This is a genomic window from Roseateles sp. YR242 (genome assembly GCF_900109745.1).
GTDB lineage: Bacteria > Pseudomonadota > Gammaproteobacteria > Burkholderiales > Burkholderiaceae_C > Roseateles.
This window is the reverse complement of the sequence record NZ_FOAV01000008.1, coordinates 57,672-173,014: the sequence shown is the minus strand read 5'-3', so window position 1 is coordinate 173,014 and position 115,343 is coordinate 57,672. Positions and strand designations below refer to the sequence as shown.

The window sequence follows — 115,343 nt, the reverse complement described above, 5'->3', positions numbered from 1 at the left end:
CAGCGTCGACTTCGCGCAGCCTGAGGGGCCGACGAACACCATGAACTCACCATCCCGCACTTCCAGGTCCACGCCGTGCACGGCCTTGAATCCATTCGGGTATGTCTTCTCGATCTTGTTCAGCGAAAGTCTTGCCACTGGGTTGTCTCCAAAGATTCTTTTTTGGCTCTTCTACGCTCGGCATTTCTGCTCTTCTACAGTTCTGCGCTTCTCTTTTCTGCTCGCTCGCTCGCTAGCGTCTGATCCTTCTTGGGTCGCTCCACCGTCTCACTGCCCGCCTGCCTGGCTATTTCCCTTGTGGTTCCGCTCGGGTTAGAGCGCTGTCGTAGCGCTTGTTTCCAGCGGCAGGTTTTTGGTCTTGATGGGGGAGTGATGCAAAGGGTGTAGGCGTTTCGGTATTGGGTGGGCCTCTAGGATGCCGCTGAGAGACTTTGGGGGGTGATTTCGATGCAGGGCTGGGTGTCACGAGTCAGACCGGCATCGGGGCCCCTTTTACGTAAGTATTAGGAGGAGCCCGCGAAGCGGGCGGGGGACATGGAGTAAAAGGGGCCCCGATGTCGGTCTGACGGCGCACCGGTGGTGCGCACTGGAGGACACTTCGCACCCCACCAGCGCCTCTACCGACAAACCGCATAGGTGCACGCCCACCCTCATCCCTTGACCCCCGACGACGTCGCCCCCTCAATAAAGTGCTTCTGCGCCGCAAAGAACACTGCCACTGACGGGATCAGCGCCACCACCGAGATGGCGATCACATTCGCCCATTCGACCTCCTCCGTCGCCCCGATGCTCATCTTGAGCGCCAGCGACACCGGATACTTTTCCACCGATGCCAGGTAGATCAGCGGCCCCATGAAATCGTTCATGGTCCAGATGAACTGGAACACCACCACCGAGATGATGGCCGGCTTCAACAGTGGCACGATGATGTGCCACAGCAGCTGCCAAGCGTTGCATCCATCGATCTGTGCGGCCTCTTCCATGTCCCTCGGAATCCCCCGCAGGAACTGCACCAGCATGAACACAAAGAACGTATCCGTGGCAAACGCAGACGGCACGATCAGTGGCAAATAGGAGTCGAGCCACCCGATCTCCCGGAACACCAGATATTGCGGCAACCGCAACACGATCAACGGCAGCATCATGGTCGCGATCATGATGCTGAACAGCGTCTTGCGGCCCCAGAACTCGAAGCGTGCAAACGCGTAGGCCACCATCACGCAGGAGATGACTGTCACGATGATGCGGGGAATCGTGATCAGGAAGCTGTTCAGGAAGTACGTGGCGAACGTGTACTCCGTGCTCGTCTTCCACCCCTTGGCATACGCATCAAAGTCCCACCGGCTGGGCCAGAAGCCTGCCGAGCTGAAGATCTCCGCGTTGTTCTTGAAGGATGCGCCCACCAGCCACACCAGCGGGTACAACATCACGAGCGCCACGACCCCCAGCGCTGCATAACGCAGCCACCGGTTGCCTTGATCCCGGCCCAGCACCAGCGGTTCCACCACAGCGCTCCTGGCATTGCCGGAAACCGGCGGTTGTGCCACATGCAGACGGCTCATCGCTTCTGCTCCTTTTCACCGGAGTAGAAGACCCAGTACTTGGAGCTCCAGAACGACAGCAGCGCCAGCCCGCCCACCAGGGCAAACAAGACCCACGACAGTGCCGCACCGTAGCCCAGGTTGAAGAACCGGAAGCTCTGGTCGTAGATGTACAGCGCCAGCACGTAGGTGGAATGCAGTGGCCCACCCTCCGTGATCATGTACGGCCCGTTGAACTCCTGGAAAGCATGCACCATCTGCATGATCACATTGAAGAAGATCACCGGCGTGATCAACGGCACCGTGATTTTCCAGAACTGCTGCAGCTTGCTGGCGCCATCGCATTCGGCCGCCTCATACAGCGAGATGGACACGTTCTGCAGCGCCGCCAGGAAGATCACCATGGCCGAGCCGAACTGCCAGGTGAACAGCAGCACGATTGTCCACATTGAATAGTGCTCGTCCGCCAGCCACGGAATCGGCTCGATGCCGAACTTCGCCAGCACCAGGTTCACCAGCCCCTGCCGCGCAAACACGAAGCGCCACAGCACCGCCACCGCGATGGAGCCGCCCAGGATGGACGGGATGTAGAACGCCGCGCGGAAGAAATTGATCCCCCGCAGCTTGAAGTTGAGCACATGCGCAATGAACAGCGCAAAGCCCACCCGCAGCGGCACCGCCAGCACCGCAAACAGCAAGGTCACGCCCAGCGACTTGCGGAACAGCGGATCGTCCGTCGCCAGCTCACGGTAGTTCTGCAGCCCCACGAACTGGGGCGGGTCGATCAGATCGTATTGCGTGAAGCTGAGCGCAAAGCTCATCACAAAGGGGAACAGCTTGAACAGCAGAACGCCCAGCACAAAGGGCAGGACGAACAAAAACCCCAGTCTCTTGTTCTCGTACATCGTCGCTCCGTGTCTCCTTCGAAGCTCGCCGACTGGTGCCTATCGTGCCAACCAGCCGCCGTCCACCGCCACCGTGTAGCCGTTCACGTAGTCCGACGCCTTGGAGGCCAGGAACACCACCGGCCCGGCCAGGTCCTCCGGCACCCCCCAGCGTCCGGCCGGAATGCGCTCCAGGATGGCCGCGTTGCGGGTCTCGTCCTGCCGCAGGGCCACCGTGTTGTTGGTGGCCATGTAGCCGGGTGCGATCGCGTTCACGTTGATGCCGTGCGAGGCCCACTCGTTGGCCATCAACCGGGTGATGCCCATCACCCCGCTCTTGCTGGCCGTGTACGACGGTACCCGCACCCCGCCCTGGAAGGACAGCATGGAGGCGACGTTGATGATCTTGCCGCCACTGCCCTGGGCCAGATACTGCCGCGCCACCGCCTGGGAAAAGAAGAACACCGTTTTCAGGTTGAGGTCGATCACGTCGTCCCAATCCTGCTCGCTGAAGCGGATGGCGTCCTCGCGGCGGATGATGCCGGCGTTGTTCACCAGGATGTCGATATGGCCGCTGAGCGACTTGGCCTCCGCCACCAGCCCTTCAATGCAGCTGATATCCCCCAGCTTGGCCCGCAGGTCCAGAAAGCGGCGGCCATGGGCCTCGACCTCGGCGCGGGTCTGCACCGGGTCTGATACGTTGACACCGACGATGTCCGCGCCGGCCTGCGCCAGCGCCACCGCCATGCCCTGCCCCAGGCCGGTGTTGCAGCCCGTGACGATGGCCACGCGTCCATCCAGCTGGAATTGATCCAGGATCATGTTGTTGGTCCCTCGAATGAGCGAAAAGTTTGCCGAGCTGTCCCTGTACGGGCCGCGCGTCAGCGCAGCGCCGTCATCGGCACGTGGTCCATGTCCTTGAAGACCTGGTTCTCGCCCACCATGCCCCAGATGAAGGTGTAGGCCTGCGTGCCCACGCCCGAATGGATGGACCAGCTGGGGCTGATCACCGCCTGCTCGTTGCGCACGATCAGGTGGCGGGTCTGCGTCGGTTCCCCCAGCATGTGGAAGACCGCTGCGTTCTCGTTCATGTCGAAGTAGAAATAGACCTCCATGCGGCGGTCATGCGTGTGGCACGGCATGGTGTTCCACAGGCTGCCCGGCTCCAGCTGGGTCATGCCCATGAGCAGCTGGCAGGTGGGCAGCACGTCCGGCACCAGGAACTTGTAGATGGTGCGGCGGTTGCTCGTCTCGGGCGCGCCCAGCGTTTCCGGCGAGGCTTCGGCCAGCGTCACCTTGCGGTGCGGATAGGCCGTGTGGGCCGGCGCGCAGTTGAAATACAGCTTGGCGGGCTGGCTGCTGTCCACACTCTTGAACTCCACGATCCTGGCACCCTGGCCGATGTAGAGCGCCTCGCGCGGGCCGATGTCGAACTGCTGGTCATCCACCAGCACCCGGGCCGCGCCACCGATGTTGATCAGGCCCAGTTCACGGCGCTGCAGGAAGAAATCGGTGCCGGTGTGCTTGCCCAGCTCCGGCGCAAAGGCCACCGGCCGCGTCACGGGCATGATGCCGCCCACGATGATGCGGTCGATCTGGCTGTAGGTCAGCGTGGCCTGGTCGGGCAGGAACAGGTCTTCCACCAGGAAATGGCGGCGCAGGCCTTCCGTGTCCAGGGTGCGGGCATGTTCACTGTGCAGGGGTTGGCGGATGTCCATGGTCGTCCTCGGTATCCTCTGTGTCCTCGGTATGGGGCCCCTCGCCGGGCGCCTGAAGGGCGCGCTGCGGGGTTCTGGAATGGCGCGCTGCGGCGTTTTGAAGAACGGCTGCAACGTCACATTCAGCGTCGTCATTGAGCGACGTATGCGATGTATTGGGACCGAAGCGTAAGGCGCGAAGGAGTCGCACGAAACTATGGTTTCTATCTAGTGAACCGGTGTTTCATTTTTAAATGATGTCGCTATAGTTGCTCGCATCCACTGGCAACGCAGCGTCTCATGAATCCCTATTTCGACAATGAGGCCACCCCCTGGACGGATCTGGGCGGGGGCATCCGCCGCAAGATCGTCGGGCATACCGACCAGCTGATGTCGGTCCTGGTTCAGTTCGACCAGGGCGCCATCGGCACGCCGCATGCGCATGAAGTGCACGACCAGATCGCCTACGTGATCAGCGGTGCCTTCGAATGCGATGTGGACGGCATCAAGAAAGTGTTGCGGCCGGGGGATGCCTTTGTGGCGCCTCACGGCCACACGCACGGCGTGGTGGCACTGGAACCGGACAGCACCTTGCTGGACCAGTTCTCGCCCCGACGCGACGACTACCTCTGAAGTAACTGCCGGACGCCTCGCCCGAGGCGCCCCGGGGTGGCTCGCCGTAGCCGCAGCCACCCCAATCCGCTCCTTCGCAGTACCCGAAGTACCCGCCTGGGCCCACGCCTCGCGCCTGAAGCCCGGTCATACCCGCAGTACCGAGGCGGCGCCGCACTGCAGCGGCGTCCGCTCCGTGCATCGGCGCCCTGCGCGCGCCTGTGACTGACAGAGCAGCCACCAGAGTGGCGGGCAACGATCCCGCGCCGGTGGCCAGAAGAACCATACGGAGACAAGTCATGCCCCAAAGCCTTGGGACCCGCCTCGGGACGCCCGCGTCCATCCATCGCGTTGCCGCCCAACGTCCGGCGGCTGGCCATCTGCCGCCGTCACGCCTTACCCCCTTGCTGGCCTGCCTGCTGGGCGGTGCCGTGCTGCCCGCCTGGGCCCAGGCCCAAACGCCTGCCGCCCCGGATGCCGCCGCTTCAGCCGCTGCTGCCGCCGAAGCCCGCGCCCTCGACACCGTGGTCATCACCGGCATTCGTGCCTCGCTGGAAAGCGCCCTGAATGCCAAGCGGCAAGACCGCGGCATTGTGGACGTGGTCAAGGCCGAGGACATTGCCAAGTTCCCCGACACCAACCTGGCCGAATCCCTGCAGCGTGTGCCGGGCGTGGTGATCGACCGCGATGCCGGCGAAGGCCGCAACATCACCGTGCGCGGCCTGGGCGCCGACTTCACCCGCGTGCGCATCAACGGGGTGGAGGCCCTGGCCACCACCGGCGGCACGGACAGCTCGGGCGGTGCCAACCGTTCCCGCGGGTTCGACTTCAACGTCTTTGCATCCGAACTCTTCAACAGCATCACGGTGCGCAAGAGCAGCTCCGCCGATGTCGATGAAGGGTCACTCGGCGCCACGGTCGACCTGCAGACCGCGCGCCCCTTCGACTTCAACAAGCGGGTGATCACCGCCTCGGTGAAGGGGCGCTACAACGACCTCTCTCGCGAAACCGACCCGCGCGTGGCCTTTCTCTATAGCGACGTCTTTGCAGACAAGCGCTTCGGGGTGCTGGTCTCCGGCGCCTACTCCAAGCGCCGCCTGCTGGAGGAAGGTTTCTCCACGGTGCGCTGGGACAACGGCCCCTCCTCCGGCGGCTGGTGCTCGCCGATTGGCGTTTCCCCGTCCAACCCGACCACCACGGCCACCACCTGTGGCCCCACGGCCCAGGGCGTGCCCCGCCTGCCTGCCTCGCAGGACGCCACCGATGCCTACAACGACGCGAGCAACGCCAACAACTTCCACCCTCGCCTGCCACGTTATGGCCGCCTGACGCATGACCAGGACCGCCTGGGCCTGACCGGCTCGGTGCAGTTCAAGCCGACCGACAAGACGCTGTTGACCTTCGATGTGCTGTATTCGAAGCTCAAGGCCACCCGGCAGGAAGACTTCCTGGAGGCCATCTCGTTCAGCCGCACCGCCAGCCAGGGCGGCAAGCCACAGACCAGTGTGGTGGACGCACAGTACGGCGCCAACGGTGCCCTGCTCTACGGGCTGTACAACGGCGTGGACATCCGGGCCGAATCCCGCTTCGACAAGCTGAGCACCGAATTCACCCAGCCCAGCCTGAAGATCGACCAGGAAATCACCGACCGGCTGCGCCTCAATGCCTCGGTGGGCCGTGCGGACTCCAAGTTCCGCAACCCCATCCAGACCACGGTGACGCTGGATGCGCTGAACGTGAACGGCTATGCGCTGGACTTCCGGGGCAATGACCGCCTGCCGGTGATCACCTACCCGTTCAACCCGGCGGCCACCAGCGGCAACCCGCTCACCATCGTGGGCGTGCCGCAAGTGAGTTCCGGCACCCAGCCCACCACAGTGGCCAACACCAGCACCAGCGAGATCCGCATCCGCCCGCAGGGAGCCAACAATCGCAACGATGTGGCCCACCTGGAGCTGGCCTGGGACTGGATCCCGGACCACCTCACCCTCAAGGGCGGCCTGGACTACAAGCAGTACAACTTCGACACCTACGAATTCCGCCGCATCAATCAGAACGACACCATCTTCGCTCCGGTGGGGGGCATGACCGGCCTGACCACCACCTTGACCGGCTTCGGCCGTGGCCTGAGCCTGCCTGCCGGCACCGCCACCTCGTGGGTGATGCCCGACCTCAATGCCATCGCCGCGGCCTACGACATCTATTGCAACTGCATCAAGAGCGGACCGGCCGGTGGCCCGGGTGACTTCACGCTGTCCTCGATCACCAACGGCAATGCCCGTGGCAACAACCGCAAGGTGGTGGAAACCGACAAGGGCGGATTTGTGCAGGCCGATTTCGAGACCCGGCTGCTGGGTGTGCCGTTGATGGGCAATGTCGGCGTGCGTTATGTCGAGACCCAGCAGGACGCCACCGGCTATCTGGCCTCCGGCGGTGGCACGGAAGTGGTGGTGGGGCAGAACTACAAGGACTGGCTGCCGTCCCTGAACATCTCGGCCAACCTGACCCGTGACCTGGTGGCCCGTTTTGCCGCCGCACGTGTGATGGCGCGGCCCCAGCTGGGCAACCTGAATCCGGGCGGCACCATCAGCACCACCGGCACGCTCTCGATCACCAGTGGCAACCCCTACCTCAAGCCCTTCCGCGCCAAGACCTTCGACGGCAGCCTGGAGTGGTACCACGGCCGCAATGCCTTCGTGGGGGTGGGTCTGTTCCAGAAGAACATTTCCACCTATATCCAGAGCCTGCGCACCAACGTGCCGTTCAACCAGACCGGACTGCCGCTCTCCTTGCTGCCGTCCAACTTCACCGGCGAGGAGGTGTTCCAGCTCACCTCGCCCATCAACACCCCGGGGGGCAAGCTGCGCGGCATCGAGCTGAACTTCCAGCAGCCGTTCAACTTCCTGCCCAGCTGGGGCCGCAACTTCGGCACGGTGCTCAACTACACCTACGTGAAGAGCAAGATCACCTACCTGATCTCGCCCACCAGCAACTCGGTCATCACCGACGACTTGCTGAACATGTCCCCCAAGTCCTGGAACGCCACGCTCTACTACGACGACAACGTCATCAACGCGCGTATCTCCGCCTCCCGCCGTTCCTCGTTCCTGACCCGGGTTCCGGGGCAGAACAACAACGACGTGGAAGGCAAGAACGCCTCGACCAACGTCGATGCCTCGGTCAGCTACAAGTACAGCGACAAGCTCAGCTTCACGCTGGAGGGCGTCAACCTCACCAACGAGGCCAACGACCAGTTCATCTCACGGGCCCGCAACAGCCCGGTGGTCTACAACGTCACCGGCCGGGAGTACCTGGTGGGCATGGCCTACAAGTTCTGAGGCTGAGGAGTCGTTCATGGGTATGGGTCGAATGCTGGGGCCGTTGCGGCTGATGGTGATGGCTGCAACGCTGCTGGCTGCCGATGCCCGCGCAGATTCGCTCCGGGTGATTCTGGTGGGGGACTCCACCATGGCACCCCGCAGCGGTTATGGGGACGCACTGTGCGCACGCTTCAGGCCGGAGGTGCAGTGCCTCAACCTGGCCAAGGGTGGGCGCAGTACCAAGAGTTATCGGGCGGAGGGCCTGTGGGAACAGGTCCTTACCCTGGTGAAGGAACGGCCGGCCGGGCAGACAGACGTGGTGCTGCTGCAGTTTGGCCATAACGACCAGCCAGGCAAGCCCGGGCGGTCGACGGACCTGGCGACGGAGTTTCCCGTCAACCTGCAAGCTTATGTGGCGGACCTGCGGCCTACCGGGGCGAAGCTGGTGCTGCTGACGCCGTTGACACGTCGCAAGTTCGACGCGCAGGGGCAAGTGGGGAACGACCTGCGGCCATGGGCGGAGACGACCTTGCGTATCGCCGCTGAACAGCAGGTGCCGGTGCTGGACCTCAATGCCGTCAGCCATGCAGCCGTTCAGGCGATGGGTGAGACGGAGGCGGACACGCTGGCCATGCTGCCCCGGCCTCCAGGGCCACCCGCCTCACCGGCGTCGTCGGTAGGCGCGAACAATCCGGGGTTCGACTACACGCACCTGGGGCCCAAGGGCGCTCAGGTGTTTTCGGGCATGGTGCTGGATCAATTGATCGGGACGATGCCGGATCTGCGTCGCTGGGTCCGGCCATAAGCGGCTTGCCACCAGGGCAGCACCGGCGCCCGCCCAGGCCGCCCACATCAGGCCCACACCCCATCACACCAGGTCCGCCATCGCTTCTGCCGGAATGACGGCGCCATGATGCTGGATGACACGGGCGGCGACGCGGTTGCCGTGACGGGCCGCTTCTGCCGGCGATGCACCGGCCAGCCGACGCGCGAGATAGGCGCCGGCAAATGAGTCGCCGGCAGCGGTGGTGTCCACCACCCGGGCCACGCGTTCGGTGTCTGCCGTCGCCCAGTCCAACGACTCGTTGGCATCACGCACCAATGTGGATTCCGCGCCGCGTTTGATCACCACCTCCGGCGTCGAGAGGTCCTGCGCATGCGCCAGTGCAGCGGCAGGCGTGCCCAGGCCAAAAAGCGCCTGATGATCGTCGGCGGTCACCAGCGCGATGGTGGACAGGCTGAAGGCGCGTTCAAAGGCCTCGCGGGCGACGGCCGGGTCCGGCCACAGGCGGGGCCGGTAGTTGTTGTCGAAGACCACAGTGGCGTGGCGCTTCATGCGGGCCATCAGTGCAAACAACCGCTCACGACCGGCGGGCGGCAGGATGGCCAGCGTGATGCCGCTGAGATAGAGCGCATCGAACTGCTCCGCCTGGGCCTCCAGCGGCGTTTCATCGGTGTCGAAATACGCCTTGGCGGCGGAAGAGTCGCGCCAGTAATGGAAGCTGCGTTCACCTTTGTCGTCGACCTGGATGAGATAGAGGCCCGGGTGGCGCCCGGGCAGCCGGCGAACCAGCTGGATCTGCAGGCCCTGCGCGGACCATCGGTCCAGCAGGCCCTGACTCAGGCTGTCCTCGCCCAGCGCCGTGGCGTAGGCCACCTCAATGCCGTCTACCTGCCCGCAACGCCGCAGATAGACGGCCGTGTTCAGCGTGTCCCCGCCGTAACTCTGCGTCATGGCGCCAAACGCCTGGCCTTGAAGCTCCAGCATGCACTCGCCGATCACCGCCACACGTCTGCTCATCGGAATTCCGTTTTGAAACGATGTTCCGAATTTTGCAGCAGGGTGGCGGAACGGGCTTTGGGGCTGACCCTAAGGATCCTCGGCAACTCCAACGATCAGGTCAACAACGTGCGCAGGCTCCTCACATCCTTCACCATCTCCAGCCGGTTGATCTGCTCGATCAGCTTGGTCGTCTTGCCCGCGCCCAGCACCGGCGCCATCAGGTCCTTCACCTTGGCATTCACCCCCGCCGTATCCAGCGGGTTCTCCTTGGTCCCCGGCGGATACTTGGTGAAGTGGCGCACCGTGCTGCCATCCGTCAGCGTCACCTCCACGATGGCGCCGCGCGGTGCCGACGGGTCTTTCAGGCTCGCCTCGGCCTGAACCGTCACCTTGGCCCGCTCCGCCTGGATCTGCGCGTCCTTCATCAGCGCCAGGTCATGGCTGTCCACAAAGGACACCGCGCCCTTTACCAGCGCCACGGCCACCATGTGCTGGCAGTTGACGTCCGGCATGGCACTCTCACCCACGATGCCCACGGCATCCGGCGGCAGCTTCACCAGGATGCTGCGCACCTTCTCCGGCGTGAGCTGATGTTCCCGGCGCAAGGCCAGCATCGCGTCCAGCGGCGACTGGATCGGGTAACCGACCGAGAAAGTCTTGATCGCCGTCTCCGTGACAAAGAAGCGGCTACCCAGCCCCTCCACCATCGCCTCGGGATTCGGCTGCGACGACAAGGCAATGAACAGGTTGTGGGTACCGTCCAGCACATCCGCCACACCAGTCATGCCGGACTCCACCATGCGGACCGCCTGCACGCCATTGCGTGCGCCCATGCCGGCAAAGTCGAAGGCCTTTTCGATGTGGTCCTTGTCCTTCACCCAGCTCCACAGCCCCGAGACCTGCTGCGCGGCATAGGAAATTGCATAACGCATCCGCGTCTCGTCCAGCCGCGCCAGGGACGCCGCAGCGCCCAGCGAGCCCAACGTGGACGAGGTGCCTTCCGCACTGCGATGGCTGCCCCGAACCAGGTCCGGCCCCAGCGCCATCAGCAGGCGGCAGCACAGGTCATAACCCACGGCCACCGAACGGATCATCTCCTCGCCACTTCGGCCATACAACTCCGCCATCGCCAGCGCGGCTGGAACGACAGCGCTGCCGGGGTGGGCCTTGGTCACGGGTTCAAAGTCGTCCGTCTCGTCGGAATGCGCCAGCATCGCGTTGGCCAGCGCGGCATTGACCACCGTGGTCCGGATGTCGCTGCCCACCACTGACGCCTCCAGGGTGCCGCCCAACGAGCGTACATACCGTGTGGCCGCCAGGCCTGGTGTCATGCGCGAGCCCGACACCATCGCCCCCAGCGTGTCCAGGATGTGCTGCTTGCAACGCAGCGCCACTTCCTCGGGCAACGGCTGGGTGCCTGCCTGAACCATGTAGCGGGCCAGGCGACCGGTGATGTCGGTGCGGGCAGCGGCGGCACTGCCGCCCTCCTCCTGCGCCATCACCGGCCAGAGTGGCCAGCCGGTACCACCGGCCACCGCCGTGACGCCCAACGCACCCAACACACCACGTCGAGACAAGGCCCGGCGGGAAAGACCAGAACGGGAAAAGACGGAATCACGCATCAGTCTTCTCCTTACAGGGCCGCGCCTGCACGGAGGATGTCGCCCGCGTCCTTCAGGCTCCATACATCCCAGCACAGTTCCTTGAGGCGGCGCGTTCGCGAAGCCGGCAGGATGTCCTCGGTCAGGCCGGCGAACTTGTCCTCCAGTTGCCGGTCAGACATGGGATGGTCCTGGCTGCCCACCGCATGCTCGATGAACTGGTGCACCGTGCGGCCATCCGTCAGCAGGATGGTCATGTCGACCTGGTCCGCCTTGATCGCCGGGTCGATCACCGCCGTCACCCGCTGGCGGACCGACACAATGGTCGGGTCCGCCACCGCCTTGTCGGTAAAGGCCTGTTCGCCACCACGGCCGGTGACCAGCGCCGCCGCTACCGCATGAAAGACGCTGAACTTGCCCTCCAGGCCGATGCCCGGCTCGGTCTTGCCCATCAGGTTCAGCACCAGCGGATGCACCTTCAAGGCCACCGCCTTGATCTGCGCCGGCTGGAGCTGGTTCGCCTCGCGCAGCTGAATGGCGGCATCGATGGCTGGATGGGCCACGATGCCGCAGGCGAAGGGTTTGTAGGTGTTGAGCGCCGCTTCGTAGCGCTGGCCCAGCCCTTGCGTCACTTCCCTCCAGTCATGACGCGAGCTGGCCGCCTGGCCCCAGCCGTCGAAACCTTCGATGGCGACCTCGGAGGCGGTATAGCCCTGCTGCGCCAGCAGCGCCGCCAGCAAGCCGTTCTGGGCGGCCTTGCCCGGATGAAAGCTCTTGGTGTCCGAGCCGAACTGCACCTTCAACCCCACCGGCTGGGAGGCCGCGATGCCCAGCGCCCAGGTCATCTGCCGCTCATCCAGCTTCAGCAGCCGCCCGATGGCCGCCGCCGCGCCAAACACGCCGGTGGTCCCGGTGATGTGCCAGCCCATGGCGTAGTGCTCGGGGAACACCGAGTTGCCCATGCGGCACTCGATCTCGCACCCCAGCACCAGCGCGTTCATGAATTCCGCGCCGGAAACCGGGCGGTACTCGGCAAACGCCGTCAGCGCGGACGCCACCGGGCCGGCGGGATGAATGATGGTCTTGAGGTGGGTGTCGTCGTAATCCAGCACATGCGAGCTGATGCCGTTGATCAGCGCCGCATTGAGCACGTCCAGCCGCTCGCGGCGACCGAACAGGCTGGCCTGGGCCGGCCCGGAGAAGGCCTTGAGCGCAGCCACCGCCCGCGTCGGGGCGCCCTGCTGCGAACCGCCCACAGCACAGCCCACCCAGTTCAGCAGGGTACGGGTGGCTTCCTTGCGGACGTTGGCCGGCAGTTGTTCCACCGGCGCCGTGGCGGCATAAGCCGCCAGGATGCGGGTCACAGGTTCCGGCGGCGGACCCTTGGGGGCTGCGCCGGGCATGGCGCGAGGGGCACCTGCCGGCGGCGAGCCTGTGGAAGTTGGGACGGAAGCGTGGGGAGTTGGGGCGGCCTGGGCCATCGCCCCTGCGCTCAGCCCGGCTGCCGCCAGGGCGCCGGCGGATTGGCGCAGGAGTGCACGTCGATCAACGTTTGGCATGGTCATCTGTTCCTTGTCTCGGGGAAGCCTTTGCGTCGCCATGCCGTTGTTGTGCTCACGGTCTGGATGGCGACGGCCAGCTTCAAGAATAAGAACCCGGCACCGGTACCGTGCGCGATCAGTGGACCAATGGCCATCACGTGTCTGAACACCGCACATCGCGACCTTGGTGGGGTTAACCCGCACCAGCCATCGTGGTGACCGTCCGGAAGGCACACCGGAAGGGCTTCGTCCCCGCCAGCAAGGACGTCTGGCCTTACCGCCGGCAGCTTCCGTCAGGTTCCCGGAAGCTCCAGAAGGTTTCCGGAAGGTTGTTTGTCCGCACCTTCCCTACCGTGGAGGTCATGGGGGGTGCAGACCGACATCCCCTCGAGAGGACAGACCATGATTTCCGTGCCCCCAGATGCCGGCCGCAAGCTCGGCGCCCCCCCACCCCGACGCCAGGCATCCACCTGCCGCACCCCGAAGCTGACGGGCACCCGCCAGGTTGCCGGACGTTGGCGGCCGATGTCGGTCTCCCGGGCGCTGAGTGCCGCCGAGGGGCGGGAACGGGAGCGCATCGCCACGTTGTTGCATGACGAAGTCGGCGCCCTGATCGTACGGGCCCGGTTGCGCCTGGGCGAGTGGCGGCATGCCACCGCCCCCGCCTCCGTCGCCGAGATCGACGAGATGTGCAGTTGGCTCTCCAGCATCTCGCACACCGTGCGCAATCTGACCACCGCCCTGGCGCCGCCCGACTGGCACGGTGGCCTGCCAGCCGCCCTCGCCGCGATGGCGGCGGAACTGGGCCTGGGCCTGCCAGCGCGCGGCCCGACGGTGACGGTGGACACCAATGGCCCCGACTTCGATCTGAGCGAGCCCCTGCGCGCCGTGGTCTGCCGCGTGGTGCGGGAGCTCTGCCTGAACGTGCTCAAGCATGCCAAGGCCAGGCGCCTGGACATCACACCGCGAGTGATGGACGGCTGGTTGTGCATCCAGGTGCAGGACGATGGCGTGGGCCTGGGCGCCAAACCGGATCTCCTGGGCCGGGGCGGTGCCGGCCTCGGCCTGGCCGGCGCCCGGGCGCAGTTGCGCGCCCTGGGCGGCTCGCTGCACCTGCGTTGGGAACCCGGGCGAGGCACCTGCGCCACCGTGCTGCTGCCGCTGTCCGACCGCCATGTGATGAACCCTGTTGACCCCATCGAGATCCACCCGAGGAGCGCCCCATGACCATCCGCATCGTGCTTGCCGATGACCATCAACTCGTGCGGGAAGGCCTGCGCGCCTTGCTCGCCCGTGATGCAGCCCTGGAAGTGGTGGGCTTGGCGGAGGACGGCGCCGCCGCCGTCCGTCTGGTGCGGCAGCTGGAACCCGACGTGCTGGTGACGGACGTGGCCATGCCCGGCCTCAACGGTCTGGAGGCCGTGCGCCGGGTGCGGCAGCAACAGCCGTTGGTGGCGTCGATCTGCCTGTCCATGCATGGCGACCAGCGCACCGTGATCACCGCCCTGAACGCGGGCGCCTCCGGTTTCGTCCTCAAGGACGCCTCCGCCGAGGAACTGACCCATGCGGTCCGCGACGTGGCCGCCGGCCGCATTTTCCTGAGCCAGGGCCTGATGGGCGCGGTGGTGGAGGAGCTGCGCAACCACCACCGCCAGAGCGACACCGCCATCCCCCTTCGCCCGGCCCTGGCCCTCACCGCCCGGGAACGGGAAATCGTGCAGCTGTTCGCCGAGGACCTGAGTACCCAGGACATCGCGGACCGGCTGCACCTCAGCGCCAAGACGGTGGCGACCCACCGGGAAAACATCACCCGCAAGCTCGGGGTCCGGGGCGTGGCCGGGCTGACCCGGTATGCCGTGCGTGAGGGGCTCAGCACGGTCGACCCGACCGTTACCGCCTGAGCCAGCGGGAGACGATATGCCCTTGTGGATCTACAACATGTCGGATTGGCTGCTCGCGGGCCTGGTGGTGGGCGGATGCGCGGTGCTGGGCGTGGGCGGGCACGCGCTGCGCCATCGATGTTGGCCCGGCCCGGTCGCGCGGCGGGACCTGCGCCTGCTGCTGGGCGTGGTGGTGGCAATGGCCGGCCTGGCCACGCTGCTGCTGGGCCAATGCGCCGCCGCCGGCTGGGAAGCGTCGGCCAGCGCCCGGCAGGCGATGCAGAAGGAGGCCGCCGCCATCGGTGGCCTGGGGCGCAGTCTCAGCCTGATCCCCCGGGACGAATCCCGCCTGGCGCGGGAACAGTTGAAGGCCTACACCCGGGCGGTGATCCTGAAGGAGTGGCCCGCCATGCAGGAGGGGCAATCCAGCCTCGCCACCTGGGATGCCTTCGACACGCTGTTCCGCTCCCTGGCCGACATCCAGCCGGGTAGCCCCGGCGAACGGGCGCTGATGCCGGAGGTATGGACGCGCATCAATGAACTGCTGCGCCTGCGGCACAAGCGGCTGGAAAACCTCCAGGGCGCCATTCCCGGCGCGCTCTGGGCGGTGACGGCGGCGAGCAGTGGCCTGGCGCTGGGCCTGCTCAGCCTGCTGCCGGGCAGCCGGGGGCCACGCACGGTGGCCGCCTTGACCTCGGTCGTGATCGGCCTGGGTCTCTTCCTCGCCATCGCGCTGGACCGGCCGTTGTGCCCCGGTGTCTGCACCATGCCCCTGCCCTTCGAAACCGCCCTGCAGCGGCTGGAGCGATGGGACAGCAAGGTGCTGCCGATGGCGCCCTCCTGATGGGGGCGGTGGCCTCACATGCTGTGCCCAGGCCCGGCACTCAAGCCTTGCTCGCCCTCCTCCACCCCCTTGGCGGGCGATCAGTTGCTGCTGCCGCTTTCCACTTCGGGGTCGTCGGTGGCGATCAACTGCACCGGCGCGCCTTCCTCGGGGAACTGGAACACGAGGATCACGCCGCGCCGGGTGGTGGGCGCCACGGGAATCACGACCGACCAGGACTTGCCCTGCGGCACGTCGTCCTCACGCGCGAGGAACAGGTTGGGCATGCCGCCGGAACCGCCCAGCGTCTTGGCCACCGCTGAGAAGAGCAGGACCGACTTGTTGATCTCGAACCCTGAGGTGGCGATGAACTGCGCCACCCGGTCCGGAATGTTCTGGGGTTCCACCTGCACGATGGCCACCATGTTCTGGTCCAGGATATCCCGGAGGGCGGTGGCTTCGGCCGAGATCCAGCCGCTGTCGAAATAGCAGCACTTCTCCATCGTGGTGTCGACGGGCGTGCCGCGCAGCTTCACGGGGACGGCGTAGTAGGTGGAGATGGTGGGGTCGGTGGTGCTCATGTTGTGTCTGTGACGTTGTGTCAGTGCAGGGTCGTGGACCTCAGGGTGGAAGAAGTGCGGCCTGGGCGGGCACATACCCACCCGCCATCAGCCGCCGTTGGAAATCCGTCTCGGCCTGGCCCGGGCTTTCACAGTGCCGGGCGGCCAGCCAGGCCTCCAGGGGCATGCCGCCCTGGCCGCCCTGCACGGCCGGCCACAACAGCGCGGCCAGGGCCGCACAGCGCGGCTGCGGCCCCGGCGACGCCAGCGCCTTATCCGCCCTCGGTGCCTTCTGTGCATCCAGCGCCGCCAGCGCCCGCAACTCCAGCAGCGCCAGACGGCCACTCAAATCCTGCACGGCCCAGTGGCGCGGCCATTCGGTCGTCAGGGCGGTCATCAGCCCGCGCGCGCTCGCGGCCAGGCGAAGCACATCGCCCCAGGCCTGCCGAGCCGCCGCCGAGGCCACTTCGGCCACGGCGACCCGCGCCAGCGCGTCCCGCCGGGAAAAGGAGGGCCCGCCCGGTGCAGCCTGGATCGAGGCCCGCAGTGCGCTGATGTGCTCCGGTGCCGCAGGCGACTGGTCGGCACGCATCAGCAACAGCGTGGCCCGGGCGTGTGCCAGCTCCATGGTCCAGTAGCCGTTGTCCGGGTCCTGGCTCACCGCCGCTTCGATGCGCTGGACCGCATCGGCCATCACCGAGTCAGCCTCATCGGCGCGGCCCATGGCCCGCATGGCGTCGGCCCGGCGCAGATCGATGGCGCCCAACTGGCGGGCCCGGATGCGGGCATCAGGGTCGGCCTTCACCAGGGCCACGGTGATGTCGCGCGCCATGTCCAGGTGGGCCATGGCCTCGCGGGGTTCGCCGCGCACCAGCGCCACCTTGCCGAGCCAGAGCTCGGAGCCCGCCACCGCGCCCTGAGCGGTGCGGCTGTCCGGCTGCCGCCGCAAGGCTTCGCGTTTCTGGCTCAGCGCCCGGCCAAACCAGAGCTGGGCCTCGGCCCAGTCCCCCTGCTGGAAGGCGGTCGAGCCCAGGCTGTTGACGGCATAACCCCATTCCATTTGCGCAGTGGCATCTTCCGGCATCGCCTCGCGCCAGGTCTCGCAGGCCTCACGGTAGGCACCAAACCATTTCATCGCGGCAGCAGCATCACCGCTGTCCAGGGCCATCTGCCCCAGCCAGAACGCGCTGGCACCGAGGGTGCGGTAGTGGTCGGCCAGGTCGACATCCGGCGTCGGGTGGGCCGCCAGCAACAGGCGTCGGGCCGCTTCCAGCGCCTCCACCGCCACATCGGTGCGGCCCTTGCCCCGGCTGCTGTTGACCTCGCCAATGACCACCAGCGCCTTGGCGCGCTGCAGCGCCTCGGCCGCCGACTCTCCAGCCCCGTCGGCAGGTGCCAGCACCCGCACGCCCTGCTCCGCGATCCGGCTGAGCAGATCCAGCTTGCCGATCGGCCGCAACTGGTCCGCCAGATCCCCCAGCATGAACGAAGCCAGCCGCTGGCTCTGGCGCTCCCGGTCCGCCGCGAGTCGGGCCTGGCGTCCATAAGCAATGGCCGCCACCAATGCGACGCCGGCCAGCATCACGACCAACGCCAGGCCCATCCAGCGCAAGCGGCGTTGCCGACGCAGCCGGGCCAGTGACTGGGCAATGAAACGCTGCTCTTCCGGGCCGAAGAGCGCCGATGACTGACGTAGCGCCCGCGATGCCTGCCACAGCAGGCCGCCGCCTGGCAGCAGCAGCTGCGGCGCACCACCGCCCTCCACCCAACGTTGCATCCATGGCCGCAACTCATCCCGCAAGGCCAGCGTCACCCGATGCTGCGCCACCCAGGCCGTGACCCGGGGCCAGCGCCGCAGCAAGGCTTCGTGCGCAACGCGAAACCCGGTGGCCCCCGCCACGTGGTCGGCTACCAGCAGGCGTGCTTCCACAAAGGCATGGGCCAGCGCCCGTTCATGGTCGTCACCCAACGAGGCCGCCGAGGCCCAGCGGCTGGTGGGCGTGGCTTCTTCGGACGCCAGGCCGACGATGCGCGGCAGCAGCCGCACCAGCGCCTCCTGCTGCGAGGTGGGCAGCCCGGCAAGCACCGCTTCTGCATGGCGGCCAATGGCGCCCTCCAGTCCCCCCATGGCTTCATAGGCGTCCCAGCTCAACACGTCGCCGGCCGCACGGCCGAGATAGAGCGCCTGCAGCGTGTACTGCAGCAGCGGCAAGGCATCCGGCGCCTGCATGGCATCGGTGCTGAGCCGGTCGTCCAGGCGGTTGAGTCCACTCGCATCGGTAGCAAAGACCAGGCCGGCCGCGCGCGCCGGCAGGCGGATCATCTGCGCCAGCGCGTCGGCATCCGGCGGGGCCAGGTCCATGTGGGCGCCCTGCTCCTTGTCTCGCATCAGCGTGGGATGCTGGGCCAGGGCCGGATAAAAATCGTTGCGGCAGAGTGCCAGCACCAGCAGTTGGCCGCTGGCCACCAGCGTGTCGATGGTGGCGATGAAGCGGGCCGCCAACGAGGCCCCTTCCGGGCCTGCGGCCTGCAGCACGGCCTCCAGGCGGTCCAGCACCAGCAGCGGCGGCGTGCCCACCAGCCTCGCAGCTTCCAGCGCGATGCCCAGCAGGCGCAGCACCTCCTGCGGCTGCTCGCGCAGCAGCTCGGCCAGCGACGTGATGCTGTGGCCGGAAAGCAAGGGTTGGCCCTCCCAGTCCCAATCCAGCAGGCCGCCCGCCAGCGCGGACCAGGGGTCCAGGTCACCCAGCGAGGCCAGATCCACTGTGGCGCTGGCGCAGATGCTCACGCCGGTGGCGGCCAGGCGTGCTTCGGGCTGACCGCGCAAGGCCGGCAACAGCCCCGCCTGCACCAGCGAGGTCTTGCCCGAACCGCTGGGGCCCAGCAACACCACCAGCGGCTGACGCCGCCGCCATTGCGCGGCCAGACGGGATTGCAGGGCTGCCACCGCATCGTCACGGCCGAAGAAGACGGCCGCATGGGCTTCGTCGAACGGCTCCAGGCCACAGAACGGCGAGTCATCGCGCCAGGCCCCTTCATGGCTGCGCGTACCCAGGGCGGACAACACGCCAATCGGCGCCACCACGCGATAGCCCTGCTTGCGGATGGTCTCGATATATCGGGGCGCGGTGGCGCTGTCGTCCAAAGCCTTGCGCAGGCCGGCCATCACCTTGTGCACAGGGTTGTCGCCCAGGCTCTCGCCGGGCCAGCAGGCGGCCAGCAGCGCCTCCGCCCCCATGACCTCGCCGGGGTGGCGGCACAGCGCGGCCAGCACCGCCATCGGGCGTGGCTCCAGGCTGAGCGTCTGCTCGCCGCGCCGCAAACGGCGGGCCGCCACGTCGACCAGCCAGTCGCCCAACATGAAGCGGGTGCCCGCGCCGGTGTCGGCGGCAGCGCCTCCAGCGGCTTCTCCCCTGGCCACGCTGGCGCGTGGGTTGGCCGCGTCCGCACGTGCGTCGACATCGGCCTTGCGCGCCGGCGGCAACGCCGGCCGTCCGGCGGATCCAGGCGCATTGGCGCCCGGCGCGGGGCCGTTGTCAGTGATCGGATCCATGTTGTTCTCTCCCTCGCGCCGACCGAGGTCCCCGGGCGGCGAGGCGTGCAGTCTAGGAGGGCCGTGCGCCCCCGTCCATCCTGTGGTGGCGCACCCACGATCCCGAGGGCGAAATCAGGAATGCGCACCGGCAAGCTCAGATTCCATCCGATGGGGCTGGCGGACCCCGACACCTATCGTTGCGTCACCTTGCTTCACAGCCCCGACGCCTTCGTCCCTGCCCTCACGCCACCACCATGATCGACGCCGCCCTCGTCAACCTCGCCCAGCAACTGAACCAGTCGCTGCGCCGGTCCTTCATGGTGACCGACGACCTGGTGGTGGTGTCCAGCCTGCATGAGCACGACGGTGGCCTGGCCACCCACACGGCCAACCGGCTGGCGCTGTTCCTGGTGAACCTGCAGCGCGACACCATCGGCGGCGTGGCGCCCAAGACGCCCACCCATGGGCGGCAAACCCTCCAGCCGGCACCGGTGCACCTCAACCTGATGCTGATGATTGCCGCCAACTTCGGCGGCAGCACCTACCCGGAAGCGCTGAAGCTGCTCTCCAGCACCATCGCCTTCTTCCAGTCCCGCCCGCTCTTCGACCACCACAACACCCCGGACCTGGACCCGCGCATCGACCGCCTGGTGCTGGACCTGGAAAACCTCGGCTTCAGTGAACTGTCCCAGGTCTGGGGCCTCTTCGGTGGGCGCTACCTGCCGTCGGTGATGTACCGGCTGCGGCTCATCACCATCGACGCCGGCCATAGCCAGGCCACGCTGCCCCCAGTGCGCGATCCGCAGGTGCGGATGGGGAGCGCGCCATGAGCGGCACCCTGCCCCTGCTGCGGCTGGACGCAACGCACGGCTACTTTGCGGATGGTCGCGGCCGGGGCCTGCAATTCGAACCGGCCGATGACACCGCTGTGCGGCTGCGCCGCGCCGATGTCATGTCGCGCCAGGATGGGACATCTCTGTGGTTGTTGGGGCCCGAGGATGCCAGCGAGCAGTTGATGGCGGAGGACACCAGCCCGCTGCGCTGGCTGGTGCGCGCCACCGAGGCGCACTTTGCCCTCTACACCGCCGACCCCGCCCGCCGGCCACGCGAGCTGCTGCTGCTGGAAGCGCCGGACGCCGCCGAAGAGGGGCCCGGGTGGACCCATGGCGAACCGCTCGCGACGGTGGTGCGGGTGGTGCCCGTGGCCCTGCCCGGCCAGACGACGCCGGATGTGGCGCTGCACCTGGACGGCGAAGCCGCCTGGCGGCCGCCCTTTGCGCAGCTGCGCCTGCCCCCGTCGTGGCTGCGGCCCACCGACCTGCCGACGGCCAACGCCATCCTGACGGCCGCCACCGCAGGCACCGACCCAGCCACCAACGCAGCCGCCCAGGCGGCGCTCACCGCAGCCACCGTGCGGCGCGGCCACGGCCTGCCCCGCCACCTGCGATGGTCGCTGCCAGCGCGCGCCACAGTCTGGCGGTACTGCCTGTTTGGTGACTGGCCGGAAGACGCCCTGGAGGTCCACGACCCGGCCGGCGCGATCAGTTTTCATCCCCCCACCGCCGAGCGCCTGGATGACGGGCGCACGCTGCTGGCGCTGCATTCACGGGCGCCCATCGTGCTGGCGGAGCGCTCCCAGGCCCGCCTGCAGCTGCGATGCCGGCAGGCGGGGTTGTCCAGAGTCCTGGTCAAGCGGCTGCCGGTGCCCGGCCCGCAACACCTGGCCCGCGAGGAGATCGACGGTGCGGCGACGCTGGTCTCCGAAATCCACGTTCACCGCTGAAGCACTGCCGAACGCAGCACACCAGCGTCGCTGCACACCTTTGTTCATTCCTGCTGAGAGGAGGCCGTCATGGCTATGAAGACACCCGGTGTCTATATTGTTGAGAAAAACGCCTTTCCCAACTCCGTCGTGGAGGTAGCCACCGCGGTGCCCGCCTTCGTCGGATACACCGCCAAGGCGGACAACGGCGGCAAGTCCCTCAAGGGACGCCCCTGGCGCATCAGCTCCATGGCGGAGTTCCACACCTATTTCGGCATGGCCCCCGCGGCCCGGCTGACGATCAGGGAGATGGCCGCCACGGACCATGAATCCGCCTTCACGGTGGAGAAGAAGGACTATGTGCTCGACCAGCCGCCCGGCAAGGACGGCGGCCGCTTCCTGCTGTATCACAGCATGCGCCACTTCTTCCAGAACGGCGGCGGCCCTTGCTACATCGTGTCGGTGGGTGACTACGACAGCACGATTGGCGCGGAGGACCTGACCAAGGGCATCGATGCGCTGCTCAAGGAGCAGGAGCCCACGATGCTGGTCATCCCCGACGCCGTGCTGCTGCCGGAGAACGACTGCGTCTCCGTCCAGCAGGCCATGCTGCAGCACTGCGGCGGCAAGATGCGCAGCCGCATTGCCATCCTGGATGTGTGGGGCGGCGACCGCGACCTGAAGGACAACCGGGGCGACCCGGTGGCCGCCTTCCGCAACAGCCTGGGCGTGAACTTCCTGGACTTTGCCACCGCCTACTACCCGTGGGTGCGCACCACCGTGGTCCAGGAACGTGACCTGGACTACACCAACGTGGTCAACGCCACCCAGCTGTCCGAGCTGATCCGCCAGGACCTGCAACTGCCGGCCACAGAGGCGGACGATGCGGATGCCAAGGGCGACACCGGCGCGGCGCTGCGCCGCAAGTCCCTGTGGAAATCCCTGCGCCAGGTGAGCTATGACGACGCGGCCTGGAAGGCCGACCTGTCCGAAGCCATCACCAATTCCGCCAAGTCCGAGGAGGACAAGCAGAAGCTGCTGGCCGAGGATGCCCTCAAGGGTGCCATTGCCACCCACAAGACCCTGCTGCACAAGAGCCTCACGGCCATCAGCCCCATCTACAACACGCTGATGGGCGAGGCACGCAACCAGCTCAACGTGCTGCCGCCAGCCGCCGCCATGGCCGGCATCTACACCATGGTGGACAACACCCGCGGGGTGTGGAAGGCCCCGGCCAACGTCAGCATCAACGGCGTGGTGGCGCCTTCGGTCTCCATCTCGCATGAGGACCAGGAAGACCTCAACGTCACCACGCAGGGCAAGTCCATCAATGCCATCCGCAGCTTCATCGGCGAGGGGGTGCTGGTGTGGGGGGCCCGGACGCTGGACGGCAACAGCCTGGACTGGCGCTACGTCAACGTGCGTCGCACCATGATCATGCTGGAGGAGTCCTGCCGCCTGGCGGCCAAGGCCATGGTGTTCGAACCCAACGTCAGCAACACGTGGGTGACCATCAAGGCCATGATCAGCAACTTCCTCACCAGCGTGTGGAAGCGTGGCGGCCTGGCGGGCTCGGTGCCGGAAGACGCATTCAGCGTCCACGTCGGCCTGAACGAGACGATGACGCCCGAGGACATCCTCGAAGGCATCCTGAAGGTCACCGTGCTGGTGGCCATCAGCCGCCCGGCTGAATTCATCGAGATCACCTTCCAGCAACAGATGCAGAAGTCCTGACGGACGCTTTCGTGCGCGTCCATCGGCGCACATCTTCCATCCTGAAATCACCACCCGACAAGGAGGCAGGTCATGCCTGAAGACGGTTCAACACAATCGGCCACCACCTGGCCGCTGCCCAAATTCAGTTTCAAAGTGCTGTGGGACAGCCAGGAACTGGCGTTCCAGGAAGTTTCCGGCCTGGACGTGGAGGCACAACCCATCGAGTACCGCGCGGGCAACAACCCCGCCTTCTCGGTGCTGAAGATGCCGGGCCTGAAGAAGTACAGCGACGTCACCATGAAGAAGGGCATGTTCAAGGGCGACAAGAACTTCTGGGAATGGTTCAAGGCCATCCAGCTCAACACCATCAAGCGCAAGACGGTGGTGATCACGCTGCAGGACGAGACCGGCAATGCCGCAGTGACCTGGACCCTGGCCAATGCCTGGCCCACCAAGATCACCGGCACCGACCTGAAGGCCCAGGGCAACGAAGCCGCCATCGAAACCATCGTCATCGCCCACGAGGGCCTGACGTACGAGGTGGCCTGATGGCCCAGCCCCCTTCCGCGTCCAAGACGCAGGCGGCCCAGGCCGGGCTGCTGAGCTTCCCCTCGGCCTTCCACTTCGCCGTGACCTTCGGTGCCGTGCACACCCGGCATCCGGAGGCCGCGTTCCAGGAGATTTCCGGCCTGGGTGCGGAGATGGAGACCGAGGCGGTCGTGGAAGGGGGCCGCAACGACTACGTCCATTTCCTGCCCAAACCGGTGAAGCATCCGCGCCTGGTGCTCAAGCGCGGCATGGCCGACAAGACCTCCGCGTGGGTGAACTGGTGCAAGAGCACCCTGGAAGTCGGCCTGGCCAAGAAGATCCGACCCCGTGTCCTGCGCATCGTGCTCATGGACCGCGAGGGGCAGATCATCCGCCAATGGTCGGTGACCAACGCCTACCCGGTGAAGTGGGAAGTGGACCCTTTCAACAGCCAGCGCAATGAACTGGCAATGGAACGCATCGAGCTGGTCTACGCCAGCAGCATGCGCGACAGCTGACCCCCGGAGCGCCACCATGAGCATTGAAGTCCGCCAACTGTTGATCCGCACCCAGGTCAACCCCGCCCCCGCGCCGCCGGTGCGTGCCGCGCTGCCGGCCCGTGAACTGCAACGCCTGCGCGACCAGGTGCTGTCGGATTGCAAGACCTGGCTGGCTGAACGCCTGCGCACGAACGGGGAGCGCTGACATGCTGGACGACGAAGCCCCAGACGACGGCCAGCACAAGCGGCTGCTGATGACCCGCTACAAGGTGAGCAAGGGGGGTGCCATCGAACTGGAAGACAGCATCAAGTTCGAGGCCCAGATCAACCCGGCCGACTTCAAGCACAGCTACAGCATCGGCTACGACACCACCAAGGACATGGGCGCCTCCAAGACCGAGGCCAAGTTCTCCGCGACCGACCCGGAGGAGGTCAGCTTCTCCATCGTGCTGGACGACACCGGCGTGGTCGAGTCCGTGCCGGACCAGCCCGGGAGCGTCAAGGGCCAGCTCGGGCTGCTCAGCAAGGTGGTCTATGACTATGTGAATGCCACCGGCGAGCCGCCCTATGTGCGGCTGCTCTGGGGCGCGCTGATCTTCTTCGGCCGGCTCAAGAGCATGTCCACGCAATACAGCCTGTTCAAGCCCAATGGTGATCCGCTACGGGCCAAGGTCGACCTGAGCTTTGTGGGCGCCACCAGCCGGGCCGAACGCAAGCTGGAGAACAACCGCGCCGCCACCGGCCGCATGACACGCACGGTGACAGCGGAGGAAGGCGACACCGTCGCCAGCCTGTGCGCCGAGGTCTACCAGGACGACTCCTACGAGACGCAGGCGCGCGTGGCCCAGGCCAACGGGCTGAAGGACCTGCGCCAGCTGGCGCCCGGCCAGACGCTGACCTTCCCGGCCATACCGCCAAGAAGCAGCACCAGCAGCACCAGCAGCAGTAGTAGCAGCAATGCGACTGCGACCCCCTCGGCAGCGGCCGCCCTCGCAGCGCCGGCCGTGTCCGCCATCGGGACCTGAATCATGGCCATCTCCCCCGCAGAGGACGCCATTGGCGTCGTCAACCTGAAGATCCTGGTGGATGGCGAGCCCCTGGACGCTGCGGCAGCGCTGGTGTCGCTGCGCATTCACCGCGCGGCCAACCGCGTGCCCTCGGCACGCCTGGAGTTCTCCGACGGTGACATGCCGCGCCTGGAATTCCCGATCAGCGACGCCAACCATTTCAAGCCCGGTGCCAAGCTGGCGATCGAGGCCGGTTACCTGGACGGCAGCGAACCGCTGTTCGAGGGCGTGGTGGTGCGCCACCGCCTGAAGGTGCAGGGCGAGAACCATGCGCGCCTGGTGGTCGAATGCAGCGATGCTGCCGTGAAGATGACGGTGGGCCGCCGCAATGCCAACTACATCGACATGAGCGACGCGGACATCCTGCCCGCCCTGGCCCAACGCCACGGGCTGACGGCCACGGTGGACGCCAGCGACGTCACCTACACGGAACTGGTCCAGCACTACTGCAGCGACTGGGACTTCATGCTCTCCCGCGCCGATGCCAATGGCTGGCTGGTGGGTGTGAAGGACGGGGCCATCACCATCAAGCGCCCCACCGCCGACGGCCAGCCGGTGCTGACGGTGACCTACGGGCAGGACCTGATCGAGTTCGACGCCGACATCGATGCCCGCCACCAATACACCAGCGCCCAGGCCCATGCCTGGGACCTGAAGTCGCAGGCCGTGATTGAGGGGACGGCGGCAGATCCCGCCGGCCTGCCCGCCCAGGGCAACCTGACCAGCGCCACCCTGGCCGAAGTGGTGGGGTTGGACTGCCTGCGCCTGCAAGCCGGCGCGCCACAGGCCCAGCCAGGCCTGACCCGCTGGGCCGAGGCGCAGCAGCTCAAGGCCGGCCTGGCAAGGATGCGGGGCCGGGTGCGGTTCCAGGGCAATGCCCTGCCGGAAGTCGGCGGCCTGATCGAGCTGGTGGGCGTCGGCGCACGCTTCAGCGGCCCGGTGCTGGTGACGGGCGTGCGTCACGAAATCACCGAGGGCAACTGGTTCACCGAGGTGGAGTTCGGCCTGGCGCCGGACTGGTTCACCGAACGCAGCGATGTAGCCGCCACGCCCGCAGCCGGCCTGTTGCCAGGTGTCCATGGGCTGCAGGTGGGCGTGGTGCTGAAGCTCGATGCCGACCCGGCCGGGGAACACCGCGTCCAGGTCAAGGTGCCGGTGCTCAAGGCGGAGACCGAGGGCGTGTGGGCGCGGCTGCTGCAATCCCATGCCAGCAACGGCTTTGGTGCGTTCTTCCTGCCGGAGGTGGGCGATGAAGTCGTGCTGGGTTACTTCGCCAACGACCCCAGCCACCCGGTGGTGCTGGGCAGCCTCTACAGCAGCACGCGCACGCCGCCCTATGCGCTGGAGGCGCCCAACGACACCAAGGCCTTTGTCACCCGCTGTCTGGCCCGCATCGAGATCAACGAGGCCGACAAGATCATCACCATCACCACGCCCAACAAGAACAAGGTGGTGTTGAGCGACAAGGACAAATCCATCCTGCTGCAGGACGAGAACCAGAACAAGGTGGAGCTGTCGCCCGCCGGCATCGAGCTCAACAGCCCGAAGGACATCCTGATCAAGGCCACCGGCTCGATCAAGCTCGATGCGGTCGGGCCGGTGAAGGTGAGCTCCTCGGCGGATGTGCAGCAGTCGGGTCTCAACATCCAGTGCACGGCGCAGATCGGTTTCACCGCCAAGGGCAATGCCAGCGCCGAGCTCTCCGCATCCGGGCAGACCGTGGTCAAGGGGGCGATGGTGATGATCAATTGATCACGCGACCGCCCATACCACCCGCGCATACCACCCGCCCACACCACCCATCACCACAACGACCGCCCTCACCACCGCAGCCACCACCGCAGCCCCCCCACATCGAGAGACCCCCATGCCCCCCGCCGCCCGCATCACCGATCTGCATGTCTGCCCCATGGTCACTCCCGGGCTTCCCCCGATTCCGCATGTCGGCGGTCCGGTGATCGGCCCGGGCGTGGCCACTGTGCTGATCGGCTTCCTGCCGGCCACCGTGGTGGGTGACAGCCTGACCTGCGTGGGCCCGCCCGACACGCTGGTGAAGGGCTCCGCCACGGTGCTGATCGGCGGCCGCCCGGCCGGCCGCGTGGGAGACACCACCGCCCATGGCGGCACGATCACGCTGGGCCTGCCCACCGTGATGATCGGCGGCTGAGGACACACGAAGGACGCACCATGAGCAGCGACCCCGGATTCCTCGGCACCGGCTGGGCCTTCCCGCCCACCTTCGACATCCGCAGCCGTTCGGCCGCACTGGTCTCGGCAGCGCCCGACGTGCGCGAGAGCCTGCGCATCCTGATGCTGACGCATCCCGGCGAGCGCGTCATGCACCCCACCTACGGCTGCGGGCTCAAGCGCCTGGTCTTTGAACAAGTCACCAGCAGCCTGCTGACCGAGACCCGCAACATGATCCAGCGTGCCGTGATGCTGTTCGAGCCCCGTGTGGAGCTGGAAGGCATCCGCTTTGACACCGACGGCCTGCATGAAGGCGTGCTGCGCATCCGACTGGACTACTGGCTGCGCAGCAGCAACACCAAGGACAACCTCGTGTTTCCGCTCTACATGCACGGCGGCCAGGCCATGCCGCTGGCGCTGACCGCCGGCACCCAGGCGCAGAACGACCTGATGGACGGGATGATGGCATGAGCGCCGGTACCGCCCAGCACGAGCGTTTTCCTCCCGCGCTGGAGGAAGGCTACGTGGCCGTTGACCCGCTGCGCTTCGAGGACCGCGTGGCCATGGTGGAGCTGCTGGCCCGCCAGCTGCGCTACGTGGACCCCGACAACCATGACACCGGCCACTGGTACGAGCTGCTGGAGAACGACACCACCCTGGTGCTGGCACGCATTGCCGCCTTTGACCTGGCGCAGCGAGAACGCCATCTGGCCCAGCATCTGGACAGCGCGCCTTTGGAAGCACTGGCCCAAGGGGTGGGCGCCATGGCGGAGATGCTGGACAGCTGGTACATGGCCCTGCAGCAGGAGGAGGCCGACTTCACGGCCCAGGCCATGCAGGAACGGCTGCGCCAGCTGATCCGCCAGCAACTCGCGGCCGACCTGCACTGGGTGCGTGAACGACACGGCCAGCGCCGCTGGCAGAACAAGGCCATCGTGCCGCCGCTGAGCACGCTGTGGGACCCTTCGGCAGAAGCGCTGGCGCTGCTGTCGGACCAGCGCGGCAACGCCTCCGCCCGTTACGCCGCGCGCCATGAGCGGGACCAGTTGCGCCGCCGGCATGTGGCCTTCCACGGCGCCATCGAAAGCCTGCAGGCCAAGGCACACGAGCTGATCCCGGCGGCCTGGGGTACTGGCCAGCATGAGCCGGCCGTGGCCCTGTTGATGGCCTTCATGAAGGTCTGCGAAAAGGTGCAGGCGCAGGTCAACCGCTTCCCGGCGCGGCATGCCGAGTTCTATTACCGCGACGTGCTGGGGTTCCTGCCGCGGGGCCCCCGGGATGACACGGTGCTGGTGGCCTGCCAGCGGGACCCCCGCGCCATTGGCGAGGTGAAGGTCGGCAGCGGCACCCTCTTCGATGCCGGCAAGGACGCGGCCGGACGGCCGGTGCGCTTCCGCAGCGAATCCACGCTGGCGGTGACCGACACCCGCGTGGCCAGCGTCTGTTCCCTGTTCCTGGAGCGCGACCGGCTGATCTCGCCCGAACGGGACTTCGGTTTCGTCACCCGCGCCAAGGCCTGCGAGCTGCAGTTGGGCCGAGGCACGGACTGGCGGCTGTTCGGCGGCGACGCCAACGTGCCGGATGCCCGCATCGGGCTGGCCATCGTCTCGCCCATCCTGGCACTGGCCGAGGGCGACCGCCTGCTGAGCATCGAACTGCGCATGCGACACGACACCGCCTATGCCCGGCGCTCCCTGCAGGAGCTGGTGGCCGGCGTGCTGACCGCGGGCGCCATGAAGGACACCGACAAGGCCGAACACACCCTCAAGGTGACGGCACTGCGGCGCGCCATGGGGGTGCTGCTGGTGCGCTGGCTGCTGGCCGGCGCGGATGCTTCGCCCCACGCCACCCTGAAGATCGCAGACTGGCAAAAGATCTGGGAGGTGGCCGCACGGGTGCTGCAGAAGGACCTGCCGGCGCCCGCCGTGGCGGGCGACCCGCTGAGCGTGTTCCATCTGGAGACGGATCCGGACAACCTGGAACCCAACCGGGACCTGATGTTCAACCAGCTGTTCCAGGGTGCACTGAACATCTCGCTCAGCGCCGCCACCGGCTGGTTCGTGGCCACGGACGTGCACATCTCGGCCGCACCTGCGGGCGGGCTGGCGCTGCAGGTCCGCCTGCCCCATGACGCGCCGGCCATCATCGGGTGCGACCCTCAGCTGCACGGGCCCGAGTGGGAGACGCGCCTGCCGATGATGCGCCTGGAGATCTGCCACGAGGGGCGCATCTACGCCTATTCGCTGCTGGCGGACATCCCGTTCAAGGAGGCCTTTGTGAAGGCCAGCGTCCAGGGCGTTCGCCAACTGCTGCTCAGCAACAGCCTGGGCCGGCTGGACGGCACCAAGCCCTTCATGCCCTTCGGCCCCCTGCCCGCCGTGTCGTCCAGCTTCGTGGTCGGCTCCCAGGAAGCGGCCCGCAAGAACCTGACCCTGCTGAAACTGCACCTGCAGTGGGCCGGCCTGCCGCAGGAGCCCGGTGGCTTCAGCGCGTATTACGCCAGCTACGGCCTGGAGCAGCACAACGAGAGTTTCACCGCGGCCCTGTCCCTGATGCGCGACGGGCGCTGGTTCCCCTGTGGGGGCGACTCCGCGCGGCAGCGCCTGTTTGCCTGGCACCCGGGGGATGGGCGGCTGATGGAGCATCAGCACTTCGAGGTGGATGCGCCGACCGTGGGCAAGCAGATGCGTGCCAGCGAGCAGGATTGGGGAACCGAGGCGCTGCCACGCAACGGCCTGTGCCGCCTGCAACTCTCCGGCCCCCCGGGGGCCTTCGGCCATGCGGCTTATCCGGCCGTGCTGTCGGAGGTGGTCAATGCCAATGCGCGTACCCGGCGCCATCCCCGCCCGGTTCCGAATCCGCCCTACACGCCAGTGCTGGAAGCGGTGACGCTGGACTATGACGCGGACACGGTCATTGCGCTGGACCGTGACGACGGCCCCGGCGACGGCGTGGATGGCGAACGCCTGCTGCATCTGCGGCCCTTCGGTGCCATCTCCCTGCACTTGGCAGACGCAGGCACTGAACACACGCTCCTGCCGCACTTCGACCGTGACGGCCAACTGCTGATCGGCCTGCGTTCCTCCGACCCCGGCGGCACGCTGACGCTGCTGTTCGAGATGAAGGAGTCTCCGGTGCGCCCCGGCCAGCAGCTGGCCCTGACGCGTCCCCAGTGGGCCACGCTGGTGGGCCAGTCCTGGGTGCCGCTGCCCTCGCACTGCGTGCTGGCGGATGAGACGGACGGATTCCTGACCTCCGGCATCGTCACCCTGGACCTGCCGCGCGACATGCGCAGCGACCACACGCTCATGCCCAGCGGGCTGTACTGGCTGCGCATCAGCGCTCATGACGGCTTCGACACCTTTGCCCGCCTGCGGGATGTGCGCTGCCAGGCCCTGCGGGCGGTGCGTGCCCCCGCGCCGCCACCCGCCAACGCCGGTACGCAGCCGCCAGCGCCACCCACGCTGCTGGAGGCCGGCCGCATCAACCGGGCGATCCATACGCTCAGTGGCGTGGCCACGGTCGCCCAGGTCGGCAGCTCGGTCGGGCTGCGGGCGGCGGAGGACGCACGCGCTCTCTACACCCGCGCGGGTGAACGGCTGCAGCACAAGAATCGCGCCAGCACCACCTGGGACATGGAGCGCCTGCTGCTGGACCGCTTTCCGGATGTCTTCAAGGCGCGCTGCCTGACGGCTGATGAGGTCGTCGATGACGACGGGCTGGGCGGCGAGCACCTGCCGCCGGGCACGGTGGTGGTGGTGGCCGTGCCCATGCTGCCGCGCAACCAGCCGGCCCTGGCCTGCGAGCAACCCCGCTTCAGCGCCATGCAGCTGCGGCGCATGGCGCTGGCCCTGAAGGCTCTGGCCTCCCCCTTTGCCAACATCGAGGTGCGCAACCCGATGTATGAGCAACTGCAGGTGCGCGGCGTGGTCGGCCTGCAGCGCGGGGCCCATGCCGGCGCCACCTTGCAGCGTATGAACCAGGCGCTGGTGGAGATGCTGTCGCCATGGATGGACCAGGGCTACGGGCCGCGTTTTGACTGGACCGTCCGCGCCGAGGACATCGAGGCCCGCCTGCGCAACATGCCGGGGGTGGCCTTCATCACGCAGCTGTCCATCCTGCGCCTGAGCCAGGACGACAACGGCAGCTACCGCCTGGCCGACACCGCGCGTGCCAGCGAGGAGGAACGGCGGCACGTGACACACAGCCGGCCCTGGAGCCTGGCGCTGCCCATGCCGCAGCACCTGCTCAGCGACACCGAAGGCTTCACCTACTCGGCGCCCGTGGCCACCGGCATTTCCAAACTGGCGATAGGCAGCACCTTCGTCATCAGCGGAGCCACCGCATGACTCAACAGAACCGCCAAACGCTGTATCAGTTCTTCGGCGAGGGCCAACTGCCCACGGCCGATCACTTCAAGTCGCTGATCGAATCCACGCTCAACATGGTGGACGAAGGCTTCAGCAAGTCGCCCGATCACGGCCTGGAGGTCTATACGCCCCAGGGGTACGACGCCCTGTTGAGCTTCTGCCGCGAGCGCAACGGTCTGGCCCCGCTCTGGTCCATGAGCTTTGGCGGCCGCAATGAGCAACTGGCCTTCCACCCAGGCAGCGTCAACGACACCCGGGGCCAGGCGCCCGTGCTCTCGCTGGACAGCAAGCGCCGCGTCGGCATCGGCATCGCCGAACCGACCGCGGCCCTGGACGTCGACGGCGTGGTGGCGGCGTCGGGGCGGCGCGGCACCTATCCACGCCCCGACAGCTCGGCCTTGCGGGCCAACGGCGAATGGCACGACCTCACCGGCGACCTGCGGGGCTGCCACGCCTTCGACGTGATGGCCGGCGCCAGCAGCGCCCAGGGGCGTGAACCGCGATTTGCGCTGCTGCACGCCGTGGCCATGAACACATTCAACCCGCGTGAACGCTGGTATGACGCGTGGCTGGGCCGCAAGCGCATCCGGTCGCAGAACGCCTGGTATGGCCGGCGCTGCGACCAGCTGGAATTGCGCTGGCTCGCCGCCCCCGGCCGCGAGCGTTATTACCGCCTGCAGGTGCGCACCCGCTGCGACTACGGTGCGGGCGCCATGATCCAGGCCACGCTGACGCAGCTGTGGTTTGACGATTTCACCGGGAGCAAGACACCATGATGCTGCCCCACCCCTCCACCCTGCCGCTGGCGGCCCCGCGCCCAGCCGAGGAACAGGCACTGGGCTTCGAAGGCCTGCGCGCGGAAGGACTGCGCTGGCTGCAAGCGCTCAGCGGCCAGCGCTGGACCGACCACAACCTGCACGACCCCGGCATCACCCTGCTGGAGCAGCTCTGCTTCGGCCTCACCGACCTGGTCTACCGCAATGGCTTCCCGGTGGCGGACCATCTGGCCGGACCGGGCAACGTCGTGGATTACGACGCCTTGTCCCTGCACCCGCCCGCCGCGGTGTTTCCCTGCCGCGCCACCACGCCGGAGGACTACCGCCGCTGGTTGCTGGACCGGGTACCCGGGCTGGACGACGCCACCCTGACGCTGGTGCAGGGACAGCCCGGTGTCTATCAGCTGCGGCTCAAACCCTCCGAATGGCTGGCTGGCGATGATGAGGCGGATGACGCCGACGGCGGTGATGGCGGTGGCCAGGCCGAGGACGATGCCGTTACCGCCCGCCGCGAGGCCGCACGGGTAGCCGAGGCCCGCAAGGCCTGGCACACGCAGCGCAACCTGGGGGAAGACCTGGCCCCGCGCGTGACCTGCGAGAAGGACGTGATGTGCGACCTCAAGGCCGTGCTGGAGATCGAGGGCGAGCGGGATGCCGTGCACATCCTGGCGGATGTCTATGACCGCTGCGCGCGCTTCATTGCCGGCGCGCCGGTTTCGGACACCCTGCACGACCGGCTGGGCAGCGCCCTGCCCCTGGCCGACATCTACGACGGCCCGGCGATGCAGCACGGCTTCATCCGCTCCTCCAGCCTGGCCGCCAACGACATCGGCCGCCTGTTCCTGTCGGACGTGGCCGCCGAGATGCGGCAGGTGCCTGGCGTGTTTGACGCGCGGGTGGTGTCCATCACGCCGGATGTGATGGCACCGCAGGACCTGGCATCCGCAGGGCACGGAACCGTGGTGGGCTCGGTGGCCTGGCATGGCGACGGCTGGGCGCTGGCCCTGCGCCTGCCCTCCCCGCGATCGCCGGCATGGGTGGAAGTGCGACGGCGCGGCCACCTGGTGCACATCCCGCCGCTGGAACTGCGCCGCCGCCTCAACGACCTGCAGACGGCCGGCCGGGCCCGGCGCTCACGCCAGCAGGCCGACCAGGCCAGCCGCGCCGATGCCCTGCTGCCCCGTGGTGTGCACCGCGACCTGGGGTCCTACTACTCGGTGCAGCATCACCTGCCGGCCATCTATGGCCTCGGCCGCTACGGCGTACCGTCCTCCGCGCCGCCGCAGGTGCATGCCCGCGTGAAGCAGCTCAAGGCCTACATGGTGCTGCATGAACAGCTGATTGCCCAAGGGCTGGCACAGCTGCAGGCCATGCGCTCGCTCTTTGCGATTGACCGGGGATCGCGCCAGACCCTGTGGACCCAGCCCATTGGCGAGGACCAGGTCCCCGGCCTGCAGGCGCTCTACCTGAGCGACCCGGCCGCCATCGCCCAGTCCCAGCTGCAACGCCTGGACAGCGGCACCGCCCGCAAGCGCCGCGCGCTGGACCACCTGCTGGCCCTGCATGGCGAAACCTACACCCAGAACAGCATGCGGCAGTTCTGCACCCACTTGCTGCATGACGAACTGGAATCCTTGCTGCTGGAGAACAAGGCCGCCTGGCTGCGGGACATCGTGACCCTCACCCGGGACCGCGCCGCCGGCGTGGACCTGGGCCGCCCGAGTTGGGGCCAGACCGACAACTGCAGTGGCCTGCAGCGACGCGCAAGCCTGCTGCTGGGCTTCCGGCTCTGGCATGACCGGCCACTGACCCGTGTGCTGCGCGACCACCGCGTCATGATTGACGCCGGCACCGGCTCGGCTGCCGACGGCGCGGATACCCCGCCCGCCACCGTGACCTCCGGCGCGCCGGGGCTGGTGCAGTTGCCGCCGGAGTTTTCCGAACGTGGCACGGCTGCGGGCACGGCGGTGCGACCCACCACGCGGACACAGGTGCAGGAGGACCTGAGCCAGTTCCCGTGGCTGCGGCGCCAGCCGTTGCCGGTTTCGCTCACCCGTACCGCCGCGCGGGCGCAACGCTACCGCGTCATGCCGCCGGGCAGCATCCCCATGCTGCCGCAGCCCACCATCCACCTGCATGACCCGGCGCCGGACAGCCCGGAGCTGATGGCCGAACCCACCCCGCATGCCACGCTGTTTGCGCTGCCGAAGCCGGACACCTCTGCCGGCTACCAACTGGTGCTGGGCCCGGATGAGGAACAACGCTGGTGGGTGTTGGGCGGGTTCAAGGACGAGGACGCCGCCCGCCGTGCCGCCTCCAGCCTGCGGCTGTTCATGCTGCACCTGGACCAGGAAAGCGAAGGGCTGCATGTCATCGAGCATGTGCTGCTGCGCCCGCTGCGGGACCGTTCACCCGAGCACGAAGCCCTGAAGCTGGCGCCGGGCTTTCATCAGCTGAAAGTAACCGCCGTGCTGCCCGGCTGGACCTCGCGCACGGCCCAACCGGCGTTCCGCAACTTTGCTGCGGAGACCCTGCGCATCAGCACACCCGCTCACCTCGCCCTGCGCCTGCGGTGGCTGGATCTGCCCGCGATGCAGCGCTTTGAGGAACTGCATGAACAGTGGCTCGACACCCGTCTGGGCCTGGCCGGCGCGGCCGACGACCCGCGCGCGTTGGCCCGCACGGACCGTGCCGCCGTGCGGCTGCTGGCCTTGATGCTGGAATGGCAGGAGGCGGACCGGGTCAACCCGGCCGGGAATGCGCATGTCTGAAGCCCACGTGATCGAACACCTGCGGGCGGAAGCGGACATCCGTGGCGCCAACGTGGAGGAGGCGGAAGGCCGCTGGTCCGCGTGGCTGCGGGGCCCGGGCCTGCAGTTGCTCGACGATTTGCTGGACGAGTGCTACCGCGACACCTGCGAGCCGGGTGATGTCTGGACCCTGCACAGCCTCACCCTGGACCTGGGCGTGGTGGACGGCCCCGCCTGGGAAGAGGCCTGGAGCCGCCAACTGCGGCAGGCCTTGACCGACGCGCTGGATACACAGCGTGGGCCCGCCGGGGCACGGCGACGCCCCGCAGGGGTGCGCAGCCGGATGCAGTCGCGCCTGTCGCTGCTGTTGTATTTCCTCCGGCACGGCCGCCTGCCCTGGCAGGCCCGGGGCGAAGACCCTCGGCTGCTGGCGCAGGAGTTGCTGCAGCGGGACCCCGCGGCTTTGGTGGGTGCCTTGCGCCAGCAGGAGGACCGGGCCCTGCTCGTGCGGCGCCTGGTGCTGCAGTTTGACCGCACCTGGCTGGCCTCGCTGGTGCAGGCCCTGATGCCGGGCCGCCCGGCCAGCGCCCAACGGCTGCTCGCCATGGTGGCCGCGCACGGCCTGCATGGGCAAGCCCCCAGCGGCATGGTCTCGCTGTGGGAGGTGGTGCTGGACGAGGCCCTGTCCGCCGAAGGCGATCAGCGCAGTGCGCCGTTGCCCCGCGCGCGGGCCCAGTTGAAGGCAGCACTGGCGGCAGGGGCGCATTTCTCCGCCGGCACCGACCCGTTGCTGGCCCTGGGTGATGCCTGGCAATTGCTGCTTCGCGAAGACGCTGCCTGGCTGCGGGACACGCTGCAGACAGCCGGCCGCCAGGACGGCCAGCGTCAGCGCCTGGCCCGCGCCCTGCCGGCCGAGCTGCTGCCGCAGATGCTCACGCTGTGGATGGGCGACACCCTGCGGGGCGAAATCGGCCGCTGGATCGAAGCGGTGGCGACGGCCGTACCGGCCTCGACGTCGGAGACCGGCGAGCGCCGCCAATGGCTGTGGCAGGCCACCCTGGACCATGCCCTGCGCGGGGAGACGGCCGCCTTCGAGCCCACCCGCTACACCGCGCATGTGCGCCAGCATCTGCATCAGCTCGCGCCCACGGGCGCGCAGGCGCCGCAGCGCTGGTTCGACCGTGTCGTCTCCGGCGCCACAGCGATGCTCTGCGCCGCCGCCCAGGCCTTGCGGCTGCGCTGGCGCCCGCGCCAGGAGGCATCGGACACGGCGGCAGAAGCCCTGCGGCCGATGGCGGCGGAAGACACGTTCGGCGACCCGATGGCGGTCGCCAATGCGGGGCTGGTGCTGATCAGCCCCTACCTGCCCAAGCTGTTCCAGATGGTGGGCCTGGCCGATGCCAAGGGCTTCAAGGACGCCGCCGCCGCGTTGCGTGGCGCCGTGCTGCTGGAGGCCCTGGTCACCGACGCACCGCCGGAGGATGGCGCCACCAGGCCGCTGCGTCAGCAGGCCGTGGAGCACACGCTGTCGCTCAACAAGCTGCTGTGCGGCCTGCCGCTCGACGAACCACTGCCACGCGAATGGACGTTGACCACCGACGAGCGGCAAGCCATTGAGGGCCTGCTGGGGGCGGTGGTGCAGCACTGGCGCGTGCTGGGCGCCACCTCCATCAATGGCCTGCGGCAGACCTTTTTGCGCCGGGCCGGGACCTTGCGCCCGGAGCAGGACGGCTGGCGGCTGGCGGTGGAACCGGGCGCCTTCGACATGCTGATCGATCACCTGCCATGGGGATACACCGTGGTGAAGTTTGGATGGATGGAAAGGGTCCTTCATGTGGACTGGCGATAACCAAGCGGCCGGTGTGGCCGGCAACGCACGCGCACTGGAGCAGGAACTGGGCTGGCTGGAGTCCGTGGTGCAGTCGCGCCTGGCGCGGCATTTCGGCCCGCCCGCGCAGAGCGAACCACCCGCCCCGCCGCGCCTGCCGCCGGACAGCGCGCTGGGTGCACTGCTGCAAGATGCCGCCCTGGACGCGGACGAGCGCCTGGTGCTGGCCCTGGCGTTGGCGCCTCACCTGCGCCCGTCGTTGCTGGACCTGCTTTTTGTCCGCAACCGCAACCTGGACCGCGGCTTCAGCGAATTCGGCGGCTGGAAGGGCCGGTCCCACGGGGGGTTCCTGCCCACGGCCGAGACCGCGGCCTTCCTGATGGCGGATGAAGACCTGTCCCGACGCACGCAACTGCGCCGCCTGCTGGATGAAGACGCACCGCTGCGCCGGGAGGGCCTGCTGCGCCTGGACCACGACGCGCCCGGCGAACCCTGGTTCAGCGCGGCGCTGCATGTCACCGCCGAAACGCTGGAACGGCTCACCACCGGCGTCTCCCGCAAGCCGGACTTCAGTGCCGGCTTCCCGGCCCGGCTCATCACCACGCGGCTGACCTGGGACGATCTGGTGCTGGATGCCGATGCGCTGGCCGAAGTCCACACCCTCACCACCTGGGCACGCCACGGCCGCCAGCTGATGCAGGACTGGCAACTCGCCCGCGCCGTGAAGCCGGGTTACCGCAGCCTTTTCTTCGGCCCCCCGGGGACCGGCAAGACCCTCACCGCCACGCTGATCGGGCAGGCGGTACAGGCGGACGTCTACCGCATCGACCTTTCCATGGTGGTTTCCAAATACATCGGCGAAACCGAGAAGAACCTGGCCCAGGTGTTCGACCAGGCGCAGCACCGCGACTGGATCCTCTTCTTCGACGAAGCGGACGCGCTCTTTGGCAAGCGCACCGCCACCAGCAGTTCCAATGACCGCCACGCCAACCAGGAAGTGGCCTACCTGCTGCAACGGGTGGAGGACTTCCCCGGCACGGTGATCCTCGCCACCAACCTGAAGAACAACATCGACGAGGCCTTTGCGCGGCGCTTCCAGTCGGTGGTGCATTTCCCGATGCCGGATGCGGACCAACGCCTGCGCCTGTGGGAGGGCCTGCTGCGCCCCACCGGGCGGCTGGCGCCGGAGGTGGACCTGCAGGACCTGGCCAACCGCCATGAACTGGCGGGCGGCGCCATTGCCAACGTGGCGCGCTTTGCAGCCCTGCATGCGCTGCAGGCGCAGCGGCAGCGCATCACCCAGGCCGATCTGCGGCTGGGCGTTGCGAAGGAGCTGCGCAAGGAAGGACGGGTGGTGTAGCCATGGCCCAGTTTGATCCCCGTGTCATGGAGCCGGATCCGCCGCTCCCGCCGCCCCATCCACCACAGCCGGGCCCCTTGGCATCGACGGTCGCAGCCCGGACGCCGTGTGTGCACTGCCGCCGCTGGCGGGTGTTCCTGGGCGGCATGTTGGCGGCCGCCATCGGCCTGGCGCTGCATGCCACAGCAGGCCCGCCCAGCATGGGGCCACCGGTGGCGCCGAAGCGGGTCAGCCTGGCGGAGCCGCCGAGCGTGGGCCCAGGGCCGGGCGCAGCCACCGCTGGCGCCAAGGCAGAGAGCCGGCACGGTGCCACCGCACCCGGCATGGACAGTGGCGCTCAGGATGGCGGTGCTCAGGGTAGCGGTGCTCAGGGTAGTGGAGCCCTCGACGCCACTGCCACCACTTACCCGCTGGAACCTGCCCCGCCACCGCGCGAGACGGCCCCAACCCGGCCCCAGGCCGCTACGGCGGCAGCGGTGGCTCCGTCCGCCCCTGCCGCTCCGCCCGCCCGGCGCACCCCGGATCTGCGGCTGGTGTATGTGACGGTGCCACTGCCTGCCGGCCGCATCAACTCGAGCTACAAGCGACGTGAGGTGGTGCAAGGCGGCCGGCCGCCCTATCGCATCGAGATTGAAGGCACACCGCCGCCCGGGCTGGTATTCGGCGCGGACGGTTATCTCTCCGGCACCCCCACGCGCGCCGGTCAGTACAGCTTCACCCTGCGTGCGGAGGACAGCGCCACGCCAAGCATGGAGCAGGAGCAGCACTATGTGCTGCGCATCCTGGACCCGGTACCCGCAACCGCCGCCCCAAGCGCCAAGGCGCCCGCGCCGGCACCGGTGGCCAGTGCACCGGACCCCCGGTTGCGCGCCATGAGCCTGCAGGAGGCCGATGGTGCCGCCGACCTCAACGGCAACGTGCCGGTCAGTTATCTGCTCACGGCCAAGGAACTGGACGAGCTGGTGCCGCCGTCCGACGACGACAAGGTCAAGCCCACCGCCACGGCCATCGCCCCCTCCCCGCCGCTGCCCGCGCTGGCCGCCCTGCGTGCCGACCTCGACGAGGACCCGGCCGTGTTGACGGAGCCGCCGCTGATCGTGCCGGACAAGCCGACCAACACCCAGTTGCGCGGGCTGCTGACCCCCGTGGTGGGCGTGGAATATCCCACCCGCGCGATGTTCATCCGCGCCATCGAGGCCGAGCGCTGCCGCTATTACCTGCAGCGTGTCGGCGAAGTGGCGGCCGCCCGCAAGCTGCCGGCGCCCACCAGCTGCCCAGCGCCTGCGGCCCAGCGCCCGGAGCCGGTGCCGGCCCCCAAGCGCAACGAACGCCGGCCGGACAATGCCGCCGTGCCGCTGGAGGTCTTCTTCGACTCCCTGCTCGCCGAGGACAACCTGCGGGACATCGTGGCGGTGGCGACGAAGCTGCACCCGGTGGGCAACTCGCGACCCCTGCTCTGGACCGCCGATGGCTGCCAGTGCGCGCCGGACCACAAGGACAACCAGGTGGTGGGGGTGATTCCGTTCTGGGCCGCGCAGGAAACGCCCATGCCGATCAACTTCAACCTCTTCACCCGTCTGCAGTACATGGGCGTGGTGCTGCGGGACGACGGCAGCTTCGACCTACCCAAGGATTGGGACGGCGCCGTCTCCGGCTATGCACGCGAAGCGCAGCGTTATGACGTGGCCATGGACCTGGTGCTCTACCGCCGCACCTGGAACCTGCTGCTCAACCGCTCGGCGGCCGAGCAGGACCGCATGATCGAGGAGGCCGTCACGGCGGCGGTGCGCATGGTCGACCGCCGCAGCCAGGACCGTCAGTCCCTGATGAACAAGCTGCTGCTGGCGCCGGGGTCGGACGAGACCAATCATGTGTTCTCCGGCCTGACCGTTTTCTTCGAGGACACACCGACGGATGGCGCCGCCCAGGCGCGCTACACCGCCTTCCTTCGCAAGTTCATGGCGGCGCTGCTGGAGCGGATGGCAAACGCCGGCCGGCCCTACTACCTCAACCTCGTCGTGCCGGACGATCAACTGAAGGAAACCGGCCCCTACAGCTACGAATGGTTGATGAGCCTGAAGCTGAAGGCCGAGCTGGCGTCCAACCCACGGCACCGCACCGCCGTGGACGGGTCGAAGGAGCTTTCCTATGAAGGCAAGAGCGACATCACCGTGAAGTTCCTGATCATGCTCAGCGGCGACCCGGATTCGCAGAAGAAGGATCTGCGCCGCCGGGTCGACCTGACCCGCCAGTTGCAGGGCGTGCGCCGCATCGATTTCCTGGACAGCGTGTTGCCCGTGTTGGTGCATGCCACCTCGCCCGAAGCCCCGCCCACCAACGTGGCGGCGACTATGGCACGGGACTTCCCCTACATCGAATGGACCTATGGGGGCATCACGCTCTGGCCGTTGCCACGGGCGGAGGTGGGCATGGGGCCGGAGGTCATCCCGCCGCTCAAGGAGTACTTCACGGCGCGGCTCACTTTCCGGCAGGAAGCCTGCGCCTGGATCTGTCCGAACCGGATGCCGCTGCGCCTGGTGACCCAGTTCCTGCTGATGGCCTGGATCGTGGCGGCGGCGGTGTATGTGGTGAGCTGCCGAGCCCGCCGCATCGGCTTGCTCTATCTGGTCTGCTTGTGGGCGGGCGCGCTGCTTCTGCTGCTGATGGCCGTGGCCCTGCTGTTCTGCGACCCCGCCCTGGCCCCTTTGCGAGACAACCCCTATGTACCGGCCATCGTGGCGCTGGCGTTTGTGGCGATGTCGGGCTATCTGGTGTTCCGGCCGGGGCGGCCAGAGCTTTGATTGATCGATGCTTGAGGAGCGCACATGGCGATATCCAATGATCCCCGCAATACCGAACTGGAGGGTGGCCGCGTCGCCACGCATCGGCCGGCCGCCGAGCCGGACCTGGTCCAGCGGGTGACCGATAACGAAGGGGGCGACTGGTCGGCCCAGTTGGATGCCTCACCCCGGCAGGCCGCACAGCGCCGCGCGATGGCGGCCAGTTTCGGTGCTGCGGCCCAACGGGAGGAGGCAGCGCCGGCGACCAACCTCACCGGCATGCCGGACCAGCTCAAGTCCGGGCTGGAATCGATGTCGGGCATGGACCTGTCCGATGTCCGGGTGCATGCCAACTCCAGCCAGCCCGCCCAGCTCAATGCGCTGGCCTACGCGCAGGGCAACGACATCCACCTGGCGCCAGGCCAAGAGCAGCACCTGCCGCATGAGGCCTGGCATGTGGTGCAGCAGCGCCAAGGCCGGGTGGCGCCCACCATGGAGGTGGGCGGCGTGCCGGTGAATGACGACCACGGGCTGGAGGCCGAGGCGGACCGGATGGGCGACATGGCCAGCCGGGGGACGTGAGCCGCCGCGGCGGTCAAGGCACTGTCAGGGCCACCGAAAGGCCACCGCAGGGCCATCGCAAGGCCAGCGCAAGGAGATCTCAAGGAGATCTCAGGGCGGTCAGCCCAGATGCTGGCGCAGGAAGCTTAGCGTGCTGGCCTGGGCCTCGGCATAGGCCTGGGCATTGAATGAGGGGCGAGCGTCGCAGCCAAAACCGTGGTCGGCGTTGGCATGGACATACACCGGCACCTCGGGATGGCGTTGGCGGATGGCGTCCACCTGGTCCAGCGGGATGTGGGCGTCCTTCTCACCGAAGTGCATTTGCACCGGGCAGTGCGGCGTGGCCTCGCGGTCTTCGTAGATGCCGCCGCCATACCAGGCGCTCGCCGCCTTGAAGCGGGTGGTCTCCGTGGCCGCCCACCAGGTCACCGTGCCACCGAAGCAGTAGCCGACGATGCCGGTGGCGTGGATGGCGTCCGCAGCCGCCTGCACGTCGGTCAGCACCTGCGCCTTGGTCAGGGTCTTGCGGATCTCGTAATAGCGCGCGATGCCTTCCTGGTTGTAGGCGGACTCGACATCCCGCTCGACGCGGTCGAACAACGCCGGGGCGATGGCATTGATGCCCTGCTCCGCGAAACGGTCGCAAACATCACGAATGTGCTGGTTCACGCCGAAGGCTTCCTGCACAACCACGATGGCCAGCGTGTTGCCGGGCTTTTCGGCCGCGTAGGCCTTGAAGGTGTGGCCGTCGGCGGCGGTGAGGGTCTTGAACTGTCCCATGGGGATCTCCGGTGAGGCAATGACCGGATTCTCGCGCCCCGACCGCAGAAGGCGGGCGACGCGTGGGCGCGCAGCGCGCTGCGGCGTGTGGCGAGTGACGGCATGCGCCCCGTCATGTCCACAGAGCCGGCATCCGTGCGCCTTGCACCGGCACCGACGGGTGATGGCGGCGCGGTGCCTGGCTCTCCAATGCGCGGCAGATCGAGCCACGAGCCCCCGGGGCTTGTCGCCTCGGGAGATTGATCAGCCCTGGCGGTGTGCGTCTTGCAGGAGGTTCAGCGCCTGGTCGGTATCACCATGGCGCACCGCCCAGATGGCGCGGTCCAGGTGCTCCACGCCACGTTCACTCACATCGTCATGCTGGACGCTGAGCTGGCGGCGGGTGTCCCGCATCATCTGGAGCGCGTGATCCTGGTGGTCGCAATAGAGCTCCACCCGCACGTCGCGCAACTGCTGCTGCAGATACGCACGGCGGTTTTCGCGGCTCGTGAGTTCGTCATCCTGCATGGGCGCCGCGGAGGCGGACGCTGCGGCAAATGCCGCCATCAGGGCCAGGATCGGGGAGGTCTTGCTCATGTCGTTCTCCTGTAGGCGTCGCTGGAAGAGAGAGGGAGTTCAGCGATGCCGTGACTGCAGATTGCGCCTGGACTGTTAGAACCGGCTTAAGCAAACATTGCTGCCATGCAAAGCGCGCACGCAGCGGACTTGCTCTGATCGCCACTGCCCGAAGTTCCGTCGCAACCGCACACGGAGGATGGCGCAGTTGCCGCAGCCGGATCGCCAACAGGGTCATTCGTCCATGCGTCGCACGATGTCGGTGACCCGCACCAGCCCGGTGCCCAGCGCCCGCGGCACATTCACGGATCGCCCAAGGGGGCAGCGTTACAGCCGCTTTCAAGCCTGACTTTCCTCTCTAGGGTTTCCCACCAGTTATTTCGTGCAACCGCCGAACTAATATCCTTCTCAGCCCGCACCGATAGTGGGCACAGGAGACAACGTGCAAAGCGAAGGCGGCGGCAGCCAGCAGTTGCTGAAGGTCATCAACCGGATGGCGCTGGTGCGCCATCTGTGCGCCCATCCCGGCCTGTCCCGCGCGGACCTGGCCACGGAAGTGGGCCTGACCAAGTCGACCATCAGCGGCCTCACCCGCGAGCTGATCGCCGAAGGCTGGCTCATTGAAAGCGTTGTGGTCGCCACGGGCGACCTGGGTCGCCGCCCCACCCCGTTGTTCATCAATCCGGAGCGCCTGCTGCTGCTGGGCGCCGAGGTCGGCATCGAGGCCGTACGGGTGGTCGCCACCTCCCTCACCGGCGAGATCCGCGCCCGGGCCGTCAGCCACTATGGCGCCAGCCGCTCGGCCAAGGCCTGCATCGGCGTGCTGGCGTCGCTGCTGCAGAAGGTCAAGGGGCAGCTGGAGGACTCGCAGGAGATCATCGGCATCGGCATCGGCCTGCCCGGGGGTGTGGACGAGGCCGAAGGCATACTTCATTTCGCCCCCAACCTGGGTTGGCGGGACCTGCCCATCGGCAGTTGGCTGGCCGACAAGCTGGCAGGCACCGCACTGGCGGACGTGCCGCTCTACCTCCAGAACGAAGCCGATGTGGCCGCGCTGGGTGAGATGGAATTCAACCCGTCCTCCGGCCCGCAGGATCCGCTGCTCTACGTCAGCATCAACCAGGGCGTGGGCGCTGGCGTGGTGGTCGGCGACCGGTTGCTGACCGGCAGCCGGGGCTTTGCCGGTGAGGTCGGCCACATGGTGCTGCAGATCGACGGACCGCGCTGCAGTTGCGGCCGTCGGGGCTGCGCCGAAGCGCTGATCGGCATGCGCGCCATGCTCCGGCCTGAAGAAGCCGCCGAGCCGGGCCCGCATTCACTCGCCGAAGTCCGGACACGACTGGGGGAAAAGGACAAACCCACCGTCAAGTCGGTGAGCACGGCCGGACGCTACCTGGGGGTGCTGCTCCAGAACCTGGCAACCGCCTACGACCCCGCCTGCATCGTGCTGGGCGGCGCCGTGGTGGAACTGGGCGACGCTTTCCTGCAGCCTGCCCTGGACACCCTGAACGACTATGCCAAGGCCGCCAGTCTGGCGCCACCGCTGGTGCGCACCTCCCGTTATGGCGCCGATGCGGTGGCCGCCGGGGCCGCCGCCCTCGCCCGCTACCACGTGACGCGACCGCAGCTGCCGCAGGCCGGCGCGGCGCGCAGCCCCACCACTCCCACTACCGAAGACGCCGAGGAGTCACTCTGATGTATCTGGGCATCGATCTCGGCACCTCCGAAATCAAGCTGCTGTTGCTGGACAACCAGGGCCAGGCCCGGGGCCGCGCCAGTGCGCCACTGACGGTGCAACGGCCACAGCCACTCTGGTCCGAACAGGACCCCGCCTCCTGGTGGACCGCCACCGAGCAGGCCGTGGCCACACTGCGTGCTGCGGCGCCCGAGGCGTGGTCGCAGATCCGTGGCATCGGGCTGTCCGGCCAGATGCATGGCGCGGTGCTGCTGGACCAGGCCGACCGTGTCTTGCGACCGGCCATCCTGTGGAATGACGGCCGCAGCTTTGCCGAATGCGACGAACTGACGCAAGCCGCCCCAGCCCTGGCCGACATTGCCGGCAACCTCGCCATGCCGGGCTTCACCGCGCCCAAGCTGCTGTGGGTGCGCCGGCATGAATCGCAAGTGTTCGATGCCACCGCCACCGTGCTGCTGCCCAAGGACTATCTGCGGCTGCTGCTGACCGGCGACAAGGTCACCGACCCTTCCGACGCCGCCGGCACCCTGTGGCTGGATGTGGCGGCCCGAGACTGGTCCGACACCTTGCTGGCCGCCTGCGGCCTGCGCCGTGCGCAAATGCCGCGCGTGGTGGAAAGCAACCAGGCCGCCGGCACGCTGCGTGCGGATCTGGCGCGCGCCTGGGGTCTGTCGCCCGAGGTGGTGGTGGCCGGCAGCGCTGGCGACAACGCCGCCAGTGCCATCGGCATCGGCGCGACGCGCCCTGGGGAAGGGTTTCTGTCGATGGGCACGTCCGGCGTGCTGTTCGTCGTCAACGACCGTTACCGCCCCAATCCCGCGTCCGCCGTGCATGCCTTCTGCCATGCACTGCCCGGCCGTTGGCACCAGATGAGCGTGATGCTCTCGGCCGCCAGCGCGCTGCGCTGGTTCTGCGGCTTCAGCGGTGCGGCAGACGAGACCGCCCTGCTGGCTGAAGTCCAGGCACTGGCACCGCAGGACCTGGCGGGTGCACCGCTGTTCCTGCCCTACCTGGCCGGCGAGCGCACGCCGCACAACGACCCGTTTGCCACCGGCGTCTTCCATGGCCTGACCCACGACAGCACCCGCGCCCATGGAGGTTATGCCGTGCTGGAAGGGGTCGCCTTCGGCATGGCCGATGGCCTTGCCGCCTTGCAGGCGGCCGGCACCACGGTGACGGAACTCTCCTTCGTCGGCGGTGGGTCCCGCAGCGCCTACTGGGCCCAACTGATGGCCGACGTTCTGCGTGTGGACATCGTGCGCCATACCGATGCCGATGCCGGCGGTGCGCTGGGCGCGGCGCGGCTGGCCTGGATGGCCGATGGCGGCGAAGAAACCCAGGTCTGCCAACGCCCCGCCGTCAGCGACCGCTTCAGCCCCCGTGCCGAACGGGCCGAGCCCCTGGCCGCCCGGCTGGCTCGATTCCGCGCGCTTTATGCGCAGCAACGCCAACTTCCTCCCCTCCCCCCACCGACGCAAGGCCGCTGAGTCTGCACGCGCCTCCGCCCTCGGCCTCAAGGTCCCCACCTCTCACCGCATTCATCATGAGCAGCTACTTCGCCAATATCGATCCGATCCGCTACCAGGGTCCCGGCACCCAGGAAGCCCTGGCCTTCCGTCACTACGACAAGGACCGCATCGTGCTGGGCAAGCGCATGGAGGAGCATCTGCGCTTCGCCGTCTGCTACTGGCACAGCTTCTGCTGGACCGGCCTGGACCCGTTTGGCAGCGGCACCTTCGAGCGCCCCTGGTTCGAAGGCGGCTCGCCGATGGAATTGGCCGAGCAGAAGGCGCAGGCCGCCTTTGACTTCTTCAGCCGGCTCGGCGCGCCCTACTACTGCTTCCATGACCGCGACGTCTCGCCCGAAGGCGCCACCCCGCGTGAAAGCCACGAACGCCTGGCCCGGATGGTGGACGTGCTGGGCGAGCATCAGCAACGCACCGGCGTGAAGCTGCTGTGGGGCACGGCCAACCTGTTCAGCCACCGCCGCTTCATGTCCGGCGCTGCCAGCAACCCGGACCCCGAGATCTTCAGCCTGGCGGCCCTGCAGGTCCGCGACGCCATGGATGCCACCATGCGCCTGGGCGGGGAAAACTATGTGCTCTGGGGCGGCCGCGAAGGCTACGAGACCCTGCTCAACACCGATGTGGACCAGGAGCTGGAGCAACTGGGCCGCTTCCTCTCCATGGTGGTGGACTACAAGCACCGCAAGGGCTTCAAGGGCACCATCCTGCTCGAACCCAAGCCGCGCGAGCCCTCCAAGCATCAATACGACTTCGACAGCGCCACCGTTTACGGTTTCCTCACACGCTATGGGCTGGAAAAGGAGGTCAAGGTCAACATCGAGGCCAACCACGCCACCTTGTCCGGCCACTCCTTCGAGCATGAGATCGCCGTTGCTGCTTCCTTGGGCATTCTCGGCAGCATCGACATGAACCGGGGTGACCCGCAACTGGGCTGGGATACCGACCAGTTCCCCAACAACGTCCCCGAGATCGCGCTGGCGCTTTATCACATTCATCAGGCGGGTGGCCTGGGCAGCGGTGGCCTGAACTTCGACGCCAAGGTGCGCCGCCAGTCGATCGACCCGGAGGATCTGTTCCACGGCCATATCGGTGGCATGGATGTTTGCGCCAAGGGCCTGCTGATCGCCGAACAGATGATCCAGGACGGGCAGTTGGCCCAGGCGCTGAAGCAGCGCTACGCCGGCTGGTCGGCCCCTGAGGGCCGCGACATCCTGGAAGGCCGTCGCACGCTGGAGCAGTTGGCGGACCAGGTGCTGGCCCGCAACACCGATGTGGCGCCGAAGTCCGGCCGCCAGGAATACCTCGAGAACCTGGTCAACCGCTTCACCGCCATCTGATCATCCCCTTGATCAGCAAGGCCTGACCCGTTCCTGGGGGCGCCGGCTCCCAGCGAGACGGCGACTGGTCGTAGTTTTTTTTGACTGCAGTTTTTTGATGTTGGTAGTAAAGACCGCCCGCGACGGCCTCAGGGCCATGGCCGCGCGGGCCTGTGCACCACCTCGACGGCAATGACGTCGTTGCGCCCATGAACCGCCTATGAGGCCTCGCCATCGAGCAAAGAGGCCCATCACAGAAGAGACAGGAGACAACATGCGCACCCTTCAACGAACCGCGGTATCCATTGCCGCAGCCCAGGCAGCCTTGCTGATCGGCGGTCTGGTCTTTGGCCAGATCGCTGCGGCACAGACCGCACCCACCCCTGACGCCCCAGACGGCAAGAAGGAAGTTCCCACCAAGGTGGAGACGGTCATCGTGACCGGCAAACGCGCGGCGCTCAGTTCCGCGCAACGCATCAAGCAAAACGCCGACGAGGTGGTGGACTCCATCGTCGCCGACGACATCGGCAAGCTGCCGGACCGCTCGGTCACGGAGGTGCTGGCCCGCATCGTGGGCGTCACCATGGACCGCACCATGTCCAAGGACGACCCGGAGCACTTCTCCGTGGAAGGCTCGGGCATCACCATCCGTGGCCTCACCTTCGTCCGCTCGGAAATGAACGGCCGTGACTCGTTCAGCGCCAACGGCGGCCGCTCGCTCAATTTCGAGGATGTGCCGCCCGAGCTGATGGCCGCGGTGGACGTGTACAAGAACCCGTCGGCCGAGCAGATCGAAGGCGGCATCGGCGGCCTGGTGAATCTGCGCACGGCCCTGCCCTTCGATTTTTCGGGTTTCAAGACAGCGTTGTCTGTCCAGTCCACCTATTCGGAGCTGAAGAAAAAATCTTCGCCCAGCATCTCCGGCCTCGTCTCCAACCGCTGGAACACCGACCTGGGCCAATTCGGCGCCCTGCTGCACCTGGCCAGTTCCAAGAGCGGCACCCGCACCGATGCCTTCCAGGTGGAGCCGTATTACCCGCTGGCCAATGCCGTGGACGGCCAGGCCGCCGGCACCTACCTGTGGGTGCCCAAGGGTTCGGCGTGGCGCACGCTGGAGTTCGAGCGCCAGCGTGATGGGCTGTATGGCGCGCTGCAATGGAAGAATGATTCGGTCGAATCCTCCATCACCTACTTCAAGAGCAAGTACAAGATGCAGTGGGACGAGCGCGCCATCTTTGCGCAGTCCGATCCCTACAAGATCCGTGTGCGTGATGGCGTGTTTGCCGACAACGGCCAGTTCCTCTCCGGCACGCTCTACAACAGCGACGGCTCCGGCATCAACTTCGGCTCTGACACCCGCAGTGCCTGGCGCAAGTCGGACACCCAGGACCTGGGCTGGAAGATCAGCTGGCAGCCCAACAACCGCTGGCAGCTGAATTCCGACCTGCAGTACATCCGCGCCAACAGCAGCGCGTTCGACTCCACGGTCGGCCTGGGCGTGCTGATGGAATCCGAAACCATCGACCTGCGCGGCGGCCGCCCCAGCCTCACCTTCAGCGACGCCGACCGTGCGGCCCTGCAGGACCCGGCCAACTACTACTGGGCCTTTACCCAGGAGCATCAGGACAAGAGCAAGGCCACCGAAAAAGCCTGGAAGGGGGATGCCAAGTTCCGCTTCGAGGATGGTGTGCTTCAGGATCTGCGCTTCGGCGTTCGCTTGTCCGAGCGTGACGCGACCACCATCAACACCACGCCCAAGTATTTCTGGTCGCCCATCTCGCAGCCCTGGCAACTGGGCTGGGACATCGGCCAGCTGGCCTACCTGAACGACCCGCGCTTCAACAGCAACCACTACGTCTACAACTTCAACAACTTCTTCGGCGGCAAGTCGTCCGTGCCGTCGCTGATCTTCCCGACGCTCAACACCGCGACAGGATACCCCGACAGCTACGCCGCGCTGCACGCCTATCACGACACGCTGTGCGCCGAGCAGCACGGTGGCGACAGTTCCTCCTGCACCCCGTGGGCACCCGCGCCCTTCGGTACGGACCCGGCGGGCACCAACGACCAGAGCGAAAAGACCCAGGCGGCCTACGCGCAACTGCGCTTCGCCTTCGATGACACGCTGGGCGTGCCGGTGGACGGCAACGTCGGCCTGCGTGTGGTGCGCACGAAGATGGATGCTCGCGGCTACACCACCTTCACCAGCAGCCAGGTGCCTGTGGGCGCCGTGGGCGAAGTGGTGCCGGTGATCCCGAACTTCGCTGTGGGCAACACCTTCAGCCAGACCTACACCAACAGCCTGCCCAGCCTGAACCTGCGCTTCAAGGCCACGGAGCAGGTGCAGTTCCGTGCGGCCCTGTCCAAGGCCATCTCGCGGCCCGACTTCAGCCAATTGCAGGCCACCACCCAGCTGGCGCAGAACTTCACCTCGACCACCGTCGGCAACGTCACCACGATCAGCAACGTGACCCGCACCGGCACGGCCGATGGCAACCCGATGCTCAAGCCCATCCGCGCGACACAGGGCGACCTGACCGCCGAGTGGTACTTCAGCAAGACCGGCTCCCTGACCTTCGCGGCCTTCCACAAGGACCTGAAGGACGTGATCATCAACCAGACCACGATCACCCAGGTCCCGGACGCCAGCGGCACGCTGCAGAACTTCACCGTCACCTCGCCGATCAACGGGGCCAAGGGCAAGGTCAACGGCATTGAACTTGCCTTCCAGACCTATTTCGACTCCCTGCCCGGCTGGCTTTCCGGCTTTGGCGTGCAGGCCAACTACACCTACGTGGACAGCAGCACCAAGCTCTACAACCCGGTGAGTTCGACCTACTGCGCCGGCAGCAACAGCGCGGCCAACCTGAACCTCAACCTCAACGGCTGCGACACCAACGGCCAGACCTTCGGCAACCTGCCGCTGGCCAACCTGTCCAAGAACTCCTACAACCTGGCGCTGCTGTATGACCGCGGCCCGATCTCCGCACGCCTGGCCTACAGCTGGCGTTCGAAGTACCTGCAGGCGGTCAACGTGAACGGCACCAACGGGGGCGACGGCCTGGACACCAACCCGTCCAGCCCGACCTACGGCGGCACCTCGGTCGGCTGGGCCCTGCCCACCTGGGCGGACGCCTACGGCCAGCTGGATGCCGGTGTCTACTACAAGTGGAGCGACAACGTGACGGTCGGCCTGGAAGGTCAGAACCTGACCGACTCGACCTACAAGCAGTTGATGCAGCAGCACATCGGCATGCTGGGCCGCGCCTGGTTCAATACCGGCCGGCGCTACACGCTGACGGCGCGCATGTCGTTCTGAGGACCTGAGGAGTACCCCGGCGATGCGGTTGATGTCCTTCCTTCGCGCTCCACGGGCGTTCCTCGCTGGCCACAGCGGGCGAGGCGCGCGCCGGGGTATCGGTGGGCTGTCCACGGGGCTGTCCACGGGACGGTCCACGGGTCTGTACTTGGGCCGGTGCGTGGGCCTGTTCGTCGGCCTGTTCGTGGGCCTGGTCACGGGCCTGACAGCACTTTCAGTCCCCATGCCGGCCATGGCGGCGCCAGCAACCGCATCGGCGAGCCTGCCGGCCTCCGCCACCAACTCGCGCCTTCTCCCTCGCCTGGTGCAGCAGGACGGCCGCTGGGCCCTGATGGTCGACGGTCAGCCTTTCCTCATGCTGGCCGCGCAAGTGCACAACTCCAGCAACTGGCCGGGCGCCCTGCCCCAGGTCTGGCCTGCGGTACGTGATGCCCAGGCCAACACGGTGGCCGTGCCCATCGCGTGGGAACAGGTGGAACCGGAGGAAGGCCGATTCGACTTCAGTTTCGTCGACACCCTGATCGCCCAGGCGCGCCAGCAGCAGGTGCGGGTGGTGCTGCTGTGGTTCGCGACCTGGAAGAACACCAGCGCGCAATACACCCCTGCCTGGGTGAAGCTGAATCCCGACCGTTACCCGCCGATGCTCGACGAGGACGGCAAGCCGAGTTATTGCCTCTCCCCGTTCGGCGAAGCGACGCTGGAGGCCGATCGCCGCGCTTTCGTTGCGCTGATGACCCACCTCAAGCGGGTCGACGGCGACCGGCACACCGTCATCATGGTGCAGGTGCAGAACGAGGTCGGCACCTACGGCCTGGCGCGTGACCATGGCGCTGCCGCGCAGTCCGCGTTCGAGGCCCCGGTACCGGCGGAGGTCTTGCGCCGTCAGCCCGCGACAGTGCCGGGCGCTACCCAGGGAAGCTGGCGCCAGGTCTATGGCGACGACGCCGACCAGTACTTCCACAGCTGGGCCATTGCCCGCTACATCGAGCGCATCGCCCAGGCGGGCCGCGCGGTGCACGACCTGCCCATGTGGGTCAACAATGCCCTGCGCGAGCCGCTCGAACCCAAGGCCCCGTGGAAGAAGAACTTCGCCAGCGGTGGCCCGACCTACGACGTGCTCGGCATCTACAAGGCCGCAGCGCCTCACATCGACGTGATCGGCCCCGACATCTACATGCCGGAGTCGGCCAAGGTCACCGCCATCCTCGACCAGTTCCAGCGGCCGGACAACGCCCTCTGGGTGCCGGAGATGGGCAACGCGCCGCGTTATGCGCGGTATATCTATCAGGTGCTGGGCCGTGGTGGCATCGGGGTCTCGCCCTTCGGCGTGGACTATGCGGACTACAGCAACTACCCGCTGGGCAGTGCCCACACCGACGAGCGCATGACCGCGCCCATCGCCCAGGTCTACCGCCTGCTGCGCCCGATGGCCAGCGCCTGGGCCGGCTGGGCCCTGCAGGGCCGCACGCGGGGGGCCGCCGAGGGCGACGACCACCAGGCCCAGAGCCTGGCCCTGGACGGCTGGACGGCCCAGCTCAGCTTTGGTGAATGGCAATTCGGTGAACGCAGTTGGCCCCAGCTCAAGGACGATGCGCCCGCAGGCAGCGAGCAACCCCAGGGCGGCGTGGCCATTGCGCAGATCGGGCCTGACGAGTTCATCGTGGTGGGCCAGCGCACGCGGGTGCGTTTCAATCCGGACGCCAGTTTCAAGGGTCGAGGCCACACCCTGCTCAGCGCTGAAGAAGGCCAGTTCGACGCCAAGGGCCGCTGGGTCATGACCCGCCGCTGGAATGGCGACCAGGTCGACTGGGGCTTCAACCTGCCGGCGCGGGGCACCGTGCTGCGTGTGCGGCTGGGACGGTATTGAACAGCGCCATGACTGACAAGACCGATCAGCGCCACCAGACGCCCACGCCACGGCCCCTCAGCGCCGATCCGTTGGAGGGGCCCGCCACGCCGCTGCCGTCCTTCATGGGCCGCCGCCAGTGGCTGTCCTCCTGCGCCAGAGGTACTGCGGGTGCACTGGCCTGGACACCGTTTGGCGCACTGATGGCCGCGTCCGCCGCCGAGCCGGTGGCGGATGGCGCGCCGGTCCGCGCCGCGCATGCCGACTACACCTGGGCCAGCCTCCCGTTTGGCGGCGGTGGCTTCATCGACGGATTTCTCTTCCACCCCCGTGAACAGGGCCTGCTGTACTGCCGCACCGACATCGGCGGCGCCTATCGCTACGACGGTACCGCGCGCCGCTGGCTGCCCCTGCTGGACCACCTCACCAAGCCTCAGGCCGACCTGATGGGTGTACTGAGCCTGGCCGTCGACCCACAGGACGCCAACCGGCTTTATGCCGCCTGCGGTCTCTATCTGGACGCAGCCTCACGCGACGGCGCCCTGCTCGCCTCCACCGACCGGGGCGCCACCTGGACGATCCACGAGCTGGGCATCAAGATCGGCGGCAACTCCCCAGGCCGAGGCAGCGGCGAGCGCCTGCAGGTCGACCCGTGGCATGGCGACACGCTGCTGCTGGGCAGCTCGCAGGACGGGCTGTTGCGCAGCTCGGACCGTGGCCGCAGCTTCCAGCGCCTGCCTTTTTCCCCGCGCCATGTCTCGCTGGTGCTCTTCGATGCTGCCAGCGGCCGCAAGGGCCAGGCGACACGCCGCGTCTATGTGGGCAGCCATGACCAGCCCGGCCTGCATGTGTCCGACGATGGGGGCGGCAGCTTCCGCCGCGTCACCGAAACGCCAGCCCAGGCCCCGCAGCACGCCGCCTTCGGCCCCGACGGCGTGCTGTATGTCGCCTTCGCCGTGGGCGACGGCCGCCACGTTGCCAACCCCAGCTACGCCACCACCGGCAGCGTGTGGAAGCGCGACACGCAGGGCCGCTGGACCGACATCACCCCGGTGCGCCCCGGCAGCGGGGCGCGAGGCTTCGGTTACGCTGGCGTGGATGCGGACCACCAACGCCCCGGACGCCTGATCGTCTCCACCTTTGAGCGGTGGGCCGATGGGGACGACCTGTTCCTCAGCGAGGACGGTGGGCGCACCTGGGCTGCCGTGGGCGCCCGCTCCACCCATGACCTGTCCACCCATCCGTGGCTGGCCAACTACAAGGGCAACACCCGTCGCCCCGATCCCATGGGGCACTGGCTCGCGGACGTGAAGCTGGACCCTTTTAATGGCCACCGGGCGGTCTACGGCACTGGCTACGGCCTGTGGATGACGGACCGGCTCGATCTGGCCACGCGGCCCGCATCGGACGCCCGCGTGCCATGGCGTTTCGAGGTGGCCGGTATCGAAGAGACGGCGACGCTGGAGATCAAGAGCCCGTCGGGCGGCGCCACGCTGCTGGCGGCGATGGGCGACGTCTCCGGCGCGGCATGGGAACAGCTGGACCAGCCGCCCGCCGCCGGCCTCTTCGCGCCCAGCAATGAGACCAACCGGTCCGTCGACTTCGCTCAACTGGCCCCCGCCATCCTGGCCCGCACCTCGGACCATTGCGCCACGGGGGGTTATGTCTCCGTGGATGGTGGCGCCAGCTGGAAGGCCTTCGGCCCTTCGCCGCGCCAAGCAAGGACGGCACAGGGGCAACGCGCGCCCACCGGCATCGTGGCCGTGTCCGCATCCGGCGGCTTCCTGGTCTGGGCGCCGGAGCGCCAGGCAGCGCTCTGGTCCCGCGACAAGGGTCGGACCTGGGCCCCCAGCACCGGCTGGCCCGCTTCGCCAAGCCCGCAACTGTGGCCCGTGGCGGACCGCACCGTGGAAGGTGTGTTCTACCTGCACGACCGCAGCGCCGGCACCGTGCTGGCCAGCCTGGACGGCGGCGCCAGCTTCGCACCCGTGATTACCGGCCTGCCCGTTGTCAATGATGCCGACTTCGCCCAGCTGGTGGTAGCCCCGGGGCGCGCTCGCGACCTCTGGCTGGCCCTGCCGGATGGGCTGCTGCACTTCCCGGGCGTGGACGAACCGATGCAACGCCTGCCTCTGGTGGCACAGGCCTGGATGCTGGCGCTGGGCAAGGCCGCACCAGGTGCATCCACTCACGCCTTGTATCTCTGGGGCCAGGTCTCACCCGCCGAAGGCGCCCCGGCGCAAGAGGGTCTGTTCCGCTCCGACGATGCGGGCCAGCGCTTCGTCCGCATCGACGATCCGCAGCACCGCTACGGCCGCCTGCTGTCGATGGCGGCCGATCCCCTCAAGCACGGCGTCGTGTTCCTCGCACCTCACGGGCGTGGCGTGGTGGTCGGCCGGCCGAAGGGGCAGGCATGACCAGCACCGGCACCAGCATGTCGCCACGCTTCGTCGAAGGGCCTGGCACCACCGCCAAAAGCCCATGGCACTCGCTGAGGCAAGCATTGCAAGGTCCCTTGCGCACGGTGGTCGCCCTGTCGGCGGCGCTCACCTGGGGCGTGTTGCTGGCCCACACCACTGCACAAGCTCAGCCGCCAACGGCAGCTTCCGAAGCGGCGCGCACCGGCAAAGGCCCGCAGCGCCTGCCGCTCCCGCAGACCCTGCGCTATACCGCCCCGGCCCCCGACACCCCCGCCGGCTGGGAGCAGCAGGCCTTGCCCATCGGCAATGGCCGCCTGGGCGCCATGTTGTTCGGCGGGCTGGCACGCGACCGCATCTCCTTCAACGACATCACCTTGTGGACCGGTGATGCGCGCCACATGGGCGCCTATCAGCCCTTTGGCAATGTGGTGCTGGCGCTGCCCGGCCATGACCAGGGCATCAGCGCTTACCGGCGCGAGCTGGACATCGCCCGGGCGGTCCACCACGTCTCCTATCGGCGCGAGGGCGTGCGTTTCGATCGCGAGACTTTTGCCAGCCATCCGGACCAGGTCATCGTTGTGCGTCTCACCGCCAGTCGCCCGGGCCAATACAGCGGCCGGCTGTCCCTGGAAGATCGCCATGGGGCACGCATCGAAGCCCACGGCCGGACCATCGAAGCGATCGGTGCGCTGGCGCCGCTCGGCGATGGCCAGCCGCCCGCAGGGACTGCATCCGTCACGAGCGCGACCGGTTCCACGCCCGCAGCCAATGCGGCGCCCAGCCTTCAATACGCAAGCCGCCTGGTGCTGCAGGCCGAAGGCGGCAGCGTCCGCCAGGATGGCCAGCAGCTGGTCTTCGAGCGCTGCGACGCCTTGACGATCAGGCTGGCCGCCGGCACCAGCTACGTGCCGGTCGCCGCGCGCCAGTTCCTCGGTGAGGATCCCCGCCCCCGGGTGGCAGCCCAGCTCCAGGCCGCCGAAGCCAAGCCCTTCAGCGCCCTGCGACAAGCCCACGTGCGCGACCACCAGCAGCTCTTCAACCGCGTCCACCTGAACCTGGGCGCCACCAGCGCCGACCGCCGCGCCCTGCCCACCGACGAACGCCTGCGCCGCTACACCGCCGAAGGCGGCGATCCCGAACTGGAAGCGCTCTACGCTCAATACGGCCGTTACCTGCTCATCGCCAGCTCCCGGGATGCCTTGCCCGCCAACCTGCAGGGCCTGTGGAACGACAGCCTCACGCCGCCCTGGAACTCGGATTACCACACCAACATCAACCTGCAGATGAACTACTGGCCCGCAGAAACGGCGAATCTGGCCGAGCTGGCGCAGCCCTTCTTCCAGTTCGTGCAGAGCCAGGTGCCGGTGTACCGGCGCACGGTGGCCGAGGTCGCGGCCCAGTCCCGTGCGGCCACTGCACCGTCGGAGGAGCCCATTCCCATCGACGCCCATGCCGGCAATGCCCGCCCCCCCGAGGAACGCTTCCTCAGCGCCGATGGCCGCCCCGTGCGGGGCTGGACTGTGCGCACCGAATCCAACCCCTTCGGCGCCATGGGCTACCTGTGGAACAAGACCGGCAACGCCTGGTACGCCCTGCACTTCTGGGAGCACTACGCCTTCGGGCGCGATGAGCGCTTCCTGCGCGAGCAGGCCTACCCGTTGATGAAAGAGGTCTGCCAGTTCTGGGAGGACCAGCTCAAGGCACTGCCGGACGGGCGCCTGGTGGCGCCACAAGGCTGGTCGCCGGAGCATGGCCCCGTGGAGGACGGCGTCAGCTACGACCAGCAGATCCTGTGGGAACTGTTCAACAACACCGTGGCCGCGGCAGACGCCCTGAGCACGGACAAGCCCTGGCGTGACCACCTCGCGAACCTGCGCGACCGCCTGGCCGGTCCGCGCACAGGTCGCTGGGGCCAGTTGCTGGAGTGGCTGGACGAAAAGCAGGACCCGGTGCTGGACACGCCCACCGACACCCACCGCCACGTTTCGCATCTCTTCGCGCTCTTCCCCGGCCGGCAGATTTCTCCGTCCCGTACACCGGCCCTGGCCGATGCCGCGCGCCGCACGCTGCAGGCGCGCGGGGATGCCGGCACCGGCTGGTCCATGGCCTGGAAGATTGCCTTCCGGGCGCGCCTGGGGGATGGGGACCATGCCCACCAGCTGCTGCGCGGCCTGCTGGCCACACCCGGTGCGCGCGCTGCGCAGCAGAACGGCCCCGGCACCGAGCACAACAACCACGGTGGCACCTATCCCAACCTGCTGGACGCCCACCCCCCCTTCCAGATCGACGGCAACTTCGGCGCCACGGCGGCCGTGATCGAGCAATTGCTGCAGTCCCACGCCGATGAGATCCACTTGCTGCCGGCCCTGCCCTCCGCCTGGCCCGAAGGCGAGGCCCGGGGCCTGCGGGCCCGACCCGGTGTGGAGGTGGACCTGCGCTGGCAGGCCGGGCAGCTCAGCCGGGCCGTTCTGCGCGCCACCGCCGCGGACACCGAGGTGGTCATCCGCGTCGGGGATCGCCGCATGAAAGCCACCTTGGTGCGCGGAAAACCGCTCCTCCTGGATGGACCCTGGCCGCCCACACCCCCTTCTGCCTCTCCCAACAACCCATCCCTATGAAGCTGTTGCGCATGGTCATGACCGCCACTTCCCTGAGCGCTGCCCTCGCCGGCACGCCCCTGGCCACTGCCGCCACCACGGCGCCAACTGCCAGCCCCGACGAACTGCCCCTGTTCGTCGGCCAGCCGCTGAGTGGCTGGTCCATCGGCGTGGCCGACTTCGAACGCGGCGCCCGCTTGACCGGCGAAAACGCGGTCGTGCCCAAGCCTGCCCACCCGCAGGTCCCCACCAGCGAGGTCAGCGCCAGCCGTTCCAGCAAGTCCGCCGCGCGTGACGCACTGACGCTGCAATGGAAGGAAGCCTGGTTTGCCACCCTGCGCCTGGAGGGCGGCCCGCCGGTGAACCTGCGCCCCTACCTGCCCCAGGGCACGTTGGAGTTCGACATCAACGTCGAGGAGCTCGCTCACGGGGGCCTGACGGTGAAGCTGGCCTGCGGCGAGGGCTGCGAGCGCAAGGTGAACTATCTGCTGCCCGCCCGGGCCCTGCAGGGCAAAGGCTGGCAGCGCCTGTCGTTCGCCCTGAACTGCTTCCACCGTGACGGCGACGACTTCGGCGCCGTCACCCAGCCGTTCTCCGTCGACACCAGCGGCACCGGCAAGCTCAGCATTGCCAATGTGCGGGTGCTCAAGCGTGGCGTACCCAACGCCTTCTGCGCGGACTACCGCACCGAGTCGGTCACCCCCAGCCCGCTGCTGCAGGTCTGGGCGCTGGAGTGGTGGCAGCCGCGCCATGAACAGAAGCTCGCCCAGGTCCAGCAGCAGCGGGCAAGCGGCCAGTTGCCGGAAGTCGTGTTCATCGGCGACTCGATCACCCAGGGCTGGGAGGACGCCGGGGCGCCGGTCTGGCAGGAGCACTTCGCGCGCTACCACGCACTCAATCTCGGCTTCGGCGGCGACCACACCGAGAACGTGCTGTGGCGGCTGCAGCATGGTGAGGTGGACGGCATCGCGCCCAAGGTGGCCGTGCTCATGATCGGCACCAACAACACCGGTGACCGGCAGGAAGACCCGCGCACCACCGCCGCCGGCATCCGCCGCCTCATCGATGAACTGCGCATGCGCCTGCCGGCCACCCGCATCCTGCTGCTGGCTGTTTTCCCACGTGAGCAAAAACCGGGCGGCCCGCTGCGCGCCATCAATGACGACATCAACCGCCTCATCGCCGGCTTTGCCGACGGAGAGACCGTGAAATTCCTCGACATCAGCCGCGTGCTGATGAACGCGGACGGCACGCTCTCCGCGGACGTGATGCCCGACTGGCTGCACCTCAGCGAACAAGGCTACCGCCTCTGGGCGAATGCCCTGGTTCCGACGCTCAGTGCCATGGTCGCGCTCACCCCTGCGGCAGGTCCTCCAGCTCCCTCGGCTTCCAGATCCGCGCCCTGACCGACCTCACGCCCACGCGCCAACCCTGCCCCCACGCCGCACCCAACGCTGCACCCAACGCTGCTCCCGCCCTCCTTCCACCTCATGAACGCTCCGATGCCCCCCACCCCGCCCTTTGGCTACAACTCGCCCTTCCCCAGCCACTTCGTACTGGGTGTCTCCGCCTCCGCCCCCCAGATCGAGGGCGCGGCGTTCACGGACGGCAAGGGTGAATCCAACTGGGACCACTTCTCCCGTCAGCCCGGTGCCGTCTTCGGCGGCGACACGCTGGACGTGGCGGTGGACCACTACCACCGCTTCGACGAGGACTTTGCCCTGATGGCGGCGCTGGGCATCCGCGACTACCGCCTCTCCATCGCCTGGCCGCGCATCCATCCCGATGGCGGCGCCACGGTGAACCAGGCCGGGCTGGATTTCTATCACCGCCTGTTTGCCAGCATGAAGCGTCACGGCATCACGCCGTGGGTGACGCTGTTCCACTGGGACCTGCCGCTGCCGCTGGAGCAGCGCGGGGGCTGGACCTCGCGGGAAACGGTGGACGCATTTGCCCGTTATGCCGAGACCGTGGTGAGCGCCTTCTCGGGCGAGGTGAAGCACTGGATCACCCTCAACGAGATCCGCTGCTTCACCCTCCTGGCCTACGGCCACGGCATCAAGGCGCCGGGCCGCCGTGAACCCGAGGCGGTGGTGAACCAGACCTACCACCATGCCCTGGTCTGCCACGGCCTGGCTGTGCGCGCCGTGCGCAAATACGGCGGCGATGGTGCCCGGGTGGGCCTCACCGACAACTGCGACGTCTGCGTGCCGGTCACCGAAACTGACGCGGACATCGCGGCCGCCACCGCCTGGTTCCGTGACCGCAATGCCCACATCCTCGGCGCCATCCACGCCGGCCATTACCCCCAGAGCTACCTGAACCGGGTCGGCGCCGCCGCACCGCGCGTGGCCGACGGTGACTTCGCCCTGATCAGCCAGCCCACCGACTTCCTGGGCCTGAACATCTACACCGGCCACTACGTGCGCGCCAGCGACAACGCGGATGGCTACGACACCCTGCCGCTGCCGCCCAACTACCCGCGGGCCGATCCGCCCTGGCTGCACCTGATGCCGCAATCCATCTACTGGGCGCCGCGCCTGGCCCATGCGCTGTACGGCCACCAGTCCATCTTCATCACCGAAAACGGCTGCGGTTATGACGACGAGCCGCTCGTGAACGGCGAGGTACTCGATCTGCACCGGCGCGAGTACCTGCGCAGCCACCTGCGCGAGGTGCACCGCGCCATCGGTGATGGCGTCCCGCTGGACGGCTATTTCTGCTGGTCCTTCATCGACAACTACGAATGGGAAGACGGGTACCGCCGCCGTTTCGGGCTGGTGCATTGCGATTTCCAGACCCAGCAGCGCACCCCCAAGCTCTCGGCGCGTTATTACGCCGATGTGGTGCGTGAAAGGCGGGTGCTTTGACGATGCCACCGGCGCTGGTTTCAGGCATGCTCCCGGCCTGACCTGACGACCTGCGCCTCCTCCGCGCCCACCCCACCATGACCACGCCCGCCAAACCCCGCAATCCCCGCCACGCTGCCACCCTGGCCGATGTGGGGCGGGAGGCTGGCGTCTCCGCCATGGCGGCCTCGGCCGTGCTCAACGGGGCCCGCACCTCGGCGCGCATCAGCGACGAGACACGGGAACGCATCCTGGAAGCGGCGCGGCGGCTCAACTACCGGCCCAACGCCACCGCCCGGGCGCTCACCAACCGGCGGATGAACACGCTGGGGCTGGCCACCACCCTCAACCGCGAAGAACTCAACCAGTATTTCCTGGAGGTGTTCAGCGGCGTGGTGGAGGCCGGCGCCGAACTCGGCCAGAACACCACCGTGTTCGCGCTGGAGGACTGGCACCGCAATGCCGAGCGCATCCCGTCCTTCTGCGATGGCCGCATTGACGGCCTGATCCTGCTCGCCCCGCTGCTGGACGAGCAGGAGGCCCAGCGCCTGCCCGATCACACACCCATCCTCTCCATCCACAGCAACGTGGTCATTCCGGGGGTGATCAACCTGGAGTCGGACGAGGAAGCGGGTGCCCAGGCCATGGTGACCCACCTGCTGACCATGGGCCATCACCGCATCCTTCATCTGGCCGGGCCCAGCCACTCGCTGGGGGCGCGGCGACGCGTGGAGGGCTACCTGCGTGCCCATGCACTGGCCGGCCGCGAACCGCCGCCGGACCATGTGGTGCTGGGCGACTTCCATGCCGAATCCGGCCGCCGCCGCCTGACGCAATGGCTGGAGGCGCACTGCGGCGAAGAAATGCCGCACGCCATCTTTGCCGGCAACGACGCCATCGCCATGGGCTGTCTGGACGTGCTGGTGGCGCGCGGCCTGCAGGTGCCGCAACAGATCTCCCTGGTGGGGTTCGACGACACCCAGTTGGCCCGTTCCGCCCGCATGGCCACCGTGCGGCAGCCGCTGCGCGAGCTGGGCCAGCGTGCCGCCCGGCTGCTGGTGGCCAGCGTCGACGCCAAGCTGGGCGAAGGCACCCCGCCACCCGCCACCAATCTTGTGCTGCCCACCGAACTGGTGGACGGCGCCACCCTCTCTGCGCCACGGCCCGGGCCGTTACGCATCACCTGACACGGGCTCCGGCCCGCATTGCCATGAGTGCTCATCCCCTGACGGTATCCAACGACTCCAGCGCCGCCGCCCTCTCGGCCGCGGCCCCTGCCCCTGGCCTTGGGGGCACCGGCACGGGAACGGTCACCAAGGGGGCGGACCGGGTCCCGATACCGCAGAAGGTGGGCTACGGGCTGGGCTCGCTGATCGACCTCTGGGGCCACTGGCTGTACCCGGCCCTGGCCTTTCACGTCTTCAATGTGTTCCTGGGCGTGGCGCCCGGCCTGATCTCCACCGCGCAGATGATCAAGGTGCTGGTGGATGCCGCCTCGGACGCGATCTTCGGCTGGCTCTCCGACAACACCCGCACCCGCTACGGCCGCCGCCGGCCCTTCATCCTGGTGGGCGGTGTGCTGGCGGGCATCGGCCTGCCGCTGATGTTTGCCGTGGGACGCGGCTGGACGGATACCGAGTACTTCATCTTCATGGTGGCCTCCACCATCCTGTATGTACCGGTGATGAGCTGCTTCAACATGCCCTGGGTGAGCCTGGGTGCGGAAATGACGCCGGACTATCACGAGCGCACCAACGTCCAGTCGGTGCGCAATGCCATCCAGAAGGCGCCGGAGCTGGCGATGTTCTTTGCCGCCCAGTTCACCACACTGGCCTGGTTCCATGATGCGGACGGCAAGCCCGACATCCTGCGCGGCGCCCAGACCTACTGCACCATCCTCGGGGCCATCATGGTGGCGGTCTCCATTGCCATGTTCCTGCTGGTGCGCGAACGTTATTACGTCAACCTGGTGGCACGCACCCAGAGCCACATCCCCTTTCGCGACACCTTGTGGCGCACCCTGCGCTGCCGGCCCTTCCGCCACCTGCTGTGCATGATGCTGGCCTACGGCATGGGCACGGCCATGGTGGCCGCCCTGGGCTACTACGCCACCGTCTATTACGTCTGCAAGGGCGACATCACCCTCGCCACGCAATGGAACACCGGCATGGGCCTGGCCGGCATGGGCTTCGGCTTTGTGGGCATCCTGTTCTTCAACCGGGTGGCCCGGCACTTCGGCAAGCGGATCGGGCTGAGCGTGGTGCTCAGCCTGGCCATCTGCGCCTTCATCTCGGACTGGTGGCTGTACGACCCCGAGCACCCGGCCCTGCAGTTGCTGGCCTGCGGCTTCGTGGCCTTCACCGGCGCGGGCTTCTGGACACTGTATGGGTCCACCCTGGCCGACGTGGTGGATTACGACGAGACACAGACCGGGCAACGCCGCGAGGGCTCATTCTCGGCCTGCCAGTCGTGGATCTCCAAGGTGGGCATTGCACTGGGCGTGGGCGCCTCGGGCTGGATCCTGCAATTCACCGGTTTTGATTCCAAGTTGCCGGTGCAGTCGGATCACGCCATCTTCATGATCCGCATCCTGCTCTCCGGCATTCCGGTGATCGGCCTGGTGGTGGCGCTGGTGGCACTGCTGCGCTTCGAGTTGACGGAGAAGCGCATGGGCGAGATCCGCGCCACGCTGGAGTCGCAGCGCGGGCTGGTCTGAGCGCCGCCGCTGTCAGAAGGTGTGGCGGATGCCCACACCGTACAGGCGGGTGGTGGCATCCATCTGGGTGCCGGCGCCCGACAGCACCGGAATCTCCAGCGCGCCCAGCGGCAGCAGCATCGTGGTGGGGCCGCCCGCCAGCGTCAGCGCCGGGTTGAGCGAGCTGCTCACGATGTCGCCACGCTGGTCTTCCACCTGGGCATACCGCAGGTACAGCGCCGTGCGCTTGGAGAGGTTGTATTCCGCGCCCAGCGTGTACGCGCGGTTCTTGCCGTGGGTGAAATTGTTGAAACGGCTGTCGCTGATCTGGGCAATCAGGTCGAACAGCTTCACGGTCTGCTTCACGGCCAGGCCCAGCGAGGTGATACGCGGGTCCGCATCGCCGGATTCCTTGAACGCGCCGCGATAGAAATTGCCCGCCAGTTCGGTGCCGGTGCTCGCAAAACGGTATTTGGCGCCCAGCGTGTAGCTCATGAAGCTGTCGACGTTGAACAGCGGCACGAAGCCGGCAGCGGTGGCCAGGCCGAACGGCACGCCGAAATGATTGCGGTGGTAGGCGCCGGTCAGCGTCAGGTCGGCGTCGGTATAGGCCAGCATGGCGCCCACCGCCTTGCCACGGCCCGTGCCGTCCTCGCTGCCCGCCGTGGCGCCGCCGATGATCTGGCCGGTATTGACGTTGGAAGCCGGGGAACGCGCGGCACTGACCCGGCTGGCCACCCCCCCGTTGGGCGTGTAGGAGAGCTGGCCGAGCCAGGGGCCCTTGGCCACCGTGTAGCTGAACATGTTGTCCTGGTAGACCTGCAGGTTGTTGACCGTCACGCCAGCAGCCAGCACGTCGGTGGAGCCCAGGCGCTCAACACTGTTGAAGTAATACGCCACCAGCATGGGCACGGCCTGGCGCCCCAGGCGGAATTCGCCCGCGGGCGTGGTCAGGCCCACCCAGGCCACGCGGCCGAAGAAGCGGACGTCATTGCTGAGGGTGCCAGCATCCGGTGTGAAGCCGCCTTCGAGCTGGAACTTGGCCACAAAGCCATCACCCAGTTCTTCATTGCCCTTGAAACCGAAGTAGGACTGCCGCGTCAGGCTGGTGGACATGCGGCTGATGGACGACGACGGCGCCGCCACCGCATTCGGGATCACGCGGCCGCCGCTGACGCTGAACAAGGTGCCCTGCACATTGCCCTGGCTCTTCTTGATCTGGTCCACGCCCACGTCGAAGGAGCCGTAGAGCGTGATGCCGCTGTCGGCGTGTGCCGGCGCTGGCGCCCAGGCGGCCAAGCAGGCCATGGCCGCCAGGACCCCGTTCAGCAGCAGGCCGTGCCGGGCGGGAGAACCGCCCGCACCGCGCCAGCCGCCGGGCACTGCCCGCTGGCTGGCGGGGCCGAAGGGGGGGCGGCTGATGGCAGAAATGCGACGAGCCGGGCGGAGGCGGTAATGCTGATACATCGACACGATCATGGACCACCGACACACGGTCGAGCAGTCATTGCATGGGGTGCCTGGGAGTATTCACGAATACGCCGCCATACGGATACATTTTGTTGGGCTTCGGTAACACTTGACCCCGAATCAGGTCGATGGGCGAGGAAAGGCGCTCGTCACCCTGGTCGTCGCCAAGCGCGCGCGGGCTTTCAGTGCCCGGTGATCTGCTGGGTCAGTGCCGATCCGAGGCTCAATTCCAGCTGCCGCGCTGCAGGCGACGGGCCGGCCGTCAGGCTTCCGATGGACAGCTTCAGCCGGTCGGTCAAGCGCGGTTCCAGGTCATAGGCCAGGTAGAGACAGCCTCGCTCACGGGCGGCCACCTCGAAGCTGGGGCCGGCCAGGGGATGGATGCGTTCAGGTCGCGAAGGCGCATCACAGACTCCGTCCACCGAGGCCACCAGCGCCGGCCGATGCCATTGCCCCTGCGCATCTGTCAGTTGGCCGTCCACCCGCAACCGAACGCCGCTGGCAGCGGTGGCCGAGACCTGGATGGCCACGACCAGCCGGGCATCCAGCACCTGCGAGTCGGGGAAGCCTTCCTGGACTGGCACCACAAAACCCAAGCGTACCGTGGTCGTCTGGAGCTGCCGGCCACTGGCCTGCACCACAAGATCGGCCCCCTCCACCGTGAAGCCCGCTTCACGGTCCGCGTGCGGCATCACACGAGCCGCTTGCGGCACGCCATTGACCGCCAGGGTGTCGGCATGGCGGATGAGATGGGTGTTCTGCGCGAAGCTGCAGCCGGAAGTTGCCCCAAGGGCCCCAAGGACCCCAAAGCAGCCCAAGGCGCGAAGGACAAGCATGGCCAGTCTGTCGATCAGACCTGGCACTGCAGGCTGCCGCCACCGACCGTGTTCAATGTCCATTTCGCTCCTTGATCTGGCGGGCATAGTACACATACGAGCGCAGGCCCATCGCTTCGAACTGCATGGTCGCAAACAGCGGGATGGTGGCCGGGTCGGGGTCGCCCCGCCCTGCGGTCATATTGCCTGTCGCATGCCTGTCGTATTGGCGCGTAGCAATGCATCTGCAAGATATCAAGAAGGCAATATCCGCGGGTAGGGTGTCCACCCCGCGTCAGCTCATGACGCGTGTTTGGCGTCCGCAGCAGTCTGCAGGTCCGCCACCAGGCGGTCCAGGCTGTGGGCCTTGTCGTAGAAGGCGTCCGCGCCATGCCGGGCGCAGAGCATTTCGTAGAAGTCGGGGTCGCGGTTGCTCAGCACAAAGAGCTTGCCCGCAAAACCGATCTGCCGGGCCCGTTCCAGCACGCGCATGCCCGAACCCTCGGCCAGGCCGATGTCGACCAGCACCACATCCGGCGACGTGCCCCGGATCAACTCCAGCGCTGCGTCTTCATTGTCGGCCTGCCCGATGACGGACACACCGGAGACCTCCGCCAGAAGCCGAACCAGTTGCTTGCGGATAACTTCCGAATCTTCGACAAGAACAATCTTCATGCTGAACAGCGCTGCGCCTGAAGCCCACAGTCTGCCTGCATTCCGAATACCCTCGGCCAAAGAATTTGTAATCCGGGCGCTCTGAGCGCTCTCTGAATCACGGCTGAATAACACCTGAATAGCAATCGGGCGCCCGGAATGCATCCCGGGCGCCCGATTGGAGAGTTTCCGCTGGCGTTGCGCGCTTCTTTACTTGCGCTTGTTGTACACGTCCACAAAGACAGCCGCCAGCAGCACCAGGCCCTTGATCACCTGCTGGTAATCAATGCCCACGCCCAGGATGGACATGCCGTTGTTCATCACGCCCATCACAAACGCGCCAATGACGGCCCCCATGATCTTGCCCACACCGCCGGACGCGGAGGCGCCACCGACGAAACAGGCCGCAATCACGTCGAGCTCGAAGCCCAGACCCGCCTTGGGCGAGGCCGTGTTCAGCCGGGCAGCAAACACCAGGCCCGCCAGCGCGGCCAGTGCGCCCATGTTCACGAAAGTGAGGAAGGCAATGCGCTCGGTGCGAACACCGGAAAGGCGGGCCGCCTTTTCATTCCCGCCGACCGCATAGACCCGGCGGCCCAGCGTGGTTCGGCCAGCAATGAAGTCATAGGCCAGCGTCAGCGCCACCATCACCACCATCACCGTGGGCAAGCCCTTGTAGGAGGCCATCAGCCAGCTCATGGACAGCACCGCCACCACGATGACCGCCTGACGCAGCACAAAGATCGGGCCCGGCTCGACCTCCATGCCGTGCCGCAAGCCGGCACTGCGATGGCGCCAGGCCACCACCACCGCCACGACAGCCAGCAGCAGGCCCAGGCCCAGCGTGGTCGGGCGAGGATCTTCCTGGTTGAACAGCTCGGGCAGGAAGCCGGCGCTCAGCAGCTGGAAGGCGTCCGGGAACGGCCCCAGGGACTGGCCTTGCAACAGCGCCAGTGCCAGGCCCTTGAACACCAGCATGCCCGCCAGCGTGACGATGAAGGACGGAATGCCCAGGTAGGCCACGAACCAGCCTTGCGCGGCGCCAATGACGGCACCGGCCGCCAGACAGACCATGGCGGCGGGAAATGCCGGCCAGTCGTAATTGACCATCAACACCGCGGCCAGGGCCCCGATGAAACCGCACACCGAGCCCACCGACAGATCAATGTGCCCCGCCACGATCACCAGCAGCATGCCCAGCGCCATGATGACGATGTAGCTGTTCTGCAGCACCAGGTTGGTCAGGTTCAACGGCTGCAGCAGCGTGCCATCGGTCAGCACCTGGAACAGGCCCATGATGGCCACCAGCGTGATGAGCATGCCGTAGTCACGCAGGTGCCGCTTCAGGAAGTGGGCAATGCCGCCGCCCTGGGCGGGGCCGCGGGGCGCCGGCGGCGGGGCCGTGCGCGTCGGGGGGGCGCCGTTCACAGGCGCCGTCAGAGGATCATGCATGACGTAACTCCCGGGCGCCGACGATGGCACCCATGATTCTTTCCTGCGAGGCTTCGGCGGCGTCGAATTCGGCCACCATCCGTCCCTCGTTCATGACATAGGTTCGGTCGCACATGCCCAGCAGCTCCGGCATCTCCGAGGAGATCATCAAGATGCCGCAGCCGCTTTCGGCCAGTTGTGCAATCAGGCTGTAGATCTCGAACTTGGCGCCCACGTCGATGCCGCGGGTGGGTTCGTCCAGGATCAGCAGCCGGGGCTGCGAGAACAACCACTTGGCCAGCACCACCTTCTGCTGGTTGCCGCCGGACAGATGCATGGTCTGCTGGGCCACATCCGTGCAGCGGGTGGCCAACTGGCGGCGGTACTCCTGCGCGACCGAGTGCTCGCGTGCCGCATCCAGCACACCCGCACGCGACACACCCGACAGGTTGGCCAGGCTGGTGTTGCAGGCAATGGATTCATTGAGCAGCAACCCGAGGGACTTGCGGTCCTCGGTGACATAGGCCAGGCCGGCCCGGATCGCCTTGGGCACGGTGGACACGTCCACCGGCTGGCCGTCCATCAGCGCGGTGCCGCTGATGCGGCGGCCGTAGCTGCGGCCGAACACGCTCATCGCGAGTTCGGTGCGCCCCGCCCCCATCAGGCCGGCAATACCGACGATCTCGCCACGGCGCACCGTGAGGTTGACGCCCCGCACCACCTCCCGCCCGGCTTGCACCGGGTGGTAGGCGTGCCAGTCGCGCAGCTCGAACAGCAGCTCGCCGATCTGGGGCGTGCGGCGCGGGTAACGGTCGGCGAGGTCCCGGCCGACCATCGCCTGGATGATGCGGTCTTCGCTCACCGGCTCGTGCCGGCAATCCAGCGTGGTAATGGACCGGCCGTCGCGCAGCACGGTCAGGCGGTCCGCCACGCGGGTGATCTCGTTGAGCTTGTGGGAGATCAGGATGCAGGCAATGCCCTGTGCGCGCAGCTCCATCAGGCGGTCCAGCAGCGCTTCGCTGTCCGACTCGTTCAGGCTGGCGGTGGGTTCGTCCAGGATCAGCAGCCGCACGGATTTCGCCAAGGCCTTGGCAATCTCCACCAGCTGCTGCTGGCCGATCCCGAGGTCGGCGACCCGCGTGTCGGGCGACTCGCGCAGCCCGACACGGTCCAGCAACTCCCGCGCGCGGCGGTGCATGGCCATGCGATCAATCACGCCCAGGCGCGCTGGCTCATGGTTGAGGAACAGGTTCTCCGCAATGGAGAGCTGCGGTACCAGCGCCAGCTCCTGGTGAATGATGATGATGCCGAGCGCTTCGCTGTCGACGATGCCGCCGAAGCGGCGCTCCTCGCCTTCGAAGTGGATCTCGCCGTCATAGTCCGGGTGCGGATAGACACCACTGACCACTTTCATCAGCGTGGACTTGCCAGCACCGTTCTCGCCCACCAGGGCGTGGATCTCGCCAGGGTGCACCTTGAGGTGCACATTCTCCAGCGCGGTCACGCCGTGAAAGCGCTTGGTGATGCCGCGCAGCTCCAGCAGCGGCGCGGCGGCCTCGGGCGCACGCGCCGCGGGCATGGGGATCGCTTCAGCCATACAACCTCCGAGCGTCAAACGGGATCAGCGGGGATCAGCGGACCTGGCTCTCTTTGTAGTAGCCGCTGTCCACCAGCGTCTGCTTCCAGTTCGCGGTATCCACGGCCACCGGCTTGAGCAGGATGCTCGGGATCACCTTGACGCCATTGTTGTAGGTCTTGGTGTCGTTCACGGCCGGCTGCTTGCCATTGAGCACGTCGTCCACCAGGCCGGCGGCGGCGGTGGCCAGCGCACGGGTGTCCTTGAAGACGGTGCTGGCCTGCTCACCCTTCACGATGGACTTGACCGAAGGAATCTCGGCGTCCTGGCCGGTGACGATGGGGCACGGCTGGCTCTTGCTGCAATACCCGGCGCCCTTGAGCGAGGACAGGATGCCGATGCTCATGCCGTCATACGGGGACAGCACCGCGTGCAGGCGTTCGTTGCCGTAGAAAGCGCTCAGCAGGTTGTCCATGCGCGCCTGGGCGGCGGAAGCATCCCAGCGCAGCGTGCCGACCTTGGCCATGCCCATCTGCTTGCTGCGCACCACCAGCTTGCCGCTGTCGATGTAGGGCTTGAGCACGGAGATGGCGCCGTCGTAGAAGAACGCGGCATTGTTGTCGTCAGGCGAGCCGCCGAACAGTTCGATGTTGAAGGGGCCCTTGCCCTGCGCCACGCCCAGCTTGTCGATGATGGATTGGCCCTGCATCACACCGACCTGGAAATTGTCGAAGGTGACGTAGTAGTCCAGGTTCTTGGTGCCACGGATCAGGCGGTCATAAGCGACCACCTTGATGTTGGCCGCCGCAGCCTTCTGCAGCACGCTGGACAGTGCCGAGCCGTCGATGGAGGCGATCACCAGCACCTTCACCTTCTTGGTGATCAGGTTCTCGATCTGTGCCAGCTGATTGGGGATGTCGTCTTCCGCGTATTGCAGGTCGGCCTTGTAGCCCTTGTCCTTGAATGCCTTGACCATGTTGTCGCCGTCGGCGATCCAGCGGGCCGAGCTCTTGGTCGGCATCGCGATACCGATGAGGCCCTTGTCCTGGGCGAGTACCTGGGTGGCCGTCCCGGCCAGTCCGATGGCCGCCACCAGGGTGGTGAGCAGGCCCAGGGCGCCGCGGCGCGGCATCTTTGCTTTTGTCATGAGGTCTCCGTTGTGTGCTTCTACGAATCGATGCCCGTCGGCCACTTCCCTGAACCCAGGGCTGCCGACGGTGGCCGAGCATCGCATGAATGAAAACTGAATGCATCATGAACAACCCATGAATGCCTCAGCCGTGTGCGGGGCATGGCAACCGGCGTGCCACCCCTGTCCATCGATGATCTGGCGCTTTTTGCATCATCCGCCGGCACGAAACGGCAGCCGATAACCTTTCAACGCGGGTCGATATTCATTTCGGCATTGCTGTCGTCGGAGCGCGTTACGCGTGCGCTCACAGACAATTGCGTGCGTGATCCTGGTGTTCCCCCTAATGCCCGCCGGACCCGCCAGTGCTTGGGTCGTGCGCCTGCACGGGGAATGGCGCCAGCCAGGCCAGGATGATGGGCGGCACTGAAAACAACAGCACCAGGCCGAAGAAGGTGGCGTATTGATGGCCCACCGCGGCATACACCCAGCCACTGACGCTGCCGGTGGCCCATTTGGTCAACGCCATGACGCCAGTGGCCATGGCGTAGTGGGTCATCTTGAACGGCCCCGGCGCAATCTGCTGCATCATGTACAGCATGTGGCCTACCGAGCCCATCCCGAACCCGAACTTCTCGATGGCCACCACCGCGCCGATCAGCATCACGTTGTCCGGCATGGCGTGGCTCAGGTAGTAGTAGGTGACATGGGGCAGGTTGAGCGCGATGGCCAGCAGGATGAAGGTCCGTTTGAGCGTCATCCGCGCCACGATGAAGCCGCTGAGAAAGGCCCCGGCAATGAACGCCACCGTGCCCACCGTGCCGTAGATGTGGCCCAGCGCGGCGTTGTCCAGCCCCAGGCCGCCGGCATCGCGCGGGTCCAGCAGGAACAGCGGGCCGAACTTCTCGATGAAGCCCTCGCCGAAGCGGTAGAAGAAGACCACCGCCAGCATCATCCAGATGGATGGCTTCTGGAAGAAGGTGACCCAGGACTCACGCAGGGCGACCATGGCACTCCGCAAGTCCTGGCCCTGCACGGACGAAGGCGCACCGGGCGGCAGCACCCGCAGGTGCCACAGGCCGAAGCCACCCATCATGCCGGCTGCGCCCAGCATCACGGCCATCCAGCAATGCACCCAGGACCAGCCCAGGTCCTTGTGCAGCCAGCCGGTGAGCGACACCAGCAGGCCCGAGGCCACCACCGCGCCCAGGTTCCAGCACATGCCCTGCACACCGGAATAGCGCGCCTGGTCCCGCAACGGCATGGTGGTCATGAACACGCCGTCGGCGACGATGTCCTGGGTGGCGGAGGCGAAGCCGGTGATCCAGAAGAAGGCCAGCGAGGCGCGGAAGAAGCCGTCCAGCGGCAGGCTGAAGGCCACCAGGCCCAACGACGCCATCATCAGGAACTGCATGCTGATCACCCACCACCGCTTGGTGCGGTAGGGCTCCAGCAGGGGCGACCACAGCGGCTTGAGCACCCAGGGCAGATACATCTGCGAGGTGTAGAGGGCAATGTCCTCGTTGGAGATGCCCATGTTCTTGTAGAGGATGGCCGCTACCGCGCCCACCAGCACGTTGGGCAGGCCCATGGCCAGGTAGAGCGACGGGACCCAGAACAGCGGGTGGCGATGGCCCGGCGTGGGCTCGTCGGCCAGGCGCTCGGACGCGCTGGCGCCCTCCCCTTGGACGACGGGGGGCAGCGCGCCGGAATGAGCCGGGCCGGAATGGGCCGGGCCGGTGGTGGAGAGATCCGCACTCATCGCGTGCCTTTCTTGCCGGCGCGGGCGCCGACGCTGTTGTCTGCGCTCAGCGCCTGCAGCGCGCCGGTCACATAGACCAGCGGCGCATTCCAGTTGATGGCCACCTCGTTGCTGGCGTAGCTGCACAGGTGATCCAGCCAGGACAGCGCGGTCAGCGTTGACGGATACGGCACCGGGCATTCGGCCTTGTCCTGCTGGCCCGGGTTCGCGCCGCCAACCAGGAAGCCGGGCACCGGATCCTGGATGCCGTCCGCCTCCGAGGGGCGGTGGTGGGGATGCATCGGCGGCCGGAGGCCGAAGCCCGTGACCTGCGAGCGGCCCAGCGGGTTGCGACCCAGCACATAGTCCAGATTGGCCTGTGCGGCAGCAAGTGCGTCGCGCCGTGCCTGCGGTGTGGACGCCGTCTGCCGGGCTGCCTGGATCAGCATCAGCGCCTGGTTCAGCACCTCGGCATTGCTGCCCCAGCGGAAGTCCTCGGCCTGCATCGGTACCCGCCACGCGGATTGCTTCCAGCGCAGCACCAGGGTGTCGGCCTGGCTGCGGATGCGCTGCTGCACGATGGCGCGGTCTGCCTCGTTCAGGCGGTCCTGGTGCTTGGCCAGTGACACCCAGGCCAAGCCGCCCACATCGCTCCAGGACGGCACGTTGATGGCCAGTTGCCCCAGCCGCATCGCGTCGAGAAAGCGCTGCTCGCCGGTGGTGATGAACAACTCGGCGGCCGCCCAGGCGAATTCATCGTCCAGCTTGGTGTCGTCATAACCGCCGGTGACCACATCGGCGGGCTGGCGGTAGATCACATCCTTGTGCTGCCGGGCCCAGTCCCAGGCGGCCAGCGCGGCAGCGCGCATGCGCTGAGAACGGCCAGGGGACTGCGCCTCAAAGGGCGCGAGCACCCGGCTTGCGGTGGCCATCACCGCGGCAAAGTCCAGCGTGGCCGCGGTCGTCTTCTGCACGACATAGCGCTCGGCCGTGGCTTGCGCTGGCATCACCATGCCGTCAAAGCGCAGATTGGTGAGCTTGTGATAGACCCCGCCATCGGCCGGGTCCTGCATGGTCAGCATCCAGTCGAGATTCCAGAGCGCTTCGTTGAGCAGGTCCGGCAGGCCATTGCCGCTTTCGGGCAACCCCACCGCGAGGCCCCGGTAGAACGCGGGGAAATGCTCGTAGGCGGCCAGCAGCGTGTAGGTGCTGATGCCGGAATTGACGATGTATTTGTTGTAGTCGCCAGCGTCGTACCAGCCCTTCGGGCTGCTGATGACGTCGCCCTCCTTGCGCTGCGGGCCGGTGGCCGAGGCGTGGATGAGGATGCGGGTGTCCGGATGGCCGGCGGCGCGGGCGTAGGCGCCCCCCAGCTGCGGTGTGACTTCGATGCCGGCGCGGTTGAAATAGAAGGCGCGGATGGCCGCAGCGGTCAGCGGGGTGTAGACCGTGTCCCCCACGACAAATGGGGCAGAGGTGAGTGGGCTGGACGAGCGTGCAGCCGCCCCCCGGCCCTGCACACTGACCTGCACACGATAGGTGCCCGGCTTGCGCAAGGCCGACAGGTCGGCCAGCTTGACGGTGGTGTCCGCCAGCGGCCAGGTGGCAGGGGCGCTCAGCGAGCCTTTCATAACGATGCGCCCGCGTGCATCCACCACGGTGAAGCCGCTGGCCGCGACATTCGGCACCACCGCCCACTTCGCGGCAGCGGTCGGGAAGCCGACTGAATTGAGGTCGATCTGATCGACCGTTGTCTGTGCCGGCACGCAGGCCGGCAAGAGCAGCAAGAGCGGCCAGCGCCGCCAGGGCGAGCAAGCCGCGGCGGCCACGCCAAAGGCATGCCAACGGCGTGGCACCGCTCGCACATCAGAACGATTGAGGGAACCTGCCCACATCGCATTTGTCTCCTGTGACGGCGCCCTTCAGGGCGCTCTTGTCATCGCTGAAATCAGAAACGGACGCCCGCCCTGCGGGCGCCCGGGATCACATCATGGCCGGTCTTTCGGTCGGCCGCCTCATGGCGTCCAGTCCAGTGTCCGGCCATCGGCCTGGACCGCACTGCGGCGGCCATCCACCTCCAGTTGCCATTGCTTCAATGCGCCTTCGGAGACGACCACGCGGTAGCTGTCGCCTTCTCGCTGCACATGGCCGCGTGCGGCAATGCCGCCGTCCAACGTGGGCACCACAAAGCCGGCCTGCTGCCCATCGTCCAGCGCAAAGACGCGCAGAACGACCTGGTCCGCATAGTCGTAATCCGGCCGCTCGGTCTCACGCCCCCACGGCAACACCGTGTTGGGCGCCACGTACAGCGGCAGGCTCAGAAAGCCATGCTGCTCACGCCGCCAGCGGCCGCCCTCCACCACCTCGCCGTTGAGCAGATGCGTCCAGCGGCCTGCCGGCAGGTAGACATCCACCTCACCAGACTCGGTGAACACCGGGGCCACCAGCAGGCTTTCGCCCAAGTGGTATTGACGGTCCAGCGTCGCGCAGGCGGGGTCGTCCGGATGCTGCATCACCGCGCTGCGCATCACCGGCACGCCGGTGGCGCTGGACTCGGCGGCGCTGGCGTAGAGGTAAGGCATCAACTGGTGCTTCAGCCGGGTGAAGTGGCGCAGCACGTCGCAGCTTTCCTCGTCCACCAGCCATGGCACCCGGTAGGAGCTGCTGCCGTGCAGCCGGCTGTGGGAAGACAGCAGGCCGAACTGGATCCAGCGCTTGTAGACGGCCGGCGGCGGGTTGCCCTCGAAGCCGCCGATGTCGTGGCTCCAGAAGGCAAAGCCGCAGCTGCTCAGCGACAGGCCGCCGCGCAGGCTTTCCGCCATGGATTCGAAATTGGACCAGCAGTCACCACCCCAGTGCACCGGGAAGCGCTGGCCGCTGGCATAGGTGGAGCGGGCGAAGACCACGGCCTCCTGCTGCTTCACCTCCTGCAGCAGGTTGAACACCACCTCGTTGTATTGCAGGGCATAGAGGTTGTGCATCTCCACCGGGTCGGAGCCGTCGTGGTAGCAGACGTCCTGGTCAGGAATGCGTTCACCGAAGTCGGTCTTGAAGCAATCCACCCCCATGGCCAGCAGGCGGCGCAGGTGCCCCTGGTACCAGCGCACGGCCGCAGGGTTGGTGAAGTCGACGATGGCCATGCCGGGTTGCCACAGGTCGGTCTGCCAGACACGCCCGTCCGGCCGCTTGAGGAAGTAGCCTTCGCGGCTGCCCTCGTCGAACAGCGGCGAGCGCTGCGCCACATACGGATTGATCCACAGGCTGATGCGCAGGCCCTTGGCGCGCAGCCGGGCCAGCATGCCTTCGGGATCCGGGAAGCCGCGCGAATCCCATTGGAAGTCGCACCACTGGAACTCCCGCATCCAGAAGCAGTCGAAATGGAAGACGGCCAGCGGCAGTTCGCGCCGTGCCATTTCGTCGATGAAATGGGTGGCGGTGGCTTCGTCGTATTGCGTGGTGAATGAGGTCGTCATCCACAGGCCGAAGCTCCAGGCCGGCGGCAAGGGTGCGCGGCCGGTCAGCGCGGTGAGGCGCTGCACCACGTCCTTGGGCGTGGGGCCGGCCACCACGCAGTAGTCCAGGCTCTCGCCCTCACGGCTGAACTGCACGCGGGAAGTCTTCTCCGAGGCCACCTCGAAGGACACCGGCCCCGCCTCGTTCACCAGCACGCCGTAGCCGCGGCTGCTCATGTAGAACGGCACGCTCTTGTAGGCCTGCTCGCAGGCCGTGCCGCCGTCCTTGTTGATGTTCTCCACCACCTGGCCGTTCTTGATCCAGGGCGTGAAGCGCTCACCCAGGCCGTAGACGTATTCACCCACGCCCAGCGAGAGCTGTTCATGCATGAAGCTGCCTTTGCCGCTCCATTGCAGATACCCCAGCCCGCGTGAATCGCTGCGGGTGAGGACCTTGTCGCCCTCGCGGAACACCAGGCTGTAGCCCTCGCCCTTCTTGACGTCCACCGTCAGCGACCCGGACGTGACGCGCAGCAGTTGCGCCGTCTCTTCCACCTGAAGGCGCTGCGCCGACGCACCCGGCATCGGCACATTCAGGCGGCGCGCCAGCCCGGCCACGTAATGCGCGGCACTGACGCGGATGACGCCCGGCGCCGGTGATTGCAGCGTGACGGTGATCGTCGGCCCGGCCAACGTATCCCCGCGGTGCTTGATGGGCCGGGTCGTGACGAGCAGGACCACGCGGTCCTCCCTCACGTCCACGGCATAGGTTTCGGTGGCGTAGTGCGCCGCCACGCCGGGCTGCAGCAGCCATTGGCCGTCGGTGAACTTCATGCGTCTCCTGGTCGTTGTGCCGCCGTGCCCCCAAACCCTTGTGAAACCAACTGTTTACCGCTAAATCAGCGTAAGCGTCATTCGGGGTGGAACGGCGTGCCTGTTGTGCGGTCGGGAGGATAGAGCAAGGTGCCGTTTTCTCTTGTCCGGGACAACCCGCAAGGTCCAACCCCAATGCCGAAACCGGCATTGATGGGGACCCAAATGTGATTGGTCGCTAATCAGTGCGCTGCCTAGCATTCGGTCCGCTCACCTAGGGACCTTGACACGGCTCCCCCTGCACCCAAAACAAAGACGGAGACAACATGAGCACTACCCGGTCCGAGCTGCGCCCGGCGCGCACCTCCCATTCTCCCGCTGCTTTTTCGGGATCCCCTCTTCAGGCCGCCAGCGGCGATACCGAACGCGACCGAGGATTCGCCCTGCGTGGTGTAACCTCCGCCGTCGTGATCCTGAGTTGCCTGATGGGCGCCGGTTCGGCACTGGCCCAGGCAGCGCCCGCCCCGGCACCGGCACCGGCACCAGCCGATGCGCCCACGCCCCCTGCCCCACCCGCGGCCACGGAGAAGACCGCCCTCGACACCGTCGTTGTTACCGGCATGCGCAAGTCGGCCGAATCGGCCCAGACCATCAAGCAGAATTCCGACCAGGTGGTGGATTCCATCGTGGCCGAGGACATTGGCAAGTTCCCCGACAAGAACGTGGCGGAATTGCTGGGCCGGGTGACCGGTGTGCAGATCCAGCGTGGCAATGGTGAAGCCGGCACGGTGATCATCCGCGGCCTGGGCGGCATCGTCACGCTGCTCAATGGCCGTGAGTTCTTCTCCGATTCCGGCCGTAGCCTGTACCTGGCCGACGTGCCGGCCACCATGCTCAACCGTATCGACGTCTACAAGACGCAGGAAGCCAGCCTGCCTGAAGGCGGCACGGCCGGCGTCATTGACGTGCGGACCAACCGCCCGTTTGACTTCAAGGACGCGCAGCTGTTCATCAATGCCCGGGGCGAGCGCCGCGACAAGGCCAAGACGAACAACCCCGACCTCAGCACCATGGCCTCCAACCGCTGGAAGACCGACCTGGGTGAAATGGGGGCCTTGATCGGCTTGTCCTATCAACGCGGGCAGTACCACGACGAGCGCGCCTTCGTGGGCGACCCGCTGCTGGTGACCGTGCCCGGCCGCCAGAACCAGGTGGTGGCCTCCGACAGCATGGGCCGGGTGCTGGACCTCGGCGACCGCCGCCGCGTGGCCGGTAACTTCGCCCTCCAATGGAAGCCCAGCAAGGACGCCGAGGTGTACCTGGAAGGTTTTGCCACCAAGATCAATCACCGCTACCAGCAGTCCTTCCTGGTGGGCGGCATCGGTCTGGTCAACGACCCCAACCTCGGCTGGATCCCGGCCGATGGCAGCGTCATCACCACCAAGCCAGGCACGGACAACCTGGACACCATCACCAACACCAACTACCCGGGCTGGGGTTTCACCTCCACCCAGGCCAAGCATGACGACGCCCGCAACATGCAGCTGGCGCTGGGCGGCACCCTGCAGGTGAATGACAAGCTCAAGCTGAAGACCGAGCTGGCCCACACGCACAGCAAGATCGACTGGGTGAACCGGATTCTGGATACCGGCTACAACCCCACCAGCACCGTGGCGTCCGTGAAGGACAGCGGCGGCTTCATCGACTACCCCGGCCTGGACCTGACCAACCCCGCCAACTTCCACATCAACGGCGGCGTGGATGTGCGTGGCGTGCGAGAAGGCAACTCCACCGACTGGCGTGGTGACGCGGATTACGACCTGGGCGACGGCTTCTTCAAGGAGTTCAGTACCGGCCTCCGGCTGGCCAAGCGCGACGCCATGGCGGTGCAGACCAACATGGCCTGGACCACCAGCTTCTCCGCCGTCGGCCAGAGCCTGGCCAACTTCCCCGGCATCTGGGCGGTCTCGCCCAGCACCTGGGGGGACTTCGGCGTGAAGCAATATGCCTATGCCTCCCGCGACTGGCTGCTGGACAACGGTGCCGCCTTCCGCGAGATGCTGACCGGCAGCACCGACCTCACCGCCTACGACCCCACCACCCGCTTCGACGACACCGAAAAGACCTCCAGCGCCTACGGCCGCCTGAAGTTCGGGTTTGACCTGCTGGGCAAGCCCATCACCGGCGTGGCCGGGCTGCGCCTGGTGCACACCTCCCAGGTGCTGCGCGGCAATTCGAAGGACAACGCCACCGGCACGATCACGCCGGTCAACATCGACACCTCCCGCACCGATGCCCTGCCCACGATCTCGCTGCGCGCCGAACTGACGCCGCGCCTGATCGGCCGGCTGGTGTGGGGCAAGACCATCGAGCGGCCGGCCTTCTCGGACTACAACCCCGCCACCACCGTCAGCCCCCCGGGCGGCGGCGTGACCTACGGCACCATCGCGGGCGGCAACCCGGACCTGAAGCCGACGGAATCCAACAACACCGACGTGGCCTTGGAGTGGTACTTCACCAAGACCGGCGCCATCACCGGCACGCTGTTCGACCACAAGTTCAAGAACCGCGTGATGACCCAGACCACCGAGACCACGATCGACGACGTGCTCTACCGGGTGACCAAGCCGGTCAACCTCACGACCGCCGAGCTGCACGGCTATGAACTCGGCTACCGCCAGTTCTACGACTTCCTGCCCGGCTGGCTGAGCGGTTTCGGCCTGGAAGCCAATTTCACCTTCATGACGGGCAGCCAGACCGACGCGGCCGGCAACACCACCACCTTCCTGGGCCAGTCCCGCAAGGGCTACAACGTGGTGGGCCTGTATGAGCGCAACAACATCTACGGGCGGCTGGCCTACAACTGGCGCTCCAAGTTCCTGGCGGAGTCGCCGTACCGGACCACCGGCCGCGAGCTGTGGGTGGCCCCGCTGCGCACGCTGGATGCCTCGATTGGCTACAACATCAGCAAGCAGCTGACCGTCTCCCTGGACGTGACCAACCTGCTCAACCAGGCTTATCACGACTACTTCGACAGCAACCCCTCCCTGGTGCGCGACGTGCGCTACTACGACCGCACGGTGGCCGTGGGGCTGCGCTGGAAGATGTAATCAGGGTGCACAGCCCCGGGGGCGCGCCCCCGCCCCCCCGGGCCCGCACCGCATTCAAGCAGTCAGGATCTGTTCCCCCATGAATCCCTCCCCCGCCTTGGCACCTGCCGCACCCACGGTCCTGGCGCCTCTCATCCCCCAGCGCGCCGACCCGCACCTCACGCGGCACACCGACGGCTGGTATTACTTCACCGCCTCCGTGCCGGCCTATGACCGCATCGAACTGCGCCGGGCCCGCCGCTGGCAGGATCTGGCGCAGGCCGAGACGGTCACGGCCTGGCAGAAGCCGGATACCGGCGCGTGGTCCGAGCTGGTGTGGGCGCCGGAGCTGCACCATCACGACGGCGCCTGGTACGTCTACTTCGCCGCTGCGCCCAGCCGGGCGATTGTGGGTGGCCTGTTCCAGCATCGCATGTATGCGCTGCGCAATCCGTCGCCCAATCCACTGGAGGGCGAGTGGACCTTCCTGGGCCAGGTGGCGACCGGGCTGGACAGCTTCAGCCTGGACGCCACCACCTTCTCGCATCGCGGCCAGTTGTATTACCTGTGGGCGCAGAAGGACCCCGCGATTGCGGGCAATTCCAATCTGTATATCGCGCCCATGAGCAACCCGTGGACGCTGGCGGGCCCTCCGGTGCTGCTCTCCCGGCCGGAATATGACTGGGAGTGCCGCGGCTTCCTGGTGAACGAGGGGCCGTCGGTGCTCAAGCGCAACGGCAAGGTCTTCATCAGCTACTCCGCCAGCGCCACCGACCAGAACTACGCCATGGGCCTGCTCTGGGCGGACGAGCAAGCGGACCCGCTGGACCCCGCCAGCTGGCACAAGTCCCCCACCCCGGTACTGACCACCAGCCCCACCCAGCCCATCTTCGGCCCGGGCCACAACAGCTTCAGCCTGGACGAGGACGGGCAGACCGTGCTGCTGGTCTACCACGCCCGCACCTACACCGAGATCGAGGGCGACCCGCTCTGGAACCCGGACCGCCACACCTTCGTCAAGCGCCTGTGCTGGGACGCCCAGGGCATGCCGGTCTTTGGCGACGCCGGCCTGGCGGATTGAAGCCCGGCCGCCCGCCACGCGATGCCCTGGGCGCCGCCTGACCCATCTGTGACCGACCTGCGACAGACCATATCGATTTCGATATCAGACCGTTGAAACAATTGATTTGATCAGCATCGCCGTCATGCCTAGCATGGCCGCCAACGGGGCAGGACCCCAGCGAACTTCAGAAGGACCCATGACAGAGGCTAAGAAAACCAGGAAGCTCCGTTCCGCCGAGTGGTTCGGCACCCAGGACAAGAACGGCTTCATGTACCGGAGCTGGATGAAGAACCAGGGCATTCCGGACCACGAGTTCCAGGGCAAGCCCATCATCGGCATCTGCAACACCTGGTCGGAGCTGACCCCCTGCAACGCCCACTTCCGCAAGCTGGCAGAGCATGTGAAGCGCGGCATTCTGGAAGCGGGTGGCTTCCCGGTGGAGTTCCCCGTCTTCAGCAACGGCGAATCCAACCTGCGCCCCACCGCCATGCTGACGCGCAACCTGGCCAGCATGGACGTGGAAGAGTCCATCCGTGGCAATCCGATGGATGCCGTGGTGCTGCTGGTGGGCTGCGACAAGACCACCCCCGCACTGCTGATGGGCGCGGCCAGTGTGGACCTGCCCACCATCGTGGTCACCGGCGGGCCCATGCTCAACGGCAAGCTCGGCGGCAAGAACATCGGCTCCGGCACGGCGGTGTGGCAGCTGCATGAGCAGGTCAAGGCCGGCGAGATCTCCATGCATGACTTCATCGCCGCCGAAGCGGGCCATTCCCGCTCCGCCGGCACCTGCAACACCATGGGCACCGCCAGCACCATGGCCTGCATGGCCGAATCCCTGGGCACCTCCCTGCCCCACAATGCCGCCATCCCGGCGGTGGACGCCCGCCGCTATGTGCTGGCCCACCTCTCCGGCATGCGCATCGTGGACATGGTCTGGGAGGACCTGAAGCTGTCCAGGATCCTGACGCGCGAGGCGTTCGAGAACGCCATCCGCACCAATGCCGCCATTGGCGGCTCCACCAATGCGGTGATCCACCTCAAGGCCATCGCCGGCCGCATGGGTGTGCCGCTGGAGCTGGAAGACTGGACCCGCATCGGCCGTGGCACGCCCACACTGGTGGACCTGCTGCCCAGCGGCCGCTTCCTGATGGAAGAGTTCTACTACGCTGGCGGCCTGCCCGCCGTGCTGCGCCGCCTGGGCGAAGCCGACCTGCTGCCGCACAAGGACGCCCTGACCGTCAACGGCCGCACCCTGTGGGAGAACTGCCACGACGCCCCGATCTACGACGACGAAGTGGTGCGCCCCATCGCCAAGCCCCTGATTGCGGACGGCGGCATCTGCGTGCTGCGCGGCAATCTGGCCCCCCGCGGTGCGGTGCTCAAGCCTTCGGCCGCAACGCCCGAGCTGATGCAGCATCGTGGCCGTGCCGTGGTCTTCGAGGACTTCGACGACTACAAGGCCCGCATCATGGATCCGGCCCTGGAGGTCGACAAAGACTCGGTGCTGGTCATGAAGAACTGCGGCCCGCGCGGCTACCCCGGCATGGCCGAGGTGGGCAACATGGGCCTGCCGCCCAAGCTGCTGGCCCAGGGCATCAAGGACATGGTGCGTATCAGCGACGCCCGCATGAGCGGCACCGCCTACGGCACCGTGGTGCTGCATGTGGCGCCCGAGGCCAAGGCCGGTGGCCCGCTGGCGGTGGTGAAGGAAGGCGACTGGATCGAGCTGGACTGCGCCAACAACCGCCTGCACCTGGACATCTCCGACGCCGAATTGCAAGCTCGCCTGGACGACTGGGCTGCCCGCCAACAGCCGGACCCGGCCGACGCCAGCGGCTACCGCAAGCTGTATGTGCAACACGTGCTGCAGGCCGATGAAGGCTGCGACTTCGACTTCCTGAGGGGTTGCCGCGGCTCGGCAGTGCCACGGCACTCGCACTGAAGGGAAGTTCTGAAGGATGGGCCCCAGGGCCCCTGGACATGACGTCTGCGCAGCGGTTGCGGGCGCCGTGCCCAGGGGCCTTGTTGCAAGCGCCCTTCGCAAGTGCCCTTCGCAAGTGCCAGAACGTGGCATTGAGTGGCATTGCGAGCCATTGAGTAACGCCATTGCGCCTTGGGGGCTTGCCGCCATGGAAACGACAACAACAGATGGAGACGACATGAAGAAGACCTTGCTGGCCCTCGGCCTGGCGAGCGCATCCGCGCTGACGCCCGCCCTGGCGCAGTCCACCGCGCCGGCGCCGGGCGCCATGACCCCAGCCGCCGCCACCGTGCAGGTGAGCATCGCCGCGGACCAGCCCGGCCCGGTAATCCACCGCAACGTATACGGCCAGTTTGCCGAGCACCTGGGCACCGGCATCTACGAGGGCATGTGGGTGGGGCCGGACTCGAAGATCCCCAACGTGCGCGGCTGGCGCAAGGACGTGGTGGGCGCCCTCAAGGCCCTGAAGGTGCCACTGGTGCGCTGGCCGGGGGGCTGCTTCGCCGACGAATACCACTGGCGCGACGGCATCGGCCCACGCAGCAAGCGGCCGGTGAAGGTCAACACCAACTGGGGCGGCGTGCCCGAGAACAATGCCGTGGGCACGCACGAGTTCTTCGACCTGGTGGAGCAACTGGGTGCCGAGGCCTACGTGAATGGCAACCTGGGCACTGGCAGTGCGCAGGAAATGTCCGAATGGATCGAATACATGACGGCCGAGGGCAACTCCACCCTGGCCCAGCTGCGCCGCAAGAACGGCCGGGACAAGCCGTTCCGCCTGCATTACTTCGCCATCGGCAATGAGGCCTGGGGCTGCGGCGGCAACATGTCGCCCGAGTATTACGTCAACCTGTACCGGCAGGTGGCGACCTTCCTGAAGACGCCGGAGAACAACCGGCCCAAGTTCATCGCCAGTGGCGGCAACGCCGACGACACCCGCTGGACGGAAGTGCTGAGCGCGCAGCAGAACGTCTACTTCCCCTTTGACGCCATCAACCACCACTATTACGTCTTCTCCGGCGGTGCCTGGGAGAAGAAGGGCCATGCGGTGGGGTTCAAGGAAGAGGAATGGCTCTCGCTGCTCTCCTACACCCAGGAGTTCGAGAACGTCGTCAAGGCGGATATCGCCATCCTCGACAAGAACGACCCAAAGAAGAAGCTGGGCCTCTACCTGGACGAATGGGGTGCGTGGTACCTGCCGGACCCCGGCTCCAATCCCGGCTTCCTGGTCCAGCGCAACACGCTGCGTGACGCGGTGCTGGCCGCCCTGCACTTCCACATGTTCCACCGGCATGCGGACCGCGTGCACATGACCAACATCGCCCAGATGGTGAATGTGCTGCAGGCCATGATCCAGACGGACAAGGACAAGATGGTGCTGACGCCGACATACCACGCGTATGCGATGTACACACCGTTCCAGGACGCAACGACCGTGCCGGTGAGCCTGAGCGACAACCCGACCTATGCGCTGGGCGGGCGGCAGATGCCCACGGTGAATGCCACGGCGGCACGGGGCAAGGATGGCAAGCTGTATGTGGCACTGGTGAACGTGAACCCGCGTGAGAGCGAGACGGTGCAGCTGGCGGTGCAAGGGGCTGGCGCCAGCAAGGCCATTGGGCAGGTGCTGAGCGCGGACAAGATGGATGCGGAGAACACCTTTGCCGCACCGGACACGGTCAAACCCAAGCCCTACCAGGCCCAGGCCAGCAACGGAAAGCTGGGGCTGACCTTGCCGCCGAAGTCGATTGTGGTGGTGGCGGTGGAGTGATGGGCGGCAGGCAGGGGTGCCATGTCGATGGGCAGCACCCCTGCCTGCCGAGCAATCCTGAGGGGACGCTGGCTTTGGCGTCCTGAAGCGAGGCATTGATGCGTCGTGATTTTCTTCGGCGATGCCTGTGCGGCACCGCAGCCGCTTCAGCCGCCTCAGCCGCCTGCGGACCGGTATTTGCGGGGCTCTTGGCGAAAGACGCTCCGGCCGGTTCGGCGTCGGCTTCCGACTTGGCAGGAAACGCCCTGCCGGTTCCCCTGTCCAGCGTCCGGCTGCTGGAGGGCCCGTTTCTCGCCGCTCAGCAGACCGACCTGCGCTACCTCATGGCGCTCAATCCGGACCGACTGCTCGCGCCCTTCCTGCGCGAAGCCGGCCTGCCGCAGCAGGCGCCCGCCTACGGCAACTGGGAGAGTTCCGGCCTGGATGGCCACATGGGCGGCCACTATGTATCCGCCTTGGCGTTGATGTGGGCCGCCACCGGTGACGCGGCCGTGCAGGCGCGGCTGCGCCAGACACTGGCCGTCCTGCAGCGCTGCCAGCAGGCCCATGGCGATGGCTACCTCGGTGGCATTCCGGACGGCAAGGCGGCCTGGACGGCCATCGCGCGGGGAGAGCTGCGGGTGGACAACTTCTCGGTCAACGGCCGCTGGGTGCCTTGGTACAACGTCCACAAGACCTTTGCGGGTCTCAGGGACGCCTGGCTGCTGGCCGACGAACCGGCGGCGCGGGTCATGTTCCTCGCGCTGTGTGATTGGGCCGACCGGCTGCTGAGCCCGCTCAGCGATGCGCAGCTTCAGGACATGATGCGCGCCGAGCACGGCGGCATGAACGAGGTGCTGGCCGATGCGCACCGGATGACTGGCGAGATGCGCTACCTGCGCCTGGCGCAGCGGTTCAGCCACCTGGCGCTGCTGCAGCCCCTGCGTGAATCACGGGACGCGCTGACGGGGCTGCATGCCAATACGCAGATCCCGAAGGTGATCGGCTTTGCGCGCATCGCGCAGGAGCTGTCTCAGACCGGGAAAGGGGGCGAGCCGAAGGCCGACACCGATGCCGACTGGCTCGCACCGGCCCGCTTTTTCTGGCGCACCGTTGCCGAGCGCCGCAGCGTCGCCATCGGCGGCAACAGCGTCAAGGAACACTTTCATCCGCTGGAGGACTTCCAACCCATGCTGGACGAGGTGGAAGGCCCCGAGACCTGCAACAGCTACAACATGCTGAAGCTGACGGAGCTGCTGCAGGCCCATGCGGTGGATGACCGTGAGCGCGCGGCTTATGCCGACTTCCACGAGCGCACGCTGTTCAACCACATCCTTGCCTCGCAGCACCCGGACGGTGGTTTTGTCTATTTCACACCAATGCGCCCGCAGCACTACCGCGTGTATTCGCAGGTGGACCTGGGCATGTGGTGCTGCGTGGGCTCCGGGTTGGAGAGCCATGCGCGGCACGGGCAGTTCATCTATTCGCGCTCGGCCACGCGTGGCACGGCGCTGGCCGACCACCGCGATGCAGGTGGCACCGCCCTCCGGGGCGCCACGGGAGACACCGGGCCCCTTGGGCGCCAGGCGATGGGCGATGAAGGTGTTGCATCGATCTGGCTGAACCATTTCATCGCCTCGCGGCTGGTGCTTGAAGATGTGGACATCGCACTCCGCCAGGAGACCCGCTTCCCTGATGAACCACGGACCCGCGTGCACATCGAACGCGGCGGCCACTTCACGCTCCGGTTGCGTATCCCCGGCTGGACCGGGGCGAAGGCGCGGTTGCGGATCAACGGCAAGACGGTCCCGCTGACCCTCACGCCGGGCGACTACCTGCCCTTGAATCGCGACTGGGCCACCGGCGACCTTGTGGAGCTCACGCTGCCAATGGCCACTCGGCTGGAACCGATGCCGCAGCTGCCGCGCTATGCGGCCGTGATGCATGGGCCCATCGTCCTGGCCGCGCGCACCATGCCCATCCCCGGCGAGCGGCTGCAGACGCGGGCCGGCGATGCCCGCATGGATCACATCGCCCAGGGCACTCGCCTGCCGCTGGCGACGGCGCCATGGCTGGTCAGCGCGGCGCGCGACAAGGCCCGCGCCATCCGTCGCCTGCCCGCGCGAGACCTGCAGTTCAGCACTGCCGAGCTGTTGCAGGGCCCGGATGCATCCCGCGCACTGAGCCACACCTTGGTGCCCTTCTTTCGTCTGCATGACAGCCGCTACGTCATCTACTGGCCGCACGGCACGCCGATCGAGGCTGCGAACGAACGCAAGCGATTCGCGGCCGAGGAACGTGAGCGGCTGGCCCTGCAGGCGCGCACGGTAGACGCAGTGGCTCCCGGTGAACAGCAGCCGGAGAGCGACCACGGCTTTGAGGGCGAAGGCGTGGAGACCGGGCTCAACCAGGGGCGGCGCTGGCGTCACGCCACGGTGTGGATGGTGTATCGGCTGAACGACCCCAGCCGCGAAGGCAAGCTTCTGCGCCTGGGCCTATGCGGCCTGGATGATGGGCGGCGCTTCGCCGTTGAACTCAATGGGCGTGTGTTGCGCGCCATGACGCTCCAGGCACCGGCAGATTCGGCCAACGGGTTCTACAACCTCGACCTGCCGATTCCGGATGACTGGCCTCGGCCGGCAGACGGCAGCCTTCGGGTCAGGCTGGTGGCCGAGCCGGGATCGGTGGCGGGAGGGCTGTACGACCTGCGCCTGCTGAAGTTGGCGCCGGCGCCGGTCAATTAGTCCCGCCTGCACCACCTGCCCCAGGGAGATACCCGCCCCCCGGACCCCGGAGGCATACAAACCCTGATATCAATCACAGCATCATCGATCTCCGAAATGTGATTGGATGTGCATGCCTTCCCTGCCTACGATGCGACCCACCTCACCTGTGTGTCGGAAACCTCGGCGCACGCATATTCATTCCAACGAGGAGACAAAGCATGAAGACATTCCGTCGGCAACTGCTCGCCCTGGCCGCCCTCGGCCTGACCCTGGGCGCCAGCGCCCTCACCCCGGCCCTGGCGGCGGACAAGCCGCTGGTCCTGGGTTTCTCCCAGGTCGGCGCGGAAAGCGAATGGCGTACCGCCAACACCAACTCCATCAAGGACGCGGCCAAGCAGGCCGGCGTCACCCTGAAGTTCGCTGACGCCCAGCAAAAGCAGGAAAACCAGGTCAAGGCCATCCGCAGCTACATCGCGCAAAAGGTGGATGTGATTGCCTTCTCCCCGGTCGTGGAAACCGGCTGGGACACGGTGCTGCGTGAAGCCAAGGCCGCCAACATCCCCGTGATCCTCACCGACCGCGCCGTCAACGTCAGCGACCCCTCCCTGTACGTCACCTTCATCGGCTCGGACTTCGTCGAGGAAGGCCGCAAGGCCGGCAAGTGGGCCATTGAATGGGCCAAGAAGAATGCGCCCACTGGCGACGTGAACATCGTCGAGCTGCAGGGCACCGTGGGTTCCGCCCCGGCCATCGACCGCAAGAAGGGCTTCGAGGAGGCCATCAAGGCCGAACCACGCCTGAAGATCCTGCGCTCCCAGTCCGGTGACTTCACCCGCGCCAAGGGCAAGGAAGTCATGGAAGCCTTCCTGAAGGCCAAGGACAAGAAGATCCACCTGCTGTTCGCGCACAACGACGACATGGCCATCGGCGCCATCCAGGCCATCGAGGAAGCCGGCCTGAAACCCCGCAAGGACATCGCCATCGTCTCCATCGACGGTGTACGCGGCGCCTTCGAAGCCATGGTGGCCGGCAAGCTGGACGTGACCATCGAATGCAACCCGCTGCTGGGTCCGCAGTTGATGCAGCTGGCCAAGGACGTGAAGGCCGGCAAGACGCTTCCCAAGCGCATCACGACCGAGGAAGGTGTGTTCGCCGCCGACGTCGCGGCGCAGGAACTGCCCAAGCGCAAGTACTGATCCGGAGAACGGGCCCGGCGCAGGCACGCCGGTGCCCGGTGGCATCAAAGGAGAACGGTTTGCGGCATAACGGATCAGCACCGGTGTTGGTGCTGGAAGGCATCAACAAGGGCTTCCCGGGCGTTCAGGCACTCACGGGCGCAGGCCTGCGCCTGTTCGCCGGGGAAATCCATGCGCTGATGGGCCAGAACGGCGCGGGCAAGTCCACGCTGATCAAGGTGTTGACCGGCCTCTACGCGCCGGACGCCGGCAGCATCCACCTGCAGGGCGGCCCCATTGCCCCGCGTTCCACCGCGCAGGCGCAGGACCTCGGCATCAGCACCGTCTATCAGGAGGTGAACCTCTGCCCCAACCTGTCGGTGGCGGAAAACCTCTTCATCGGCCGCTACCCCAAACGCTTCGGCCAGATCGACTGGAAGCGCATGCGCGCCCGTTCCCGCGAGCTGCTGGCGGAACTGGAGCTGGACATCGAGGTGGAAGCACCGCTGGCCCGCTACTCGCTGGCGGTGCAGCAGATGGTGGCCATTGCGCGCGCGCTCAACATCTCCGCCCAGGTGCTGATCCTGGACGAGCCGACCTCCAGCCTGGATGAGGCCTCCGTCCAGCACTTGTTCCGCGTGATGCGCCGCCTGCGCGAGCAAGGCATGGCCATCCTGTTCGTCACCCACTTCCTGGACCAGGTGTATGCCGTCTCCGACCGCATCACCGTCATGCGCAATGGCCGCACGGAAGGTGAATACTGGGCCGCTGAACTGGGCCGGCTGGAGCTGGTGCAGAAGATGGTGGGCCCCCATGCGGCCTCCACCCACACGGCCCCGGACCACTGCGCCAGCGGCGGCGAAGCGGTGCTCCGCACCCATGGCCTCGCCCGCCGGGGCGCCCTGAAGCCGATGGACCTGGAAATCCGCCGCGGCGAGGTCCTGGGCCTGTGCGGCCTGCTGGGCTCCGGCCGCACCGAAACCGCCCGCCTGCTCTTTGGCGCCGACAACGCCGATGCCGGCGACGTGGAAGTCAACGGCAAGCGCCAACGCTTCACCTCCCCGCGCCAGGCCATCGAGGCCGGGCTCGCCTTCTGCTCGGAAGACCGCAAGCTCGAAGGGGCGGTGCTGGCGCTCTCGGTGCGCGAGAACATCGTGCTGGCGCTGCAGGCCCGCCAGGGCTGGTGGCGTGCCATTCCCCTGAAGCGCCAGCGCGCCATGGCGGAAGACTATGTGCGCCGGCTGGGCATCAAGACGCCGGACATCAACACCCCCATCGGCCTGCTCTCCGGCGGCAACCAGCAAAAGGCCCTGCTGGCCCGCTGGCTGCTCACCCAGCCGCAGCTGCTGATCCTGGACGAACCCACACGCGGCATCGACGTCCGTGCCAAGGAAGAGATCATGAGCGAGGTTCGCCGCCTCTGTGCCGAAGGAGGTGCCGAGGACCGGCGCATGGCCGTGCTCTTCATCTCCTCCGAACTCCCTGAAGTGCTACGCTGCAGCGACCGCCTGATGGTGCTGCGCGACCGCCGTGCCTGTGGCGTCTACGAGCGTGGCCAGCTGAACGAAGACACCGTGCTGGAGGCGATTGCCGGCGATGGCGGAGACCCCACCCGTGATTGATTCCCTGCCCTTGCGCCCCCAAGACTCAGGAGCCGCAGGCGCACCCGCCCCTGCGCCCTCCGCTGCGACTTCCTCCGGATCCCCCTGGGCCGCCTGGCTCGCCACCCTGCATGAGCACCCGCTGCTCCGGCCGGTGCTGGCCCTGCTGATCCTGCTCACCGTCGACCTGATCTGCCTGCCGGGTTTTTGGCATCTGGAGATCAAGGACGGCCATCTCTACGGCCCGCTCATCGACATCCTGAACCGCGCAGCCCCGCTGATGCTGGCCTCGCTGGGCATGAGCCTGGTGATTGCCACACGCGGCATCGACGTGTCCGTGGGCGCGGTGGTGGCCATTGCCGCTACGGTGGCGGCCATGCTGGTCAACGCCAGGCAGCCGCTGCCGCTGGCCTATCTGGCGGCCCTGGGCGCCGCGCTGCTGTGCGGCGTCTGGAACGGTGTGCTGGTGGCGGGCCTCAAGCTGCAGCCCATCATCGCCACGCTGATTCTCATGGTGGCGGGCCGCGGCCTGGCGCAATTGCTGGCGGATGGCCAGATCATCACCGTCTACGAATCCTCCTTCTTCGTGCTGGGCAGCGGCTATGCGCTGGGCCTGCCGGTCTCGCTGTGGGTGGTGCTGGCGGTGGCGCTGGCCACCACGCTGCTGCTGCGCAAGACGGCGCTGGGCCTGTTCATCCAGGCGGTCGGCCTCAACCCGGTCGCCTCCCGCCTGGCGGGCCTGCGCACCGCCACGCTGATCTTCGGCTGCTACGTCTTTGCCGCCGTGTGTGCCGGGGCTGCGGGCCTGATGATCGCTTCCAACATCAAGAGCGCGGACGCCAACAACGCCGGCCTGTTGCTGGAGCTGGATGCCATCCTGGCAGTGACGCTGGGCGGCGCCTCCCTGGCGGGCGGCAAGTACCACCTGGCGGGCAGCCTGGTGGGCGCGCTGATCATCCAGACGCTCACCACCACCATCTACTCGCTGGGCGTACCGCCCGAGGTCAACATGGTGGTGAAGGCACTGGTCGTCTTCCTGCTCTGCATCCTTCAGTCGAATGAATGGCGCGCCATGCTCAAGCGCTGGAAGCGCCCGGGCGCGGCAGCGACGGGAGGCCGCTCATGAGTGCGTCGGTCAGCGCCTCGGCAGCGGCCGCCACCGTGCCAGCCCTCAACACGAGGACTGCCGCCAGCCACGGCCCTGGGCCCGGGCCAGGCCCGGCGCCCAAGCCACCGGCCCAGCGCCTGGCACGCCAGCTGTTGCGCTGGCTGCACCACCCCGCCTTCAGCGCCCAGATGACCGTGGTGCTTCTGGTGGTGCTGATCGCCACCGGTGGCGTGATGTACGACGGTTTCGCGGCGCCGCAGGTGATGCTCAACCTGTTGATCGACAACGCCTACCTGCTGGTGCTGGCGGTGGGGATGAGCCTGGTCATCCTGTCGGGGGGCATCGATCTCTCGGTGGGTGCGGTGCTGGCCTTGTCCACCACCGTGGCGGCCTGGCTGCTGCAGCAGGCGCACTGGCCGGCCCCCGTGGTGATGGCCGTGGTGCTGCTGGGCGGCACCGTGTTTGGCGTGCTGCAAGGGGCGCTGATCCATGTTTTCAAGCTGCAGCCCTTCATCGTGACACTGGCCGGCATGTTCCTGGCGCGTGGGCTCTGTTATTTGATCAGCGTCGATTCCATCACCATCAGTGATCCGACCTTTGTGCACATTTCGCAGATGCAGGTGGCGCTGCCCGGCGGCTTCCTGTCGCTCGGTGCCGTGATCGCCGTGGGTGTGCTGGCGGTGGGCATCTGGCTCGCGCACCGCAGCGGTTTTGGCCGGGCGGTGTATGCATTGGGTGGCAATGAATCGTCCGCCTTGATGATGGGCTTGCCGGTGGGCCGCACCAAACTCATGGTGTATGGCTTCAGCGGCTTGTGTGCGTCGCTGGGTGGTTTGCTGTTTGGCTTCTACATGCTGTCCGGTTATGGGCTCCATGCGCAGGGGGCTGAGCTGGACGCGATTGCGGCGGTCGTGATTGGCGGCACCATGCTCAGTGGCGGTTATGGCTATGTGGCTGGCGCGCTCTCCGGCGTGCTGGTGCTGGGCACCATCCAGACCTTGATCGCCTTTGACGGCACGCTCAGCTCCTGGTGGACCAAGATCGTGATCGGCGGGCTGCTGTTTGTGTTCTGTGTGGTGCAGCGCCTGCTGTCCCGTCCCGTATCCGGCGCTGGTTCAGCGCCTCCCTCCCCTGCTGCATGAAATCTCTGATCACCGGCGCCTGCCTGGCGCTGGCGGCCCTGGGTGTCGCCGGCACGGCGACCGCCGCCAATCCACTCTTCCCCAAGCTCTATACCGCGGACCCCGCCGCGCTGGTGGACAACGGGCGTGTGTACCTCTATACCGGCCACGACGAAGCCGCGCCCGACGGCAAGGACTTCGTCATGCATGAGTGGCGAGTGTTCTCGAGCTGCGACATGGTCCACTGGACGGACCACGGCGTGCCGATGAAGGCGCTGGACTTCCGCTGGGCCAAGGGCCGCGCCTGGGCGTCGGACATCACGCGGCGGGTGGTGGACGGCAAGCCGGTGTACTTCTTCTACACCACGGTGGAACACGCCACGATTCCGGGTTTTGCCGTGGGCGTGGCCACGTCTGCCAGCCCGACGGGCCCCTTCAAGGACGCCCGCGGGTCCGCCCTGATCACCAACGACATGACCACGCAGACCAACATCGCGTGGGACGACATTGACCCGGCGGTGTTTGTGGATGACGACGGGCAGGCCTATCTGTACTTCGGCAATACGGTGCTGAAGTACGTGAAGCTCAAGCCCAACATGATCGAGCTGGATGGGCCCATCCAGACCGTGACGGTGAAAGACTTCACCGAGGCCTCGTACGTGCACAAGCACAAGGACCGCTACTACCTGAGCTATTCGCAGCACTTCCCGGAAGAGACGGCCTACATGACGGGCCCATCAGCGACCGGACCGTGGACGCCGGGCGGCGTGATCATGGAGAAGAACACCGGCACGCCGACCATCCACCAGGCCATCGTGGCGTTCAACGGGAAGTCCTACATCTTCTATCACAACGCCCAATTGCCAGGCGGTGGGGAGTTCCGGAGGTCGGTGGCGGTGGAGGAGCTGAAATACCGCGCAGATGGGCGCATCGAGCCGGTCGCGCAGACCGAGCACGGGCCCGCATCGAATCCGTCGGCGGGATGCCGATGAACTTCACCCTGATAGCGGAACGGGTTGCATCTGAAGTGGCCCAATTAAGTAGTTTTGCCACACTTATATTTGTACAAGATCGACATATATAGGTAATTACGCTACCCACAGGCTGAGGCGGAGACTGCCTTCACACCTCAACTTTGGATAGCAAATCATGGCTACTACCCTCTCTGATGCCGCACAGCTCACTCGTTACTGTGGCGCTCCATCAAAGATCGGCCTTTCACTGATCTTCGCCGCAGTCCTGGCGGCATGCGGCGGCGGCGGCTCTGACACCCACCCCGTTGCCACCAACAATGGCAGTGCCACCGCAGAGGTCGGGCAGCCTGACGACGGCGCTGTCCCGCCCGAAGATTCGAACCCTCCGATCACGGCAGAAGGCGCAACCACCCCTAGCGCGGGCCCTCTGGCCAATCTTGCTGGCCGCACCCCACATTCACCGCTGCGGCCCTTTGGTTCGCGGGTCCTGACGGCTACGGCGGATGCGCCTCTGGGCCAACTGACGCCCGATGTTCCCGGCGCGCTGAACATGACACGCATCGACGTCGGACAGACCCATATGCTGCCGAACGGCGTTCGGCACTGGGCAGCGGACCATTCGCCGAAGGGCCGCGAAGAAACACTGCGACTCAAGCCCTTCCAGACCGCGTTGGCCGTGATCGACCTGTCTGCCAAAGATGCCGTGAACCCCGAGGTGGAAGCCTGGTCCGGCGGTGACTTCATCGGCTCGGTCCCGCTGAACCCACCCTCAGTCCAACCCAAGACAGAAGACAACGGACCGGCTTACCGTGCGGGCAGCTATAGCGCTGTTCTGCCGGCCAACTTCATCGAACGGAACGTTCAACTGAAGGTCAGTGCCACCAACTACGCCGCCGGGAACGCTTTGCCGCTGGATGTGACGGGCGACAGCGCTGCAGACATCCGCGTTCTGCCCTTCTTCTACTTTGGCGCGACCGAGGAGAACAGCGGTCGCCCCATCGCCACGGCTGCCCAACCTTCCCTGGAGACCGTGCGCGAACTCCGGGCCAGGCTGCCCATGTGGGCCACCGTGGAGGCGCACCCAGCGGGCAAGGTCGTGATGAACACCGTCTCACTGCCGCCCAACGGAACCCTGCCCGCCCGCATCGCTCGAAACGCGGACGCCCCCGGCTTTAACGCACTGACGTACGGCATCGTTTTTGGCGATCGAGTGATCAAGGCCAACGGCCAAGACGCCATGGGCGTATTCAACTATGCACCTGTGGCCTATCGCTACGCTGATGGCCACGTGAAAAGCAGCAATACCGGTGGTGTTGCCTACCTGGGTGGGGTGGTCGCTTCCGGCGACTGGGACTTTGCCGGCGTTTTCATCCATGAGATGGGCCATGCTTTCGGTGTTCGCCACACCAACGAAGGGTATACGATGGATTTGTACCCTTATCCCCGTGGCAGCCTGAAGGGGTCCACCTGGGGTTGGGACAGCTACCATTCGCTGCTGCTCCCATCATTTGCGCCGCCGACGGCGAGCCTGGGCAAGAGTTGCCTGACCGACACCACGTTGCTACGCGACGAGGAAGGCCGCTGCATCAAGCAAGACATCATGCAGGGCGGATCCGGTTGGCAGGCCAAGGGGCAACGGTTCGGCCCGGTGGCCGATTTCACCGCCGCCATGATGCAACGGAATGTGGGCGAGCGGATCGTTGCACCGCTCGGCGAGGACAGTCAGGGCAATGCCACCTTCCAGCGGTTGAACGTTGACACCCGCGAGTACGAAGCCTTCACGCCCGCCGATCCGCACAACGGGGCCTACGGCATCGCCCGCGGCCTGCCGCAGAAGATGAATGTGCCGGTCTACTCGGTGCTCATGTCGTTCAGCATGACCAATCCGGAAGCCAGCCAGGTTTACGACCTCCTGCACTACAACGGCAACCTGCTCCACACGATGGATCCCACCAAGGCCGAAGACCTTGCAGCGATCCGACCTAACGGCAAGGGCAAGTACCAGCACTACTGCTATCAATACGGCTGCGACTTCACCCTGCATGTGAGCTATGCCGACGGCAGCCAGCACTACCAGGTGGTCAAGGACGGGCTGCGCCCGTGGTGGAGCCCGATGTCCGACGTCACTGAGGCATCACAGAACCCGCTGAACTCATCGAGCTTCAGGAACATGGTTCTGAACGTGCCCGGCGACAAGCGCTTGACCAAGGTTGAACTCCTCTACACGCCCAAGGCTTGGGAAGGGATCCCTGTGAACCCACGCATCCTGGTGTCTCGCGACTTCTAAGCGGCAGGCAACCTCGCAAGAATGCCGACCCCTTCGGGGGTTGGCATTGAGCTTTAGTACAACGACTTTGCCACGCCCCTCACCTCCAGCAGCAGGGCCCTGGCCCCTGGCGACAACAGATGACCTTCCCGCGTGATGATGCCGAACGCATCCATCGCACAGGGCAACTCGATCGGCAGGATGGCCAGCGCCTGCAGCGAGGCGTAGTACTTCGCCACTTCCAGCGGCATCACATGCAGCGAATCCGTCTGCTGCAGCAAGGCCGTGATCACCAGCAGGGCCGTGGTGTCCACCGCATTTGCTGGCGGCTCCAGCGCGGCGCGGCGGAACATCAGTTCCCAGCGGTGGCGCAGAACGCTGCCCGGTGGGGGCAGGATCCAGGGCTGCGTGGCCAGGTCGGCCAGCGTCAGGTCATCACGCGTCAACAGCGGATGCCCCAGTCGAGCCACCGCGCAGGCCGGCTCTCCGGTCAGCTCTTCATAGTGCAGGCCACCCGAACCGTCCTCTTCCAGGATCCGGCCGATCATGAAATCCAGCACCCCGCGCTGCAGCAGGTTCAACAACACCTTGCTGGTCTCCAACTGCACGCCGATGCGCAGCAAGGGCGCCGTGGTCTTGATTCGCGCAATCGCCTTGGGCAGCAGAGACATGCCCGGCGTCATGATCACGCCCACATCCACCTGTCCGGTCAGCCCCTTCTTCAACGCCACGATGTCGTCGTGCGCGGCCGCCAGGCTGGTCAGCGCCATGCGCGCGTGGCGGATCATGGTCTCGCCAAACAAGGTCGGCTCCATGCCTCTGGGCAGGCGCTCGAAGAGCTTCACCTCCAGCATGTCTTCCAGGTCCTTGAGCTGCTTGGAGGCCGCAGGCTGGGTCATGCACAGCGCCTCGGCAGCACGGTGGATATTGCGGTGGTCGTCCAGTGCGATCAGCAACAGCAGCTGGCGCGTCTTCAGCCGCGCGCGCAGGAACCAGTTGGGATTGGGAGCGTCGTCCATCGAGTTCAGAGTCGGTGCCGGGGGGCAGATGGTTGCTTGATAGGTGCCTGGTGATCAAGCCAGATCCACGATGCCTTTGGAAGACAGCACGTTGCTCAAGTCATCGTCCGTCTCCTGCAATTGCACCAGCGTGGCCTGCCGCGCCCCCAGCGGGTCGCGGTTGCGGATCGCCGTCAGGATGGCCTCGTGGCGCGGCAACGAAAGTTCATGAGTGTTGGGCAACTGGCTGCTCAGGATGATCGACTCCCGCAACGCCAGCGAGAGCATGTTGCCGATGTAGGCCATCAGGTCGTTGCCCGTGGCCTCGGCAATGCGGCGGTGAAAAGCCAGGTCCGGTTCCAGCAGCTCTTCCACATCGGTGGCCGCCGCCATGCCGGCAAACGCTTCCTCGATCCGCTTCACCTCGTCCTCGGACGCGGCCCGCGCCGCCAGCGCCGCGGCGGCCGGCTCAAAGATCCGCCGCACTTCCATCAAGGTGTTGAGGAACTCCTGCTGCGGCTTGGTCTGGATCAGCCAATACAGCACGTCCGGATCCAGCAGATGCCACTCATTGCGCGGCCGCACCAGCGCACCGGCCCGCTGGCGCGACACCACCAGGCCCTTGGCCACCAGCACCCGCACCGCTTCACGCAGCACCGGCCGGCTGATTTCGTAGCGCTCCAGCAGTTGTGGCTCGGCGGGCAGGCGGTCACCGGGCTTGAGCTCGCCGGACACGATCGCCAGCCCCAGGTCGCTGACGATGCGGCCGTGCATGCTCTTGCCCTCAGGCTGACGGCGGTAGGTGGAATGGTCGGCACGGGTCTTCATCGGGCGGCAGGCTATCACGGCTGGCTCCCCCTGGCGCCGGGCTCACCGGAAGGTGGCGACAAAACCGCCACGGGCGCCCAGGGTGAGAAGATGCAGACCGCCCGGCGCCACAGCGCGGCTGTCGAAGTCCCGAGGCCCCTCCCCGCTGATGATCAACCGCCCCTCCCGCTGGTCGATCTCCGGCAGGTAGGCCCGAATCTCCCGGGCTTGGTCGTCCGCATTGATACCTGCCACCACCCAGCGGTCGCCCGCCCGGCGGGCCAGCACCAGCCAGCGGCCCGGCTCGCCGCCCAGGAACCTGACGTCGTCCCAGCGGCGCGGCAGCTCCCGCAGGAAGTCCTTCACCTCGGTCGGCACCGGGGCCATGCCCTCGGGCGTCTCGGCGTAATGCTGCACGCTGGAGAGCAACAGTACCGACAAGGCCAGTTCGAACCCGTTGGTGGTGGCCCGCTGGATGTTGGGGATGTCCCCGAAAACCAGCGGAGTGAAGTCCATCGGGTCGTACAGGTTGCGCGCAAACGGCAGCATGGCCAGGTGGCGCACCACGGCGTCCTGGTCCTTCTGCTCGAAGGTGGTGAACTCGAAGCCCTTCACCGCCTCCGTGGTCATCAGGTTCGGAAAAGTCCGTGCCCAGCCGCGCGGCAAGGTGGCGCCGTGGAAGTTGAGCAGCAGGCCCTCGGCGGCCGCGTCCTTCATGATGTCCACGTAATACTGGATCATGGACTGGCCGTCGCCACCGAAGAAATCGATCTTCAGGCCCTTCACTCCGGCCTGCCGCAGCCGCTTGAACTCGGCGCGGCGGTCGGCGGCCTTCAGCAACCGGCTCTTGGGCGTGTAGGTGGTCTTGTTCCAACTGCCCGAGGAGTTGTACCAAAGCCAGAGACCCACGCCCTTGCCTTGCGCGTAGCGCACCAGTTCCTCCATCCGCTTCCAGCCGATCTTGCGGTCCCAGTCCGCATCGATCAGCGTGTAGGGCCAGTGCATGTCGGCGGCGTAGTCGATGAAGCGCTTTTGCACGTCGTACACCGTCCCGTCGTCCTTCAGCAGGGCCCAGCTCCAGGAGGCCGGGCCCGGTTGGAGGCGGTCGGCGGGGAATGCAATGGCCGGCGCGGCGAGGTCGGTGCCCAGCGTGGACGTCATGACGGTGGGCAGTGCACCCATGCTGATCACCCGCCAGGGCGAGGTCAGCGTACCCCGCACATCGGCCAACAGGCCGCCGCCGGGAAACACTTCCGCCGGCATCGGCTGGCCGATCCGGTATTCACCGCCCGGTGCCTCAGCCTGCAGCCGGGACGCCTGCCAGGTGCCGTCCAGGCCAGCCTCGGTGATGACGACCCAGGTGGTTTCCGGTCCACGCCGACCGGCCGGGTTCTCCGTGGTGTCTACGGAAGCGGACCGGCTGCAGCCTGGAGAGGCGACTGACGGGCTGCTGGCGCCATGGCAGGGATCGGGGGAGTAGTTGAGGCGGAACAATGCGGGAAACACCCAGCCGGCCGGCGACGGCGATGTTTCACCCACCGGTATGTCCATCCGGTAGTGCTCTTCATACGCCGGGTTGGTGTTCATCCAGCCGGTCTGGGCCACCTGCATCGGCTGCATCCAGGCACGGCCCGGGATCAGCCTGAAGCTGGTCAGCTCCTCCACCAATTGCTTGCGAGCCGGCTCCGCGCCCGCCACACGGTAGCGGAAGGCCACGCCGTCATCGAAGGCGCGAAAGTCCAGCTCAAGAACCTGCCCCTGTGGATTGCTCACTGCGCAGGTCCTCGCGCGGTAGCCGTTGTCCACCTGGCTGCGCTTGCCGATCAAGGCATAGCGTTCCCGAGCATTCAGCGTGGGCCCGCAGCGCAGGTCCTTCAAGCCTTCGTCCCAGACGGCGCCCTTCAGCCGCAGCCCCAACCGGGCCGCCTCGATCAACGGCGCACCGCCAGCGTCGGCGTAGTAGATCAGGCGCCCCTGGGGGTCCAACTGGACAGACACATGGGCATGGTCGTGAGGGCTGCCAAGGCCGAAGCTTTCGGTCGGCCTGGTCTGGGCCTGGGTAGGCGCAGCCAGAACAGGACCCAGCACCAGGAGAGCGAAGACACGGGCCGACCTCATCGCCGACCTCATCGCCGACCTCATCGCCGACCTCATCGCCCACCTCATCGCCGACCTCATCGCCCACCTCATCGCCGTGATGCTGCGGCTGGTGGTCTTCATGGCTGGCTCCCCTGCACCGGCCCATCCGGCTGCGGCTCCCCAAACACCGGGAAGCCCTCCGCGTTCCAGCCAAACGGCTGCACCCGCGCATGCCGGTTGGGATCATGCAGCGGGTCGCCCACGATGTCGCGGTAGTTGCGGGCGTGATAGACCAGCAGGTCGGTACCGTCCGGCGCGGTGGTGAAGCTGTTGTGGCCGGGGCCGAACTGGCCATTGGCGCTTGCAAAGACCGGCGTGGGGGACTTCCGCCAACTCGCGGCGTCCAGCAGGTCCGCCCCCTCATCGGCCCACAGCAAGCCCATGCAGTAGTGGTGATCAGTCGCTGCGGCCGAATAGCTGATGAAGATACGGCCATGGCGCCGGAGGACCGCCGGCCCTTCGTTCACCGCAAACCCGATGCGCTCCCAGTCATGGGTGGCCTCGCTGATCAAGGTCGGCGCGCCGCCCAGCGTCCACGGGTTCACCAGCGGCGCCAGGTAGATGTTGGTCTTGCCGGCGCGTGAGGTGTCCGCCTCGGCCCAGCTCAGGTAATGGGTGCCACGATGCTCGAAGGTGGTGGCGTCCAGGGCAAAGTCGTCCAGCGGAGTCTTCAGCTGGCCCCGTTCCACCCACTCGCCTTGCACCGGATCGGCATGGGTGTTCTCCAGCACATGGATGCGGATCTTCCAGATGTCGTCCCGCTCCCCGGCGGCGAAGTAGACGATCCAGCGGCCCTCCACCCGGTGCAGCTCGGGCGCCCAGATGTGCCAACTCGCGGGCCCCTGCGGGTGGCGGCGCCAGATGATGTGCGGCGCTGCCGCAGCGAGGCCGGCGATGCTGGTCGCGCTGCGCAGCTCGATGGCGTCAAAGCCGGGCAAGGAACCGGTGAACCAGTACCGGCCCCCGTGTTGTGAGATCTGCGGGTCTGCCCGTTGCGGGATCAGAGGATTTGTCCAGTTCATCAGCGCCGTACCTTCCTCAAAGCCTTGTTCACCTGCTTCTCGACATCCGCCTGCACCTCCCCCACCGGCTTGTTGGAGATGAGGAGATTGGCCACGTCCTCGCCGATCAGCAGTTCCACGGCCCGCTGTGTCGGCACATTGCCAGGCAGCGCGGTGCCGGTGCGGGTGATCTCTTCCAACCCCTGGCGGAAGGGCAGGCGGCGGAAGCTGTCGCTGGCCGCCACCGTGCGGCTGACCGGCAGGTGCCCGGTTCGAGACCATTCCGCGCCCCGCTTCCAGATGAACTGCAGCAGCTTCACGGCCGCCTCCTGCTGCTCCGGCGTGGCCGCTCCGCCCTTGAACAGCGCCCAGCTGTGACCATCGGCAAAGGTCGCGGGGCGCGCGTAGAGCTGCGGGAACGGCACCACCGTGTAGCCCCCCTTCAGCGGCGACGCGGGCCGCGCGGCCTCGCGCATGAACTGGTCGATGGTCCAGGTGCCCACCACCACCACGCCCGCTTCGCCGTTCAGGAAGGCCTGATTGGCGCCGCCATAGTCCAGGTTGGGTTTCACCAGGCCTTCCGCATACAGCTGCTGCATCAGGCTCAACGCGTTGACCACTTCCGGCTGATGCATGTTGATGCTGCGGCCGTCAGCGCTGAAGAGATGGGCCTCCTGCTGCGCCAGCAAGGTCTGGAAGGTGCGATGCGTCGCCGCCGTTTCCTTGGCCACCGCCCAGGCAAAGAACGGCTTGCCGGTGCGGGCCTTGAATTGCCGCGCCATGGCCAGCAGCTCCTGCGGGGAATGCGGCAGCCGGGGTTTGCCATCCGTGCCCATCAGCCCGGCCTGCGCCATCAGTGTGGTGTTGATGTGCCAGAGCCAGGCCCAGGTGTCGAAGGGCAGCGCGTAGATCTGGCCATCGAAGGTGACGCCCTTTCGGGCGTGGGCGGTGAAGTCGTCCACGGGCACGCCCAGGCGCGCCAGGTCCTGGTCCAGCGGCAGCACCAGCCGGCGGCGCACGTAGTCGCCCAGGGCGGACTCGTGCATCACCGCCACGGTCGGAATGTCCTTGGCCACCAGGCGGGCGGTGAGCTGGTCGTAATACGGCGCCCATTCCGCCACCTGCGTCCGCACCACGATGTGGTCGGTGTTGGTGGCGTTGAACTCGTTCACCAGCGCGGTGACGATGCCGCACTCGCCCACGCCCTGGCTGGCATCGTTCACGGCCCCGAACTTGGCCTCGCAACTGCCGAAGAACCGCATCAGCGTGATCTCGGTCTTGAGGGGCGTGTTGGCCTGCTGGTTACCGCAGCCGGCCACCATGGCGACCGCAGCCATCACGCCGCACAGCGCCCTGCCGCGCAGCGTCCAACCCGTGCCCGCCATGCCCGACTTGTCCACCATGCCTGCGTTGCCCACCATGTCTGCGTTGCCCGCGTTGTCTGCGTTGCCCGCGTTGCCCGCGTTGTCCGCGTTGCCCGCGTTGTCCGCGTTGCCCCCCAGGTGCCGCACCGCGGCCGCCCACAGTCGTTGGAAGCGCCTCATCGCCCCGTCCCCGCCACCGCCGTGACCAGTTGCTTCTGGAAGCTCAGGTAGATCAGCAGCACCGGCAGCCCGGCAAACACGGCCTGCGCCATCAGGAAGCCCAACCCTTCGGACTGCGCAAAGTTGGTCTGCGTGGACGCCAGCCCTCGGGTCAGCGTGTACATCTCCGGCTGTGTCGCAATGACCAGCGGCCACAGATAGTCGTTCCAGCAGGCCAGGAAGGTGAAGATGCCCAAGGTGGCCTGCGCCGGCAGCGTCAGCGGCAGCACCACCTTGAAGAAGGTCTTGAAGCGCGAGGCGTTGTCCAGCATCGCCGCCTCCTCCAGGTCGATGGGCACGCCCTTGAAATACTGCGTCATCAGGAACACCCCGAACGGTGCGGCCAGCCCGGGCAGCGCCAGGCCCGCATAGGTGTTCTGCAGGCTCCATTCCGAGAACAGCCGGTGCAGCGGGATGAACACGGACTGCGCCGGCACTGCCAGGCCAAACAGCACCAGCGCAAAAAGCCAGCGCCGCCCCGGAAACTCGCAGCGCGCAAAGCCATAACCGGCCAGGGACGAGAGCACCAGCACACCGACGGTCTGCAGCAACGCCACGCCCGCGCTGTTGGCCAGCCAGCGGAACACCTGCGAGGTCTGCAGGATGTCCAGGTAGTTGGCCAGCGTGTAGGGCGGCGCCAGGAACACGTCGGTGCGCACCATCAGCAGCTCGTTGGGCTTGAAGGAAAGCGCCAGCACCCACGCCAGCGGCAGCATCCACAACGCGGCCAACAGCACCAGCGCGGCCATCACGAAGCGGTCGAACCAGCCACGGCGAAGCATCGGGTTCATCGCACACCTCCCGCGCGGTCGTTCCGTTCCAGCCACAACTGCACCGAGACACCGGCCAGCATCACCAGCAGCAGCACCTGCGAGGCGGCCGTGGCGTAACCCAGCGACAGCTGCATGAAGGCCTGTTCATAGATGAACTGCACGATCGGGCGCGTGGTGTTGTTGGGCCCGCCATTGGTCATCAGCATGACCTGCGGGAACACCTGGCATTGCCGGATCACCTCGATCACCGCCACCAGCGCGATGGTGCGCTTGAGCGATGGCAGGGTCACGTGGGTGAGCGTGCGCCAGCGGCTGGCGTTGTCCAGCGCGGCTGCTTCATACATCTCGGAAGGAATCTGCTGCAACGCGGACAGGAACAACATCATCGGCAGGCCGATGATCCACCACACCGTGACCAACGCCAGCGTGGGCAGCGCCAGCGCGTCGCTGGTCAGCCATTGCAGCTGCGGCAGGCCCAGGGCGGCAAAGCCCTGGTCCACCATGCCGCGGCCGGGCATCAGCGCCAACTGCCACACCAGCGTGATCAGCGTCACCGAGAACACACTTGCCGCAAAGAAGATGGCCCGCAGCACCGCCGCCAGGCGGCCGGGCCGGTTCAGCGCGATGGCCAGCGTGAGCGACAGCACCACGAAGATGGGCACGCTGATCATCACAAAGCGCAGCGTGTTCCACACCACCTGGTGGAAGACGTCGTCCTCCCACAGTTCGCGATAGTTCTGCAGGCCGATGAAGAAACTGTCGTTGGAGAGCAGGTCGTGGTCGTGGAAACTGATGATCCAGCCCTTGACCAGCGGCCAGAGCAGCAGCAGCGCATACACCACCAGAAAGGGCAGCACGAACAAGGCGTTGGACGCCTGGGACGCGCGCAGCCCCACCGCCGGCGAGGAGAGCCGCCCCAGCGGGCCGCCCGCCTTCGGAGCCGCGCCGGAGAGCGAGGCGCTCATGCAGCCACCTCTTCGCGCTCGCTGGCGTGGTGGGCCAGGCCCTGGGCGTCAAAGAGATGGGTTTCGGCGATGGTCAGGGCCAGTTGAACCGATTGGCCGGCCGCCAGCGAAGGCGCCCCGCCCTGCTCCGGCACGGTGGCAACCACCAGCGTGCCATCGGCCACACGAATGTGGGCCAGGGTCCGCTCGCCCAGGAATTCTACGATCTCCACCGTGCCCGGCAGTGGGCCGCGCGCGTTCACCACCAGGTGTTCCGGACGAATGCCCAGTGCCAGCTCCCGGCCGGCCAGGTCTGGGCCGGCCACCTGGGTGACCAGTTCCTGACCACCCGGCAGCAGCACCGCGACACGCCCTTCGCGGTCCCCGAGCCGGCGCACCTGCAGGAAGTTCATGCCCGGCGTGCCGATGAAGCCCGCGACAAACCGCGTCGCGGGCCGGCGATAGAGCTCGGCGGGGGCAGCCACCTGTTCGATGCGGCCCGCATTCATCACCACGATGCGGGTGGCCAGCGTCATGGCTTCGATCTGGTCGTGGGTCACGAACACCATGGTGGCGCCCAGCCGGCGGTGCAGCTGCGCCAGCTCCAGCCGCGTGCGGCCGCGCAGTGCAGCATCCAGGTTGGACAGTGGCTCGTCGAAGAGGAAGATGGCTGGCTCTTTCACCACCGCCCGCCCGATGGCCACGCGCTGGCGCTGCCCTCCCGAGAGCTGGCCGGGCTTGCGCGCCAACAAGGCATCGAGCTCCAGCATGCGAGCCGCTTCGGTGATGCGGCGGTTGATCTCCGCCTCCGCCACGTTCACGTTGCGCAGGCCGAAGGCCAGGTTCTCCCGCACCGTCATGTGCGGATAAAGCGCGTAGTGCTGGAAGACCATCGCCAGCTGGCGCTGGCCCGGCGGTGCCTGGGTGACGTCCTCGCCACCGATGAGGATGCGGCCGCCGGTCACTTCCTCCAGCCCGGCGATCATGCGCAGCAGGCTGGTCTTGCCGCAGCCCGACGGGCCGAGGAACACGATGAATTCACCTGGCGCCACGTCGAGCGACAGATCCGGTATGACCTGCACCGCGCCATAGCGCTTGCAGATCTGCTCCAACTTGAGGGCTGCCAACGGAATGTCTCCTGATATTTATAGTGGCGGCAGAACAGCGGTGAAGAGAGGGACGGTCAGAGCATGGGCCAGCCGTCCTCGGTCCATCGCAACTCGTCCAGGCGGAGCTTGGGCCGGCCGCCGTCTTGCGCGTCGTAGGCATGCCGCACGATCCAGCGGCCCACCACATCCTGGTGGCCCGGCCCGATCCAGCGGCCGGCGCCCTGCTCCACCACCGTGCCGCCGCCGTTCATCATGTCCACACCCGCCTGGTCCACGAACGGCCCCTGCGGGCTGCGCGCGCGGCCCACGCGAATGTTGTAGGTGCTGTTGAGACCCCGGCAGCAGAAATCAAACGAAGCAAACAGATAGACCCATTCACCCCGGCGCCACAGCGTGGGGGCCTCGATGCCGCCCTTGCGTCGCGCCATGAACCGGGTCTCGCCACGTGGCCGCAAGCTCTGTGGGTCCAGCTCCACCACCCGCAGGCCGCCCCAGAAGGAGCCATAACTCAGCCACAGGCGGCCATCCGTGTCGGCCAGCACATCCGGGTCGATCGCATTGAAATCGTCGGTCTCCACGCTGGCCTGCACCAGGCCGTCGTCCCGCCAGGGCTGGCCCTGCAGCGCGGTGCTGCTGGCCAGGCCAATGGCCGAGCGGTTCTTGCCGAAGGTGGAGATGGAATACATCAGCCAGAAGCGGCCCTTGTGCTCAAAGACCTTCGGCGCCCAGACATCCAGCCCCCGATGAGCCGGCACGGCGTCCGCCCACCAGGCGGGTGCCTGGTCAAACACTGGCGCCAGCCGCTCCCAATGCTGCCCATCGGACGAGCGCAGGTGCTGCACTCCCCGGCCGGTGGTGAAGACGTGGAACTGGCCGTCGACGACGATCAGCGAGGGGTCGTGCGCACCGGGGTTGGTCTCTACGGGTGAGGCGGCTGATGCCGGTGATGCCGGTGATGGCACTGATGCCGGCCCCACGGGCGCACAAGCCGCCGCCAGCAGGCCCGCAGCCAGCACGGTCGTCACCTTCGCGATCGCCATCAAGGTTTTCATGGGTCGAAGTTGCAGGCGCTGGCGCCAGATCTGGAGCTGCGCTGATCGGGGCGTGCCTGAGCCGCCTGCGTCCCCGGGCCTCAGCCCGGGAAGGTGTAGGCCGTCTTCACGGTCGTGTAGAACTCGCGGGCATAACTGCCCTGTTCACGCGGCCCGTAGCTGGAGCCCTTGGTACCGCCGAACGGCACGTGATAGTCCACCCCCGCCGTTGGCAGGTTGATCATCACCATGCCGGCCTGCGAGTGCAGCTTGAAATGCGCCGCATGCTTGAGCGAGCGGGTGCAGATGCCGGCCGAGAGGCCGAACTCCGTGTCATTGGCAACCGCCAGTGCCTCGTCGTAATCCCGCACGCGGATGACGTTGGCCACGGGGCCGAAAACCTCCTCGCGGCTGATGGTCATGTCGTTGCGGGTCTCGGTGATCAGGGCCGGCAGCTGATAGAAGCCCTGGGTCTCGCGCTCCACCACCTCGCCCCCCCACGCCAGGCGGCCGCCTTCCTTTTGGGCAATCGCCACATAGCGCAGGTTCTGGTCCAGCTGGCGCTGGTCCACCACCGGGCCGATGTCCGTACCCGCCTTCAGCGCGTGGTCGATCTTGAGGGTCTGCAGCTTGGCGACCACGGCATCGACGAAGCGGTCGTGGATGCCCTCCGTCACCACGATGCGGCTGCTGGCGGTGCAGCGCTGGCCGGTGGAGAAATACGCGCTCTGCACGGCCGCATTGACGGCCACGTCCAGGTCGGCGTCGTCCAGGATGATGACCGGGTTCTTGCCGCCCATCTCCGCCTGCACCTTGGCCTGCCGCCCGGCACAGGACGCGATGATGCGGCGGCCGGTGCCCACCGAGCCGGTGAAGCTCAGCGCCTTGACCTTGGGCGAGTCCACCAGCGTGGCCCCCACCTGCGAGCCCGGCCCCATCACCAGGTTGAACACGCCCTTGGGCAGTGCCGTGCGGGAAAGGATCTCGGCGATGGTCCAGGCACAGCCCGGCACCAGTTCGGCAGGCTTGAACACCACCGTGTTGCCATAGGCCAGCGCCGGGGCGATCTTCCAGGCCGGGATGGCAATGGGGAAATTCCATGGCGCGATCAGGCCCACCACGCCCACCGGCTGACGCAGCACGTCCACGCTGACGCCGGGGCGCACCGAAGGCAGCGTCTCGCCACCGACGCGCAACGCTTCCGCGGCGAAGAACTTGAAGATCATGGCGGCACGGTGGGTCTCCCCCATGCCCTCAGCCAGGGTCTTCCCCTCCTCGCGGGAGAGCAGGCGGCCGATCTCCTCGCGGCGAGCCAGCAGCTCGCTGCCCACCTGGTCCAGCACATCAAAGCGCTGCTGCGGCGTGCTGAAGGCCCAGCCCGGGAAGGCCGCCTGGGCGGCAGCGATGGCGCCTTCGGTCTGGGCGGCATCGGCCTGCGCATACAGGCCGATCACATCGCTGGTGTCCGAAGGGTTGATGTTGGGGCGCGATTCCACGCCAGCCACCCATTCGCCATTGATGTAGTTCTTGAATTCGGTCGTCATTCCGGTGTCCTTCACAAATCAACGCGCCCAGCGCAGCACCAGGGGGTCCAGCCGGCGGGCCGCATCCAGCAAGCCGGCGCGCACGGGCGCCGACATGGCCGGGAACGGGTGGCGAGGCGCGTCGCTGGTGATGACGCCGCCCTCCTTCATCAGCGCCTTGGCGGTGAGGATGCCGCCCTGGCGATTCTCGTAATTGATCAGCGGCAGCCAGCGGCCATATTCGGTCACGGCGGTTTCCCGGTCACCCGCCGCGTAGGCATCCACGATGCGGCGGATACCGTCCGGGAAGCCACCACCCGTCATGGCGCCGGTGGCACCGGCGTCCAGGTCGGCCAGCAGCGTGATGGCTTCTTCGCCATCCCACGGGCCTTCGATAGCGTCACCGCCCAGCGCGATCAGGTCACGCAGCTTGCTGGCCGCGCCTGCCGTCTCGATCTTGAAGTAGCGGATCTGCGCCAGCTCCTTGGCCATGCGGGCCAGGAAGGCGGCGGGCAGCGGCGTGCCGGCCATGGGTGCGTCCTGGATCATCACCGGGATGTCCAGCGCTTCGGACAGGCGGGCGTAGAACTCATACACCCCCGCTTCGCTCACACGCAGGGTGGCACCGTGATAGGGCGGCATCACCATCACCATGGCAGCGCCTTGCGCCTGGGCACGGCGGCTGCGCTCGATGCAGATCTGGCTGCTGAAGTGGGTGGTGGTCACGATCACCGGCACGCGGCCTGCCACGTGCTCGAGGATGCTGCGGGTGAGGGTTTCGCGTTCGTCGTCGCCCAGCACGAACTGCTCGGAGAAGTTGGCCAGGATGCACAACCCGGTGGACCCGGCGTCGATCATGAAATCCACACAGCGCTTCTGGCTGTCCAGGTCCAGCGCGCCTTCAGCGGTGAAGGTGGTGGGCACCACGGGGAACACGCCCTTGTAGGGCCGGGGGAAGCTTGGGCTCATGTCGATGTCTCCAGTGAGGGGCGCGTTGGACCGCCGGGAAACCTGTGCATCACCCGCCGCATGCAGGTTGCAGCAGGTGATGCGGAGTTCCCGAGCGGCCACGCTTCGGTGGGCCGAAGTCCGCCGCGCCATGACCGCCATTAAAGTATTACTTTATTTGCCAACGAATCGGGGGAAACCCGCATTCATTCGAACTATCGAATGCAATTAGTCTGACTAATAGAATCATTCGACACAAGGCCCGCGCGGTGAGTCACAGTGTGGGCAGATCACGGAGACAAGACATGACCCTCAGCGCAAGCTACCCCAGCCTGCGAGACCGCCGCGTGCTCATCACTGGCGGTGCCACCGGCATTGGCGCGACCCTGGTGGAGGCATTTGCCGCCCAGGGCGCCCGGGTGGGCTTCATCGACATTGCCCGGGAGGCTGGCGACGAACTGGCGGCCAGGTTGCCCGGCAGCGCCTTCGTGGCGGCGGACCTGACCGACATCGCGGCGCTACGCAGCGCCATCGACCAACTGCGCGAGGCGCTGGGAGGCCCCTTCAGCGCCCTGCTCAACAACGCGGCCAACGACAAGCGCCATGCGCTGGAGACGGTCACGCCCGAATTCTGGGACGCGGCCATGGCGGTCAACATCCGCCATCAGTTCTTCGCCGCACAAGCCGTGGCGCCGGACATGAAAGCCCTGGGCGGCGGCTCCATCATCAACTTCGGCTCCTTCAGCTGGATGCTGATGCAAGGCGGCATGGCCGCCTACACCACCTCCAAGGCCGGCGTGCAGGGGCTGACCCGCTCGCTGGCGCGAGACCTGGGGCCGTTCAACATCCGCGTCAACACCCTGGTGCCGGGCTGGGTGATGACTGAAAAGCAACTCAAGCTCTGGGTCAATGAAGAGACCAAGAAGGAGATCGACCTCAACCAATGCCTGAAGAAGCCGCTGATGCCGGAGCATGTCGCCGCCCTGGCGCTGTTCCTGGCGGCGGACGACAGCGCCATGTGCACGGCGCAGGACTATCTGGTGGATGGAGGCTGGGCATGAACACCGCATCATCAACGCCCGCTGGCGCAGCGGCACGGGTTCTCATCAACAGCCGCGACCGCCTCGGCGAATGCGCGCTCTGGTGCGACCGGGACCAGGCGCTGTACTGGACCGACATCGACAGCGCCCAGCTCTCCCGTTGGCACGCCTCCGACGGCACGGTGACCCACTGGCAGCTGGACGAACCGCTGGGCAGCTTCGCGCTCAGCGAAACACCCGGCTGGCTGCTGCTGGGCCTGGCGTCCGGCGCGGCCTTGTTCGATCTCTCCACCGGCCGTACCGGACCACTCCTGCCGGTGGAGGCCGATGAGCCCCGCACCCGCATCAATGACGGCCGCTGCGACCCGCAGGGCCGTTTTGTCTTTGGCATGTTCAACCCGCATGGCTTGGCCATCGGCGGTTACTACCGTGTGGATGGTGGCTCCCGCGAGGCCTTGCGCATCGAGCGGCTGCCGCTGCCGGATGCCGTCGTGGGCAACTCGCTGAGCTTCAGCCCGGACGGACGGACGCTCTACTACACCGACTCGCCGCAACGCCGCATCTGGGCGCTGGATTACCACCCGGATGGCCGGCTCGGTGAACGCCGTGTGCACGTTCAGTTGGCGGAGACGGACGGAGAACCGGACGGTGCCGCCATCGACAGCGAGGGCGGCCTGTGGTCGTCGCTGTGGGGCGCTGGCGCGGTGGCGCGTTTTGATACGCAAGGCCGCGAGACGCACCGCCTGCCCCTGCCCGCCAGCCAGCCCACCTGCCCCGTCTTCGGCGGCCAGGCGCTGGACCGCCTGTTTGTCACCACCGCACGCAAGTTCTGCGAGCACGAGCCGCTGGCCGGCGCCGTCTTCGAACTGGACCCGCAGGGCCACCGTGGCCTGCCACCCCATCGCTTCGAGCTGAGCTGAACTCAACCGCCCCACCCTCGCCGACCAAGACCCCTTCATGAAACCCTTGCAGATTCGCGAATACGGCCGCATGCCGGATGGCCGCGCCGTCCATGAATACAGCCTGGACACGGGCGCCGGCCTGCGCCTGTCGGTCATCGAGTACGGCGGCATCGTCACCCGGCTGGAGGTGCCGGACGCGCGCGGCAACTTTGGCAATGTGGTGCTGGGCTTGCCCACGCTGGAGGACTACCGGCTGCGCAATCCGCATTTCGGGGTCATCGTCGGGCGCTACGGCAACCGCATCGGCCAGGGCGGCTTCACCCTGGACGGCGAGCCCTACACGCTCAGCACCAATGATGGCGGCAATTGCCTGCACGGCGGCGCGCAGGGCTTCGGCCTGCAGCTGTGGTCGATCGAACCCGAGGGGGACGACTGCCTGTGCCTGCGTCTGGAGAGCCCGGACGGGGATCAGGGCTTCCCGGGGCGGGTCGCCACCACCGTGCGCTACCGGCTCACGGGCGACCGTGACTGGCAGGTGGAATACGAAGCCACCACCGACCGCGCCACGGTGATCAACCTCACCCACCACGACTACTTCAACCTGGCCGGCGCCGGCTCCGTGCTGGGCCACGAACTGGAGATTGCCGCCAGCCGCTACTGCGAGGTGGATATGCGCATGATCCCCACCGGCATCGCGGACGTGACCGGCACGCCGTTTGACTTCCGTACGCCACAACGCATTGAGGCCCGCATCCGCCAGGCCCACCCGCAGCTGCAGCGTGCCCAGGGCTACGACCATCACTGGGTGCTGGACGCCCCGTTCGACGGCGAACTGCATCTGGCCGCCCGGCTGCGCGATCCGGCGTCGGGCCGCGCCATGGAGGTGCTGACGACCGAACCCGGCGTGCAGTTCTATTCCGGCAACTTTCTGAACGGCACGCTGGCGGGCCCGGATGGCCAGCTCTACCGCCAGGGCGACGGCCTGTGCCTGGAGACCCAGCACGGCCCGGACTCACCGCACCACGCCCCCGACTCCGACTGGCCAACAACGATCCTGCGGCCGGGGCAGACCTATCGAAGCAAGACCCTGCACCGTTTCGGTTGAGGACGCCCCCCCGCAGGCCGAGGGTGGGCCCGCCGTCTCGGTTTACCTTCCTGCCACGTGCGGGGCGTTACCTAAGTCACCAGCCCGGGCCCTCCCCGCTGGCTATTCTCCTGACCATCCAACACAAAACTGGACGGTCATGGGAATCGGGTTCAAGGTGTCAAATCGATCAATGATGGCGGCGCTCGCGGCGGCGGCTATCGTTGCCCTGGCGCTCACCGCCTGCGCCAGCGATCCCAAACCCACCCAGGTCAGCGGCAACATCGTCGCCTCGGCCACGGTGAACCCCAGCGTGAGCAAACGTCCCTCGCCACTGCTGGTGCGTGTCTACGAACTCAAGACCGCCAACGCCTTCAATGCGGCCGATTTCGTCTCGCTCTACCAGCGTGACCAGGCCGAGCTGGGTGCCGATGTGGTGGCCCGGGAAGAAATGACGCTGCAACCCGGCGAAAAGCGCCCCTACAGCAAGATCCTGGCGCCCGAGACCCGGTTCATCGCCGTCTTCGCCGCCTACCGCGACCTGGAGCGCGCCCGCTGGCGCGCCGTGGTGCCGGTGCAGGTCGGCCAGAAGCAGAAACTCACCATCCAGGCTGACGAACTGTCGGTCAGCGCCACCGTCGAAAAACCGTGAGCTGGCACAGCAAAGTCATCTGGTCGCAGGGCATGTTCCTGCTGCCCCACCATTTCCAGCAGGAAACCCGCTACCTTGAACACCTGGTGGACAGCCGCTTGCGGGCTGTCTGCGCGCACGGCTGGGGTTTCACCTCGCTGGAGCTGGACGAAGCCCTGCTGGGCGTCGGCCGCCTGGGCATCATGCGTGCGCGGGGCATCCTGCCGGACGGCACCCCCTTCCACATCACGCAGAGCGACCCCGCCCCGGCACCGCTGGACGTACCCGCCAACCTGAAGGACGAGATCGTCTATCTGGCGGCCCCCATTGCCCGGCCCGGTGCCAACCAGGTCGCCTTCGGCAGCGACGGCAACAATGGCGATATCCGCTCCGACGGCATCGACCTGATGCGCTACCGGGTGCTGGACCAGGACCTGCGGGACTCCACCAACGTGGGCGACGAGCCCGAACCGGTGCAGACCGGCTCCCTGGCCATGCGCCTGCTGCCCGCCCGTGAACTGCACGACGGTTATGCGGCCGTGGGCATCGCCCGCGTGGCCGAACGCCGGGCCGACCAGCAGGTGGTGCTGGACACCAGCTACGTCCCGCCCCAGACCCGCCTGGACGCCACCCCACATCTGTCCTCCATGGCTGCCATGCTGCAAGGCCTGGTGCGCCAGCGTGCCCAGTTACTGGCCTCGCGCATGGGCCAGATGAACACGGGGGTGTCCGAGCTGGCCGATTTCCTGATGCTGCAGGCGCTCAACCGTGCCGACCCGCTGTTCCGCCAGCATGCCGGCTCGCCGCACCAGCACCCCGAGGCGCTGCATCGGGACTGCCTGCAACTGGCCGGTGACCTGGCCACCTTCGTCAGCGACACCCGGCTGGCCAGCGACTACCCGCTCTACCGGCACGACGACCTGCGCGCCAGTTTCGCGCCGGTACTGGAAGACCTGCGCCGCATGCTCTCGGTGGTGCTGGAACGCAACGCCCTGCAGATCGACCTGATTGAACGCACGCATGGTGTTCGCACCGCCGTGGTGGGCGACCCGGAACTGCTGCGCAGCTCCAGCTTCGTGCTGGCCGTGAATGCGCAGGTGGGCGCCGAACAGCTGCGCCAGCGCTTCCCGGCGCAGTCGAAGCTGGGCCCGGTCGACAAGATCCGCGACCTGGTGAACCTGCAGTTGCCGGGCATTGTGCTGCGCCCGCTGCCGGTGGCCCCACGCCAGTTGCCCTTCCACGCCGGGTTCCATTACTTCGAACTGGACCGTGGCGGCGAGCTGTGGAAGCAACTGGAACGCAATGGCAGCCTGGCGCTGCATGTGGCGGGCGACTTCCCCGGGCTGGAACTCGAGCTCTGGGCCATCCGCCAGTAGCCCGCCAGCACCTTACGACATAACTATCGGGAGCCGGCATGGACCCCTCCGCGCTCAACGACCCCTTCGCGGGCTTCGACGACCAGCGTACCTTCATCAAACCGCGCCCCGGTGGCGCGGCGCCTGCACGTTCACTGAACGCCGACGGCGGGGCCGAGCCTGCGCCGGACGCGGAGGCCAAGGGCTTGAATGCCCTGCTCTCGCTGGCCAACAAGCTGCTGTTGCTGGTGCCGCCGCTGCGCACCACCCGCCGCGTGGACGACCCGGCGGCGCTGCGCAACCAGCTGGCCCAGGGCATCCGCGACTTCGCCGCCCAGGCACAGGCCGCCGGCATTGCGCCCGAGCGCATCATGGCCACGCGCTATGTGCTGTGCACCATGATCGATGAAGCCGCGGCGGACACCCCATGGGGCGGCTCCGGCGTCTGGGCCCATCACAGCCTGCTGTCCATGTTCCACAACGAGACCTGGGGCGGCGAAAAGGTGTTCCAGCTCATGGCGCGCCTGGCTGAGAAGCCGGACGAGAACCGCGACCTGCTGGAAGTGATCTACGCCGCACTGACCCTGGGCTTCGAGGGCCGCTACCGGGTCATCGACAACGGCCGCGCGCAACTGGAAGCCGTGCGGGACCGCCTGGCCCAGATCCTCAAGCAACAGCGTGGCGACTATGCACCCGCCCTGGCCCAGCATTGGCAGGTGGAGGCCACCACGCAGCGCCGCCACCTGGGCTGGCTGCCGCTGGCCGCCACCAGTGCGGTGGTGGCCCTGCTGCTGGCCGCCACCTATGTGGGCCTGACGCTGTCACTGGCGGAACGCTCCGACCCGGTGTTCGGCCAGATCCAGTCGCTGCGCCTGACGCCGCCCGTGGTGGCCGCCGCGCCGCCGCCGGCCAAGCCACGCCTGGCGCAGTTCCTGCAGTCCGACATCAAGGCCGGCCTGGTGACGGTGCGGGACGAGGTGGACCGCAGCGTCATCACCATCCGGGGCGACGGTCTCTTTGCCGGCGGCAGCGCCACGCTGTCCACCGAACGTGAACCGCTCATGCTGCGCATTGCCGATGCCTTGTCCAAGGTGCCGGGCCAGGTGCTGGTCACCGGCCACAGCGACAACCAGCCGATCCGTTCGGCGCGCTTCCCCTCCAACTGGCACCTGTCGGAAGAGCGTGCCCATACGGTGGCGGAGCTGCTGATGGCCCACCAGGTGGGCGCGGAACGTGTGCGGGCCGAAGGCCGCGCCGACGCGGAGCCGGTGGTCCCCAACGATAGCCCTGCCAACCGCGCCCAGAACCGGCGCGTGGAAATCAGCCTGATGATCGGTGGCCGCGCGGATGCCGCGCCGGCGGCCAGCGGAGCCGCACGATGAAACGCGTCCTGGGATGGATCTTCAACCGCTGGGTCTTGCTGGCGGTGCTGTTGCTGGCCGTGGCGCTGGTGTTGTGGATCATCGGCCCGCTGGTGGCCATCGGCGACCACCGGCCGCTGGAGAGCGAGACCTCGCGCTGGATCACCATCGGGGTGCTGGTGCTGGTGGTGGTGGCCATCGTGGCCTGGAGCCGCTGGCGCTCGGGCCGCAGCAATGCGGCGGTGGTCAACCAGTTGATGCAGTCCCCCACCGGCCCGCAGGAGGCCGAACGCGAAAGCGCCGACATGGCGGCCGTGCGGGAGCGCTTCCAGCAGGCCATGGCCACGCTGCAGCGTGCCCGTTTTGGCGCCGGCAACCAGGTCCGGGGCTGGGCGGCGCGCCTGGGCGGGCGCTACCTGTATGAACTGCCCTGGTACCTGATCATCGGAGCACCGGGCTCCGGCAAGACCACGGCGCTGCGCCACAGTGGCCTGCAGTTCCCGCTGGCGGACCAGATGGGCGACCACGCCATCCGCGGCGTGGGCGGCACCCGGCATTGCGACTGGTGGTTCACCGATCAGGCCGTGTTGATCGACACCGCCGGCCGCTTCACCA

The 115,343-nt window shown here is 67.2% G+C and carries 85 protein-coding genes (2 of these 85 cut by a window edge); 52 read left to right on the top strand and 33 right to left on the bottom strand.

Annotation, left to right across the window (positions count from 1 at the left end):
* The 5 genes from BMY53_RS16245 to kduI form a co-directional block, all read right to left on the bottom strand.
* Positions 1–138, bottom strand: partial view of an ABC transporter ATP-binding protein gene (locus BMY53_RS16245; RefSeq protein WP_092947542.1) — the start only. It extends 1,002 nt beyond the left edge of the window; 138 of the gene's 1,140 nt are visible here — the first part of the coding sequence; it begins with the start codon at positions 136–138; the stop codon falls past the left edge of the window.
* 512 nt (positions 139–650) lie between these two features.
* Complete coding sequence (locus tag BMY53_RS16240) at positions 651–1,562, bottom strand: carbohydrate ABC transporter permease (protein WP_092947541.1); 912 nt, start codon at positions 1,560–1,562, stop codon at positions 651–653.
* Positions 1,559–2,446 carry a carbohydrate ABC transporter permease gene (locus BMY53_RS16235; protein WP_092947540.1) on the bottom strand — a complete coding sequence of 296 codons (888 nt, stop codon included), beginning with the start codon at positions 2,444–2,446 and terminating at the stop codon, positions 1,559–1,561. Before BMY53_RS16235 ends, BMY53_RS16240 begins: the two co-directional genes overlap by 4 nt.
* Before the next feature lie 39 nt (positions 2,447–2,485).
* Positions 2,486–3,247 carry a 2-dehydro-3-deoxy-D-gluconate 5-dehydrogenase KduD gene (kduD, locus tag BMY53_RS16230; protein WP_092947539.1) on the bottom strand — a complete coding sequence of 254 codons (762 nt, stop codon included), beginning with the start codon at positions 3,245–3,247 and terminating at the stop codon, positions 2,486–2,488.
* A gap of 59 nt (positions 3,248–3,306) precedes the next feature.
* Positions 3,307–4,143: a 5-dehydro-4-deoxy-D-glucuronate isomerase gene (kduI, locus tag BMY53_RS16225; RefSeq protein ID WP_092947538.1), complete on the bottom strand. Its 837-nt coding sequence runs from the start codon at positions 4,141–4,143 to the stop codon at positions 3,307–3,309.
* A 279-nt stretch (positions 4,144–4,422) separates the two neighbouring features.
* Between kduI and BMY53_RS16220 the strand changes: the two genes are divergently transcribed.
* The 3 genes from BMY53_RS16220 (at position 4,423) to BMY53_RS16210 (ending at position 8,859) form a co-directional block, all read left to right on the top strand.
* Positions 4,423–4,755 (top strand): cupin domain-containing protein, encoded by a 333-nt coding sequence (locus tag BMY53_RS16220; protein WP_092947537.1) that lies wholly within the window; start codon positions 4,423–4,425, stop codon positions 4,753–4,755.
* A gap of 278 nt (positions 4,756–5,033) precedes the next feature.
* Positions 5,034–8,072 carry a TonB-dependent receptor gene (locus BMY53_RS16215; protein WP_218151247.1) on the top strand — a complete coding sequence of 1,013 codons (3,039 nt, stop codon included), beginning with the start codon at positions 5,034–5,036 and terminating at the stop codon, positions 8,070–8,072.
* A 16-nt stretch (positions 8,073–8,088) separates the two neighbouring features.
* A complete protein-coding gene (locus BMY53_RS16210; protein WP_255370240.1) occupies positions 8,089–8,859 on the top strand; it encodes a rhamnogalacturonan acetylesterase in 771 nt (256 codons plus the stop codon).
* Positions 8,860–8,922: 63 nt separating this feature from the next.
* Here BMY53_RS16210 and BMY53_RS16205 read toward each other — a convergent pair whose 3' ends face one another.
* The 3 genes from BMY53_RS16205 to BMY53_RS16195 all read right to left on the bottom strand — a co-directional run bounded on the left by BMY53_RS16205 (position 8,923) and on the right by BMY53_RS16195 (position 12,841).
* On the bottom strand, positions 8,923–9,855 hold the full coding sequence (locus tag BMY53_RS16205; RefSeq protein WP_092947534.1) for a sugar kinase: 933 nt from the start codon (positions 9,853–9,855) through the stop codon (positions 8,923–8,925).
* A gap of 95 nt (positions 9,856–9,950) precedes the next feature.
* Positions 9,951–11,459 (bottom strand): MmgE/PrpD family protein, encoded by a 1,509-nt coding sequence (locus tag BMY53_RS16200; RefSeq protein ID WP_143074101.1) that lies wholly within the window; start codon positions 11,457–11,459, stop codon positions 9,951–9,953.
* Between the two features lie 11 nt (positions 11,460–11,470).
* A complete protein-coding gene (locus BMY53_RS16195) occupies positions 11,471–12,841 on the bottom strand; it encodes an MmgE/PrpD family protein (protein WP_255370239.1) in 1,371 nt (456 codons plus the stop codon).
* A gap of 540 nt (positions 12,842–13,381) precedes the next feature.
* On the opposite strand from BMY53_RS16195, the gene BMY53_RS26720 reads away from it, so the two are divergent.
* The 3 genes from BMY53_RS26720 to BMY53_RS16180 are packed head-to-tail and all read left to right on the top strand — an operon-like array spanning position 13,382 to position 15,703.
* Positions 13,382–14,206, top strand: a complete 825-nt coding sequence (locus BMY53_RS26720) for a sensor histidine kinase (RefSeq protein ID WP_092947533.1) — start codon at positions 13,382–13,384, stop codon at positions 14,204–14,206.
* Entirely contained in the window at positions 14,203–14,880 is a 678-nt protein-coding gene (locus tag BMY53_RS16185; RefSeq protein ID WP_092947532.1) for a response regulator, read from the top strand. Before BMY53_RS26720 ends, BMY53_RS16185 begins: the two co-directional genes overlap by 4 nt.
* A gap of 16 nt (positions 14,881–14,896) precedes the next feature.
* Positions 14,897–15,703 carry a bestrophin-like domain gene (locus BMY53_RS16180; RefSeq protein ID WP_092947531.1) on the top strand — a complete coding sequence of 269 codons (807 nt, stop codon included), beginning with the start codon at positions 14,897–14,899 and terminating at the stop codon, positions 15,701–15,703.
* An 80-nt stretch (positions 15,704–15,783) separates the two neighbouring features.
* Here BMY53_RS16180 and BMY53_RS16175 read toward each other — a convergent pair whose 3' ends face one another.
* Complete coding sequence (locus tag BMY53_RS16175) at positions 15,784–16,263, bottom strand: hypothetical protein (RefSeq protein ID WP_092947530.1); 480 nt, start codon at positions 16,261–16,263, stop codon at positions 15,784–15,786.
* Between the two features lie 40 nt (positions 16,264–16,303).
* Entirely contained in the window at positions 16,304–19,795 is a 3,492-nt protein-coding gene (locus BMY53_RS16170) for an nSTAND1 domain-containing NTPase (RefSeq protein WP_092947529.1), read from the bottom strand.
* A gap of 236 nt (positions 19,796–20,031) precedes the next feature.
* On the opposite strand from BMY53_RS16170, the gene BMY53_RS16165 reads away from it, so the two are divergent.
* The 17 genes from BMY53_RS16165 to BMY53_RS16090 all read left to right on the top strand — a co-directional run bounded on the left by BMY53_RS16165 (position 20,032) and on the right by BMY53_RS16090 (position 41,983).
* A complete protein-coding gene (locus BMY53_RS16165; RefSeq protein ID WP_092947528.1) occupies positions 20,032–20,607 on the top strand; it encodes a Pvc16 family protein in 576 nt (191 codons plus the stop codon).
* Entirely contained in the window at positions 20,604–21,560 is a 957-nt protein-coding gene (locus BMY53_RS16160; protein ID WP_092947527.1) for a hypothetical protein, read from the top strand. Before BMY53_RS16165 ends, BMY53_RS16160 begins: the two co-directional genes overlap by 4 nt.
* Positions 21,561–21,629: 69 nt before the next feature.
* Positions 21,630–23,273 carry a phage tail sheath family protein gene (locus tag BMY53_RS16155; RefSeq protein WP_092947526.1) on the top strand — a complete coding sequence of 548 codons (1,644 nt, stop codon included), beginning with the start codon at positions 21,630–21,632 and terminating at the stop codon, positions 23,271–23,273.
* Positions 23,274–23,345: 72 nt separating this feature from the next.
* Positions 23,346–23,804: a phage tail protein gene (locus BMY53_RS16150; protein WP_092947525.1), complete on the top strand. Its 459-nt coding sequence runs from the start codon at positions 23,346–23,348 to the stop codon at positions 23,802–23,804.
* A complete protein-coding gene (locus tag BMY53_RS16145) occupies positions 23,804–24,301 on the top strand; it encodes a phage tail protein (RefSeq protein WP_092947524.1) in 498 nt (165 codons plus the stop codon). The genes BMY53_RS16150 and BMY53_RS16145 overlap by 1 nt, the downstream gene beginning before the upstream one ends.
* Before the next feature lie 16 nt (positions 24,302–24,317).
* Positions 24,318–24,488: a DUF5908 family protein gene (locus BMY53_RS25975; RefSeq protein WP_177200910.1), complete on the top strand. Its 171-nt coding sequence runs from the start codon at positions 24,318–24,320 to the stop codon at positions 24,486–24,488.
* A 1-nt stretch (position 24,489) separates the two neighbouring features.
* The gene (locus BMY53_RS16140; RefSeq protein ID WP_092947523.1) at positions 24,490–25,308 is read left to right on the top strand and encodes a LysM peptidoglycan-binding domain-containing protein; all 819 of its coding nucleotides are present in this window, start codon (positions 24,490–24,492) and stop codon (positions 25,306–25,308) included.
* Positions 25,309–25,311: 3 nt separating this feature from the next.
* Positions 25,312–27,102: a type VI secretion system tip protein VgrG gene (gene vgrG / locus BMY53_RS16135; RefSeq protein ID WP_092947522.1), complete on the top strand. Its 1,791-nt coding sequence runs from the start codon at positions 25,312–25,314 to the stop codon at positions 27,100–27,102.
* 115 nt (positions 27,103–27,217) lie between these two features.
* Positions 27,218–27,517, top strand: a complete 300-nt coding sequence (locus tag BMY53_RS16130) for a PAAR domain-containing protein (RefSeq protein WP_092947521.1) — start codon at positions 27,218–27,220, stop codon at positions 27,515–27,517.
* A gap of 20 nt (positions 27,518–27,537) precedes the next feature.
* Positions 27,538–28,008, top strand: coding sequence for a GPW/gp25 family protein (locus BMY53_RS16125; RefSeq protein ID WP_092947520.1), 471 nt, complete (start codon positions 27,538–27,540; stop codon positions 28,006–28,008).
* Complete coding sequence (locus BMY53_RS16120; protein WP_092947519.1) at positions 28,005–31,886, top strand: baseplate J/gp47 family protein; 3,882 nt, start codon at positions 28,005–28,007, stop codon at positions 31,884–31,886. Before BMY53_RS16125 ends, BMY53_RS16120 begins: the two co-directional genes overlap by 4 nt.
* The gene (locus tag BMY53_RS16115; protein ID WP_092947518.1) at positions 31,883–32,683 is read left to right on the top strand and encodes a hypothetical protein; all 801 of its coding nucleotides are present in this window, start codon (positions 31,883–31,885) and stop codon (positions 32,681–32,683) included. The genes BMY53_RS16120 and BMY53_RS16115 overlap by 4 nt, the downstream gene beginning before the upstream one ends.
* Complete coding sequence (locus BMY53_RS16110; RefSeq protein ID WP_092947517.1) at positions 32,680–35,454, top strand: hypothetical protein; 2,775 nt, start codon at positions 32,680–32,682, stop codon at positions 35,452–35,454. The genes BMY53_RS16115 and BMY53_RS16110 overlap by 4 nt, the downstream gene beginning before the upstream one ends.
* Positions 35,447–37,282: a contractile injection system tape measure protein gene (locus BMY53_RS16105; protein ID WP_143074100.1), complete on the top strand. Its 1,836-nt coding sequence runs from the start codon at positions 35,447–35,449 to the stop codon at positions 37,280–37,282. Before BMY53_RS16110 ends, BMY53_RS16105 begins: the two co-directional genes overlap by 8 nt.
* The gene (locus BMY53_RS16100) at positions 37,266–38,621 is read left to right on the top strand and encodes an ATP-binding protein (RefSeq protein ID WP_092947515.1); all 1,356 of its coding nucleotides are present in this window, start codon (positions 37,266–37,268) and stop codon (positions 38,619–38,621) included. Before BMY53_RS16105 ends, BMY53_RS16100 begins: the two co-directional genes overlap by 17 nt.
* A 77-nt stretch (positions 38,622–38,698) precedes the next feature.
* The gene (locus tag BMY53_RS16095) at positions 38,699–41,422 is read left to right on the top strand and encodes an Ig domain-containing protein (RefSeq protein WP_218151246.1); all 2,724 of its coding nucleotides are present in this window, start codon (positions 38,699–38,701) and stop codon (positions 41,420–41,422) included.
* 24 nt (positions 41,423–41,446) lie between these two features.
* Positions 41,447–41,983 (top strand): eCIS core domain-containing protein, encoded by a 537-nt coding sequence (locus BMY53_RS16090; protein ID WP_092947513.1) that lies wholly within the window; start codon positions 41,447–41,449, stop codon positions 41,981–41,983.
* A 99-nt stretch (positions 41,984–42,082) separates the two neighbouring features.
* On the opposite strand, the gene BMY53_RS16085 is transcribed toward BMY53_RS16090, so the two are convergent.
* Both BMY53_RS16085 and BMY53_RS16080 read right to left on the bottom strand, forming a co-directional pair.
* A complete protein-coding gene (locus BMY53_RS16085; protein WP_092947512.1) occupies positions 42,083–42,742 on the bottom strand; it encodes a dienelactone hydrolase family protein in 660 nt (219 codons plus the stop codon).
* Between the two features lie 243 nt (positions 42,743–42,985).
* Positions 42,986–43,318 (bottom strand): hypothetical protein, encoded by a 333-nt coding sequence (locus BMY53_RS16080; RefSeq protein ID WP_092947511.1) that lies wholly within the window; start codon positions 43,316–43,318, stop codon positions 42,986–42,988.
* A gap of 421 nt (positions 43,319–43,739) precedes the next feature.
* Here BMY53_RS16080 and BMY53_RS16075 point away from each other — a divergent pair, with 421 nt between their 5' ends.
* The 11 genes from BMY53_RS16075 (at position 43,740) to BMY53_RS16025 (ending at position 63,582) form a co-directional block, all read left to right on the top strand.
* A complete protein-coding gene (locus BMY53_RS16075) occupies positions 43,740–44,993 on the top strand; it encodes an ROK family transcriptional regulator (RefSeq protein WP_092947510.1) in 1,254 nt (417 codons plus the stop codon).
* A complete protein-coding gene (gene xylB / locus BMY53_RS16070; RefSeq protein ID WP_092947509.1) occupies positions 44,993–46,480 on the top strand; it encodes a xylulokinase in 1,488 nt (495 codons plus the stop codon). Before BMY53_RS16075 ends, xylB begins: the two co-directional genes overlap by 1 nt.
* 56 nt (positions 46,481–46,536) lie before the next feature.
* Positions 46,537–47,856, top strand: a complete 1,320-nt coding sequence (gene xylA, locus BMY53_RS16065) for a xylose isomerase (RefSeq protein WP_218151245.1) — start codon at positions 46,537–46,539, stop codon at positions 47,854–47,856.
* A 253-nt stretch (positions 47,857–48,109) separates the two neighbouring features.
* Positions 48,110–51,154: a TonB-dependent receptor gene (locus tag BMY53_RS16060; RefSeq protein ID WP_092947507.1), complete on the top strand. Its 3,045-nt coding sequence runs from the start codon at positions 48,110–48,112 to the stop codon at positions 51,152–51,154.
* Positions 51,155–51,185: 31 nt separating this feature from the next.
* Positions 51,186–53,021, top strand: coding sequence for a DUF5597 domain-containing protein (locus BMY53_RS16055; RefSeq protein WP_255370238.1), 1,836 nt, complete (start codon positions 51,186–51,188; stop codon positions 53,019–53,021).
* An 8-nt stretch (positions 53,022–53,029) separates the two neighbouring features.
* Positions 53,030–55,417 carry a hypothetical protein gene (locus BMY53_RS16050; protein ID WP_218151244.1) on the top strand — a complete coding sequence of 796 codons (2,388 nt, stop codon included), beginning with the start codon at positions 53,030–53,032 and terminating at the stop codon, positions 55,415–55,417.
* Positions 55,414–58,038, top strand: coding sequence for a glycoside hydrolase family 95 protein (locus BMY53_RS16045; RefSeq protein ID WP_255370237.1), 2,625 nt, complete (start codon positions 55,414–55,416; stop codon positions 58,036–58,038). The genes BMY53_RS16050 and BMY53_RS16045 overlap by 4 nt, the downstream gene beginning before the upstream one ends.
* A gap of 17 nt (positions 58,039–58,055) precedes the next feature.
* A complete protein-coding gene (locus BMY53_RS16040) occupies positions 58,056–59,423 on the top strand; it encodes a GDSL-type esterase/lipase family protein (RefSeq protein ID WP_218151243.1) in 1,368 nt (455 codons plus the stop codon).
* 96 nt (positions 59,424–59,519) lie between these two features.
* Positions 59,520–60,887: a GH1 family beta-glucosidase gene (locus tag BMY53_RS16035; RefSeq protein ID WP_092947505.1), complete on the top strand. Its 1,368-nt coding sequence runs from the start codon at positions 59,520–59,522 to the stop codon at positions 60,885–60,887.
* A gap of 77 nt (positions 60,888–60,964) precedes the next feature.
* Positions 60,965–62,053 carry a LacI family DNA-binding transcriptional regulator gene (locus tag BMY53_RS16030; protein ID WP_092947504.1) on the top strand — a complete coding sequence of 363 codons (1,089 nt, stop codon included), beginning with the start codon at positions 60,965–60,967 and terminating at the stop codon, positions 62,051–62,053.
* A 23-nt stretch (positions 62,054–62,076) separates the two neighbouring features.
* Positions 62,077–63,582, top strand: coding sequence for an MFS transporter (locus tag BMY53_RS16025; RefSeq protein ID WP_092947503.1), 1,506 nt, complete (start codon positions 62,077–62,079; stop codon positions 63,580–63,582).
* A 12-nt stretch (positions 63,583–63,594) separates the two neighbouring features.
* On the opposite strand, the gene BMY53_RS16020 is transcribed toward BMY53_RS16025, so the two are convergent.
* The 10 genes from BMY53_RS16020 to yicI form a co-directional block, all read right to left on the bottom strand.
* Entirely contained in the window at positions 63,595–65,028 is a 1,434-nt protein-coding gene (locus BMY53_RS16020; RefSeq protein ID WP_255370236.1) for a porin, read from the bottom strand.
* A 185-nt stretch (positions 65,029–65,213) separates the two neighbouring features.
* On the bottom strand, positions 65,214–65,867 hold the full coding sequence (locus tag BMY53_RS16015; protein ID WP_143074099.1) for a hypothetical protein: 654 nt from the start codon (positions 65,865–65,867) through the stop codon (positions 65,214–65,216).
* A 52-nt stretch (positions 65,868–65,919) separates the two neighbouring features.
* Complete coding sequence (locus BMY53_RS26455) at positions 65,920–66,048, bottom strand: hypothetical protein (RefSeq protein ID WP_255370235.1); 129 nt, start codon at positions 66,046–66,048, stop codon at positions 65,920–65,922.
* 98 nt (positions 66,049–66,146) lie between these two features.
* The gene (locus tag BMY53_RS16010; RefSeq protein ID WP_177200909.1) at positions 66,147–66,521 is read right to left on the bottom strand and encodes a response regulator transcription factor; all 375 of its coding nucleotides are present in this window, start codon (positions 66,519–66,521) and stop codon (positions 66,147–66,149) included.
* A gap of 189 nt (positions 66,522–66,710) precedes the next feature.
* A complete protein-coding gene (gene mmsB / locus BMY53_RS16005; protein WP_092947500.1) occupies positions 66,711–67,952 on the bottom strand; it encodes a multiple monosaccharide ABC transporter permease in 1,242 nt (413 codons plus the stop codon).
* Positions 67,945–69,528, bottom strand: a complete 1,584-nt coding sequence (mmsA, locus tag BMY53_RS16000) for a multiple monosaccharide ABC transporter ATP-binding protein (protein WP_255370234.1) — start codon at positions 69,526–69,528, stop codon at positions 67,945–67,947. The genes mmsB and mmsA overlap by 8 nt, the downstream gene beginning before the upstream one ends.
* Before the next feature lie 34 nt (positions 69,529–69,562).
* Positions 69,563–70,654, bottom strand: coding sequence for a multiple monosaccharide ABC transporter substrate-binding protein (gene chvE, locus BMY53_RS15995; protein WP_310732118.1), 1,092 nt, complete (start codon positions 70,652–70,654; stop codon positions 69,563–69,565).
* A 325-nt stretch (positions 70,655–70,979) separates the two neighbouring features.
* Positions 70,980–72,398 (bottom strand): AmpG family muropeptide MFS transporter, encoded by a 1,419-nt coding sequence (locus BMY53_RS15990; RefSeq protein ID WP_092947497.1) that lies wholly within the window; start codon positions 72,396–72,398, stop codon positions 70,980–70,982.
* Positions 72,395–74,272 carry a glycoside hydrolase family 9 protein gene (locus BMY53_RS15985; protein WP_092947496.1) on the bottom strand — a complete coding sequence of 626 codons (1,878 nt, stop codon included), beginning with the start codon at positions 74,270–74,272 and terminating at the stop codon, positions 72,395–72,397. The genes BMY53_RS15990 and BMY53_RS15985 overlap by 4 nt, the downstream gene beginning before the upstream one ends.
* A 120-nt stretch (positions 74,273–74,392) precedes the next feature.
* The gene (gene yicI, locus BMY53_RS15980; protein WP_092947495.1) at positions 74,393–76,663 is read right to left on the bottom strand and encodes an alpha-xylosidase; all 2,271 of its coding nucleotides are present in this window, start codon (positions 76,661–76,663) and stop codon (positions 74,393–74,395) included.
* A 305-nt stretch (positions 76,664–76,968) separates the two neighbouring features.
* Between yicI and BMY53_RS15975 the strand changes: the two genes are divergently transcribed.
* The 11 genes from BMY53_RS15975 to BMY53_RS15925 all read left to right on the top strand — a co-directional run bounded on the left by BMY53_RS15975 (position 76,969) and on the right by BMY53_RS15925 (position 95,520).
* Positions 76,969–79,752, top strand: coding sequence for a TonB-dependent receptor (locus BMY53_RS15975; protein ID WP_092947494.1), 2,784 nt, complete (start codon positions 76,969–76,971; stop codon positions 79,750–79,752).
* A 79-nt stretch (positions 79,753–79,831) separates the two neighbouring features.
* Positions 79,832–80,812, top strand: a complete 981-nt coding sequence (locus BMY53_RS15970; RefSeq protein WP_092947493.1) for a glycoside hydrolase family 43 protein — start codon at positions 79,832–79,834, stop codon at positions 80,810–80,812.
* 178 nt (positions 80,813–80,990) lie between these two features.
* Complete coding sequence (locus BMY53_RS15965) at positions 80,991–82,739, top strand: IlvD/Edd family dehydratase (RefSeq protein ID WP_092947492.1); 1,749 nt, start codon at positions 80,991–80,993, stop codon at positions 82,737–82,739.
* A gap of 217 nt (positions 82,740–82,956) precedes the next feature.
* Positions 82,957–84,549, top strand: coding sequence for an alpha-N-arabinofuranosidase (locus tag BMY53_RS15960; protein WP_092947491.1), 1,593 nt, complete (start codon positions 82,957–82,959; stop codon positions 84,547–84,549).
* A gap of 230 nt (positions 84,550–84,779) precedes the next feature.
* Positions 84,780–87,272 (top strand): glycoside hydrolase family 127 protein, encoded by a 2,493-nt coding sequence (locus BMY53_RS15955; protein ID WP_255370233.1) that lies wholly within the window; start codon positions 84,780–84,782, stop codon positions 87,270–87,272.
* 200 nt (positions 87,273–87,472) lie between these two features.
* Positions 87,473–88,450 carry an ABC transporter substrate-binding protein gene (locus BMY53_RS15950; RefSeq protein ID WP_092947489.1) on the top strand — a complete coding sequence of 326 codons (978 nt, stop codon included), beginning with the start codon at positions 87,473–87,475 and terminating at the stop codon, positions 88,448–88,450.
* A gap of 59 nt (positions 88,451–88,509) precedes the next feature.
* Entirely contained in the window at positions 88,510–90,051 is a 1,542-nt protein-coding gene (locus BMY53_RS15945; protein WP_255370232.1) for a sugar ABC transporter ATP-binding protein, read from the top strand.
* The gene (locus BMY53_RS15940; protein WP_404947883.1) at positions 90,047–91,156 is read left to right on the top strand and encodes an ABC transporter permease; all 1,110 of its coding nucleotides are present in this window, start codon (positions 90,047–90,049) and stop codon (positions 91,154–91,156) included. The genes BMY53_RS15945 and BMY53_RS15940 overlap by 5 nt, the downstream gene beginning before the upstream one ends.
* A 170-nt stretch (positions 91,157–91,326) precedes the next feature.
* Complete coding sequence (yjfF, locus tag BMY53_RS15935; RefSeq protein WP_092947601.1) at positions 91,327–92,280, top strand: galactofuranose ABC transporter, permease protein YjfF; 954 nt, start codon at positions 91,327–91,329, stop codon at positions 92,278–92,280.
* Positions 92,277–93,251, top strand: a complete 975-nt coding sequence (locus tag BMY53_RS15930) for a glycoside hydrolase family 43 protein (RefSeq protein WP_092947486.1) — start codon at positions 92,277–92,279, stop codon at positions 93,249–93,251. The genes yjfF and BMY53_RS15930 overlap by 4 nt, the downstream gene beginning before the upstream one ends.
* Before the next feature lie 157 nt (positions 93,252–93,408).
* Complete coding sequence (locus BMY53_RS15925) at positions 93,409–95,520, top strand: M66 family metalloprotease (RefSeq protein WP_092947485.1); 2,112 nt, start codon at positions 93,409–93,411, stop codon at positions 95,518–95,520.
* A 53-nt stretch (positions 95,521–95,573) separates the two neighbouring features.
* Here the strand turns inward: BMY53_RS15925 and BMY53_RS15920 are convergent, their stop codons facing one another.
* The 11 genes from BMY53_RS15920 to BMY53_RS15870 all read right to left on the bottom strand — a co-directional run bounded on the left by BMY53_RS15920 (position 95,574) and on the right by BMY53_RS15870 (position 108,376).
* Positions 95,574–96,518, bottom strand: a complete 945-nt coding sequence (locus BMY53_RS15920) for a LysR family transcriptional regulator (protein WP_092947484.1) — start codon at positions 96,516–96,518, stop codon at positions 95,574–95,576.
* Between the two features lie 54 nt (positions 96,519–96,572).
* Positions 96,573–97,325: a FadR/GntR family transcriptional regulator gene (locus BMY53_RS15915; RefSeq protein WP_092947483.1), complete on the bottom strand. Its 753-nt coding sequence runs from the start codon at positions 97,323–97,325 to the stop codon at positions 96,573–96,575.
* Positions 97,326–97,367: 42 nt separating this feature from the next.
* Positions 97,368–99,422, bottom strand: a complete 2,055-nt coding sequence (locus BMY53_RS15910) for a glycoside hydrolase family 97 N-terminal domain-containing protein (RefSeq protein ID WP_092947482.1) — start codon at positions 99,420–99,422, stop codon at positions 97,368–97,370.
* 98 nt (positions 99,423–99,520) lie between these two features.
* Positions 99,521–100,465 (bottom strand): glycoside hydrolase family 43 protein, encoded by a 945-nt coding sequence (locus BMY53_RS15905; RefSeq protein ID WP_092947481.1) that lies wholly within the window; start codon positions 100,463–100,465, stop codon positions 99,521–99,523.
* The gene (locus tag BMY53_RS15900) at positions 100,465–101,988 is read right to left on the bottom strand and encodes an extracellular solute-binding protein (protein ID WP_092947480.1); all 1,524 of its coding nucleotides are present in this window, start codon (positions 101,986–101,988) and stop codon (positions 100,465–100,467) included. Before BMY53_RS15900 ends, BMY53_RS15905 begins: the two co-directional genes overlap by 1 nt.
* Entirely contained in the window at positions 101,985–102,818 is an 834-nt protein-coding gene (locus BMY53_RS15895; protein ID WP_092947479.1) for a carbohydrate ABC transporter permease, read from the bottom strand. The genes BMY53_RS15900 and BMY53_RS15895 overlap by 4 nt, the downstream gene beginning before the upstream one ends.
* The gene (locus tag BMY53_RS15890; protein WP_092947478.1) at positions 102,815–103,765 is read right to left on the bottom strand and encodes a carbohydrate ABC transporter permease; all 951 of its coding nucleotides are present in this window, start codon (positions 103,763–103,765) and stop codon (positions 102,815–102,817) included. The genes BMY53_RS15895 and BMY53_RS15890 overlap by 4 nt, the downstream gene beginning before the upstream one ends.
* Positions 103,762–104,871, bottom strand: coding sequence for an ABC transporter ATP-binding protein (locus BMY53_RS15885; RefSeq protein WP_092947477.1), 1,110 nt, complete (start codon positions 104,869–104,871; stop codon positions 103,762–103,764). Before BMY53_RS15885 ends, BMY53_RS15890 begins: the two co-directional genes overlap by 4 nt.
* Positions 104,872–104,927: 56 nt before the next feature.
* Positions 104,928–105,893: an arabinan endo-1,5-alpha-L-arabinosidase gene (locus BMY53_RS15880; protein ID WP_177200908.1), complete on the bottom strand. Its 966-nt coding sequence runs from the start codon at positions 105,891–105,893 to the stop codon at positions 104,928–104,930.
* 92 nt (positions 105,894–105,985) lie between these two features.
* Positions 105,986–107,428: an aldehyde dehydrogenase family protein gene (locus tag BMY53_RS15875; protein WP_092947475.1), complete on the bottom strand. Its 1,443-nt coding sequence runs from the start codon at positions 107,426–107,428 to the stop codon at positions 105,986–105,988.
* Between the two features lie 18 nt (positions 107,429–107,446).
* Positions 107,447–108,376: a dihydrodipicolinate synthase family protein gene (locus BMY53_RS15870; RefSeq protein ID WP_092947474.1), complete on the bottom strand. Its 930-nt coding sequence runs from the start codon at positions 108,374–108,376 to the stop codon at positions 107,447–107,449.
* A gap of 284 nt (positions 108,377–108,660) precedes the next feature.
* Between BMY53_RS15870 and BMY53_RS15865 the strand changes: the two genes are divergently transcribed.
* The 7 genes from BMY53_RS15865 to tssM form a co-directional block, all read left to right on the top strand.
* Positions 108,661–109,416, top strand: coding sequence for an SDR family NAD(P)-dependent oxidoreductase (locus BMY53_RS15865; RefSeq protein ID WP_092947473.1), 756 nt, complete (start codon positions 108,661–108,663; stop codon positions 109,414–109,416).
* The gene (locus tag BMY53_RS15860) at positions 109,413–110,315 is read left to right on the top strand and encodes an SMP-30/gluconolactonase/LRE family protein (RefSeq protein ID WP_092947472.1); all 903 of its coding nucleotides are present in this window, start codon (positions 109,413–109,415) and stop codon (positions 110,313–110,315) included. Before BMY53_RS15865 ends, BMY53_RS15860 begins: the two co-directional genes overlap by 4 nt.
* A gap of 37 nt (positions 110,316–110,352) precedes the next feature.
* Positions 110,353–111,402, top strand: a complete 1,050-nt coding sequence (locus BMY53_RS15855) for an aldose epimerase family protein (protein ID WP_092947471.1) — start codon at positions 110,353–110,355, stop codon at positions 111,400–111,402.
* Positions 111,403–111,577: 175 nt separating this feature from the next.
* The gene (tssJ, locus tag BMY53_RS15850; protein WP_255370231.1) at positions 111,578–112,033 is read left to right on the top strand and encodes a type VI secretion system lipoprotein TssJ; all 456 of its coding nucleotides are present in this window, start codon (positions 111,578–111,580) and stop codon (positions 112,031–112,033) included.
* Positions 112,030–113,388 (top strand): type VI secretion system baseplate subunit TssK, encoded by a 1,359-nt coding sequence (gene tssK, locus BMY53_RS15845; protein WP_092947469.1) that lies wholly within the window; start codon positions 112,030–112,032, stop codon positions 113,386–113,388. Before tssJ ends, tssK begins: the two co-directional genes overlap by 4 nt.
* Before the next feature lie 38 nt (positions 113,389–113,426).
* Positions 113,427–114,749 carry a DotU family type VI secretion system protein gene (locus BMY53_RS15840; RefSeq protein ID WP_092947468.1) on the top strand — a complete coding sequence of 441 codons (1,323 nt, stop codon included), beginning with the start codon at positions 113,427–113,429 and terminating at the stop codon, positions 114,747–114,749.
* Positions 114,746–115,343 carry the beginning of a type VI secretion system membrane subunit TssM gene (gene tssM / locus BMY53_RS15835; RefSeq protein ID WP_092947467.1) on the top strand. 2,972 nt of this gene lie beyond the right edge of the window, so only the first 598 of its 3,570 coding nucleotides appear in the window; it begins with the start codon at positions 114,746–114,748; its stop codon lies off the right edge, out of view. Before BMY53_RS15840 ends, tssM begins: the two co-directional genes overlap by 4 nt.

What these genes read in the sequence shown, in the direction of transcription:
- BMY53_RS16240 (WP_092947541.1), bottom strand. Translation starts at nt 1,562, where the DNA reads ATGAGCCGTCTGCATGTGGCACAACCGCCGGTTTCCGGCAATGCCAGG.
- BMY53_RS16235 (WP_092947540.1), bottom strand. Translation starts at nt 2,446, where the DNA reads ATGTACGAGAACAAGAGACTGGGGTTTTTGTTCGTCCTGCCCTTTGTG.
- kduD (WP_092947539.1), bottom strand. Translation starts at nt 3,247, where the DNA reads ATGATCCTGGATCAATTCCAGCTGGATGGACGCGTGGCCATCGTCACG.
- kduI (WP_092947538.1), bottom strand. Translation starts at nt 4,143, where the DNA reads ATGGACATCCGCCAACCCCTGCACAGTGAACATGCCCGCACCCTGGAC.
- BMY53_RS16220 (WP_092947537.1), top strand. Translation starts at nt 4,423, where the DNA reads ATGAATCCCTATTTCGACAATGAGGCCACCCCCTGGACGGATCTGGGC.
- BMY53_RS16215 (WP_218151247.1), top strand. Translation starts at nt 5,034, where the DNA reads ATGCCCCAAAGCCTTGGGACCCGCCTCGGGACGCCCGCGTCCATCCAT.
- BMY53_RS16210 (WP_255370240.1), top strand. Translation starts at nt 8,089, where the DNA reads ATGGGTATGGGTCGAATGCTGGGGCCGTTGCGGCTGATGGTGATGGCT.
- BMY53_RS16205 (WP_092947534.1), bottom strand. Translation starts at nt 9,855, where the DNA reads ATGAGCAGACGTGTGGCGGTGATCGGCGAGTGCATGCTGGAGCTTCAA.
- BMY53_RS16200 (WP_143074101.1), bottom strand. Translation starts at nt 11,459, where the DNA reads ATGCGTGATTCCGTCTTTTCCCGTTCTGGTCTTTCCCGCCGGGCCTTG.
- BMY53_RS16195 (WP_255370239.1), bottom strand. Translation starts at nt 12,841, where the DNA reads ATGCCCGGCGCAGCCCCCAAGGGTCCGCCGCCGGAACCTGTGACCCGC.
- BMY53_RS26720 (WP_092947533.1), top strand. Translation starts at nt 13,382, where the DNA reads ATGATTTCCGTGCCCCCAGATGCCGGCCGCAAGCTCGGCGCCCCCCCA.
- BMY53_RS16185 (WP_092947532.1), top strand. Translation starts at nt 14,203, where the DNA reads ATGACCATCCGCATCGTGCTTGCCGATGACCATCAACTCGTGCGGGAA.
- BMY53_RS16180 (WP_092947531.1), top strand. Translation starts at nt 14,897, where the DNA reads ATGCCCTTGTGGATCTACAACATGTCGGATTGGCTGCTCGCGGGCCTG.
- BMY53_RS16175 (WP_092947530.1), bottom strand. Translation starts at nt 16,263, where the DNA reads ATGAGCACCACCGACCCCACCATCTCCACCTACTACGCCGTCCCCGTG.
- BMY53_RS16170 (WP_092947529.1), bottom strand. Translation starts at nt 19,795, where the DNA reads ATGGATCCGATCACTGACAACGGCCCCGCGCCGGGCGCCAATGCGCCT.
- BMY53_RS16165 (WP_092947528.1), top strand. Translation starts at nt 20,032, where the DNA reads ATGATCGACGCCGCCCTCGTCAACCTCGCCCAGCAACTGAACCAGTCG.
- BMY53_RS16160 (WP_092947527.1), top strand. Translation starts at nt 20,604, where the DNA reads ATGAGCGGCACCCTGCCCCTGCTGCGGCTGGACGCAACGCACGGCTAC.
- BMY53_RS16155 (WP_092947526.1), top strand. Translation starts at nt 21,630, where the DNA reads ATGGCTATGAAGACACCCGGTGTCTATATTGTTGAGAAAAACGCCTTT.
- BMY53_RS16150 (WP_092947525.1), top strand. Translation starts at nt 23,346, where the DNA reads ATGCCTGAAGACGGTTCAACACAATCGGCCACCACCTGGCCGCTGCCC.
- BMY53_RS16145 (WP_092947524.1), top strand. Translation starts at nt 23,804, where the DNA reads ATGGCCCAGCCCCCTTCCGCGTCCAAGACGCAGGCGGCCCAGGCCGGG.
- BMY53_RS25975 (WP_177200910.1), top strand. Translation starts at nt 24,318, where the DNA reads ATGAGCATTGAAGTCCGCCAACTGTTGATCCGCACCCAGGTCAACCCC.
- BMY53_RS16140 (WP_092947523.1), top strand. Translation starts at nt 24,490, where the DNA reads ATGCTGGACGACGAAGCCCCAGACGACGGCCAGCACAAGCGGCTGCTG.
- vgrG (WP_092947522.1), top strand. Translation starts at nt 25,312, where the DNA reads ATGGCCATCTCCCCCGCAGAGGACGCCATTGGCGTCGTCAACCTGAAG.
- BMY53_RS16130 (WP_092947521.1), top strand. Translation starts at nt 27,218, where the DNA reads ATGCCCCCCGCCGCCCGCATCACCGATCTGCATGTCTGCCCCATGGTC.
- BMY53_RS16125 (WP_092947520.1), top strand. Translation starts at nt 27,538, where the DNA reads ATGAGCAGCGACCCCGGATTCCTCGGCACCGGCTGGGCCTTCCCGCCC.
- BMY53_RS16120 (WP_092947519.1), top strand. Translation starts at nt 28,005, where the DNA reads ATGAGCGCCGGTACCGCCCAGCACGAGCGTTTTCCTCCCGCGCTGGAG.
- BMY53_RS16115 (WP_092947518.1), top strand. Translation starts at nt 31,883, where the DNA reads ATGACTCAACAGAACCGCCAAACGCTGTATCAGTTCTTCGGCGAGGGC.
- BMY53_RS16110 (WP_092947517.1), top strand. Translation starts at nt 32,680, where the DNA reads ATGATGCTGCCCCACCCCTCCACCCTGCCGCTGGCGGCCCCGCGCCCA.
- BMY53_RS16105 (WP_143074100.1), top strand. Translation starts at nt 35,447, where the DNA reads ATGTCTGAAGCCCACGTGATCGAACACCTGCGGGCGGAAGCGGACATC.
- BMY53_RS16100 (WP_092947515.1), top strand. Translation starts at nt 37,266, where the DNA reads ATGTGGACTGGCGATAACCAAGCGGCCGGTGTGGCCGGCAACGCACGC.
- BMY53_RS16090 (WP_092947513.1), top strand. Translation starts at nt 41,447, where the DNA reads ATGGCGATATCCAATGATCCCCGCAATACCGAACTGGAGGGTGGCCGC.
- BMY53_RS16085 (WP_092947512.1), bottom strand. Translation starts at nt 42,742, where the DNA reads ATGGGACAGTTCAAGACCCTCACCGCCGCCGACGGCCACACCTTCAAG.
- BMY53_RS16080 (WP_092947511.1), bottom strand. Translation starts at nt 43,318, where the DNA reads ATGAGCAAGACCTCCCCGATCCTGGCCCTGATGGCGGCATTTGCCGCA.
- xylB (WP_092947509.1), top strand. Translation starts at nt 44,993, where the DNA reads ATGTATCTGGGCATCGATCTCGGCACCTCCGAAATCAAGCTGCTGTTG.
- xylA (WP_218151245.1), top strand. Translation starts at nt 46,537, where the DNA reads ATGAGCAGCTACTTCGCCAATATCGATCCGATCCGCTACCAGGGTCCC.
- BMY53_RS16060 (WP_092947507.1), top strand. Translation starts at nt 48,110, where the DNA reads ATGCGCACCCTTCAACGAACCGCGGTATCCATTGCCGCAGCCCAGGCA.
- BMY53_RS16055 (WP_255370238.1), top strand. Translation starts at nt 51,186, where the DNA reads ATGTCCTTCCTTCGCGCTCCACGGGCGTTCCTCGCTGGCCACAGCGGG.
- BMY53_RS16050 (WP_218151244.1), top strand. Translation starts at nt 53,030, where the DNA reads ATGACTGACAAGACCGATCAGCGCCACCAGACGCCCACGCCACGGCCC.
- BMY53_RS16045 (WP_255370237.1), top strand. Translation starts at nt 55,414, where the DNA reads ATGACCAGCACCGGCACCAGCATGTCGCCACGCTTCGTCGAAGGGCCT.
- BMY53_RS16040 (WP_218151243.1), top strand. Translation starts at nt 58,056, where the DNA reads ATGACCGCCACTTCCCTGAGCGCTGCCCTCGCCGGCACGCCCCTGGCC.
- BMY53_RS16035 (WP_092947505.1), top strand. Translation starts at nt 59,520, where the DNA reads ATGCCCCCCACCCCGCCCTTTGGCTACAACTCGCCCTTCCCCAGCCAC.
- BMY53_RS16030 (WP_092947504.1), top strand. Translation starts at nt 60,965, where the DNA reads ATGACCACGCCCGCCAAACCCCGCAATCCCCGCCACGCTGCCACCCTG.
- BMY53_RS16025 (WP_092947503.1), top strand. Translation starts at nt 62,077, where the DNA reads ATGAGTGCTCATCCCCTGACGGTATCCAACGACTCCAGCGCCGCCGCC.
- BMY53_RS16020 (WP_255370236.1), bottom strand. Translation starts at nt 65,028, where the DNA reads ATGTATCAGCATTACCGCCTCCGCCCGGCTCGTCGCATTTCTGCCATC.
- BMY53_RS16015 (WP_143074099.1), bottom strand. Translation starts at nt 65,867, where the DNA reads ATGCTTGTCCTTCGCGCCTTGGGCTGCTTTGGGGTCCTTGGGGCCCTT.
- BMY53_RS26455 (WP_255370235.1), bottom strand. Translation starts at nt 66,048, where the DNA reads ATGACCGCAGGGCGGGGCGACCCCGACCCGGCCACCATCCCGCTGTTT.
- BMY53_RS16010 (WP_177200909.1), bottom strand. Translation starts at nt 66,521, where the DNA reads ATGAAGATTGTTCTTGTCGAAGATTCGGAAGTTATCCGCAAGCAACTG.
- mmsB (WP_092947500.1), bottom strand. Translation starts at nt 67,952, where the DNA reads ATGCATGATCCTCTGACGGCGCCTGTGAACGGCGCCCCCCCGACGCGC.
- mmsA (WP_255370234.1), bottom strand. Translation starts at nt 69,528, where the DNA reads ATGGCTGAAGCGATCCCCATGCCCGCGGCGCGTGCGCCCGAGGCCGCC.
- chvE (WP_310732118.1), bottom strand. Translation starts at nt 70,654, where the DNA reads ATGACAAAAGCAAAGATGCCGCGCCGCGGCGCCCTGGGCCTGCTCACC.
- BMY53_RS15990 (WP_092947497.1), bottom strand. Translation starts at nt 72,398, where the DNA reads ATGAGTGCGGATCTCTCCACCACCGGCCCGGCCCATTCCGGCCCGGCT.
- BMY53_RS15985 (WP_092947496.1), bottom strand. Translation starts at nt 74,272, where the DNA reads ATGTGGGCAGGTTCCCTCAATCGTTCTGATGTGCGAGCGGTGCCACGC.
- yicI (WP_092947495.1), bottom strand. Translation starts at nt 76,663, where the DNA reads ATGAAGTTCACCGACGGCCAATGGCTGCTGCAGCCCGGCGTGGCGGCG.
- BMY53_RS15975 (WP_092947494.1), top strand. Translation starts at nt 76,969, where the DNA reads ATGAGCACTACCCGGTCCGAGCTGCGCCCGGCGCGCACCTCCCATTCT.
- BMY53_RS15970 (WP_092947493.1), top strand. Translation starts at nt 79,832, where the DNA reads ATGAATCCCTCCCCCGCCTTGGCACCTGCCGCACCCACGGTCCTGGCG.
- BMY53_RS15965 (WP_092947492.1), top strand. Translation starts at nt 80,991, where the DNA reads ATGACAGAGGCTAAGAAAACCAGGAAGCTCCGTTCCGCCGAGTGGTTC.
- BMY53_RS15960 (WP_092947491.1), top strand. Translation starts at nt 82,957, where the DNA reads ATGAAGAAGACCTTGCTGGCCCTCGGCCTGGCGAGCGCATCCGCGCTG.
- BMY53_RS15950 (WP_092947489.1), top strand. Translation starts at nt 87,473, where the DNA reads ATGAAGACATTCCGTCGGCAACTGCTCGCCCTGGCCGCCCTCGGCCTG.
- yjfF (WP_092947601.1), top strand. Translation starts at nt 91,327, where the DNA reads ATGACCGTGGTGCTTCTGGTGGTGCTGATCGCCACCGGTGGCGTGATG.
- BMY53_RS15930 (WP_092947486.1), top strand. Translation starts at nt 92,277, where the DNA reads ATGAAATCTCTGATCACCGGCGCCTGCCTGGCGCTGGCGGCCCTGGGT.
- BMY53_RS15925 (WP_092947485.1), top strand. Translation starts at nt 93,409, where the DNA reads ATGGCTACTACCCTCTCTGATGCCGCACAGCTCACTCGTTACTGTGGC.
- BMY53_RS15920 (WP_092947484.1), bottom strand. Translation starts at nt 96,518, where the DNA reads ATGGACGACGCTCCCAATCCCAACTGGTTCCTGCGCGCGCGGCTGAAG.
- BMY53_RS15915 (WP_092947483.1), bottom strand. Translation starts at nt 97,325, where the DNA reads ATGAAGACCCGTGCCGACCATTCCACCTACCGCCGTCAGCCTGAGGGC.
- BMY53_RS15910 (WP_092947482.1), bottom strand. Translation starts at nt 99,422, where the DNA reads ATGAGGTCGGCCCGTGTCTTCGCTCTCCTGGTGCTGGGTCCTGTTCTG.
- BMY53_RS15905 (WP_092947481.1), bottom strand. Translation starts at nt 100,465, where the DNA reads ATGAACTGGACAAATCCTCTGATCCCGCAACGGGCAGACCCGCAGATC.
- BMY53_RS15900 (WP_092947480.1), bottom strand. Translation starts at nt 101,988, where the DNA reads ATGAGGCGCTTCCAACGACTGTGGGCGGCCGCGGTGCGGCACCTGGGG.
- BMY53_RS15895 (WP_092947479.1), bottom strand. Translation starts at nt 102,818, where the DNA reads ATGAACCCGATGCTTCGCCGTGGCTGGTTCGACCGCTTCGTGATGGCC.
- BMY53_RS15890 (WP_092947478.1), bottom strand. Translation starts at nt 103,765, where the DNA reads ATGAGCGCCTCGCTCTCCGGCGCGGCTCCGAAGGCGGGCGGCCCGCTG.
- BMY53_RS15880 (WP_177200908.1), bottom strand. Translation starts at nt 105,893, where the DNA reads ATGGCGATCGCGAAGGTGACGACCGTGCTGGCTGCGGGCCTGCTGGCG.
- BMY53_RS15875 (WP_092947475.1), bottom strand. Translation starts at nt 107,428, where the DNA reads ATGACGACCGAATTCAAGAACTACATCAATGGCGAATGGGTGGCTGGC.
- BMY53_RS15870 (WP_092947474.1), bottom strand. Translation starts at nt 108,376, where the DNA reads ATGAGCCCAAGCTTCCCCCGGCCCTACAAGGGCGTGTTCCCCGTGGTG.
- BMY53_RS15865 (WP_092947473.1), top strand. Translation starts at nt 108,661, where the DNA reads ATGACCCTCAGCGCAAGCTACCCCAGCCTGCGAGACCGCCGCGTGCTC.
- BMY53_RS15860 (WP_092947472.1), top strand. Translation starts at nt 109,413, where the DNA reads ATGAACACCGCATCATCAACGCCCGCTGGCGCAGCGGCACGGGTTCTC.
- BMY53_RS15855 (WP_092947471.1), top strand. Translation starts at nt 110,353, where the DNA reads ATGAAACCCTTGCAGATTCGCGAATACGGCCGCATGCCGGATGGCCGC.
- tssJ (WP_255370231.1), top strand. Translation starts at nt 111,578, where the DNA reads ATGGCGGCGCTCGCGGCGGCGGCTATCGTTGCCCTGGCGCTCACCGCC.
- BMY53_RS15840 (WP_092947468.1), top strand. Translation starts at nt 113,427, where the DNA reads ATGGACCCCTCCGCGCTCAACGACCCCTTCGCGGGCTTCGACGACCAG.